Source organism: Euzebya rosea, from assembly GCF_003073135.1.
GTDB lineage: Bacteria > Actinomycetota > Nitriliruptoria > Euzebyales > Euzebyaceae > Euzebya > Euzebya rosea.
In genome coordinates this window covers 1-115,343 of sequence record NZ_PGDQ01000006.1, presented here as the reverse complement: position 1 = coordinate 115,343, position 115,343 = coordinate 1, and the positions used below count along the sequence as shown (strand labels likewise).

101 protein-coding genes, 1 tRNA gene, 1 pseudogene and 1 riboswitch (1 of these 104 running past the window's edge) are annotated in these 115,343 nt (G+C 70.5%); of the genes and pseudogenes, 27 read left to right on the top strand and 76 right to left on the bottom strand.

All coding sequences use genetic code 11. The features are described 5' to 3' along the window. Positions 1-189 carry the 5' end (the start) of a coenzyme F420-0:L-glutamate ligase gene (cofE, locus tag CUC05_RS09610; protein WP_108665890.1) on the bottom strand. The gene continues 756 nt to the left of window position 1, outside the view, so the window shows 189 of its 945 coding nt (coding positions 1-189); the start codon lies at positions 187-189; its stop codon lies beyond the left edge, outside the window. A 32-nt stretch (positions 190-221) separates the two neighbouring features. On the opposite strand from cofE, the gene CUC05_RS09605 reads away from it, so the two are divergent. Further along, positions 222-1,157, top strand: coding sequence for a TIGR03560 family F420-dependent LLM class oxidoreductase (locus CUC05_RS09605; RefSeq protein WP_108665889.1), 936 nt, complete (start codon positions 222-224; stop codon positions 1,155-1,157). 52 nt (positions 1,158-1,209) lie between these two features. On the opposite strand, the gene cofD is transcribed toward CUC05_RS09605, so the two are convergent. Together cofD and CUC05_RS09595 are read right to left on the bottom strand one after the other, a co-directional pair. Further along, positions 1,210-2,163: a 2-phospho-L-lactate transferase gene (gene cofD, locus CUC05_RS09600; RefSeq protein ID WP_108665888.1), complete on the bottom strand. Its 954-nt coding sequence runs from the start codon at positions 2,161-2,163 to the stop codon at positions 1,210-1,212. A 44-nt stretch (positions 2,164-2,207) separates the two neighbouring features. After that, positions 2,208-4,577 (bottom strand): cell wall-binding repeat-containing protein, encoded by a 2,370-nt coding sequence (locus CUC05_RS09595; RefSeq protein WP_170127970.1) that lies wholly within the window; start codon positions 4,575-4,577, stop codon positions 2,208-2,210. A 181-nt stretch (positions 4,578-4,758) separates the two neighbouring features. Between CUC05_RS09595 and CUC05_RS09590 the strand changes: the two genes are divergently transcribed. Together CUC05_RS09590 and CUC05_RS09585 are read left to right on the top strand one after the other, a co-directional pair. Further along, complete coding sequence (locus CUC05_RS09590; protein ID WP_108665886.1) at positions 4,759-7,353, top strand: bifunctional FO biosynthesis protein CofGH; 2,595 nt, start codon at positions 4,759-4,761, stop codon at positions 7,351-7,353. Position 7,354: 1 nt separating this feature from the next. Continuing rightward, positions 7,355-8,614 carry an MFS transporter gene (locus CUC05_RS09585; protein WP_108665885.1) on the top strand — a complete coding sequence of 420 codons (1,260 nt, stop codon included), beginning with the start codon at positions 7,355-7,357 and terminating at the stop codon, positions 8,612-8,614. A 10-nt stretch (positions 8,615-8,624) separates the two neighbouring features. Here CUC05_RS09585 and CUC05_RS09580 read toward each other — a convergent pair whose 3' ends face one another. Continuing rightward, positions 8,625-9,830 (bottom strand): ThuA domain-containing protein, encoded by a 1,206-nt coding sequence (locus tag CUC05_RS09580; protein ID WP_170127969.1) that lies wholly within the window; start codon positions 9,828-9,830, stop codon positions 8,625-8,627. A 211-nt stretch (positions 9,831-10,041) separates the two neighbouring features. On the opposite strand from CUC05_RS09580, the gene CUC05_RS09575 reads away from it, so the two are divergent. The 8 genes from CUC05_RS09575 to CUC05_RS09540 all read left to right on the top strand — a co-directional run bounded on the left by CUC05_RS09575 (position 10,042) and on the right by CUC05_RS09540 (position 18,975). Continuing rightward, entirely contained in the window at positions 10,042-11,235 is a 1,194-nt protein-coding gene (locus tag CUC05_RS09575; RefSeq protein ID WP_108665883.1) for an inositol-3-phosphate synthase, read from the top strand. Beyond that, entirely contained in the window at positions 11,232-12,122 is an 891-nt protein-coding gene (locus tag CUC05_RS09570) for an SCO3242 family prenyltransferase (protein ID WP_205712237.1), read from the top strand. The genes CUC05_RS09575 and CUC05_RS09570 overlap by 4 nt, the downstream gene beginning before the upstream one ends. After that, the gene (locus tag CUC05_RS09565) at positions 12,119-12,994 is read left to right on the top strand and encodes a sugar phosphate isomerase/epimerase family protein (RefSeq protein WP_108665882.1); all 876 of its coding nucleotides are present in this window, start codon (positions 12,119-12,121) and stop codon (positions 12,992-12,994) included. Before CUC05_RS09570 ends, CUC05_RS09565 begins: the two co-directional genes overlap by 4 nt. After that, complete coding sequence (locus CUC05_RS09560; protein ID WP_108665881.1) at positions 12,991-13,749, top strand: EboA domain-containing protein; 759 nt, start codon at positions 12,991-12,993, stop codon at positions 13,747-13,749. The genes CUC05_RS09565 and CUC05_RS09560 overlap by 4 nt, the downstream gene beginning before the upstream one ends. Before the next feature lie 63 nt (positions 13,750-13,812). After that, on the top strand, positions 13,813-14,670 hold the full coding sequence (locus tag CUC05_RS09555) for a TatD family hydrolase (protein WP_108665880.1): 858 nt from the start codon (positions 13,813-13,815) through the stop codon (positions 14,668-14,670). A 3-nt stretch (positions 14,671-14,673) separates the two neighbouring features. After that, the gene (gene eboE, locus CUC05_RS09550) at positions 14,674-15,843 is read left to right on the top strand and encodes a metabolite traffic protein EboE (protein WP_108665879.1); all 1,170 of its coding nucleotides are present in this window, start codon (positions 14,674-14,676) and stop codon (positions 15,841-15,843) included. Between the two features lie 164 nt (positions 15,844-16,007). Next, on the top strand, positions 16,008-17,324 hold the full coding sequence (locus tag CUC05_RS09545; RefSeq protein ID WP_420810900.1) for an alkaline phosphatase family protein: 1,317 nt from the start codon (positions 16,008-16,010) through the stop codon (positions 17,322-17,324). A 172-nt stretch (positions 17,325-17,496) separates the two neighbouring features. Next, positions 17,497-18,975, top strand: coding sequence for a sialidase family protein (locus tag CUC05_RS09540; protein ID WP_157965409.1), 1,479 nt, complete (start codon positions 17,497-17,499; stop codon positions 18,973-18,975). Between the two features lie 61 nt (positions 18,976-19,036). Here CUC05_RS09540 and CUC05_RS09535 read toward each other — a convergent pair whose 3' ends face one another. Then, complete coding sequence (locus CUC05_RS09535; protein WP_157965408.1) at positions 19,037-19,756, bottom strand: ABC transporter ATP-binding protein; 720 nt, start codon at positions 19,754-19,756, stop codon at positions 19,037-19,039. A gap of 234 nt (positions 19,757-19,990) precedes the next feature. Here CUC05_RS09535 and CUC05_RS09530 point away from each other — a divergent pair, with 234 nt between their 5' ends. The 4 genes from CUC05_RS09530 to CUC05_RS09515 all read left to right on the top strand — a co-directional run bounded on the left by CUC05_RS09530 (position 19,991) and on the right by CUC05_RS09515 (position 26,146). Beyond that, positions 19,991-21,736 carry a PQQ-dependent sugar dehydrogenase gene (locus CUC05_RS09530; RefSeq protein ID WP_108665875.1) on the top strand — a complete coding sequence of 582 codons (1,746 nt, stop codon included), beginning with the start codon at positions 19,991-19,993 and terminating at the stop codon, positions 21,734-21,736. Continuing rightward, positions 21,733-23,487 (top strand): PQQ-dependent sugar dehydrogenase, encoded by a 1,755-nt coding sequence (locus tag CUC05_RS09525; protein WP_108665874.1) that lies wholly within the window; start codon positions 21,733-21,735, stop codon positions 23,485-23,487. Before CUC05_RS09530 ends, CUC05_RS09525 begins: the two co-directional genes overlap by 4 nt. A gap of 180 nt (positions 23,488-23,667) precedes the next feature. Then, positions 23,668-25,122 carry a ThuA domain-containing protein gene (locus tag CUC05_RS09520; protein ID WP_108665873.1) on the top strand — a complete coding sequence of 485 codons (1,455 nt, stop codon included), beginning with the start codon at positions 23,668-23,670 and terminating at the stop codon, positions 25,120-25,122. Positions 25,123-25,165: 43 nt separating this feature from the next. Beyond that, positions 25,166-26,146, top strand: coding sequence for an alpha/beta hydrolase (locus CUC05_RS09515; RefSeq protein WP_157965407.1), 981 nt, complete (start codon positions 25,166-25,168; stop codon positions 26,144-26,146). A 33-nt stretch (positions 26,147-26,179) separates the two neighbouring features. Here CUC05_RS09515 and CUC05_RS25855 read toward each other — a convergent pair whose 3' ends face one another. The 6 genes from CUC05_RS25855 to CUC05_RS09485 all read right to left on the bottom strand — a co-directional run bounded on the left by CUC05_RS25855 (position 26,180) and on the right by CUC05_RS09485 (position 37,458). Further along, positions 26,180-29,026, bottom strand: coding sequence for an ABC transporter permease (locus tag CUC05_RS25855; protein ID WP_108665871.1), 2,847 nt, complete (start codon positions 29,024-29,026; stop codon positions 26,180-26,182). 33 nt (positions 29,027-29,059) lie between these two features. After that, the gene (locus CUC05_RS09505; RefSeq protein WP_157965406.1) at positions 29,060-29,734 is read right to left on the bottom strand and encodes a hypothetical protein; all 675 of its coding nucleotides are present in this window, start codon (positions 29,732-29,734) and stop codon (positions 29,060-29,062) included. Between the two features lie 58 nt (positions 29,735-29,792). Next, a complete protein-coding gene (locus CUC05_RS09500; protein ID WP_170127968.1) occupies positions 29,793-32,378 on the bottom strand; it encodes a 3-keto-disaccharide hydrolase in 2,586 nt (861 codons plus the stop codon). Between the two features lie 131 nt (positions 32,379-32,509). Then, positions 32,510-34,801 carry a ThuA domain-containing protein gene (locus tag CUC05_RS09495; RefSeq protein WP_108665868.1) on the bottom strand — a complete coding sequence of 764 codons (2,292 nt, stop codon included), beginning with the start codon at positions 34,799-34,801 and terminating at the stop codon, positions 32,510-32,512. Between the two features lie 63 nt (positions 34,802-34,864). Further along, complete coding sequence (locus CUC05_RS24260) at positions 34,865-35,896, bottom strand: cupredoxin domain-containing protein (protein ID WP_114476310.1); 1,032 nt, start codon at positions 35,894-35,896, stop codon at positions 34,865-34,867. A gap of 5 nt (positions 35,897-35,901) precedes the next feature. After that, on the bottom strand, positions 35,902-37,458 hold the full coding sequence (locus CUC05_RS09485) for a PQQ-dependent sugar dehydrogenase (protein ID WP_157965405.1): 1,557 nt from the start codon (positions 37,456-37,458) through the stop codon (positions 35,902-35,904). Positions 37,459-37,715: 257 nt separating this feature from the next. On the opposite strand from CUC05_RS09485, the gene CUC05_RS09480 reads away from it, so the two are divergent. Continuing rightward, positions 37,716-38,756 carry a sugar phosphate isomerase/epimerase family protein gene (locus CUC05_RS09480; RefSeq protein ID WP_157965404.1) on the top strand — a complete coding sequence of 347 codons (1,041 nt, stop codon included), beginning with the start codon at positions 37,716-37,718 and terminating at the stop codon, positions 38,754-38,756. A 39-nt stretch (positions 38,757-38,795) separates the two neighbouring features. On the opposite strand, the gene CUC05_RS09475 is transcribed toward CUC05_RS09480, so the two are convergent. The 5 genes from CUC05_RS09475 to rplM all read right to left on the bottom strand — a co-directional run bounded on the left by CUC05_RS09475 (position 38,796) and on the right by rplM (position 43,528). Then, a complete protein-coding gene (locus CUC05_RS09475) occupies positions 38,796-39,947 on the bottom strand; it encodes an ROK family transcriptional regulator (protein WP_157965403.1) in 1,152 nt (383 codons plus the stop codon). A 128-nt stretch (positions 39,948-40,075) separates the two neighbouring features. Beyond that, positions 40,076-41,068, bottom strand: a complete 993-nt coding sequence (locus CUC05_RS09470) for an ROK family protein (RefSeq protein WP_108665864.1) — start codon at positions 41,066-41,068, stop codon at positions 40,076-40,078. A gap of 130 nt (positions 41,069-41,198) precedes the next feature. Further along, positions 41,199-42,539, bottom strand: coding sequence for a phosphoglucosamine mutase (glmM, locus tag CUC05_RS09465; protein WP_108665863.1), 1,341 nt, complete (start codon positions 42,537-42,539; stop codon positions 41,199-41,201). A gap of 79 nt (positions 42,540-42,618) precedes the next feature. Beyond that, entirely contained in the window at positions 42,619-43,080 is a 462-nt protein-coding gene (gene rpsI, locus CUC05_RS09460; protein ID WP_108665862.1) for a 30S ribosomal protein S9, read from the bottom strand. A gap of 16 nt (positions 43,081-43,096) precedes the next feature. Further along, positions 43,097-43,528 carry a 50S ribosomal protein L13 gene (rplM, locus tag CUC05_RS09455; protein ID WP_108665861.1) on the bottom strand — a complete coding sequence of 144 codons (432 nt, stop codon included), beginning with the start codon at positions 43,526-43,528 and terminating at the stop codon, positions 43,097-43,099. A 386-nt stretch (positions 43,529-43,914) separates the two neighbouring features. Here rplM and CUC05_RS09450 point away from each other — a divergent pair, with 386 nt between their 5' ends. Beyond that, positions 43,915-44,496, top strand: a complete 582-nt coding sequence (locus CUC05_RS09450; protein ID WP_108665860.1) for a type 1 glutamine amidotransferase domain-containing protein — start codon at positions 43,915-43,917, stop codon at positions 44,494-44,496. Positions 44,497-44,591: 95 nt separating this feature from the next. On the opposite strand, the gene CUC05_RS09445 is transcribed toward CUC05_RS09450, so the two are convergent. From CUC05_RS09445 to CUC05_RS09250, 40 genes are all read right to left on the bottom strand, one after another. After that, entirely contained in the window at positions 44,592-44,858 is a 267-nt protein-coding gene (locus CUC05_RS09445) for a hypothetical protein (RefSeq protein WP_108665859.1), read from the bottom strand. Positions 44,859-44,898: 40 nt separating this feature from the next. After that, positions 44,899-45,720: a tRNA pseudouridine(38-40) synthase TruA gene (truA, locus tag CUC05_RS09440; protein ID WP_108665858.1), complete on the bottom strand. Its 822-nt coding sequence runs from the start codon at positions 45,718-45,720 to the stop codon at positions 44,899-44,901. Between the two features lie 9 nt (positions 45,721-45,729). Next, positions 45,730-46,473: a 50S ribosomal protein L17 gene (gene rplQ, locus CUC05_RS26025; RefSeq protein WP_108665857.1), complete on the bottom strand. Its 744-nt coding sequence runs from the start codon at positions 46,471-46,473 to the stop codon at positions 45,730-45,732. 12 nt (positions 46,474-46,485) lie between these two features. Further along, entirely contained in the window at positions 46,486-47,448 is a 963-nt protein-coding gene (locus CUC05_RS09430) for a DNA-directed RNA polymerase subunit alpha (protein ID WP_108665856.1), read from the bottom strand. A gap of 79 nt (positions 47,449-47,527) precedes the next feature. Further along, positions 47,528-48,142: a 30S ribosomal protein S4 gene (rpsD, locus tag CUC05_RS09425; RefSeq protein ID WP_108665855.1), complete on the bottom strand. Its 615-nt coding sequence runs from the start codon at positions 48,140-48,142 to the stop codon at positions 47,528-47,530. A gap of 44 nt (positions 48,143-48,186) precedes the next feature. Beyond that, positions 48,187-48,588, bottom strand: a complete 402-nt coding sequence (gene rpsK, locus CUC05_RS09420; protein WP_108665854.1) for a 30S ribosomal protein S11 — start codon at positions 48,586-48,588, stop codon at positions 48,187-48,189. A 205-nt stretch (positions 48,589-48,793) separates the two neighbouring features. Further along, a complete protein-coding gene (rpsM, locus tag CUC05_RS09415; protein WP_108665853.1) occupies positions 48,794-49,165 on the bottom strand; it encodes a 30S ribosomal protein S13 in 372 nt (123 codons plus the stop codon). Between the two features lie 197 nt (positions 49,166-49,362). Further along, complete coding sequence (locus CUC05_RS09410; protein WP_108665852.1) at positions 49,363-51,267, bottom strand: potassium transporter Kup; 1,905 nt, start codon at positions 51,265-51,267, stop codon at positions 49,363-49,365. Positions 51,268-51,402: 135 nt separating this feature from the next. Beyond that, positions 51,403-52,239 carry a type I methionyl aminopeptidase gene (gene map / locus CUC05_RS09405; RefSeq protein WP_108665851.1) on the bottom strand — a complete coding sequence of 279 codons (837 nt, stop codon included), beginning with the start codon at positions 52,237-52,239 and terminating at the stop codon, positions 51,403-51,405. 67 nt (positions 52,240-52,306) lie between these two features. Continuing rightward, positions 52,307-53,101 (bottom strand): HAD family hydrolase, encoded by a 795-nt coding sequence (locus tag CUC05_RS09400; protein WP_170127967.1) that lies wholly within the window; start codon positions 53,099-53,101, stop codon positions 52,307-52,309. Between the two features lie 76 nt (positions 53,102-53,177). Further along, positions 53,178-53,747 (bottom strand): adenylate kinase, encoded by a 570-nt coding sequence (locus CUC05_RS09395; protein WP_108666137.1) that lies wholly within the window; start codon positions 53,745-53,747, stop codon positions 53,178-53,180. Positions 53,748-54,458: 711 nt separating this feature from the next. Further along, positions 54,459-55,751: a preprotein translocase subunit SecY gene (secY, locus tag CUC05_RS09390; RefSeq protein ID WP_108665849.1), complete on the bottom strand. Its 1,293-nt coding sequence runs from the start codon at positions 55,749-55,751 to the stop codon at positions 54,459-54,461. 117 nt (positions 55,752-55,868) lie between these two features. Next, positions 55,869-56,366 (bottom strand): 50S ribosomal protein L15, encoded by a 498-nt coding sequence (rplO, locus tag CUC05_RS09385; RefSeq protein ID WP_157965402.1) that lies wholly within the window; start codon positions 56,364-56,366, stop codon positions 55,869-55,871. 4 nt (positions 56,367-56,370) lie between these two features. Next, positions 56,371-56,706 carry a 50S ribosomal protein L30 gene (gene rpmD, locus CUC05_RS26105; protein ID WP_108665848.1) on the bottom strand — a complete coding sequence of 112 codons (336 nt, stop codon included), beginning with the start codon at positions 56,704-56,706 and terminating at the stop codon, positions 56,371-56,373. A 4-nt stretch (positions 56,707-56,710) separates the two neighbouring features. Continuing rightward, entirely contained in the window at positions 56,711-57,340 is a 630-nt protein-coding gene (gene rpsE / locus CUC05_RS09375; RefSeq protein WP_108665847.1) for a 30S ribosomal protein S5, read from the bottom strand. 10 nt (positions 57,341-57,350) lie between these two features. Beyond that, complete coding sequence (gene rplR, locus CUC05_RS09370; RefSeq protein ID WP_108665846.1) at positions 57,351-57,713, bottom strand: 50S ribosomal protein L18; 363 nt, start codon at positions 57,711-57,713, stop codon at positions 57,351-57,353. Positions 57,714-57,715: 2 nt separating this feature from the next. After that, a complete protein-coding gene (gene rplF / locus CUC05_RS09365) occupies positions 57,716-58,252 on the bottom strand; it encodes a 50S ribosomal protein L6 (RefSeq protein WP_108665845.1) in 537 nt (178 codons plus the stop codon). Positions 58,253-58,268: 16 nt separating this feature from the next. Then, positions 58,269-58,667 (bottom strand): 30S ribosomal protein S8, encoded by a 399-nt coding sequence (gene rpsH, locus CUC05_RS09360; protein WP_108665844.1) that lies wholly within the window; start codon positions 58,665-58,667, stop codon positions 58,269-58,271. Between the two features lie 108 nt (positions 58,668-58,775). Continuing rightward, positions 58,776-59,465: a 50S ribosomal protein L5 gene (gene rplE / locus CUC05_RS09355; protein WP_108665843.1), complete on the bottom strand. Its 690-nt coding sequence runs from the start codon at positions 59,463-59,465 to the stop codon at positions 58,776-58,778. Then, on the bottom strand, positions 59,465-59,785 hold the full coding sequence (rplX, locus tag CUC05_RS09350; protein ID WP_420810899.1) for a 50S ribosomal protein L24: 321 nt from the start codon (positions 59,783-59,785) through the stop codon (positions 59,465-59,467). Before rplX ends, rplE begins: the two co-directional genes overlap by 1 nt. Positions 59,786-59,787: 2 nt before the next feature. Then, on the bottom strand, positions 59,788-60,156 hold the full coding sequence (gene rplN / locus CUC05_RS09345; RefSeq protein ID WP_108665842.1) for a 50S ribosomal protein L14: 369 nt from the start codon (positions 60,154-60,156) through the stop codon (positions 59,788-59,790). A gap of 112 nt (positions 60,157-60,268) precedes the next feature. After that, positions 60,269-60,544, bottom strand: coding sequence for a 30S ribosomal protein S17 (gene rpsQ, locus CUC05_RS09340; RefSeq protein ID WP_108665841.1), 276 nt, complete (start codon positions 60,542-60,544; stop codon positions 60,269-60,271). Continuing rightward, the gene (gene rpmC / locus CUC05_RS09335) at positions 60,544-60,765 is read right to left on the bottom strand and encodes a 50S ribosomal protein L29 (protein ID WP_108665840.1); all 222 of its coding nucleotides are present in this window, start codon (positions 60,763-60,765) and stop codon (positions 60,544-60,546) included. The genes rpsQ and rpmC overlap by 1 nt, the downstream gene beginning before the upstream one ends. Beyond that, on the bottom strand, positions 60,762-61,184 hold the full coding sequence (rplP, locus tag CUC05_RS09330; RefSeq protein WP_108665839.1) for a 50S ribosomal protein L16: 423 nt from the start codon (positions 61,182-61,184) through the stop codon (positions 60,762-60,764). The genes rpmC and rplP overlap by 4 nt, the downstream gene beginning before the upstream one ends. Before the next feature lie 6 nt (positions 61,185-61,190). Next, entirely contained in the window at positions 61,191-62,210 is a 1,020-nt protein-coding gene (gene rpsC / locus CUC05_RS26100; protein ID WP_108665838.1) for a 30S ribosomal protein S3, read from the bottom strand. 2 nt (positions 62,211-62,212) lie between these two features. Beyond that, positions 62,213-62,617 carry a 50S ribosomal protein L22 gene (gene rplV, locus CUC05_RS09320; protein ID WP_108665837.1) on the bottom strand — a complete coding sequence of 135 codons (405 nt, stop codon included), beginning with the start codon at positions 62,615-62,617 and terminating at the stop codon, positions 62,213-62,215. 3 nt (positions 62,618-62,620) lie between these two features. Next, complete coding sequence (rpsS, locus tag CUC05_RS09315) at positions 62,621-62,908, bottom strand: 30S ribosomal protein S19 (RefSeq protein ID WP_108665836.1); 288 nt, start codon at positions 62,906-62,908, stop codon at positions 62,621-62,623. An 18-nt stretch (positions 62,909-62,926) separates the two neighbouring features. After that, positions 62,927-63,754: a 50S ribosomal protein L2 gene (rplB, locus tag CUC05_RS09310; RefSeq protein ID WP_108665835.1), complete on the bottom strand. Its 828-nt coding sequence runs from the start codon at positions 63,752-63,754 to the stop codon at positions 62,927-62,929. Positions 63,755-63,757: 3 nt separating this feature from the next. Next, positions 63,758-64,048 (bottom strand): 50S ribosomal protein L23, encoded by a 291-nt coding sequence (gene rplW, locus CUC05_RS09305; RefSeq protein WP_108665834.1) that lies wholly within the window; start codon positions 64,046-64,048, stop codon positions 63,758-63,760. After that, positions 64,048-64,698 carry a 50S ribosomal protein L4 gene (gene rplD / locus CUC05_RS09300; protein WP_108665833.1) on the bottom strand — a complete coding sequence of 217 codons (651 nt, stop codon included), beginning with the start codon at positions 64,696-64,698 and terminating at the stop codon, positions 64,048-64,050. The genes rplW and rplD overlap by 1 nt, the downstream gene beginning before the upstream one ends. Continuing rightward, on the bottom strand, positions 64,698-65,345 hold the full coding sequence (gene rplC, locus CUC05_RS09295) for a 50S ribosomal protein L3 (protein WP_108665832.1): 648 nt from the start codon (positions 65,343-65,345) through the stop codon (positions 64,698-64,700). Before rplC ends, rplD begins: the two co-directional genes overlap by 1 nt. A gap of 73 nt (positions 65,346-65,418) precedes the next feature. Further along, positions 65,419-65,727: a 30S ribosomal protein S10 gene (gene rpsJ, locus CUC05_RS09290; RefSeq protein WP_108665831.1), complete on the bottom strand. Its 309-nt coding sequence runs from the start codon at positions 65,725-65,727 to the stop codon at positions 65,419-65,421. Positions 65,728-65,905: 178 nt separating this feature from the next. After that, positions 65,906-67,093, bottom strand: coding sequence for an elongation factor Tu (gene tuf, locus CUC05_RS09285; protein WP_108665830.1), 1,188 nt, complete (start codon positions 67,091-67,093; stop codon positions 65,906-65,908). 62 nt (positions 67,094-67,155) lie between these two features. Continuing rightward, on the bottom strand, positions 67,156-69,309 hold the full coding sequence (fusA, locus tag CUC05_RS09280) for an elongation factor G (RefSeq protein WP_108665829.1): 2,154 nt from the start codon (positions 69,307-69,309) through the stop codon (positions 67,156-67,158). A gap of 72 nt (positions 69,310-69,381) precedes the next feature. Beyond that, positions 69,382-69,852, bottom strand: coding sequence for a 30S ribosomal protein S7 (gene rpsG, locus CUC05_RS09275; RefSeq protein WP_108665828.1), 471 nt, complete (start codon positions 69,850-69,852; stop codon positions 69,382-69,384). A 2-nt stretch (positions 69,853-69,854) separates the two neighbouring features. Further along, a complete protein-coding gene (rpsL, locus tag CUC05_RS09270; protein WP_108665827.1) occupies positions 69,855-70,226 on the bottom strand; it encodes a 30S ribosomal protein S12 in 372 nt (123 codons plus the stop codon). A gap of 502 nt (positions 70,227-70,728) precedes the next feature. Next, positions 70,729-73,389, bottom strand: coding sequence for a M20/M25/M40 family metallo-hydrolase (locus CUC05_RS09265; protein WP_170127966.1), 2,661 nt, complete (start codon positions 73,387-73,389; stop codon positions 70,729-70,731). A gap of 163 nt (positions 73,390-73,552) precedes the next feature. Beyond that, on the bottom strand, positions 73,553-74,101 hold the full coding sequence (cobO, locus tag CUC05_RS09260; protein ID WP_108665825.1) for a cob(I)yrinic acid a,c-diamide adenosyltransferase: 549 nt from the start codon (positions 74,099-74,101) through the stop codon (positions 73,553-73,555). Next, positions 74,098-75,516, bottom strand: a complete 1,419-nt coding sequence (locus CUC05_RS09255) for a cobyrinic acid a,c-diamide synthase CobB (RefSeq protein WP_108665824.1) — start codon at positions 75,514-75,516, stop codon at positions 74,098-74,100. Before CUC05_RS09255 ends, cobO begins: the two co-directional genes overlap by 4 nt. Continuing rightward, entirely contained in the window at positions 75,513-76,289 is a 777-nt protein-coding gene (locus CUC05_RS09250; protein WP_108665823.1) for a (2Fe-2S)-binding protein, read from the bottom strand. Before CUC05_RS09250 ends, CUC05_RS09255 begins: the two co-directional genes overlap by 4 nt. 53 nt (positions 76,290-76,342) lie before the next feature. After that, positions 76,343-76,536, bottom strand: a riboswitch (cobalamin riboswitch). 82 nt (positions 76,537-76,618) lie between these two features. Between CUC05_RS09250 and CUC05_RS09245 the strand changes: the two genes are divergently transcribed. Next, the gene (locus CUC05_RS09245; RefSeq protein WP_108665822.1) at positions 76,619-76,879 is read left to right on the top strand and encodes a hypothetical protein; all 261 of its coding nucleotides are present in this window, start codon (positions 76,619-76,621) and stop codon (positions 76,877-76,879) included. Positions 76,880-76,906: 27 nt separating this feature from the next. On the opposite strand, the gene CUC05_RS24630 is transcribed toward CUC05_RS09245, so the two are convergent. Next, entirely contained in the window at positions 76,907-78,364 is a 1,458-nt protein-coding gene (locus tag CUC05_RS24630; RefSeq protein WP_157965401.1) for a glycosyltransferase 87 family protein, read from the bottom strand. Beyond that, the gene (locus CUC05_RS24625) at positions 78,361-79,800 is read right to left on the bottom strand and encodes a glycosyltransferase family 87 protein (protein WP_157965400.1); all 1,440 of its coding nucleotides are present in this window, start codon (positions 79,798-79,800) and stop codon (positions 78,361-78,363) included. Before CUC05_RS24625 ends, CUC05_RS24630 begins: the two co-directional genes overlap by 4 nt. Before the next feature lie 32 nt (positions 79,801-79,832). Here CUC05_RS24625 and CUC05_RS09235 point away from each other — a divergent pair, with 32 nt between their 5' ends. Beyond that, positions 79,833-80,717 (top strand): exodeoxyribonuclease III, encoded by an 885-nt coding sequence (locus CUC05_RS09235; protein WP_108665821.1) that lies wholly within the window; start codon positions 79,833-79,835, stop codon positions 80,715-80,717. A gap of 13 nt (positions 80,718-80,730) precedes the next feature. Here the strand turns inward: CUC05_RS09235 and CUC05_RS09230 are convergent, their stop codons facing one another. The 9 genes from CUC05_RS09230 to CUC05_RS09180 form a co-directional block, all read right to left on the bottom strand. After that, a complete protein-coding gene (locus tag CUC05_RS09230) occupies positions 80,731-82,350 on the bottom strand; it encodes a hypothetical protein (RefSeq protein ID WP_157965399.1) in 1,620 nt (539 codons plus the stop codon). 283 nt (positions 82,351-82,633) lie between these two features. Next, positions 82,634-84,184 carry a DUF6777 domain-containing protein gene (locus CUC05_RS24620; protein WP_157965398.1) on the bottom strand — a complete coding sequence of 517 codons (1,551 nt, stop codon included), beginning with the start codon at positions 84,182-84,184 and terminating at the stop codon, positions 82,634-82,636. Positions 84,185-84,462: 278 nt separating this feature from the next. Further along, positions 84,463-88,569, bottom strand: a complete 4,107-nt coding sequence (locus CUC05_RS09210) for a DNA-directed RNA polymerase subunit beta' (RefSeq protein ID WP_108665817.1) — start codon at positions 88,567-88,569, stop codon at positions 84,463-84,465. 36 nt (positions 88,570-88,605) lie between these two features. After that, positions 88,606-92,256: a DNA-directed RNA polymerase subunit beta gene (gene rpoB, locus CUC05_RS09205; protein ID WP_420810898.1), complete on the bottom strand. Its 3,651-nt coding sequence runs from the start codon at positions 92,254-92,256 to the stop codon at positions 88,606-88,608. A 472-nt stretch (positions 92,257-92,728) separates the two neighbouring features. Next, positions 92,729-93,106 (bottom strand): 50S ribosomal protein L7/L12, encoded by a 378-nt coding sequence (gene rplL / locus CUC05_RS09200; protein ID WP_108665815.1) that lies wholly within the window; start codon positions 93,104-93,106, stop codon positions 92,729-92,731. A 75-nt stretch (positions 93,107-93,181) separates the two neighbouring features. Further along, positions 93,182-93,703 carry a 50S ribosomal protein L10 gene (rplJ, locus tag CUC05_RS09195; protein ID WP_108665814.1) on the bottom strand — a complete coding sequence of 174 codons (522 nt, stop codon included), beginning with the start codon at positions 93,701-93,703 and terminating at the stop codon, positions 93,182-93,184. Between the two features lie 241 nt (positions 93,704-93,944). After that, entirely contained in the window at positions 93,945-95,771 is a 1,827-nt protein-coding gene (locus tag CUC05_RS09190; protein ID WP_108665813.1) for an aldehyde dehydrogenase family protein, read from the bottom strand. Next, positions 95,768-97,465, bottom strand: a complete 1,698-nt coding sequence (locus CUC05_RS09185; RefSeq protein ID WP_108665812.1) for an FAD-dependent oxidoreductase — start codon at positions 97,463-97,465, stop codon at positions 95,768-95,770. Before CUC05_RS09185 ends, CUC05_RS09190 begins: the two co-directional genes overlap by 4 nt. Before the next feature lie 43 nt (positions 97,466-97,508). Next, positions 97,509-99,227, bottom strand: a complete 1,719-nt coding sequence (locus CUC05_RS09180; RefSeq protein WP_170127965.1) for a patatin-like phospholipase family protein — start codon at positions 99,225-99,227, stop codon at positions 97,509-97,511. Between the two features lie 203 nt (positions 99,228-99,430). Here CUC05_RS09180 and CUC05_RS24615 point away from each other — a divergent pair, with 203 nt between their 5' ends. Both CUC05_RS24615 and CUC05_RS09175 read left to right on the top strand, forming a co-directional pair. Next, positions 99,431-99,583 carry a hypothetical protein gene (locus tag CUC05_RS24615; RefSeq protein ID WP_157965397.1) on the top strand — a complete coding sequence of 51 codons (153 nt, stop codon included), beginning with the start codon at positions 99,431-99,433 and terminating at the stop codon, positions 99,581-99,583. 53 nt (positions 99,584-99,636) lie between these two features. Next, the gene (locus CUC05_RS09175; protein ID WP_108665810.1) at positions 99,637-100,029 is read left to right on the top strand and encodes a four-helix bundle copper-binding protein; all 393 of its coding nucleotides are present in this window, start codon (positions 99,637-99,639) and stop codon (positions 100,027-100,029) included. 61 nt (positions 100,030-100,090) lie between these two features. On the opposite strand, the gene CUC05_RS24610 is transcribed toward CUC05_RS09175, so the two are convergent. Then, positions 100,091-100,783, bottom strand: a complete 693-nt coding sequence (locus CUC05_RS24610; RefSeq protein WP_170127964.1) for an LmeA family phospholipid-binding protein — start codon at positions 100,781-100,783, stop codon at positions 100,091-100,093. A gap of 199 nt (positions 100,784-100,982) precedes the next feature. On the opposite strand from CUC05_RS24610, the gene CUC05_RS09165 reads away from it, so the two are divergent. Then, complete coding sequence (locus CUC05_RS09165; RefSeq protein WP_170127963.1) at positions 100,983-102,551, top strand: plastocyanin/azurin family copper-binding protein; 1,569 nt, start codon at positions 100,983-100,985, stop codon at positions 102,549-102,551. Between the two features lie 6 nt (positions 102,552-102,557). Here CUC05_RS09165 and CUC05_RS09160 read toward each other — a convergent pair whose 3' ends face one another. From CUC05_RS09160 to infC, 8 genes are all read right to left on the bottom strand, one after another. Beyond that, complete coding sequence (locus CUC05_RS09160; RefSeq protein ID WP_205712235.1) at positions 102,558-103,739, bottom strand: serine hydrolase domain-containing protein; 1,182 nt, start codon at positions 103,737-103,739, stop codon at positions 102,558-102,560. Positions 103,740-103,877: 138 nt separating this feature from the next. Next, complete coding sequence (locus CUC05_RS09155) at positions 103,878-105,032, bottom strand: class I SAM-dependent methyltransferase (protein ID WP_108665808.1); 1,155 nt, start codon at positions 105,030-105,032, stop codon at positions 103,878-103,880. A gap of 22 nt (positions 105,033-105,054) precedes the next feature. Then, on the bottom strand, positions 105,055-105,795 hold the full coding sequence (gene rplA / locus CUC05_RS09150; RefSeq protein WP_108665807.1) for a 50S ribosomal protein L1: 741 nt from the start codon (positions 105,793-105,795) through the stop codon (positions 105,055-105,057). Positions 105,796-105,873: 78 nt separating this feature from the next. Next, positions 105,874-106,299, bottom strand: coding sequence for a 50S ribosomal protein L11 (gene rplK, locus CUC05_RS09145; protein ID WP_108665806.1), 426 nt, complete (start codon positions 106,297-106,299; stop codon positions 105,874-105,876). Positions 106,300-106,407: 108 nt separating this feature from the next. Beyond that, entirely contained in the window at positions 106,408-107,277 is an 870-nt protein-coding gene (nusG, locus tag CUC05_RS09140) for a transcription termination/antitermination protein NusG (protein WP_108665805.1), read from the bottom strand. After that, positions 107,274-107,498: a preprotein translocase subunit SecE gene (gene secE, locus CUC05_RS09135; protein WP_157965395.1), complete on the bottom strand. Its 225-nt coding sequence runs from the start codon at positions 107,496-107,498 to the stop codon at positions 107,274-107,276. Before secE ends, nusG begins: the two co-directional genes overlap by 4 nt. 114 nt (positions 107,499-107,612) lie before the next feature. Continuing rightward, positions 107,613-107,688: transfer RNA gene (locus CUC05_RS09130), tRNA-Trp, on the bottom strand. A gap of 161 nt (positions 107,689-107,849) precedes the next feature. Beyond that, entirely contained in the window at positions 107,850-108,368 is a 519-nt protein-coding gene (gene infC / locus CUC05_RS09125; RefSeq protein WP_108665803.1) for a translation initiation factor IF-3, read from the bottom strand. Between the two features lie 372 nt (positions 108,369-108,740). On the opposite strand from infC, the gene CUC05_RS09120 reads away from it, so the two are divergent. The 5 genes and pseudogenes from CUC05_RS09120 to CUC05_RS09100 all read left to right on the top strand — a co-directional run. Then, positions 108,741-111,800, top strand: a complete 3,060-nt coding sequence (locus CUC05_RS09120; protein ID WP_108665802.1) for an AfsR/SARP family transcriptional regulator — start codon at positions 108,741-108,743, stop codon at positions 111,798-111,800. Between the two features lie 50 nt (positions 111,801-111,850). Further along, positions 111,851-112,327 (top strand): hypothetical protein, encoded by a 477-nt coding sequence (locus tag CUC05_RS09115; RefSeq protein WP_108665801.1) that lies wholly within the window; start codon positions 111,851-111,853, stop codon positions 112,325-112,327. Positions 112,328-112,337: 10 nt separating this feature from the next. Next, on the top strand, positions 112,338-113,636 hold the full coding sequence (locus CUC05_RS09110; RefSeq protein WP_108665800.1) for a polysaccharide pyruvyl transferase family protein: 1,299 nt from the start codon (positions 112,338-112,340) through the stop codon (positions 113,634-113,636). Beyond that, positions 113,633-114,919, top strand: a complete 1,287-nt coding sequence (locus CUC05_RS09105) for a Coenzyme F420 hydrogenase/dehydrogenase, beta subunit C-terminal domain (protein ID WP_205712234.1) — start codon at positions 113,633-113,635, stop codon at positions 114,917-114,919. The genes CUC05_RS09110 and CUC05_RS09105 overlap by 4 nt, the downstream gene beginning before the upstream one ends. A 199-nt stretch (positions 114,920-115,118) precedes the next feature. Then, positions 115,119-115,343: pseudogene (locus CUC05_RS09100) on the top strand (hypothetical protein); the annotation flags it as partial.

Genomic DNA, 115,343 nt, shown 5'->3' with positions numbered 1-115,343 from the left:
CCGGGCGTCCTCCACCTGCTCACCGGCCCGCGGCGCGGCGGTCAGCCCCATCGACTTGCTGACCACCTTGGACGACACCACCACGACGTCGCCGTCGCGCAGGCCGACGGCGGCGCTGATCAGGCCGGGAAGGTCGTCACCGGCCCGGACCTCACCGATTCCCTCGACGGGCAGCAGGGTGATGTGCATGTGGCGACAGGCTATTCGGGCACAGTGGGACCATGGCAACCACCACGGCAATCAACCTCATGATCGAAGGACAGGAGTCCGTGACCTGGGCGCACTGGGTCGCGCTCGCGGAGGCGGCGGAGTCCGCTGGGCTCCAGGGCCTCTTCCGCAGCGACCACTACGCCAGCGTGCAGGGCCGCACCGAGCGCAGCGCGCTCGACGCGTGGTCGACGCTGGCGGCCCTCGCCGCCATGACCGACACCATCCAGCTGGGCACCATGGTCTCGCCGGCGTCCTTCCGGCACCCGTCGGTGCTCGCGAAGCAGGTCGTTGTCGCCGACCACGTGTCCGGTGGCCGTGTGGAGCTGGGATTCGGTGCCGGCTGGAACGCGCTCGAGCACTCGATGTACGGCTTCGACTTCGCCGACCTCGGCACGCGCTACGACGTGATGGCCGAGCAGATCGAGATCATCCGCCGACAGTGGACCGAGGAGTCCTTCGACTTCGACGGCGAGCACTACACGCTGGCCGACTGCCGGGCACGTCCCAAGCCGCTCGGCCACGTGCCGATCATCATGGGCGGGCAGGCCCAGCCGCGGGGGGCGGCGCTGGCCGCCCGGTGGGCCGACGAGTACAACACGACCTTCCCCAGCACCGACGCCGTCCGCGAACGCAAGGCCCGCCTGGACGCCGCCTGCGCGGACGTCGGCCGCGACCCGTTGCCGATGTCGATCATGACCGGGTGCATCCTCGGCGAGACCGAGGCCGACGTCCGCGCCCGGGCGGAGCGGATCATGTCGTGGTCCAGCGCCGATGGCAGCGTCGAGGAGTGGCTGGCCGGGCTGCGGGACGAGTGGGTCGTCGGCACCGTCGAGCAGGCCCAGGCCCGCCTCGAGGAGTACCGCGAGGCCGGGATCAGCCGGTTCTTCCTGCAGCACCAGCTGCACGACGACACCGACATGGTCGCCTTGATGGGCCAGCTGCGCTGATCGCACCCCTCGTGCCCCGGACGCGCCGGTCGGGTCGTGACCCGGCCGGCGATCAGGCCGCCTGGAGGGTGCCGAGCATGCCCAGGGCGGTCTCGGCCAGCCGGGTCGCGACGTCCACGTCGACCATCATCGTGTCGGTGACGGCGACCTCGACCCCGGTCGCGCGGATGGTGTCGGCGCTGTCGGCGTCGGCGGTGTCGATCACCCAGCCGTCGAGGAAGTCGGCGTAGAGCGCAGCCACCCCGGCGGCGCTGACCTCCGCACCGACGGCCGGCAGCAGCTTGTCGGCCATGCCCCGCACGACGCGGCCGCCGACGATCGGGCTGACCCCGACGACCGGCGTGCGGTGAAGGAGGTCACGGACGGGGGCGGTGTCGAGGATCGTGCCGATCGACACGACGGGGTTGGAGGGGCACAGGACGACCACGTCTGCGGCCTCGATGGCCGCGACGACGGCGTCGGTGGCCCGGGCCTCCTCCCCTCCCTCGAGCCAGACCCGATCGATCGGTGAGGCCGCCCGTTCGCCGACCCACCACTCCTGGAAGTGCAGGTCGCGGCCGTCGCTGGTCCGTACCCGGGTGGCGACCCTCGCATCGGTCATCGGCAGCAGCTCGAACGGCAGGTGCCAGGCGCGGGCGATCGTGCGGGTGGCGTCGGTCAGTGTGCCGCCCTCGCCGATGATCCGGGCCCGGACGAGGTGGGTGGCGATGTCGCGGTCGCCGAGGGTGAACCAGTCGGGCTGGCCGTAGCGGCCCTTCAGCTCCTCCGCGACCGCGAAGGTCTCTCCTTCCCTGCCCCACCCCTGCTCGGGGTGCACGCCACCACCGAGGGTGTAGGTGATCGTGTCGAGGTCCGGCGAGACGTGCAGGCCGTGGATCGCCAGGTCGTCGCCGGTGTTGGCGACGACCGTCAGCAACGCGGGGTCGACGGCGCGGACCAGTCCGCGGAGGAACCGTGCGGCACCGATGCCGCCGGCGAGCGAGACGATCCTGGGTGATCCGTTCATGTGGCCCGGCAGCCTATTGGCGGCCGGGCCACGACGCACGAGCCTCAGCCGCCCGCGCCCTCCTCGATCTGTGTGACGACGGCCTCGCTGACCACGGCCACGCCACCGACGACGGTCAGGCCCGGCGGGGAGGTGAACCCGATGGCGTCGAGGAAGTCCAGGGTCTCCTGCGGCAGGCGCGTCGGCTCGACGCCCAGCTGCGGGGCGCCGCGACGCACGGCCAGCGGGGCCGAGGCCAGGGCGTAGGTCCAGGCGTCGCCGTCGCGGGAGTTGGACAGGTCCACGACGACGAACTCGCGGGAGGCGGGGTCCGGGGACCCGATGACCTCGGGCCACAGGTCGCTGGCGATCAGCGCACCCGTCTCGAAGCGGTTCGCCCCGGCAAGGCGACGACCACCGGGGGCCTGTGCGACCGCGGCGTCGGGCACGACGGCCGAGCCGCCGAGCGCGACGGTCGTGGCGATGTTCTCGTCGGCCATCAGCTGGGCGGTCGCCGGGTGCAGGTCGTCGCCGACGGTCAGCAGGATCGGACGGCCGACCGCGCCACCGAACGCGCCGCCGAGCACGGAGTCCGGGAAGTTGTTCCCGGTCGCCAGCAGCACCTCCGTGGTGCCGGGGTTGCGACGCAGGACCTCCACCGCGATCTCCACCGCCGTCTCGACCCGGCTGGCGCCCCCGAAGCGGACGATCTCGTAGCCGGCGTCGCGCAGCTCCTGCTCGACCTCCGCCGACACGGCGTTCTCGCTGCCGAGGATGTTGACCCGACCGCCGTCGGGCAGGGCCCGGTCGATCTCGGCCCGGGTGTCGTCGTCCAGGGCGACCCCGGCGCCACCCGGCGTGTAGAGGATGCAGGCCTCGTCACCGGCCAGCGGGGCCCCCGCGAGGGCGTCGGCGAACACGTCGTTGCGGGCCAGGACGATCCCGCCGGCGCTGTCGTCGGTCGGGAACAGCAGCTGGCAGATCTGGATGGCGACGTCATCAGGGGTCTCCGCCTCGAGGCGCGCGGTGCCCTGGCTGACCGCGGCCAGCTGGAGCCCCACGTCGTTGTCGGGGGCCGGGGCGGCGAAGGCCTGGTTGACCATGATGACCCGGCCGTCGTCGAGGATCGGCGCGATCCGCTCGCCGCGGAAGTCACCGAAGAAGGTGTCGGGGTCGTCACCGGAGGTGGTGACCAGCTGCCCGGTCGCGCCGTCGACGGCGGTCAGCCCGAAGCCGAAGACGGAGTACCAGACGCGGCCCTTCGCATCGATGCGCGGTGCGGCGACGTTGATGAAGGAGGGCGTGGGGTCGTGCTCCCACACCGGCTGGCCCGTCTCCAGGGAGATGGCGAACAGCGGGCTGCCGCTGGGTTCCGCGGTGACGATCAGGTCGTCGACCACGGCCAGGTTGTCGACCCAGTAGCCCAGCCCGGCCTCGTCGACGTCCGTGTCGCGCTCGTAGACGACCGACCAGTCCTGGACGAGGGTGCCGCCGGACCGGTCGTAGCGGGTCAGCCGCTCGGGGAAGTCGCCGGTGTGGACCAGCACGCCACCGTCGACGGCGGTCATGTGCTCGACGTCGCCGACCTCGAGCGAACCGAGCTCGGCGCCGGTGTCGACGTCGAAGACGCTGATCACGTTCGGCTCGTCGTTGTCGAAGCCGCGCTGGTTGGCGAAGTAGGCGACGTCACCGTCCGGGCTGACGATCGGCGTCGGGAAGAACGCCCCCTCCCAGCCGTCGAAGTACTCCTCCCAGGCCAGGACCATGTCGGCGCCGGACACGTCCACGGCGACCAGCCAACGGTCGAAGTTGCGGCGCTGGGTGAACAGCAGGGTGTCGCCGGTCAGGACCAGCCGCGCCTCGGTGAACGTCGAGCCGCCGCACATGGGGTTGCCCGCGTCAGCGGGGTCGCCGGGGACGTTGGCGACCTGGTCCTCCCACGACCTGACGACCGATCCGTCCGACGCGTCGATCTCCAGGATCCCCGGCCCATCGGTGGCGGTGTGGCCACCGCCCCCGACCGTGTAGGCGTAGACGAACCCGTCGTCGCTGGCCACCGGCAGGCAGCTGTCGGCCATCTCGTCCAGCTGCCAGGCGATGGACCCGTCGGTCGGGTCGATGGCGACGAGCACGTCCACCCGGGTGCCGTCGGTCCGGACCTCGTAGGCGTTCAGGACGACGTGGCCCTCGGCATCGCGGATCGGGTCGAGGCTCTGGCGGCCGCTGCGGCCGAGGTTGGGGTGCTGGACCGCCCATTCGAGGCCGGCCACGGACGGGCCGGACCCCGGGTCGGTGAAGGACCCCTGCGGGGTGCCCGACGGCGTGCCGCCCGGCAGGGGTGCGGCGAGTGCGGGCAGCGGCCCGAGCAGCGCGACCACGGCGGTCACGACCAGGGCGATGACCCCGGGACGAAGACGACGGACGAACAGATGCACGAAGATCCTCCTGGCACGTTGGCGCAGCCCCTGGGGCTGCATTTCATTTGGCGGGTCCCGGCGCCCCCCGTCACCGATCGCGATCACCCTAGGTCATGCTCTCCGTGTTCCGGAGCGCTCGTCATCGTTTCGTATCCGGCGCTCGTGGCGTCCGGACCAGTCGGCTATAGCCTTGTCGCCCATGACACAGACCGACTCTGGTCACCTGTCCACCGCCGACGCAACGCACGTCACGTCCGACCCCGTGAACGCCCACGCGATGCGCCGTGCCCTTGCCCGCGCCGACGCCGGCAAGCAGCTGAACGTCGACGAGGCGGCGGTCCTGATCCGTGCCCGGGGCGAGGACCTCCAGCGGCTGATGTCGTTGGCCGCCCGTGTCCGGGACCAGGCGTTCGGCGACCGGATCACCTACAGCCGCAAGGTCTTCGTCCCGCTGACCCACCTGTGCCGTGACACCTGCGGGTACTGCACGTTCGCGTGGCCGCCCAAGGGCGACATCCCCGCGTTCATGTCGCTGGAGCAGGTCGTGGAGGTCGCCCGTCGAGGCGCCGCCGCCGGCTGCAAGGAAGCCCTCTTCACCCTCGGCGACCAGCCCGAGGTCCGCTACCCGGCCGCCCGCCAGTGGCTGGACGAACGCGGCTACGACTCCACGCTTGCCTACCTCCGCGCCGCCGCGATCCACGTGATCGAGGAGACGGGCCTGATCCCCCACCTCAACCCGGGGGTGATGTCGTGGACCGACCTCGCGACCCTCAAGCCCGTGTCGGGCTCGATGGGGATCATGATGGAGTCCACCTCCGACCGGCTGCACGAGAAGGGCATGCCGCACCACAACTGCCCGGACAAGGTCCCGGCGGTGCGACTGCAGGTCCTGGAGGACGCGGGCAAGCAGTCGGTCCCGTTCACCTCGGGCATCCTGATCGGCATCGGCGAGACCCCGGAGGAGCGGGCCGACACCCTGCTCGCGATGGCGTCGTCGGCCCGCCGGTACGGCCACCTGCAGGAGGTGATCGTGCAGAACTTCCGGGCCAAGCCGGACACCGCGATGCGCAGCCACCCCGAGCCGGACCGCGACGACCTGCTGGCCACCGTCGCCACCGCCCGGCTGGTCCTGCCCACCCGGGTGCACCTGCAGGCCCCGCCGAACCTGTCCCCCGACGACGTGGAGACCATCGTCGGTGCCGGCATCGACGACTGGGGCGGCGTCTCGCCGGTCACCCCCGACCACGTCAACCCCGAGGCCCCCTGGCCGCACCTCGACGAGCTGGCGGCCCGCACCGCCGCCGCCGGGAAGGTGCTGACCGAGCGGCTGTGCGCCTACCCCGAGTGGGTTCGCCGGCCCGACCCGTGGCTGGCCGGGCAGATGCGCGGCCCGATCCAGGCGCTGGCCACCGACGAGGGCCTCGCCCGGCCCGACACGATGCCGCAGCCGCAGCCGTGGCAGGCCCCCGACATGCTCCAGGCGCAGGGTGGCGACGACCGCTGGACGTCGGCCGAGGCAGGAGAGGGCGTCACCGGCTGGAGCCGGGGCGAGGGCGAGCTGCGCACCGACGCCGACGACGTCTACGGCGACACGAGCCTGATCGCCGCCGAGTCGCTGGCGCGGCGCCCTGTCCGCGAGCGCCTGACCGGTGACGTCGTGGGCATCCTCCGTCGTGCGGTCGACGGGACCCCGCCCACCGAGGAGGAGGCGCTGGTGCTGTTCGGCGCCGAGGGCCCGGACCTGACGGCGGTCACCGAGGCCGCCGACGAGGTTCGCCGCGCCCGGGTCGGCGACACCGTCACCTACGTCGTCAACCGCAACATCAACTTCACCAACGTCTGCTACGTCGGCTGCCGGTTCTGCGCCTTCGCCCAGCGACGCGACGACCCCGACGCCTACACCTTGTCCCTCGACGAGGTCGCCGACCGGGCGGAGGAGGCCTGGGCGTTCGGCGCGACCGAGGTGTGCATGCAGGGCGGCATCCATCCCGACCTGCCGACCGACCACTACGAGCACCTGCTGCGGGCCGTCAAGGACCGCGTGCCCGAGATGCACATCCACGCGTTCTCCCCCATGGAGGTCGTGACCGGCGCCACCCGGGCGGGCATCAGCGTCCGGGAGTTCCTGGGCCGGGCGAAGGCCGCGGGCCTGGACACCATCCCCGGGACGGCCGCGGAGATCCTCGACGACGACGTCCGCTGGGTCCTGACCAAGGGCAAGCTGCCGACCGCCGCCTGGGTCGACGTCATGCGCAACGCCCATGCGCTGGGCATCCCGTCGACCTCGACGATGATGTTCGGCCACGTCGACCAGCCCCACCACTGGGCCGGCCACCTGCACCTGCTTCGCCAGCTCCAGGTCGACAGTCGCGAGGCCGGCAACCCCGCTCGGTTCACCGAGTTCGTGCCGCTGCCGTTCGTGCACGCCCAGTCGCCGATCTACCTGGCCGGCGTCGCCCGACCCGGCCCGTCGTGGGAGGACACCCTCAAGGTCCACGCGATCGCCCGGCTGGTGCTGCAGGGCGAGATCGACAACATCCAGCTCAGCTGGGTGAAGCTCGGCGTCGAGCGGACCACCGAGCTGCTCAACGCCGGGGTCAACGACCTGGGCGGCACGTTGATGGAGGAGACCATCTCGCGCATGGCCGGGTCCGACCACGGTGTCCGCAAGGACCCGGAGGACCTGCGTGCCATGGCCGCAGCGGCCGGTCGTCCGGTCGCCGAACGGTCCACCGACTACCGCCGGAAGGAGCCGGCCGGGATCCGCTACCGGATCTCGCCCAAATCTGCCTGAGGTGGACGGGTCGGGGGCGTCCGGCGTCGAGCCGACCCCCACCGACCGGACGACCGACCGCCGGGTCCTCCTGGCGGTCGCCGCCACGTTCGCCGCCAACGCCGGCGTGTACGGGTCGTTGCTGCCGCGCTTCCCGCAGCTCGCCGACCGGCTGGAGGCAGGTGAGGCCGCGTTCGGCCTCGCGCTGCTCGGCGGCGGACTGGGCGGGCTGGTCGGCAGCACGCTGATGCCCGCGGTGGTGCGTCGGGCCGGTGGCTTCGTCCCGACGATCCGGGTGGCGGTGCCGGTGATGCTGCTCGGCGGGGTGGCTGTCGGCGCCGCGCCCTCGTTGTGGGTGTTCGGCCTGGCCATGCTCGTCATGGGGCTCGCCGACGGTGTGCTGGATCCGGCGATGAACGAGCTGGCGCTGGGCGAGCAGCACCGTCACGGCCGGTCGATCATGGGACGGATGCATGCGACGTGGTCGGGGACCACGACCGCCGCGGTTGCCGTCGGGACCGGCATGGCGGCGGCGGACGTGCCCGTGGCGCTCCACGTCGGGATCGTCGCAGCCGCGATGGGGCTGCTGCAGCTGACCGTCGGGCGTGCCCTGCGCGAGCGCCACGGCGCGCCGCCCGCGGCCGACCGACCGGACGCCGGTCCCGGAGACCGCGCGAGCCTCCGCGAGGGCGTGTGGGTGCGCCGCGGCCCGCTGCTGACCCTCGGCGCCGTCGGGGTCATGGGTGTCGCGGCCGCGTGGATCGAGGTGCCGCCGCAGGACTGGAGCGCCCTGCTGCTGTCCCGCGAGCTGGGCGCCTCGCCCGGCCTGGCAGGCGCCGGTCCGCTGGTGTTCGTCGGCGGGGTGTTCCTGGGCCGGACGGCGATGGACCGGCTGGTCGACCGTTTCGGCGGCCGCCGGGTCGCGATCGGCGCAGGGCTGGCGTCGTTGGTCGGCGTCAGCCTCGGACTGCTCGCGACGTCGACCACCGGGTCGCCCTGGCCGCTGCTGGTCGGGTTGCTGCTCGGCGGGCTGGGCGCCTCACCGGTGTTCCCGCTGATGTTCACCGCCGGCGACGCCGCCGCACGACAGCTGGGCAGGCCGGCCGGCACCGGCGGGAGCTTCGTGTCGGCCGCCAGCCGGCTGGGGTTCCTGTCCTCCCCCGTGCTGGTGGGCCTGGTCGCCGAACGCCTGGATCTGGTCGTGGCGCTGGCGATCACCCCCCTGGGGGCACTCCTGATGCTGGCGACCCTGCCCCGCATGCTGCGGGGCGCCGAGGCCTGACTGCTGCGGATCAGACGATGGTGACGGTCCCGACCATGCCGCTGTGGATGGTGCAGTAGTACTCGTAGTCACCGGGTTCGAGGTCGGCGACACCCACGACGCTGGCCGTGCCGCCGTTGATGTTCGCGAACACCGAGCGGAACAACGGCTTGCGGTTCGCGTCCTGCTTCCGGGACTGGATGTTGTGCTGGACGGTGTCGAGGTTCGCCAGGAGCAGCCCCTGTCCCTGGGGGATCACGTTGATGCTCGGGGCGAAGACGAGGCTGCCGGGCGGGGCCGTCACGACTTCCTCGACCGTCGGCGTCGTCGGACCGGGGGTGTCGGGGCCCGGCGGGAAGTGCACGCCCTCGTGCACCCAGGCGACGGCGTTGACGAAGCGGGCCTGCCAGTCGGCGCGGTCATAGGTCTCGTCGTAGTGGCCGAGGTTGGAGTACCAGACGCGTCCGGTGCCGTGGCCGTCGGCCGTCTTGACCCACTCCACCGGCTGGTCGTCGTCGTAGCTGCTGCTCAGCGGCCCCATGGAAGGCGGGTTCCCGAAGCCGTAGGTGTCGGTCTCGTCGAGGCTCAGCAGGACACGTACGTCCTGGGTGCCACGCGGGTTGACCTGCCACTTGTAGTACTCCTCGCGGAGCGGGAAGGAGTCGCCCTCGACGTCGGCGTTGATCGGGTGGTCGGCGTTCTCCACCTGCACGGTGGCCTCGTCGAGCTCGTCGACCGGGGCGACGAACACCGTGTTGCCCGTGTGCGGGTGGCTGTCGAACGCCGCCCCGACCATGGTCTGGTAGAAGTCCCACTCGTAGTTGGTGTCCGCGGCCGCGTGGATGCCCATGAACCCACCGCCGTCACGGACCCACTGCTCGAACATCGTCTTCTGCTCGTCGGTGAACGGGGTCTCGCCCGTCGTGTTGGCGAACAGCACGATGTCGCTCTCGGCCAGGCGCTCGGCGGTGAAGTCGACGACGTCCTCGGTGTGGAACACCGTGAAGGCGCCCGTCTCGACGGCCAGCGCCGTGATGACCTCGACCGAGTGCTCGATCGACCCGTGCCGGAACCCGCCGGTGCCCGAGTACATCAGGATGTGCGGGACGTCCTCCTCCTCCGGGGTGGAGGGGTCCTCGGCCGCGGCCGGAAGGGCGATGCTGGCCAGCAGCACCGCGACGAGCGCGGCGACGAGGCGCAGTCGGGTGGTCTGGATGGTCCGGGGGTGGCTCGTCATGTCGGCTCCGGCAGGGTCGGCTCTGTTCGGCGGGCTCGACGGACCGAACGAACGGCCGTCACCCCTCCCTTTTCGCCAGCCACCGACCGAGTTCCTGCCAACCCTCCACATTTTTGTTGCGAGGTCATACATTCGGATGCGACAAGAGGGTTTCGTCTTGTCGAGGACGAACTACTGTGTGAGAGCCGCCGCAGCCGAAAGGTCCGATGTCATGGACGCACCTTCCACTCCAACGCCCCGTTGGGGCCTCTGGCTGCTGGGCGCCAGGGGATCGGTCGCCACGACGATGACCGTCGGCTGGGCCGCGATGGTGGCCAACCTCGCTGGGCCCGAGGGCATGGTCACCCAGCTGTCGGCCTTCGACGGTGTCGGCCTGCCGGGGCTGCCCGACCTGGTCATCGGTGGCTGCGACATCGGCGAGGTCCCGCTGGTCAAGCGCGCCGAGCAGCTCGAGACCGCCGGCGTCGTGCCCCACGGCGTCGTCGACCGGATCGCCGAGGAGCTCGCGACCGTCGATGCACGGCTGACCGCGGGGGTCACCGCCCGGGACGTCGCCGAGCACCCCGCGGCAGCGCTGGCCCGGCTCCGGGCCGACCTGACGGCGTTCCGGACCGCCCACGACCTGGACCGTGTCGTCGTGGTCAACGTGGCGTCCACCGAGCCGCCGGTCGACCCGCACGACAGCCACCGCGACGTCGACCTGCTGCTCGCGGCCCTCGACGCCGACCTGGCCGTGCTGTCCCCCGCCCCCCTGGTGGCGGTCGCCGCGCTGACGTCGGGCGCCGCGTTCGTCGACTTCACCCCGTCCAGCGCGACGGTCCTGCCGGCGATCCAGCAGCTCGCCGAGCGCCACGGCCTGCCGCTGGCCGGCCGGGACGGCAAGACCGGCGAGACGCTGCTCAAGACCGCCCTCGCGCCGATGTTCGCCGACCGGGCGCTGCGGGTCCGGTCGTGGTCGGGCATGAACCTGCTCGGCGGCGGCGACGGGCAGACCCTGGCCGACCCGACCCACGCCCGCTCGAAGCTGGAGTCCAAGGCCGCCCCGCTGCAGGCCATCCTCGGCTACCAGCCCGACGGCCCGGTCCGCATCGACCACGTCGCCGACCTCGGCGACTGGAAGACCGCCTGGGACCTGATCACCTTCGAGGGGTTCCTCGGGACCCGCATGCAGCTACAGTTCACCTGGCAGGGCTGCGACTCGGCGCTGGCCGCCCCGCTCGTGCTGGACCTCGCCCGGCTGGTGGCCCTGGCCATGGGCGCCGGGCAGTCCGGCCCGCTCCCGGCCCTGGCGTACTTCTTCAAGGACCCCGTGGGCAGCAGCCAGCACCGCCTGGCCGAGCAGTTCACCGACCTGATCACCTGGGCCCGGACCACCGCAGCCGCCACGGGCACGACCGCCGCGTGAGCCTGCCGACCGCCGACACCCTGGCCGAGCTCGTCCGGCTGCCCGCCGTCCTGTCGATCCCCGGCGACGCCTGGAACGGCGCTGCCGCAGCGGGGAACCGACGCGGCTGGGCGATGCCGGCCGCCTCCGCCCTCGTCTACCTGGGCGGGATGGCGCTCAACGACTGGGCGGACCGCGAGCTCGACGCCGAGGAACGACCCGAACGACCGATCCCCTCGGGCCGGATCACCCCCGCCGCAGCGCTGGCCGTGGGGGCCGGCATGGTCGCCGGCGGGGTCGGCGTGGCCGGGGCGATCGGTGGCCGGGCGGGCCTGCGGATCGCCGTCCCGCTGGCGGCGTCGGTCTGGGCCTACGACGTGCTGGCGAAGGACACGCCGGCCGGCCCCGCCACGATGGCGCTGTGCCGGGCGCTGGACGTGCTGCTCGGCGCGGCGGGTGGCAACGTGACCGCAGCCCTGCCCGCGGCCGCGCTGGTCGGCGCACACACCCTCACCGTCACGACCGTCAGCCAGCACGAGGTGCACGGCGCGCCGGTCGACGTGCCCCTCGCTGCCCTGCGTCGGACCGCCGCCACGGCGCTCGGGCTGATCGCCCTGGGACTTCCCGCTCGCGAGGAGGAGGGGCGGGGGGCCGCCCGCCTGCGCCGCCTCGCGACCGCCGGGGCGGCCACCAGCTACCTGGCCATCGTCGGGGGCGGCTACAAGGCGGCGGTCGAGGCCGACGGTGACGCCGGCGCGGTCCGCCAGTCCGTCGGGACCGGCGTGATGGGGGTCATCCCGCTGCAGTCGGGGCTGCTCGCCTCGACCGGGTCGTGGCTGCGCGCCGCGATCACCGCCAGCGCCGTGCCGATCGGCCGACACCTGCGCCGTATGCGAGCGGTGACGTGACCGGCCTGTCCTTCGCCTACGGCAGCAACGGGCTGGGCGACCACCGGCTGGCCGACGCCTGCACGTTCCTGGCCGACGAGGGCTACGACGGCATCGCGCTGACGCTCGACCACCAGCACCTCGACCCGTTCGGTCCCGGCCTCGACCGGCGGATCGACGAGACCCGCCGGCTGCTGGCCGACCACGGCCTGTCGGTCGTCGTCGAGACGGGCGGCCGCTTCGTGCTGGACCCGCGCAACAAGCACGAACCCACGCTGGTGTCCCCCGAGGGGGCCGCCCGGCGGATCGACTTCTACCGCCGAGCCGTGGACATCAGCGTGCGGCTGGGGTCCCCCGTGCTGCACCTGTGGTCGGGAGTGGACCGGGTCGATGACGCCGACGCCGCCTGGGACCGCCTGGCCGCTGGCCTCGTGCCCGTCCTCGACGCTGCGGACGACGCAGGCATCGTTGTCGGGCTCGAGCCCGAGCCCGGCATGGTCGTCGACACCATCGCGGCATGGGAACGGCTGGCCGACCAGCTGGATCACCCCGCGCTGGCGATGACGCTGGACATCGGCCACTGCCAGTGCCTGGAGGACGCCCCGATCGCCGACTGCATCCACCGGGTCGCCGACCACCTGGTCCACGTGCAGGTCGAGGACATGGTGCGTGGCGTGCACGAGCACCTGCCCTTCGGTGACGGCGAGATCGACTTCCCGCCGGCCATGGCCGCGCTGCAGGACATCGGCTACGACGGCCTCGTCTCGGTGGAGCTGACCCGGCACGGGCACACCGCCCACACGATGGTCCCCGAGGCGATCCGCTTCCTGCGGGCAGCCACGCCGTCCGCCCCATCGACGACCGACCAGACCCCCGGGAGGGTTTCCGCGTGACCACCGACGACCACCGCTGGACCGACGACCTCGACGCGCAGCTGTCCGCGGTGCTCGACGCCGACGCCGTGGGGTGGCTGGCCGACGCCCGCGTGGCCGTCGCCGACACGCCGTCGAGCATCCGCGCCCGCTTCCCTGCCGTCTCCCGCAGGGTCGGCCGTGGCCCGCTCGATCCGACGGCGGACCCCGACGACCCGTTCGAGCCGACCGTCGACGACGCCGCCCGCTCGGTGCTGGTCCGGGCCCTGCCGACCGCCGACCGTCCCGCCGAGCTGCCCGACCTGTACCGCCACGGCGACACCCGCGAGAAGCGCGGTGCGCTGCGTGCCCTCGACCTGCTCGTCGCCGATCCCGGCGGGCTGGACGACGCCACGCGGTCGGTCGCGCGTGACCTGGTCGACGACGCCATGCGGACCAACGACACCCGTCTCGTCGCTGCCGCCCTCGGCACCGCTGGCGTGGCCCTGCTGGACGACGAGGCGCTGGCACAGGCCGTGCTGAAGTGTGTGTTCGTCGGCGTCGACATCGACCGCATCCCCGGCCTGCCCGACCGCGTCACCCCCGAGCTGTCGCGCATGATGGCGGACTTCGTCCACGAACGGATCGCCGCCGGCCGCGACGTGCCCGCCCAGGTGTGGCCCGTCATCGACGCCCACCCGCCGGGCGACCGCCTGGCCGCCATCGCGGCCGAGCTCGACCACGACGAGGCACGCCGCGCCGACGCGGCCCGCCGTGCCCTCGCCCTGCGGGGATGACCCGCCGAACGGGTGACACCCCCTCCTCCAGTACCCGCCACAGCTGACGAACGGACGCGACCGATGCGCATCTTCGACCCCCACATCCACATGTCGTCCCGGACCACCGACGACTACGAGGCGATGGCCGACGCCGGCGTCACCGCGCTGGTCGAGCCGGCGTTCTGGCTGGGACAGCCCCGCACCAACGTCGGGAGCTTCGTGGACTACTTCGCCTCCCTGGTCGGCTGGGAGCCCTTCCGCGCCGCCCAGTTCGGCATCGCCCACCACTGCACCATCGCGCTCAACCCCAAGGAGGCCAACGACACGGGCCTGGCCAAGGACGTGCTCGAGGTGCTTCCCCGCTACCTCGCCAAGGACCGCGTCGTCGCCGTGGGAGAGGTCGGCTACGACTCGATGACCCCCGCCGAGGACGAGGTCTTCGCCGCCCAGATCGCCCTGGCCCTCGAGCACGAGCTGCCGCTGATGGTCCACACGCCACACCGCGACAAGCTGGCGGGCACCACGCGATCGCTCGACCTGCTGCGCGAGCAGGGCTTCCCGCCCGAGATGACGATCATCGACCACAACAACGAGCTGACCGTGGAGGTGCTGGCCGACACGGGTGTGTGGATGGCGTTCTCCATCTACCCCGACACCAAGGTCGACGAGCACCGGATGGTCAGCATCCTCCAGCAGTACGGCACCGAGCGGATGCTGGTCAACTCCGCCGCCGACTGGGGCCGTTCGGACCCGCTGAAGGTGCGGAAGACCGCCGACGCGATGCTGGCGGCCGGGTTCGCGCAGGCCGACGTCGACACCGTCGTGTGGGACAACCCCGTTGCGGTGTACGGCCAGTCCGGCCGGCTGGAGCTGGGCGGCGGACCGGCCGACCCCGATGCGCTGTTCGAGGGCTCCTCCATCAAGCGTGGGGGCAGCTGACCCGTGCGGTTCCGCCATCCGGACGGCTCGACCGTCCACCTCGCCTACTGCTCCAACGTGCATCCCGCCGAGGACGTCGACGGGGTCCTGGCGCAGCTGACGACCTACGCGCAGCCCATCCGTGAGCGGCTGGGGCGCGACCGGCTCGGCATCGGCCTGTGGCTCGCCGACGACGCCGCGCTGGCGCTGGACCGCGATCCCGCCCGGCTGGAGGCCCTCCGGTCGCACCTCGTGGCGACAGGGTGCGAGGTCGTCACCCTCAACGGCTTTCCCTACGCCGGCTTCCACGACGAGGTCGTGAAGCGTCGGGTGTACCGGCCCGACTGGACCGAGCCGGCGCGGCGCGAGCACACGCTGCGGCTGGCCCGGCTGCTGACCCGCCTGCTGCCCGACGACGTGACGGTGGGGACGATCTCGACCCTGCCGCTCGGCTGGCGCGACGGCTTCGACGCCGATCGGACCGCCGCCGCAGTGGACAACCTGGCGAGCCTCGCCGAGGACCTGGCAGCGCTGGCGGACGACACCGGCCGTCGGATCGCCCTCGCCGTCGAACCCGAACCCGGATGTCGCGTCGAGACCACGACCCAGCTGGCCGAGGTGCTCCGCGACGTCGCCGGCCCACACCTGGGGGCATGCGTCGACCTGTGCCATCTGGCCGTGCAGTTCGAGGACGGCCCGACCGCTGTCGCCGGGCTGGACGCCGCCGGCGTGCCGATCCACAAGGCGCAGGTGTCGGCCGGCCTGCGCGCCGTCGACCCGTCGGACCCCGCGGTCCGCGCGGCGCTGGCCGGCCACGCCGACTCACCGTTCCTGCACCAGACCCGCGAACGGTCCGGCGCGGACGTGCACGGGGTGGACGACCTGCCCGAGGCGCTTGCCGGTGGGCTGCCGGGCGAGCAGGAGTGGCGGGTCCACGTGCACCTGCCCCTCCACCACAGCGACGAGGGGACGACCCGCCCCGAGCTGGAGGCCTCCCTGGCCGCGCTGGTCGGCGGCCCCACCGCCGTCACCACCCACCTGGAGCTCGAGACCTACACCTGGGGCGTGCTGCCCGAGGGCCGACGTCCCGCCGACGCCGACGACCCGGTCGACGGGCTCGTCACCGGTATCGCCGCCGAGCTCGCGTGGGCCGCCGACCACCTGACCACCCTTGGCCTGACCGAGCTGCCCTGACCCGCCAGCCCACCCCTCACCCGACGCGTGTCGGACAACGGTCCGCCCGTCGCAACACCCCGACAAGGACGCTGCCAGTGACCGCCCACACCACCGAAGACCCCGCCCGTCGTCCCGTCGTCGTGATCAACGTCGTGGGGCTGACCCCGGCGTTGTTGGAGGAGATGCCGCGGCTGCGTGCCCTCGCCTCCACCGGGTTCACCGCCCCGATGGATGCCGTCCTGCCGGCCGTGACCTGCACCGCCCAGGCGTCCATGCTGACCGGGCTGGAGCCCACCGACCACGGCATCGTCGGCAACGGCTGGTACTTCCGCGACCTCGGCGAGGTGTTCCTCTGGCGGCAGCACAACAAGCTCGTCCAGGGCGAGAAGGTGTGGGACGCCGCCCGTGCCGTCGACCCCGACTACACCGTCGCCAACGTCTGCTGGTGGTACGCGATGGGTGCGGCGACGGACTGGACCGTCACCCCTCGCCCGATCTACTACGCCGACGGGAAGAAGGAGGCGGACTGCTACACCAGGCCACCGGCCCTCCGCGACGAGCTGACCGACAAGCTGGGGACCTTCCCGCTGTTCACCTACTGGGGACCGACCGCCGCGATCACGTCCTCACGCTGGATCGCCAGGGCCGCGGCCCACGTGTTCGACACCAAGCAGCCCGACCTGACGCTGGTGTACCTGCCGCACCTTGACTACGACCTGCAACGCTTCGGACCCGACAGCCCCCAGGCGACCGCGGCGGCGCTGGCCATCGACGAGGTGGCCGGCGACCTGGCGGAGGGGGCGATGGCGCGCGGCGCGACGGTGCTCGTCGTCAGCGAGTACGGCATCACCCCGGCCAGCCGTCCCGTCGACATCAACCGCGCACTCCGGGAGGAGGGGCTGCTGGAGGTCTACACGCAGGACGGCATGGAGTACCTCGACCCGTGGGTCTCCCGTGCCTTCGCCGTGGCCGACCACCAGATCGCCCACGTCTACCTCGACGACCCCGCCGACGTCGACGCGGTCCGCACCTTGCTCGAGGGCCTGGACGGCGTCGAGCGGGTCCTGGATGCCGACGGCAAGCGCGAGATGGGCCTGGACCACGACCGTGCCGGAGACCTGGTCGTCATCGCCGAGGCCGACGCGTGGTTCACCTACTACTACTGGACCGACGACGACCGGGCGCCGGACTTCGCGAAGATGGTGGAGATCCACCGCAAGCCCGGCTACGACCCCGCCGAGCTGTTCTTCGACCCCGAGGACCGGGCTGCCAAGGTCAAGGCCGGCGTGGCGCTGGCTCGCAAGAAGGCCGGCCTGCGCTACAGGATGCAGGTCGTCCCGCTTGACCCGTCACCCGTGTCGGGCACGCACGGTCGCTTGCCCGACGACCCACGGCACGGTCCCGTGCTGATCTGCACCGACCCCTCCCTCGCCCGGGACGAGTGGCGCCTCACCGACGTCAAGCAGCTGATCCTGCGGGCCGGCGGGTTGCCGGCCTGACCAACGCGACCGCCCGGGCAGACGCCGATGTGCCCGGCCGGCGGTCCATTTGCAGGTCGATCCAACAAAAAGACGAAACGTCCGCAGGAGGCGACGCACCGGCCGTCGAAACGCGTCGACACGGGACCCCGAGGGCGGTGTCCCATGACGACAGGAGCCGACCGTGTCGACTGTGAAATGGACTTCCGGACCGCTGCTGCTGGGGGCGGCCCTCGTGGCCGTGCTGGTGGCCGGACTGCTGGGCGTCGCCCCAGCGGACGGGAACACCCTGGGGCCCGGCTGCGACGACAGCCGGCCTGCGAGCGTGCACCGCGCCGGGGGGGTGCCGGCCGCAGCCGATCGTGACCGCGTGCCCTGCGCCACCGAGACCGGCCACTACACCGGCGAGACCACGATCGCGGTCACACAGGAGGGCACCGTGTGGTTCTCCGCCGCCGACTGGGAGTGGGCGCTGGTCCGCTCCGATGACCAAGGGGGGACATGGGAGCGCTACGCCGTCCCCGGACCACAGGCCTACCCGGGCTGCCCCGGTCACACGATGGGCCTCAGCCCCCTGCAGTGCGACAACAGCCAGTCGGCCAAGAACAACACCGTCGCCGACGCGTTCCTGTACGTCGATCCGGTGACCGACAGGCTGATGTGGTCCAAGACCTATGGATACGCCACCTGCTCGTCGATGAACACCACGGGCGACAACGGCGACACCTGGCAGGCCGTCACCCAGTTCGCCTGCCCCGGAGGGGACTACGAGAAGATCGCCAGCGGCCCCGCCCCAGCCGGCACGGCTGCACCGGGCGGAGATGGCCACGTCTACTACACCTGCACCAACGGCCCCGCCCCCACGTTCGTCGTCGGCCCCACGCGCATCTGCTACAAGTCCCTCGACAGCGGGATGTCCTGGGCTGCCACGGGCTCACCCGTCACACCGCATCCCGATGCTCCCGGTTGCCTGCACTTCCAGGAACCGATGGCCGTCGCCCAGGACGGGGCGATGTTCGAGGGCAGGGTCTACCAACCGCTCGGCTGCTCGGCCCTGATCCCCAACAACCCCGACGGCAACGTCCGCGTGGCCATCAGCGACGACCAGATGGGGACCTGGCGGTACGTCGAGGTGCCCGACGGTGGAGTGGGCAGCACGTCGGGACTGTTCGGCGGGGTGAGCCTGGCCGTCGACCGTGCCGGCACCGTCTACGTCCTGTGGACCGGCGCGGACGGTCGCCCGTACCTGTCGACCTCAGCCGACGGCGGTGACACGTGGGCCGGGCCCCTCGACGTCGGCGCCCCCGGTGTGACCGTCGCCGCCCCCTCTCCCCAGATCGCCGCCCATGCCTCCGGCCGGGTCGCCATCGCCTACTACGGGTGGGAGGACGGCGGCTCGCCCACCACGCTCAACGGGTACATCACCGAGTCCTTCGACGCAGACACCGACGACCCGCTCCTCTACTCCTCCATGCTCAACGACCCGGCCGATCCGCTGTACGTTCCGACCAACGGCGGCTCGTTGCCCCGCAACGACTACTTGGGCGTGACCTTCGCCCCGGACGGGACGCCGTGGACCGCGCTGGTCAAGCTGACGTCCGCGGAGCCGGACGACGAGGGGTTCGTCCAGTCAACCGGCTTCGCGGGCCGCACGGTGTGGGAGGAGCAGTAGCCACGCCGCGTGGCAACCGCGTGACGGGTCCCTGCCGGGGCTGCTGATCGTCAGGGTGACGTCAGGCGACGCGGCCGTCGACCATCGTGATCACACGGTCGGCGGCCGCGGCGACGACCTCGGCGTGGCTGACGACGACGACGGTGCGGCCGGGGGTCACCGCAGCCCGCATCAGCTGGAGCATCTCCGCCTGCGCGACGCTGTCCAGCGAACCCGTCGGCTCGTCGGCCCAGATGACGTCAGGTTCGCTGACCAGGGCGCGGGCCAGGGCCACCCGCTGCTGCTGGCCACCGCTCAGCTGGGCGGGGAACGCCTCCCCCCGGTCACCCATGCCGACCGACACCAGCGCATCGCTGGCGCGCTGGCGGATCTCACCCGCTGGCAGGGCGCCCAGCACCAGCGGCAGCTCGACGTTCTCGCGGACCGTCAGCGCCGGCAGCAGGTTGAGGGTCTGGAACACGAACCCCATCCGCTGTGCCCGCAGTTCCGTGCGGCCGTCGTCGTCCAGGTCGGCCAGGGCAACCTCGCCCTCGACGTCGACCCAGCTGACCGTGCCGTCGTCGGGCAGCAGGATGCCCGACAGGCACTGCAGCAGCGTCGACTTGCCGCAGCCCGAGGGACCGCGGACGACCAGCAGCTCACCGAGGCGGACCTCCACGTCGGCCCCGTCGAGCGCCACGATGCGGCCGTCCCCCTCCCCGAACGCCTTCCGCAGGCCGGTGGCCCGAACGACGACGTTGCCGACGGTCGTGCTCGGGGACGTGATCTCGACGTCGGTCACGGGTCTGGCTCCTCTTGCGGTTGATCGGCTGTCGACGTCGTGGTGCGTCGACGAGGGCTGTCGACGGTACCGCCACGACCTCCCAGCGACCTCCCCGAAGACATTCGTTCGGCTCCACAACATTTTTCGAGCGCGAGGCAGGGATCCGGCCGGGTCGTGTGGAAGAGGGTGGTCGACCCGTGTCCGGAGCCACGACGGGGGTCGAGCCGAACAACCTGACTGGGGAGCCGAGCCATGAGAAGAGCCGCGTTCGTCGCGCTCGTCGCGATCGCGATGGTCCTGCCGCTGACGGGGGTGTCCCACGCCCAGCAGCTGGGCGTGGACCCCGCTGTCGAACGGGAGGTCCTGTTCAACCAGCTGATCACCCCCACCGCGCTCGAGGTCGCCCCCGACGGGCGGGCCGTCGTCGTCAGCCGCGAGGGGCAGATCACCGTCTGGGAGCAGGACGGCACCACCACCCGAGCGGCCTTCCTGCCCGTCGACGCCTACGACCGCCAGGGCGGCCAGTTCGACGAATCGGCCTGCCCGCGGGGGAAGGAATGCCCGGCCGGCTACAACCTAGCCGAGGGCGGCATCCACGGGATCCTGCTGGCCCCCGACTTCATGACCTCCGGCGAGCTGTACCTCTACTACACGCCGGTCGACTCCCTCGGCGAGGACATCTGGCCGCCGAAGATGCCGAACGCCCGGCCGCACTGCGACGCCTCCGCCGGCAACGGCTGCCCCTCCTCCGGCAACGACGAGGGCAAGTTCCGCCTGTCGCGCTTCACGATGGACCTCGACACCAACATCATCGACCTCGACTCCGAGCTCGAGCTGTTCGAGAATCCCGCGGAGTGGTTCTACTGCTGCCACTACGGCGGTGACCTGGAGTGGAAGAACGACGGCACGCTGCTGATGACGACGGGTGACGACACCACGTCGGACCATTCCGGCGGGTACTCCCCCCACGACCAGCGGGCGGACTGGACGTTCAACTCCGCCGCGCTGACCAGCCAGAACCTGGCCGACCGCCGTGGCAAGGTCCTGCGCATCGACGTCGAGGAGCTCGAGTCCGGCCTCGACGGCCCGCTCGGTGACGGCGTCCCCGGCGACCGTCCCGGCATCGCCCCCAACCCCTTCGCCGACGACCCCGACGCCGACCCGTACGTCTACGCGCTGGGATTCCGCTCCAACTACCGGTTCGCCTACAACCCCACCACCGACCACCTCTACGTCGGCACGGTCGGGCCCGACGCCCGCAACCCCAACCCGACCCGCGGTCCCGCCGCCCACGACGAGATCGAGGTCGTCCCGCCCGGCGGTGGCACCAACCACGGCTGGCCGTACTGCATCGCCAACAACCTGCCGTACAACCGCTACGACTTCGCCACCGGCACGGCCGGCGAACCGTTCAGCTGTGCCGGCATGACCCCGGCGACGATCTACTACACCTACGCGCCGAGCAACACGAGCCCGTTCGTGCAGATGGGACAGGGCTCCAACACCGCGATGGGTGGCACGGCCTACTTCCGGCCCGAGACCGGCGCGCTGCGGCTGCCCGAGACCTATGACAACCAGCTGCTGTGGATGGAGCACGGCCGCGGCCAGATGTGGCGGTCCCCGATCAAGGCGGACGGGTCGCTCGACGGTTCACCCACCTCGTTGCTGCCGGTCGCCATGGGCGGCATCCCCCTCGTCAACACCCTCAGCAACCCGATCGACGCGACCGTCGGCCCCGACGGCGCCGTCTACGTGGTCGAGGGCAACGGCTTCTGGAACTCCACCGCCGGCCGGCTGACCCGCATCACCTGCGCCGGCTGCACGCCTGACGCGGCTGACTACGGCGGCGACGTGCAGGTCCTCGACCGCACCGCCGAGACGCTGGTCGCCAGCGTGGACGGCGGGATCGTCGACCGGTTGCCCGGTGCGGCCCTGCTCGTCCTGCTGGCCACCACGCTGGCGCTGGTCGCCTGGCGTCGACGGGCAGAAGTCCTGTGACCACCACCCTGACCAGGCTGTTCGTGGTCGTCGCCGCGATGGCGATGATCCTCCCGCTGGGCACCGCTGCCGGCGCCCAGTCCCTGCTGCCCGACCCGACGGTCGACCAGGAGGTGCTGTACGGCGAGCTGATCTCGCCGACCGCACTGGAGGTCGCCCCCGACGGACGGGTGATCGTGACGAGCCGCGAGGGGCAGGTGACCGTCTGGGAGCAGGACGGCACCGTGACCCGCGCGGCGTTCCTGCCCGTCGACGCCTACGACCGCCAGGGTGGCCAGTTCGACGTCGCCAACTGCCCCCGCGGCGAGGAGTGCCCGGCCGGGTTCAACCTGGCCGAGGGCGGCATCCACGGGATCCTGCTGGCCCCCGACTTCATGACCTCCGGCGAGCTGTACCTCTACTACACCGTCGCCAACTCCCTCGGCCAGGACATCTGGCCGCCGAAGATGCCCGACGCCCGGCCGCACTGCGACGCCTCCGCCGGCAACGGCTGCCCCTCCTCCGGCAACGACGAGGGCGTGTGGCGGCTGTCCCGCTTCACGATGGACCTCGAGACCAACATCATCGACCTCGACTCCGAGCTCGAGCTGTTCGAGAACCCTGCCGAGTGGTTCTACTGCTGCCACTACGGCGGGGACATGGAGTGGCGCAACGACGGGACCCTGCTGCTGTCCACGGGCGACGACACGACGTCGGACCACTCCAGCGGGTACTCCCCCCATGACCAGCGGGCGGACTGGACGTTCAACTCCGCTGCGCTGACCAGCCAGAACCTGGCCGACCGCCGCGGCAAGGTCCTGCGCATCGACATCGAGGAGCTCGAGTCCGGCCTCGACGGCCCGCTGGGCGACGGCGTCCCCGGCGACCGTCCCGGCATCGAACCCAACCCCTTCGTGCAGGACGCGGGGGCCGACCCGTACGTGTACGCCTACGGCTTCCGGTCGCTGTACCGCTTCGGCTACAGCCCCGAGACCGACCACGTGTACGCGGGCAACGTCGGCCCCGACGCCCGAAACCCCGACCCGGCCCGCGGGCCCGCGGCCCACGACGAGGTCGAGGTCGTCCCGCCGGGCGGTGGCACCAACCACGGCTGGCCGTACTGCATCGGCGACAACATCCCCTACAACGAGTACGACTTCGCCACGGGCACCGCCGGCGAGCCGTTCAGCTGCGCCGGCATGACCCCTGCGGCGGTCTGGTACACCTACGTGCCCTCTCCGACCAGCCCGTACGTGCAGATGGGTGGCGGCGGCAACACGGCCCTCGGCGGTGTGGCCTACCACCGGCCCGACGACGGGGCACTGCGCCTGCCCGAGGCCTACGACGACCATTTCCTGTGGATGGAGTACAGCCGTGGCGCGGTGTGGCACATGCCCATCGCCGACGACGGGTCGCTGGACACCAACCCGGCGTCGTTGAACGCCACGGCCAACGGCATCCCCTTCGTGCTGCCGGGCCTCAGCAACCCGATCGACATGGCGACCGGCCCCGACGGCGCGGTCTACGTGGTCGAGGCCAACGGCAGCTGGAACTCCACGTCCGGTCGCCTGACCCGTCTCCAGTGCGCCGGCTGCGCCCCCGACGTCGCCGACTACGGCGGCGACGTCGAGCTGCTGGACCGTACCGCGGTCACGTTGGTCGCCGGCGTCGACGGCGGGGTGGCGGCTGCCCTGCCGACCGTTGGCCTGGTCACGCTGGTGCTGGTGGTGCTCGGCTGGCTCGGCGTCCATCGACGCCGCCGCGTGATCTGACGACCCGCCCATCACGGGCCCCGGGGCCACACGGTGCGAACCGTGCGGCCCCGGTGGGTTCTCCGCCCGACCCTCCCGAGTTTGTTGCCTGAAGCAGGAAATCCGGGCGCAGGTGTCGAACACAGGCGTCGACAGGGCGTGAACACCACCCGCGGCGCTGGTCGCGATCAAGGAGCCGAGATGAGCCGAACCCACGACCGCACCCCGCCTCGACCCCTGCTCGGCCTGCTGGCCGTGCTGCTGCTCGCCGTCGGTGTCCCAGCCGCAGGCGCGACCGAGCCCGAACCCCAGGATCCGCTGGACATCCTGGTGTTCTCCCAGCCCTACGGGTTCTCCCACACCGACGCCATCGTCAGCGGGGCCGAATGGTTCCTGTCCCTCAACGCCCGCCCCGACGAGTACCGCGTCGTGGTCGCCCACGACGATCCGACGCTCATCGATGGACTGGAGGACGACGGCATCTCGGCGTGGGAGTGGCTGCGACCCGAGCGACTCGCCACCTTCGACCTGCTGGTCTGGAACAACTCCACCGGTGAAGTGCCGTTCCCCGCGGACGAACGCGACGACCTGCGCGGCTCGGTCGTGGAGTGGGTTCGCGACGGCCACGGCATCCTCGGCGTGCACTCAGCCGCGGACTCCAACTACACCTGGCCGGCCTTCCACGAGCTGATCGGCGGGCAGTACGACGGGCACTGGTACAGCTTCGGCGGCATCGAGGTCGAGCCGTACCGGCTGCAGCTGAACGTCGAGGACCCCGACATCCCGCTCCTGGACGGCGTCGACCCGGCCTACGACTCCCACGACGAGACCTATCGCTGGCAGATGGACGTCCGGCCCGATGTCCACGTCATCCACTCGATGGACAACACCTCCATCGGGGCACAAGGGGCGCTGTACCACTACGAGCAGCCGATCACCTGGTGCCGCCCGGTGGGTGGGGGCCGTAGCTTCTACACCAACATCGGCCACTCCGGCTACCACTTCGCCGACGTCGACTACACGACGATGCTCACCAACGCGGTCACCTGGACCGGCGGCCGGATGACGGCAGAGGTCGACTGTTCTGTTCCGGTGGACCCGGCCACGGGCGTGTCCGGCGCGGACCGCCTCGGCGCGGCATGGGCAACCGTCGAGGGTGCCCGGACCGAGGTCTCCACCTACTCCGGTGGGCAGGTCGCCGTCACCGACATCGTCGTCGGCGAATCCGCCATCACCTTCCCCGACGTGGACCTGACCGACGTCGAGGCCATGGACCTGTTCGCCGTCGCGCACACCATCGCGGCGCCGAGCACCGTGGCGGTCACCGGCGGGCCCTACCACCAGCGGATCACCCCGGCGACGGGCGGCACCGTCGAGGTTCGCACCGGCGACGCCGACGGTCCGATGATCGGGACGGCCACCCTGCTGCCGACAACGGGCGGGCTGTTCTCCACGCATCTGCCGGCCGCGCTGGACCCTGTGGTCGGCGTGACCGGCCCGGTGGCCTCCTGGACGGTCCTGACCGCGGATGTCATCCCGACCGAGGGGACGCACGACGTGGTGCTCACCTTCGCCGAAGGGCCCGCCGGTCCCCTCGCCGGCGCCAACGCCGACCGGGATGTCTTCGGCAGCCTCGCGTGGATCGCCCCCCGCTGACCTGCGGTTCGTCGTGCGGCGGCCTCGGGTATCGACTGTGCCCATGACCTCCATCCCCATCCCGTTCGCCGGGACGGTTCGCCGGCACACGCGACGGACCGTCCGTTCGGTCCTCGAGGCGAGCGTCGGCCTGTACCTGAAGTCCCTTGACCTGCGCGGTCGCATGACCACCCCAGAGCTGAAGCTCACCCGGGCCGTCTGCGACGCCTACCTCGTCCGCCAGTGGCCGGCCGATGACGACATCGACGTGGCGACCGTCGACGAGCCGTTCGACCGGGCCCGCGTGCGGGGAGAGTGGCACGAAGCCCCGGGCGCGACGGACCGCAGCGGCCCGATCCTGCTGTACGTCCACGGTGGCGGGTTCGTGTTCGGCTCCCCCGAGACCCACCGGACGCTGACCGGCGAGCTGTCCAGGCGGCTGGGCTGGCCGGCCTTCTCCGTCGACTACCGCCTGGCGCCCGAACACCCCCACCCGGCCGCCGCCGACGACGTCCTGCGGGCGTGGCGATGGCTGCTGGACCGTGGGGTCGATCCGTCTCGGGTCGTGGTGGCCGGCGACTCCGCCGGCGGGCACCTGGCGTTGGGCCTGCCCTCCCGCGCCGTCAGGGCGTCGATGCCCGTGCCGGCTGCGGTGGTGGCGTTGTCCCCGGCAGCCGACCCCGGGTTCACCGAGGCGCTGGCGATGGCCGAGCCGCCGGACCGCAGCATCCCCGTGGGTGCCGCCGTCGCCGTGGTGCGGGCGTACGGGCAGGGGGCCGACGACCCCGACCTCCGGCTGACCGTAGGCGACCTCTCGGTCATGCCCCCGACGCTGGTCCACGCTGCCGAGCACGAGTTCTGCGGCCCCGATGCCGCTGCCTACGTCACCGCGTTGCGCGAGGTGGGCGGCACCGTGGAGTACCGGACGTGGCCGCGGACCTGGCACGTCTTCCACCTGGCACATCGGCGGTTGCGGGCCGCTGACGAGGCGCTGGACGACATCGTCCGGTTCGCCCACGGCCACGTCGATCGCCCGACCCCCTGAGCACGCCCGACCCGCATCGGTCCGGGTGTCGGCTCACCCCTGGTCGCGCAGGCCGGCGGCGACGTCGCCGCGCGCGCCGCGTACGGCCGGGACCAACGAGCTGACGAGGACCAGCAGCAGCACCACGGCACACGTCAGGCCGAGGTCCGCCCAGCCCACCACGAACGCGAGGTCGGCGAACCCGCGGCGGAACAGCAGCCAGAGCACCCCGAGTCCCGCCACCACGCCGATGACGACACCCGCGGCGGCCTGCAGCATCGGTTCGGCCACCAGCGCCAGGGTGACGTCGCCCCGGCTGAACCCGATGGCACGCAGCACCGCCAGCTGGCTGCGCCGCTCGCGCACCGCCCGCGCGACCAGCACCGCCACACCGACCAGCGCGACCCCGAGGGCCAGGCGCAGCATCACCGCGAACGTGTCGGTGAACGTGCGGTTGACCGCGACGACCTCCCGTGCGGCCTCGGCGACGGTGTCCACGTCCAGGCCCACGTCGGCGGCGGTCTCGTCGAGCTCACCTGCCAGCGCGGCGACGTCGTGGCCGTCGTTGGCCGCCGCGAGCACGAAGGTGGGGCCGCGTGTGGGGAACAGGTCCTCGTAGGCCTCGGCACCCATCAGGACGCCCTGCAGCAGGTAGGTGTCGAGCACGGCGAGCAGCTCGTGGCCGACCGGTCCCCGTCCGTCGTCGATGACCACGTCGTCGCCGGGCATCGCCCCCTCGGGACGGGCGTAGCGGTCCAGCACGACCCCCTCGCCGCGGATGACGTCGTCGAGCACCTCGGCCGCCGACCCGTAGCCGGGCAGCGCATCGGCGAGCTGGAAGGCCTGGGCGGACGCGAAGCCCGGGGAGACGCGGATGGCCCGCACCGGGTAGGGCACCGAGGAGGCCTCGTCATCGTCGTCCTCGGTGGTGAACCAGCCCTCGCCCATCAGCGTGTGGTCCATCGCGTCGATGCGTTGCACCCCGCGGACCGTGGCGAGCTGGTCGGGGTCGACCCGGACCGATGACGTGCCGACGACGTCGTAGCCGCCGCGCTGCCGGGCCACGCCGATGTCGGTGGCCGATCCGAGGACGGCCAGCGCCGCGACCATGAACAGCACGACGCCGACGGTGCCCGTGACGGTGCCGCCCCTGGACCGCAGGTGCCCGGCCCACGACCCGGCAGTCCGCAGCGGCGCCTGGACCCGCCGGTCGGGCAGGTACAGGCGGACCATCCGCATCAGCTGCGGCGCCCTCGCCGTCGCCAGCACCGTCGCGCAGGCCACCGCGCCCACGCCAGCCAGGACGAGGATGCCGAACGACGCCTGCACGCCGGCGGCGAAGTCGCCCAGCAGCGCCGGTGCCACCACTGACCAGACCAGCCCGACGACGGCGGCCCGTTCGTCCAGGCGCGACCGGGCGGCACCGGCCGGCACCCCGTGACGCAGGTGGAGCCACCAGGCGATCAGCAGCAGCGACACGCCGACGTAGCGCAGCAGGTCACCGCCGTCACCCGCGGTCAGGCCCATCCCGAGGACCAGCAGGCCCGTCCCGCGGGTCACCGCCAGCCGTCGACCACCACGGTCGGGGGCACCCAGCACAGGAGGTCCACCGCGGAGCACGTCGGCCACGTCCAGGCCGGCGAGCCGCCGCCCCGCCGACCACGCGGTCATCACCGCCACCACCAGCACGGTCACGACCCCGCTGACGACGGCCACGGGGTCCGGGGTCAGGTCGAGGTCCACGAGCTCGCGTCCACGACCCGCCTCGATGGCGCCGAAGTGGTCGGCGATGGTGGTCGCCAGCCACCCTGCCAGCGGCAGGGCCAGCAGGACCCCGATCACGGCGGCCACGAGCGCGTAGACGACGGCCTCGGACACCAACAGCCGACGGACGTGGCGCTGACTGACCCCGATCGCCCGCATGACGGCGACCTCGCGGGCCCGTTCCTGCCCCAGCAGCACGATCAGGTTGACGGTCACGGCCGCCGAGGCGGCGACCACCAGCAGGGCGAGGGTCAGCAGGATGCCGGAGAACAACCCGCCCTCGTCGGCGGCCAGGTCGAGCGCGTCCTCCTTGGCCTCCACCGACACCAGGCCGACGCGGCGGTTGATGGACTGGAAGCTCTCGGTGACGGCCTCCGCGGCATCCCGGCCGTCCTCGGGGGTGTCCAGGTAGAGGGCCGACACGAGCCCCGGGAGCCCGGTGATGCGCTGCAGCGTGTCCAGCCGGGTGATGGCGTTGGGTGTCCGACCGGCGTCGACCAGGCCGGTGTCCTCGGCGATGCCCTCGACGGTGGCGTCCCACCGGACGACCCGCGGGGCCAGCGCGATGTCCTCGTCGTCGGGATCGGTGTGCTCGGGGATGGCGATGACGAACCCGACGGGGTCGCCGATGGCGACGTCGATCCGTTCGGCCAGCCGCTGGCCCAGCAGCACGCCCTCGGGCGACAGCAGCAGCGGGTCGGTCTGCCCCTCTCCCGTCATCGGTTCGCCGATGTCGATCTCGTCGGCGGAGACCCCGAGCAGCCGCGCGTCGGGTTCCCGGGCACCGGGACCGCCGGTGGCGACCGCGTCGAGGACCAGCCGGCCGGCCCAGCGGTCACCGGGCAGCGCCCCCTCGGTGGCGGCGAACCGGACCAGCGACTCGCCGATCAGCGGTTCGCCGGGACGGAAGGTGACGACGTCGATCGGTCCCCACTGGGCCCGGGCGTCCTCCACGAACAGGCGCTCCAGCGAGCTGCCCCCGACAAGGGAGGCGACGGTCGCCACGTGCATGGCCAGCAGGCCGAGCACGACGAGCAGCCCACGACCCGGACGCCGCCGCGCACCACGCACCCAGAGGCCGGCCCCGCGTGTGCGCAGGGCCGGCCTCGGGCGGCGGGTCATGGTGGTCAGCGGCACGGGCGACGGAGGGTATCCGCCTCCGCAGGTCGATCAGGCGAGGGCGAGGCCGAACAGGTGGGTCTTGTCCTCGTTGTCCAGCTCGATGGTCTGCAGCGTCATCGTCGGGTCGATGTCGATGGACGCGGCGAACACGAAGGTCCGGACCTGCTCGACGGTGGTGCCGTTGACCCGGAAGCGGGTCTCGACGACCGTGGTGTTGCCGGCCTCGGGCTGCCGTCCGTTGGCGTTGAGCGTCCAGTCGCTGAACCGGAGGGGCTCGACGACCTCGACCTCCTCCAGCTCCCCGTCGGCGCCGACTCGGGTGTAGTGCAGGGTGACGTCGGCGGTGACCGGACCGTTGTGGCTGGCGCCGAGGAACCCGATGCGGGTGGCATCGCCCGGCAGGACGGGGACCATCTGGCCCTTCATCTCCACGTTGTCCGGGGCGCCGGGGTCGGTGTCGGGCCACGTGAAGGCGAACCCGTCGACGGACAGCTCGTCGCCCGGCATGACCCCGGCCACGGCCAGCGCGGCGGTGGAGTAGCTGAACCCGCCGCCGTCGAAGTTGCACTGGTGCAGGGGGTGCTGGCAGATGCCGACGCTGTTGCGGAAGGCCGCCAGGGAGATCTCGTCGGCCGACGCACCGGTAGGGACCAGCGTGGCCAGCAGGGCCAGCACGAGGGACAGGGTGGTCAGGGCGATACGGGTGGTGCGGGTGATGGTCACGGTGGCTCCTGCGGAGTGGGAGTGCTGCGGTCGGACGGTCACGGTCAGACGGTCACGGTCAGACGGTCACGGTCAGGACGGTGGTGGCCTCGACCCGTCCGGCGTGGTCGATGGAGCGGAACTCCACGGTGTGGGTGCCGGGGGTATCGATGACGAAGGCCGCCGCCTCGGGCGAGAGGTCGGTCACCCGCACGTTGCGGATCTGCACGAGGTCCGAGCTGCCGTGGTTCTGCAGGCCGATGTGGCCCTCGGCGAACTGCCGCAGGTCGGTCCCGGGATCACCGCTGCGCGACGACTGCTGTCCGGGGGTGTTGGTGAAGCTGTTGATGACCTCGCCGTCGCGGGAGATGGTCGCGGTCCAGTCGCCGCCGCCGGTCAGCTCGACCTCGTAGGTGCTCCACGTGCCCGTCGGGACCGTCCTGGCCTGCTGCAGGTCCAGCGGGGCGAAGTTGTAGACCGAGCCGGTCTTCTGTGTCTCGCCGGTGGCCCCGTCGTACATCTGCAGCTCCTGGCCGCAGTAGATGGCAACCCACTCCGGGCGTGTCTCGCCGCCGCGCTGGCAGTCGTGCATGGTGCCGGCGGCTGCCGCCTCGTCGGGGTTGGGGAACCGGACGAACAACCCGGAGTTCGACCGGCCGCCGTCGGTGCGCAGGTCCCGCCATTCGTAGGTGAGGTGCACGTCGCCGAACGACCGGGGGTGCCACAGCATGCCGAGGCCGCCGCGGGAGACGACCGACCCATCGGGCTGGCGTTCGAAGGAGCCGGGCCCCGCCTGGATCCATTCGTCGAAGGAGGCACGGGAGGTGCCGAGCAGGGTCTCGGTCGGTCCGGCGTAGTCGGTCCACGCGCCGCCGTCGACGCGATACTCGGTGCGCGCCACCCCGGCGCCGACGTCGGTCGGCTGCAGGGTGATCGTGGCCGGGCCGGTCCCGCCGGGCTGGTCCACGGTCGCAGTGGTCACCGGCGCGGCGGGGTCTATGTCGATCCGCAGGGTCGTGGACTCCTCGACGTTGCCGGCGCTGTCGACGGAGCGGTACTCCAGGGTGTGGCGCCCGGGTTCGTCGATCAGCAGCGGTTCGGCCGGTTCCAGCCGCTGGACGCGGACGTCGCGGAACTGCATGTGGTCGGGGTAGCCGTGGTTCTGCAGGCCGATGTGGCCGCGGGCGAACTGGCGGAGGTCGGTGGAGGGGTCGCCGGCACGGGCGGCGTCCTGGCCGGGGCTGTTGGTCCACGTCTGCAGGACCTGGCCGTTGCGGACGATCGTGGTCGTCCAGTCACCGCCGCCCTCCACGCGGATCTCGTAGTCCTGCCACTCGCCCTGGGTACCGGGGTTCGCCTCGTCCAGGGTCAGGGGGGAGAAGTTGTAGATCGAGCCGGTCTTCTGCGGCTCGAAGTCGAAGATGCCGGTGCCGTCGTAGACCTGGATCTCGTGGCCGCAGCTGATGGCGACCCACGCCGGGCTGGTCTGTGCCGACCCCGTCTGGCAGGCGTGACGGTCCTCGGGGGCACGCTGCACGGCCTCGTCGGGGTCGGGGAAGCGGACGAACACCCCGGAGTTGGATCCGCCGGTCGGTTCGGGACGCATGTCGCGGAACTGGAAGCGCAGGACGATGTCGCCGTACTCCACGGGGTACCAGAGCATCCCCAGCCCCCCGACGGTGTGCATCGTGCCGTCGGGCATCAGCTGGAACGATCCGCTCGGCGCCTGCCGCCATCGGTCGAACGTCTCCCGGGTCCCGTCGAAGATGACCTCCTCCGGTGCGCCATGAGTCGTCCACTCGCCGCCGTCGAGGCGGTACTCGGTGCGGGCCAGTCCCGAGCCGCCGAACTCGTCGGTCGCGTCGAGGGCGACCTCGACGGGTGCGGTCCACCAGCCCGACGGCAGCTGCTCGCCGTCGCTGTGCAGCTCGTGGGTGGTCACCGGCGGCTGGGCGTCGCTCAGCATGCGCACCTGGATGTCGCGGAAGCTGACGGCGTCGTTGGCACCGTGGTTCTGCAGGCCGATGTGGCCGGCGTCGGTGGCCCGGAAGTTCTCGGTGCCCTGGAAGACGTTGACGACCTCACCGTTCAGCTCGACGGTGATCGTCGGCCGGCCCACCGTCTCGTTGCGCTCGACGGTGATGGCGTAGTCGTTCCACTCCCCTGCGGGACGGGCCGTGCGCCGCAGCTCGCGCTGCTGGTTGTAGATCGAGCCGGTCTTCTGGTCCTCGCCGTCACCCATCGTGCCCTCGCGGACCTGGACCTCGTACCCCGAGGAGATGGCGATGTTGTGGGTGTTCCCGCCGGCGGAGGGGAAGCCGACGAAGATGCCGGAGTTGTCCGTCGCATCCTCGGTGCGCCACTGCATCCGCAGCTCGTAGTCCGCGAACGTCGCGTCGGCGTACCACAGCAGGCCCAGCCCGCCCGTGCTCAGCAGCCGGCAGCCCTCACCCGGCCCGTCGTCGACCACGGCGAAGCCGCCGGGTCCGGACTGGCGCCACCCCTGGGTCGTGGGGGTGCCGACGCCGTCCCACAGGGAAGTGAAGCCGGGGTCGATCGACGGTGCACGGTCACACGCGGCTGCATCGGCCGTGGCGGCCGGGACGGTCAGCAGGCCCAGGGCCAGCAGCAGGACGAGGACGAGCGGCAGGGCACGCCCGTGCACAGCTCGAGGCGAGGAGGGGGATGTCATGGGTCGGCTCTTCCCGTGTGACGAAGTGGTGTCGCCGCAGGGCTTCGACGCCGACCCCGTCCCTTCCTGCCGTCAGCACGATATTTGTTGATCCATCCTCGTAATCAGCTGGTGTGGCCCAGGCGGGTGGCCGCGTCGGTGCAGATCGCGTCGTCGACGAGGGCTCCGCAGACGAGCGGGACCGCGCCGTCACCGTCGGTGCCGATCCAGTTCGCGGTCTCGGCCGGCAGGCGGTCGCCGTCGGCGAGGACGATCGGGCCGGGGTGGGAGGATCCGGCGGCGACGAAGCCCTCGGCCCACGCGGCGGGGTCGCCGCCGTCCAGCAGCAGGATCCCGTCGGCAGTGCCGGCCGACGCGACGTCGAGCACGTCGGTGGCCACGGCGACGGCGGTGCCGAAGCGGGTGTCCCCGGCGATGCGCTCGACCATGACGTCCATGTCGGCGAGGTCCTGCACGACCCCGTCGCCGACGGCGGCCTCGCCACCGACGACGACCACCTTGGCGGTGCCCCTGGCGCGAAGCCAGTCCGCGACCTCGGGTGAGAGGCGGCCGCTGTCGGTGAGCAGGATCGGGCGTCCGTCAGCGGCTGCGGCACGACCGGCGGCGAGGGCGTCGGCGAACGCCGCCGTGGGGTTGCCCTCGACGCCGTGGGCCCGAAGGACCAGCGGGACCTCGTGTGGGTCCTCGACCAGCTGGTCGGCGACCGCGAGGGCGGTCAGGACGCGGGTGTCGCCGGCCACGCGGTCCACGGCGATGCCGAGGTCCTGCAGGTCCTCCACGACGCCCGGGCCGACGGCGGCCTCGCCACCGAGGATGGTGACGGTGGTGATGCCGAGGGCCTGCAGCCGGTCGGCCGTCTCGGGGCTCAGCGACACGCGGTCGGTCAGCAGCAGGGGGGCACCGCTGGACTGGGCGGCGCCGGAGGCGAGGGCGTCGGCGAACTCGTCGTCGCGCGCCAGGAGCGCACACGCGCAGGCCGGGTTGTCCTCCTCGGCGTTCCAGCCGAGGGCCAGGTCAGTGGGACGTCCGCTGGTCGCGGTGATCCGGGTGACCCCCGGGATCACCGGGTCGGTCGGGTCGGTCGGGTCGGTCGGGTCGGTCGGCTCGTCGGCCACGACGGTGGCGACGATCGTCGGGGCCCGGGTGCTGGTGGCCAGCATGTTGTCGCCGGTCACGTGCAGGTACGCGCAGTGCGGGACGTCGGAGATGACGACCTGCTCCTGCGTGGCGCCGGTGTTGGTGTCCGAGCCGTACCAGCCCCATGCGGTGGTGACGCCCAGGTCGTAGTCGTCCGTGGGGTTGGGGATCTCCAGGGTCAACGTCACCTCGGCCGTGGCCGCGCGGACCGAGGACAGGTCGAGGATCCACGTCTGCGCGCCCCAGCCGAGGCCGCCGACGATGCCGGCCGCGACCTGCTGGGTGTCACCGTCGACGGTCAGGGCACGTGCGGCGCCGCTGACCTCCCACGTGCCGTTGTTGCGCTCCTGCAGCTCGGGGACGACGCAGGACTCGCCGATCGTGTCGACGTCGGCAGGCGGCGGCGTGGGGGCGGGTGGCAGCGGCTCGTCGCCGGCCAGGCACTCGGTGTCCAGCGGCACCTGCGACACCCAGTCGACGCCGTTGATCAGCGCGGTCTGGAACGCCGGGTCCAGCCAGGTCGTGTCGGAGTGCCCCATGTTGTTGTAGTAGACGCGGCCGCGGTCACGGAAGGTCTTGGTCCAGGCGACGGGCTGGTGGTGTTCGTAGGGGGTGGGACCGTCCTGGATGCCCTCGTCGACGGTCTCCTCGTCCAGGCTCAGCAGCACGTTGGTGTCGCCGAACTCGCGTGGCAGGGACACGCCGTCGATGCCCTTGGCGCCGCGCCAGCGGTAGTACTCGTCGGGGAAGGTGAAGCGATCCTGTCCGTCCCAGCCGTCGGTGATCGGGTCGTCGGTGTCCTCCACGATCATCTCCGGTGCACCGGATCCGGCGTTCTGCGGGTGACTGTCGAACTGCGCGCCGAACAGCTCGGCGTGTTCGGCCCACCCGTAGTTGGCGTCCAGCGCCGCGTGGAAGCCGACGGTCCCGCCGCCGCAGCCGGCGAAGCGGATGATCTCCTCGCGCTGGGATTCGCTCATCGGCGGCTTGCCGGTGGTGGACACCCACATCAGCACGTCGTAGTTGGCGAGCACGTCGGCGGTCAGCAGCGCGGGGACCTCGGTGATGGTGACGTCGAAGTGGCCGGCCTGCGACATCTCGAGCAGGGTCCGCTGGGCCTGGGTGATGCTGGGGTGCCGGAACCCGTAGGTGCCCGTCCAGACGAGCACGTTGGGCACCTCCTCCTCCTGGGCGGTGACAGGCGTGATGGCGCCGAGGACGAGCAGGGCGACAAGCAGCAGCTTGAGGAAATGACGCATGGCTGGCTCCGTGGGGAGTGGGATCTGGGAAGGGGGTGGGCGGTGCCGGGTGGCAGCGCTGGGTCAGCTGACGACGACGGTGCCGCGCATCGACGGGTGGAACCGGCAGACGTACTCGTAGGTGCCGGGTTCGGCGAAGGTGACCCTGAAGGTGGCCCCTGCCGGACCGTCGTCGGTGGCCTGCAGGTAGCCGGAGCGGATCTGGGTCGTCCCGTCCCACGGGCCATCCGGCGCGTCGGGCAGGGCATCGGCCGGGGTGGAGTGCACCAGCTCCGGCGGTTCGTCGAATCCGAGGACGACGTCGTGGGGTGCTCGGGCGGTGGACGTCCACGTGACGGCCTCGCCGGCGGCCACCGTCACGGTGGCCGGCCAGAACGCGTTCAGGCGGGTGGTGTCGCTGCCGGGCGCGACCAGTACCTCACCGGCGGTCGGTTCGGCGGGCACGACCGAGTCGGGGGCGTCGGGCAGGGGTGCCTCGCCGGCGGCGGGGTCCTCGGTGGGATCGTCGGTGACGACGACGTCGACGGTCAGCTCGGGATGCAGCGCGCAGACCAGCCGGTGGGTGCCGGTCGTGATGTCGTCGGACAGCGGGACCTCCCGGGTCTCCCCGGGCAGCATCGCCCCGGTGGACCAGTAGTCGGTGCCGTCCCACGCCGACGGACCGTCGATCGGCAGGATCGGGCACTCCCCGACCGCACCGTCGGGGTCACCACCGCGGCACGAACCCCAGACCGGCGGGTTGGGGATCGCCCCTCCAGCGCCGGCCACGAACACCGGCGGCGGGCCGTTCGTGCCCGCCACCACCAGGGCGTGGGTCACCGTGCCCTCCGTGCTCGCCTCGGCCGCCGCCCGACCCTCCATGCCCTGGTTGGCGTTGGTGATCGCGATCGTGTCGCCGGGTCGGGCCTGCACGTTGACGCCGCGGACGGCCAGCAGGACCTCGGTGCCACCGTCGATCGCCACGGCACGGATCGTGGGCTCGGCCGCGGGGCCGTCCGAGCAGCCGCCGAGGACCAGCAGCAGCGCGAGCACCACGACGCCCACGCAGACACGACCGACCCCCGGCACGCGCACTCCGGGGGTCAGGAACGCCATCGTGGTCAGATCAGCTCGCGGGAACGAGCGGGGAACAGCAGCACGAGCAGCGCCGCAGCCGCCAGGGCGATGGGGGCGGTCGCGTCGCTGTCGGCACCCGCGTCGGACGGCAGCACACCGTCCAGCAGGCCGCGGGGCACGATGCGGGCGATCGAACCGCCGGGGGCGTTGTAGAAGCCTGCACCGTAGTTGGCGACGTACACCGCGCCGTCCGGACCGATCGTGGCGTCGATGGGACCGGTCAGCGATCCGAGCAGGGCAGGGGCCATCGCCGTGGTGTCCAGGGTGGCCGTGTCGCTGTCGAAGGGCACGGTGACCATGCTGTTGCGCGAGAACTCCAGCATCAGGAACTGACCCTGGTAGGCCTCCGGGAAGGCGTACTCGCCATCCCCGTCGTAGCGGTAGACGGGGCCGGCGATCGCGGTCCGGGTGATGCCGTGCGCCATCGCCGGGAACGACAGGTCGGGGTGGTAGGTGTAGTGGATCTGGGCCGGCACGGTGTCGGCGCAGTCGAACGGCTCGCCGGGGTTGTCGGCGCCGAACGCGTCGTACTGGACGTAGGCCTCGGCGTCACCGATGCACATCGGCCAGCCGTGGTTGCTGCCACCGCCGGCGGGAACGACCTCGACCTCGTCGTGGCCCTCGGGCCCACGGGCGGCGTCCGGTCGCTGGGCGTCCGGTCCGACGTTGCCGACGACGATCGCCTGGCTGACCGGATCGACGTCGATGCGGTAGTTGCTGCGGAAGCCCATCGCGTAGACGTAGGGGTCGTAGGCGGCGTCGCCGACGTGCGGGTTGTCGGCGGGCACCAGCGACCCGTCGCCGTCGAGGTCGTCCACGTCGAGGCGCAGGATCTTGCCGCGACGGTCGGCGGGGTTCTGCGAGGTCCGCATCGCGTTGAAGGCGTCGCGGCCCTCGTTGGCGTCGTGCGGGGAGAAGCCGTTGGACTCGTGCGGGTTGGTGTCGTCGCCGGTCGACAGCACGACGGTGCCGTCGGCCAGCCACTCGATGTCGCCGCCGTAGTGGCAGCACTCGTACCACTCCGTGGCGTTCTCGAGGAGGACTTCCTCGCTGGCCAGGTCGAGGGTGCCGCCGGTCATCGTGAAGCGCGACAGGCGGAAGATTCCCTCCTCGGCGGGGTCTCCCCCGGCGTCGGGGTGGTTCGGCGTGACCGGGGCGGTGCCGAGCGACCCGGGGACGGAGTAGTAGGCCAGCAGCTGGCCGCCGTCGGCGGAGAAGTCGGGGTAGAGCAGAAGGCCGTGGAGCCCGCCCTCCTCCAGGGGAACGTCCTCGGTGGGGCAGCCGGCGCACTGGTTGGCCGAGACGGGAATGACGCCGGCCTCGGTCTGGGTGCCGTCGGCCGTGATCCGGTTGATCGCGCCCTTGCGTTCGGCGAAGACGATGGTGCCGTCGTCGGCGACCTCGACGATGGTCGGGTCGGACACGTCGGTCGTGATGGACTCCACCGACAGGTCGAGCAGACCGGTCGCCGGGAGCTGGGCCTCGGCCGCTCGACCGAAGTCCAGCTGGAGTGCCGCCAGGGACAGCAAGGCGGTGGCCACGGCCACTCGTCGGAGTGAAGGCTTGCGCATGGAGAACATCGGCGGGTCGGCTCCTCGATCGATCGCACACCGTCGGCCACGGGTGCTCCTGCTGTTGGTGTTCTCCGTCCGGCACGAGGATTCCTGCTGTCCGATCGGAAAATGTTGGATGGCGGGACAAACGTGGCAGGAGTTGCCGTCCACCACGTCGAAGGCCATGCACGGACGTGGGTCCTTCTCCCACGTCCTCGAGCCGAGAACGACGAGGAGTGGCGAACATGTTCGACCGCAGCGCAGCCGTGAGCCGACGACGCCTGATGGGCCTTGGTGCGGGGGTGATCGGCGCGGCAGCGATGCAGGCCGTTCCCGGCGCCACGCCGGTCCGGGCCGAGCCCCGCGAGGGCCACTACGAGATGCCGATCGACGACGGCGCGATCGTGCCGCGCGAACGGATCGGGATCCAGCTGTACACCCTGCGGGCCACCGTCCGCCAGCTCGGCTACGAGAAGGTCTTCAGGCGCCTTGCCGCCATCGGCTACACGCAGGTCGAGTTCGCGGGCTACGAGTCCGAGGACCCCACCGGCCTGTCCCGGGCGGGTCTGAAGGAGCTGATGGAGGAACACGGCCTGACCCCGGCCGGTGCCCACATGCAGGGCGCGCTGAGCGACGCGACGATCGACGACCACATCCAGCAGGCGCTGGACCTCGGGGTGCCCGCGATCGGCCAGGCCTCCCTGCCGACCACGTTCGACCAGGCCACCGTCGACGGGTGGAACCGGTGGGGGGCGAAGGCCGCGGACGCCGGCCTGACCTTCTACCTGCACAACCACTCCGGCGAGCTGCAGACCACCGACGCCAACGGGAGGACCCCCTACGAGCGCTACATCGAGGAGACCGACCCCGACGCGGTGTCCTTCGAGCTCGACGTGTACTGGGCCTTCAACGCGACCGTCGCCAACCCGTCGCTGGACCCGGCGCAGCTGGTCATCGACCATGCGGACCGCTTCGTGCTGTACCACGTAAAGGACGGGCACGAGCCGGGCAGCCGGGCCCCTGACGTCACCAACCCGTTCGGCGTGGTCTTCGGCGGTGCCGGCTACTCGATGACCCATCTCGGGCAGGGCGACATCGACTACGAGACCTTCTTCAACCGCATCCGTGCCGCCGACATCTCTGCCGGGCGTCCGGCCGACGGCCGCCACCGCGGCTACATGCTGGAGAACGACAACACCAACGGGCAGGCCGACACCAAGGAGGCCTGGGTGACCGCCGTCACGGGGCAGGCGTGGATGGCGCACGGCCTGCGCGTCGTGGACTGACACCTCCCGCTGGGCCGCAGACGAGCGCCCGCCGCGAGGTCAGGCGGCGGCGGGGCTCCGCGCGGGGTCCAGCAGCAGGGGCTCGAGCGCGATCTCCAGCGCCCCGAGCAACGCCGAGTCCTCCTGCAGGGCGGCAGGGACGATCGTGACGCCCGACCGGCTGGGTGAGAGGGTGTGCTGGGCGATCTCGGCGTCGATCCCGGCTTCGAGGAAGCCGAAGGCGTCGGCGAAGTAGCCGCCGAGCACGATCCTGCGAGGGTTCAGCAGGTTGACCATGCCGGCCAGTCCGCGTCCCAGGCGGACACCGATCTCGTGGAGGGCCTGCCGGACGCCCTCGTCCCCGTCCGCGGCGGCGGCGATGATCGTGCGGACGGCCTCGGAGAGGTGGTCGGTGTGCTCGTGGCCGGTCAACGACAGCAGGGCCAACGCGCCGGTCTCGGCCTCCAGGCACCCGACGCTGCCGCACCGGCAGCCGGTGGCGTCCGGGCCGGTGTTGACCGGGATGTGGCCGATCTCCCCGCTGTAGCCGTCGGCGCCGAGCTGCAGGCGACCGGCGATGATGGTGCCGCCACCCACGCCGATCTCGCTGGACAGGTAGATCAGGTCGTCGACCCCGACGCCTGCCCCGCGGAGGTGCTCGGCACGGGCGCCGAGGTGGGCCTCGTTGGCGACGAATACCTCGATGCCGTCACCGAGGTGGGCGGCGAGGTCGGCGCCGAGGTTGACCTCTCGCCAGCCGAGGTTCGGGGCGAAGTGCACGAAGCCGTCGTTGGCACGCACAACTCCCGGAGCGGCGATGCCGACGGCGTACAGGTGCTGGGACGGCAGCAGGTCGGCGATGACCTCGTCGAGCAGGTCGCAGAGCTCCTCGAGGGTCTCGGCGTAGGGACGGCCGTCGTTGTTGGTCTCGCGATGCACGCGGGAGACGAGCGTGCCGCCGATCCCGCCGATCGCGACGGTGAGCCACTTGGTGCCGATGTCGACGGCTGCCGCCACGACGTGGTCGGTCGAGGCGCGCACGAGCGGCGAGGGCCGACCGGCGCTGCCGGTCGCCTCTGGTTCGCCCTCCTCGACCAGGCCGCACTCGACCAGCTCGGCGACGAGCGCACCGATGGTGGAGCGGTTCAGGCCGGTGGCGGCGGTCAGGGCCGAGCGGGACTGTGGCCCGCCACGGTGAACTCGACGCAACACGGTCGCGAGGTTGTGCCGCCTCAACGAGTCCCGCGTCGCGCCCTTCGTCGCATCTCGTGCTGGGGCGACCATGGAGGCAGAGGCTAGCACCGGGTCGAGCGTGGGCTCGGCAGCTGCCGACAGCGGCGTCATGCCCGGTCCGCGGCCAGCAGTGCGGCACCGATGACGCCCGCATCGTTGCCCAGCCGAGCCGGCACGACGGGCACCTCCGGGCGCCGCTGGGCACCGAGGACATGGGTCCACATGGTGGCACGGGCGGTGTCGAGCAGGAGGTCGTCGGCTTCGCCGAGCCCACCCCCCACGACGATCATCTCCACGTCGAGCAGGTTGACGACGCTCGCCATGGCCACCCCGAGGTCATGGCCCAGCTGGTCGAGCAGCGCCACGGCCAGTGCGTCCCCGTCGCGGGCGGCCCGGGTGATGACGTCACCGGTGAGGGTGCGGATCTCGCGCAGCGGCGAGCCTGCCGGTGCGCGCCCGTCGGCGACGGCCTCGACGGCGAGGCTGCGCAGGGCGGTGCCCGAGCAGTAGGCCTCGACCTCACCGGGGATGCCGCTCGGGCCGATGCGCTGGTCGGCGCGGATGATCATGTGCCCGAGCTCGGCGGCGAAGCCGTGGCTGCCCCGGAAGAGCCGGCCGTCGAGCACGAGGCCGCCCCCCACGCCGGTGCCCAACGTCACCATGGCGAGGTTTCGGTCGACCCCCCGCCCCGCCCCCATGCGGAACTCCGCCCAGGTGGCGGCGGCCGCATCGTTCTCCACCACGACGGGCACGCCGATGCGCTCGGCGAGGGCACTTGCCAGGGGGAAGGACTTCAGGGCGACGTTGGGACCTGCCGCGATGACCCCCTCGGCGGTGACCATCCCGGGATAGCCGACGCCGACCGCAGTGGCACCGGTGGCGGGCATGACGCTGGTGGCGGCGGCGACGATGGCGTCCAGCAGCAGGTCGGGGTCCGACGGCGTGGCCTCGCGATGGCGGCTGGTGATGGTGCCCTCGGCGACGAGTCCGGCGGCGATCTTCGTTCCTCCGACATCGATGCCCACGGCGGTCGAGTGGGCGGTCGTGTCGGGTCCACGATGCTCCTGCAACGCCTCGGCGGTGTCGTGCAGGCGATGCATGTCAAAGCTCCTCGGGTGGCGATCCTGGCGGCGGTACGCGGGTGATCACACCACGCTCCACCTATTTTCGCCTATGACGCAACGAAATCCTGCATCGACCCGGATGTTTCGTTGATGCGGTCGACGCCCGCTACACGGCGGGCAGTCGTTCCCGGACCACTTCCGCCAGGTCCTCGGCGTGCTGTCGGGCCTCGACCATCGACGCGGCCTCGACCATGACCCGGACGATGGGTTCGGTGCCGGAGGGCCGCAGCAGGACCCGCCCGGAGCCCTCGAGCGTGCGCTCGACGGCGGCGACCGCGTCCCACACGGCGGTGGCCCCCTCCAGTGCGTCCTTGTCCACGCCGCGAACGTTGACCAGGGTTTGGGGCAGCCGCGTCATGATCGACGCGAGCTCGGCCAGCGAGGCCTTCTGGGTGGCCATCGCGCGCAGCAGGAGGACCGCCGAGAGCACGCCGTCACCGGTGGTGGCGTGGTCGCTGGCGATCAGGTGGCCCGACTGCTCGCCGCCGAGTCGGTACCCGGATGCCTGCATGCCTTCCAGGACGTAGCGGTCGCCGACCTTGGTCTGGATCACGTCGATCCCGAGGCGCTCCATGCAGTGCATGAAGCCGAGGTTGGTCATGACGGTCGTGACGACCCCGTCCAGCCCGGTGAGGGACTGTTCGTGGGCCGCGAGGATGGCCAGCAGCTGGTCGCCGTCGACGATGTCGCCCTCGGCGGTGCAGGCCACGATGCGGTCGGCGTCGCCGTCGTGGGCGATCCCGAGGTCCGCGCCGTGGGACACCACGGCCTTGGCGAGGTGCTCGGGGTGGTTGGACCCGACGCCGTCGTTGATGTTGGTCCCGTCGGGGATCGCCGCGATCGCGGTGACCTGTGCGCCGAGGCGGCGCAGCACCGTGGGGCCGACGCTGCTCGCGGCCCCGTTGGCGCAGTCCAGCACGATGTGGAGGTCCCGGAGGTCGATGCCGTCCGCGACGGCGACCAGGTGGGCGATGTAGGCCTCGACGGCGCCGGGAACGTGCCGCTTGCGACCGATCCGGGTGCCCGTCGGCCTGTCGGAGTCGAACCGCTGGAGCAGCTCCTCGACACGGTCCTCCTCCTCGTCGGTCAGCTTGTGCCCGGTCGGTCCGATGAGCTTGATGCCGTTGTCGGCGACGGGGTTGTGGCTGGCGGAGATCATCACACCGGCGTTGGCCCCGAGGGTCGAGACGAGGTAGGCCACGCCGGGGGTCGGCAGCACGTCGAGGACGACGGCGTCACCGCCCGCGGAGCACACACCGGCCGCCACGGCCGACTCCAGCATCTCGCCGCTGGCCCGGGGGTCGCGGCCGATGATGATCCGCGGCCGGGGTGCGCCCTCCTCCCGGAGGGTACGCACGAGCGCACGGCCGATGCCGAGCGCCAGCTCGGGGGTGATGTCGTCGTTGGCGACGCCACGGACGCCGTCGGTGCCGAAGTACTGTCCCATCGGGTATCCCTTGTATCGCGTGTTGGGTCCGGAACGGCGAAACGGCCGCACCCATCGGGTGCGGCCGTCTCGACGTGTCCTAGCGCTTGGAGTACTGCGGCGCCTTGCGGGCCTTCTTGAGGCCGTACTTCTTGCGCTCGACCTGGCGGTCGTCACGACGCAGCAGGCCGGCCTTCTTCAGCGGCGGACGCCAGGACGGCTCGGCGGCCTCGAGGGCGCGGGCGATGCCGTGGCGCAGGGCGCCGGCCTGGCCGGAGATGCCACCGCCGTGGATGCGGGCGATGACGTCCCACTCGCCGAGGCTCTCGGTGGCGGCGAACGGCTCGTTCACGGTCATCCGGAGCACGTCGGTCGGGAAGTAGTCCTCGATCGTGCGGCCGTTGATGGTGAACTGGCCGGTACCGCGGGTGAGGCGGACGCGGGCCACGGAGCGCTTGCGGCGACCGGTGAAGATCTCACGGGTACGGCCGGTGGGCGCGGCGGCGACGGACGCGTCGTCGGCGACCGGCTGGAAGTTCTCGAGGGATTCGAGGCTGCTCATGAAGAGATCCTTGGGGCTAGCCAGCGGCCAGCGGCTGGGGGTTCTGGGCGGTGTGGGGGTGCTCGGCACCGGCGTACACCTTCAGCTTGCGCAGCTGCTTGCGGCCGATGGTGTTCTTCGGGAGCATGCCCTTGACGGCGTTCTCGATCAGGCGCTCGGGGTGACGCTCGCGCATCTCACCGATGGGCATGCCCTTGATGCCGCCCGGGAACCCCGAGTGGCGCCACGCCCACTTGTCGCGGCCCTTGTTGCCGGACAGCTCGATCTTGTCGGCGTTGATGACGATGACGAAGTCACCCATGTCCATGTGCGGCGCGAAGGTGGGCTTGTGCTTCCCGCGCAGGACGTGGGCGATCCGGGTCGCGAGGCGACCGAGGATCAGGCCTTCGGCGTCGACGATGTGCCACTGGGGGTCGATGTCGGCGGGAGTTGGGGAGAACGTACGCATGTTGATCGTCCGATGATGATCGGGGGGGTCTGGGCTGCTCGTGGCCGTGGACGACCGGTGAAGGGCGTCACCGAGTCTCCTCGGGCGACGAGCGAAGTGGTGCTCGGGGAAGTACCGGAAGGTGCGCCCGTCGCTGGGTCTGCGGGGAGACACCCCACAGCGGCGCCATCGGCGCGGATGGAACAGAGTACAGCGACGCCACGCGATCCTGCAACCGCCATCTGGCACGCGGAACCCGCCGACCACTCGGCCGCCCGGCCACCCGTCGAGATGGGCGACGGGGAGGGCGATGCCTGCGGAATGCAACGATACCGGCCGTCGGGATGTTCGACGTGGAGCTGCTGCGGGGTAGGCCTTGTCCTACGCAACCTTCGAGGAGGCTCCCCATGCAGACCCATGACCTGACCGGACTCACCATCGCCATCGTCGCCACCGACGGGGTGGAGCAGGTGGAGCTGACCCGGCCGCGAGAAGCACTGATCGCCGCCGGCGCCGACACCGAGCTCATCAGCCTCGAGGCGGGGACGATCACCGGGTACAACCACCTGACGGCGGCCGACGACTTCGACGTCGACGCCACCGTGGGGGCCGCCGATCCGGCCCGCTACCACGGGCTGCTGCTGCCGGGTGGTGTCGCCAACCCCGACGCGCTCCGCATGAACGACGAGGCCGTCGCGTTCATCAAGGCGTTCGCTGACGAGGGCAAGCCGGTGGCCGCCATCTGCCACGCGGCGTGGACGCTGGTCGAGGCCGACGTCCTGAAGGGCCGGACCCTCACGTCCTGGCCCAGCCTGCAGACCGACATCCGCAACTCGGGCGCGACGTGGGTCGACGAGGAGGTCGTCGTCGACGGCAACCTCGTGACCAGCCGCAAGCCCGACGACCTCGATGCGTTCTGCGACGCCGCGATCGAGGCGTTCGCCAAGGCCGGCGCTGCTGACCCCAACCCCGCCCTGATCGCGCCGTAGGCACGGCCATGTGACAGTCCGACGCCCCCGACCGGTTCGGTCGGGGGCGTCGGTGCGTGTGGCGGGGGTGCAGGCCGCCACACGTGTGCGACGGCCTAGTGCCTCCGGGAGTCGGTGTTCGCCTGCGACTCCTCGACGTGGGCACGCCGTTCGGCGATCACATCGTCCTCGGCGGGGGTGTCGTCATCGGGCGCCGGGCTCGACCGGCCGGGCTCGACGGGGTTCATACCGGTCTGTCCGGGGCCGCCGGGCCGGTCGGCCTTGTCCATGTCCGTGTTGTCCTCGGGCGCCGAGTGGTCCTCGCCCAGGGCAGGGTCATGGGGCTCCGGGGTCGACGGGTCGTCGCGGTGGGGGTTGCGCATGGCGACGTCCTACCCACCGCGGCGATGCCTCAACCCTGCGTCACGTCGATCGTGGCGGGCCGTACCGCACCCCGACCAGGGACAGTCCCTGCGGGGGCGCAACGGGTCCCGCCTCGCTGCGATCCCGCGCCGCGAGCAGCTCGGCGAACCATTCCTCCGACCGGCGGCCCTTGCCGACCTCCACCAGCGACCCGGTGATGGCGCGGACCTGCTGATGGCAGAAGGCGTTGGCGGCGATGCGCAGCAACACGAGGCCGGCCGGCCGGGAGCGGCGAACGGTCAGGTGATCCACTCGCCGGGTCAGCGGCGCCTCGACGGTCCGCCCGTCCTTGAGGCGCAGCACGCGCTTGCGGCAGAACGAGTCGAAGTCATGGGTCCCGACCAGCGCCTGGCCGGCCCGTTCCATCGCCTCGACGTCCAGTCGCTCGCCGACGTGCCAGGTGTCGTGAGCCAACAGCGGCGGCATGACCGGGCGTTCCCACAGGCGGAAGCGGTACCTCCGCTGGGTGGCGGAGTGCCGGGCGTCGAAGGTCGACGGGACCCGAACGACGCGGGCGACCGCGATGCTCGGTCCGAGCATGCCGTCGAGATCACGCCGGACCCGGGCCAGGTCGTCGAGGCGCCGCCATCCCGCGGGCGCGTCGACGTGCACGGTCTGGGCCTCGGCGTGGACGCCACGGTCGGTGCGACCGGCGCAGGTCGTCTCGGCCGGGGCACCCTGGAAAAGCCGATGCAGGGCGTCCTCGAGGACGCCCTGCACCGTGGTCTGGTCCGGCTGCCTGGCGAACCCCGCGTAGGGGGCGCCGTCGTAGGCGAAGTCGATCCGCAGCCGTACGGTCGACTCGACGTCGGTGGACGTCACGACGGAGGACTACTCCTCCTCGTCGGCCGCCTTGTCAGCAGCGTCGGAGTCGGTGTCGGCCGTGGCGTCCTCGTCCTCGGCAGCGTCCTCGTCGGCCTCCGCCAGACGGGCGTCGACCTCCTCGGGGCTGACCTCGGTCTCGTCCTCGGCGCGGGCACCCTCGTCACGGGCCAGGGCCCGCTCGGTGATGCGACCGGCGTCGAGCGCCTCGTCGCTGGCATCGTCCTGCGCGGCCGTGGGGGCCTCGTAGTCGTCGCCGAAGTCGCCGGAGTCCTCGGCAGCCAGGATCGCCTGCTCGCGCTCACGGGCCGTCTTGGACAGGTTGTTGCGACGACGACGCAGCGACCAGCGACGGGTGGGGGCCTCGGTGAGCGAGGACTCGCCCTCGTCGGTCTCCACGATGTCGACCAGCTCGATCATCGCCATCTCGGCGCCGTCACCCTTGCGGGGACCAAGCTTGACGACACGGGTGTACCCGCCGTTGCGCTCGGCAGCGGCCGGACCGATGTCGGCGAACAGCTTGTGGACGACGTCCTTGTCACGGATGACGGTGAGCACCTGGCGCCGGGCGTGGAGGTCCCCACGACGGGCGAAGGTGATCATCTTCTCGGCGAGCGGCTGGACCGTCTTCGCCTTCGTCTTGGTGGTGGTGATGCGACCGTGACGGAACAGCTCCGTCGCCAGGTTCGACATCATCATGTTGTGATGCTTGGCACCTCCGCCGAGGCGGGTGCCCTTCTTCGGAGTAGGCATGGTTGTTCGTTCCTATCCGCCGTACGAACCGTAGTCGGCGAGGCTGAGGCCCATGTCCGAGAGCTTGGACTTGACCTCTTCGATGGACTTCTGACCGAAGTTGCGGATGTCGAGCAGGTCCTGCTCGGTCTTCTGGACGAGCTCACCAACGGTGGCCACGCCCTCGCGCTTCAGGCAGTTGTAGGAGCGGACCGAGAGGTCCATGTCCTCGATGGGGAGGGCGAGGTTCGGCGACATCGGGCCGGTGGGCTCGACCGCGCCGGCACCGATGGCCAGGCCGCCGGGGCCGCCTTCCTCGAAGTCGCTGAAGAGCTCGAACAGGTCGCGCAGGGTCTCACCGGCGGAGGACAGCGCCTCGGCGGGGGTGACGGACCCGTTGGTCTCCACGTCGAGGATCAGGCGGTCGTAGTTGGTCATCTGCTCGACGCGGGTCGCTTCGACCCGGTAGGTCACGCGGGTGACCGGGGAGTAGATGGAGTCGACCGGGATCACGCCGATGGGCATGTCCGGCTTCTTGTTGCGCTCGGCGGTGACGTAGCCACGGCCGCGCTCGACCGTCAGGTACATCTCCACGCGACCCTTGCGGTTCAGCGTGGCGATGTGGAGGTCGCGGTTGAGGATCTCGACCTCGCTGGGGGCGGTGATGAAGTCCGCGGTGATCTCACCGGGGCCCTCACCACCGAGGAAGATCTCGACCGGCTCGTCGGAGTGGCACCGAAGCACCAGGTCCTTGAGGTTCAGGACGATGTCGGTGACATCCTCCTTGACCCCCTCGATGGAGGAGAACTCGTGGAGCACACCCTCGATGCGGACCGACGTGACGGCAGCACCGGGAATGGAGGACAGCAGGGTGCGACGCAGGCTGTTGCCCAGCGTGTACCCGAAGCCGGGCTCCAGCGGCTCGATGGTGAACAGGGAACGGAGACCGTCGATCTGGACGTCTTCGACGATCGTGGGGCGCTGAACGATCAGCACGATAGTGGTCGCCTCCCGGGCGTAGAGCGGTGCAGTGGCAGGAAGGCACGCGAGCCGCGACGGGCCGCGTGGCGTGGTTTTACTTGGAGTACAGCTCGACGATCAGCTGTTCCTGGACGGGAACATCGATCTGCTTGCGCTCCGGCTGCGACAGCACCGAGATCTGGCGCTTGTCCTGGTCGAGCGAGACCCACCCCGGCTGGTTGCGAGTGCCCAGCAGCTCCAGCGCGCCGATGACCGGCACGATGTTGCGCGAACGATCGCGGAGGGTGATGACGTCGCCGACACGCACCTCGTAGGAGGGGATGTTGACCGTGCGACCGTTGACCTTGAAGTGCTTGTGGTTGACCAGCTGACGCGCCTCGCGGCGGGTGCGGGCCAGGCCGCCACGGAACACGACGTTGTCCAGGCGCATCTCGAGGGCGACGAGCAGGTTCTCACCCGTCAGGCCCTGGGAGCGGCTGGCGCGGTCGTAGTAGTTGCGGAACTGGCGCTCGAGGACGCCGTAGATGCGGCGAGCCTTCTGCTTCTCGCGCAGCTGCAGGAGGTACTCGGACTCCTTGATGCGTCCGCGGCCGTGCTCACCCGGCGGGTACGGGCGCTTCTCGAGCGCGCGTGCCGACTTGAGGTTGGCGTGCAGGACGGTGCGCTCGCGGCGCGACTGCTTGGCGATGGGACCGGTGTAACGGGCCATGTGTCGACCTTCTCTCTATCTCGTGGTGCCGGTGAAGGTGCGCGTCAGACGCGGCGACGCTTCGGCGGACGGCAGCCGTTGTGCGGGATGGGCGTGACGTCGCGGATGCCGCTGACCTCCAGGCCCGTGGCCTGGATGGAGCGGATCGCGGTCTCGCGGCCGGATCCCGGCCCCTTCACGCGGACGTCGACCTTGCGCATGCCGTAGCCGTCGACGGCCACGCGGGCAGCCTTCTCGGCGGCCTGCTGCGCGGCGTACGGCGTGGACTTGCGCGAGCCCTTGAAGCCCACGTTGCCCGCCGACGCCCACGAGATGACGTTCCCGTCGAGGTCGGAGATGGAGATGATGGTGTTGTTGAACGACGACGTGATGTGCGCGATGCCGTGCGGGATCGTCCGACGTTCCTTCTTCTTCCCGCGCGAGCGGGCCTTCTTTCCCTGCGCCATGAGGGTGTGCTCCTGTGTGTGCCGAAGGGCAGTCGCGGCTGCGGTGCCCGTACCCGGTCATCTCGGGGCCGATGGGAGGTGATCCCGCCTGCGCCGGTGAGTGAGGCGAACCGGCCCGACCGGCTGATCGGCTCGCCTTCCGTTCACTCCGTGAGGAGAAACGGATGTCGGCCGCCCCGTGGGAGCGGCCGCTGTCTGCGTGGTGCTACTTCTTCTTCTTGCCCGCAACCGTGCGCTTCGGGCCCTTGCGGGTCCGGGCGTTGGTGTGCGTGCGCTGGCCGCGGACGGGCAGGCCACGACGGTGGCGGATGCCCTGGTAGCAGCCGATCTCGACCTTGCGCTTGATGTTCTGCGCCACCTCGCGGCGCAGGTCACCTTCGATCTTGAACTCGTTCTCGATGAAGGCACGCAGGGCGAGCACCTCGTCCTCGGACAAGGCACCGATACGGGTGTTGGGGTCGATGTTGGTCGCCTCCAGCGCCTCGAGGGCGCGGGTGCGGCCAACGCCGAAGATGTAGGTCAGGCCGATCGCTGCCCGCTTTTCGCGAGGCAGGTCGACACCGGCGATTCTGGCCATGGGTTGCGATCCTCGGGGGTCGTGGCTGAGGCTTGGGGGTCACGGCCTGATGGCCGTGTATCCTGCTGGCCGTCGGAAGCAGCCGGAGTTCGGCGATGACGGAGGACAGCAGGACGCCCACGCAAAGGCGTGGGGACGGAGCAGTGTAGCAGCGGGGCCTGTCCCCGCCAACCCCGCACCGGCCAGCGGCCCGTCGATCAGATCTCGATGGTCCGTCCGACAGTGGTGGTCCGCTCGGCGGGGAGGCCGAAGAACGCCGTCGCCTCGGTGGAGTTGCGCAGCAGGACGCCGAACAGCCGCTCCCGCCACAGCGCCATGCCCGGCTTGGCGGTCGGCCGCACGGTCTCGCGGCCGAGGAAGAACGACACCCGATCGGGGTCGATGCTGCCCCTGCGACCACCGTCGCGGCGCAGCTCGGCCGGTACGTCGATGCGGTCGCGGAAGCCCACGCGCAGGACGACCTGCTCGACGACGTGGCCGTTGGCGGCCACTTGGTACTGCTCCAGGCGGCGGGCCGGGGGCACGTGGGCCTTCTCCCGCATCTCCACGGTGAGCAGCACGATGCGTTCGTGGAGGGTGCCGAAGTGGCGCACGGTCGACAGCAACGCCGGCGGCACGAGCTCGGGGCGGGAGTACAGGTACACGGCCGTTCCCGGCAACGTGCCGACGTCGTCGCCGAGGTCGCGCAGGAACGTGGTCACGGGCAGCCCGACCCCGCTCTCCTCGGTGACCAGCCGCCGGCCGGTGTGCCACGTCGTCATCACCGCGAACACCAGGCCGCCGAGCAGGAGTGGGAACCAGCCACCGTCGGCGATCTTGAAGAGGTTGGCGCCGAGGAAGGCCAGGTCGATCACCAGGAACACCGCCGCCCCGGCGTACACCAGCTCGCGGCGCCAGCCCATCCGGTCGATGGCCACGCGGACGAACAGCAGCGTCGTGATGACCATCGTGGCGGTCACGGCCACGCCGTAGGCCGCCGCGAGGTTCGCCGACGTCCGGAAGCCGAGCACGAGGCCGATGCAGGCGGCCAGCAACCCGACGTTGAGCGCGGGGAGGTAGACCTGTCCCCGCTCGGTGTCGGAGGTGTGGTGGACCTTCACCCGCGGGAGGTAGTTCAGCTGCACCGCCTGCACCGACAGGGAGAAGACACCGGAGATGAGGGCCTGCGAGGCGATGACCGTGGCGGCGGTGGCCAGCACCACCAAGGGGATGCGCGCCCAGCCCGGCGCCAGCAGGAAGAAGGGGTTGCGGACGGCTTCGGGCGTGCCGATCAGCAGCGCGGCCTGCCCCAGGTAGTTGAGCATCAGGGCCGGCATCACGATCGCGAACCAGCCCCGGGCGATGGGCCGGCGCCCGAAGTGCCCCATGTCGGCGTACAGCGCCTCACCCCCGGTGACGACCAGGAAGATCGCCCCGAGGGACAGGAAGCCCGGCATGCCGTTGGTGGTCAGGTACTCGATGGCGTGGATCGGGTTGAAGGCGCGCAGGACCTCGGGCCGACCGACGATCGCCGACAGGCCGGTGACCGCCAGCACGGCGAACCACACGAGCATCACGCGGCCGAAGACGGCCCCGAGGGCGGCCGTGCCCCGGTACTGCACGGAGAACAGCGCGACGAGGATGCCGATCGCGACTGGCAGCACCGCCGGTTGCAGCGCGTCGGTGACGATCTCCAGTCCCTCGACGGCGCTGAGGACGGAGATGGCCGGGGTGATGGCGCCGTCGCCGTACAGCAGCGCCGTGCCGAACAGGCCGAGCAGCACCAGGCCCCGCCGACGGCCCCGGGCATCGCCCAGCAGCGAGGTCAGGGCGAGGATGCCGCCCTCCCCGTGTGCGTCGGCTCGCATGACGACCATCAGGTACTTCACCGCGATGACCAGCAGGAGCGCCCAGATGACCACCGACGCGGCGCCGATCACCGTGCCCGGGTCGACGGTCAGCCCGCGGTCGGGTGCCAGCGCCTCACGGAAGGCGTACAGCGGCGAGGTGCCGATGTCGCCGAAGACGATGCCGAGCGCTGCCAGGGCGAGCGCGCGTTGACGAGCGCGTACGGACGCGTCATCGGATGCGACCGCCTCCGAGGAGACGCGAGAAGACGACATCACGGGTCGACCCTTCCGGCGGCGGGGGCAGGGGGACACCCCCGCCTGGCGGCCACCACCGACCGGCGATTGTACCCCTCAGCCGGCCTCGGGGATCACCTGGACGCGCCGGTGACCGACCCGTGGACAGGAGGGTCAGCCCGCCAGGGGAACGGGGACGCGGGAGGGGTCCTCCAGCGGTCGGGCGGGTTCGTCGGAGCGTGCCGTCAGTACCCAGGGCCCGTCGGGGGTGATGGCCACGGTGTGCTCCCAGTGGGCCGACAGCGCGCCGTCGGCGGTGACCACGGTCCACTCGTCCTCGAGGGTCTCGGTTTCCTCCGTGCCCAGGTTGAACATCGGCTCCACCGCGAGGACCAGCCCGTTGGCCAGCTTGGGCCCACGACCGGCGCGGCCGTGGTTGGGCACCTGGGGGTCCTCGTGGAGGGCACGACCGACCCCGTGGCCCACGTACTCCTGCACGATGCCGTAGCCCTCGCGCTGTCCGACGGCCTCGACGGCGGCGGAGATGTCGCCGACCCGCTGCTTGGGCCTGGCCTCCATCAGTCCGGCCCACAACCCTTCGCGGGTGGTCCGGACCAGGCGGGCGACCTCGGGAGCCACCGTGTCCTCACCGCCGACGATCCAGGTGGCCGCCGAGTCGGAGTAGTAGCCCTCCAGCACGCAGCCGGCGTCGATCTTGATCAGGTCGCCCTCCTGCAGGACGGTGTCGGGGGAGGGGATGCCGTGCACGATCTCGTCGTTGACCGACGCGCAGAGCGTGGCGGGGAACGGGATACGGGACCCGCTGCCGCCGTAGCCGAGGAAGGCGGGGACGGCGTTCTGCCTGCGGACGTAGTCCTCGGCCAGGCGGTCGAGCTCGCCGGTGGAGACGCCGGGCCGGACGGCCTCGGCGACCAGCTCGTGCATGTCGGCGATGATCTTGCCCGAGCGGGCCATGATCTCGATCTCGGCTGGGGACTTGCGGATGATCATGGGGAGGAGGGTACGCGCCGCACGTGGGGCGTTCACGGGCGCAGCGCCCGCTGATCGGTGCGCCGAATCAGCCCAGCAGGTCCAGCAACGAGGCCCACCCGCCGCGCTCCGGTGGGGCGATGACCTGGTCGAACCCTGCGGCATGGGCGACGCTGCCCTCCACCGCCACGGCGTGCCCTGCCCAGGCCAGCATGTCCAGATCGTTCTCCCCGTCGCCGACGACGAGCAGGTCCGCTGCCGACAACCCGTGGACGGCAGCCCACCGCTGGATGCCCGTGACCTTGGTCACGCCGTGCGGCGCGGCCAGCATCGTGGTGCCGCCGAAGGTGATGTCGAGCCCGCACGTCACCGTGGCGTCGCGGGTGATCGCGGCCGCCACCCGATGGGCCGCCGGGGCCAGCCGGTCCGGCAGGCCGAGCAGGGCGAACCCCACCGCCACACCCGCCTCGACGGGCACGTGCGGGTCCGTCGGCACCGTCGTCATGTCGAACTGGGCCCGGTGCACGTCGCTGGTGGGGCATTCCGGCGCGATCACCGCGTCGACCTCGGCGGAGGAGACGTGCACCACCGGTGACAGCCCCTCGACGAGGAACGCGTCCAGGACGCGGCGGCCGGCCTCGACGGAGAACGCCTGCCGATGCCACTCGTGGCCGGTGTGCAGATCAGCGCCCACCGCCCCGGCGAGCAGGACCGCGGGGCCGAGCAGGTCGTGACGGGCCAACCGCTCGGTGGCGACCGTGCCCCGGCGGCCGGTCGCGATGAGCAACGGGACGTCGCGACGCCGCAGTTCCGCCACGGCCTCGAGCGTCGCCGGATGGACCTCGCCGTCGCCGTGCCACAACGTGCCGTCGAGGTCGGTCACGATGCCTGCTGGCCGACTCTCCGAGCCGACGTTCCCCGGGCGTGCGGCCGTCACCACTCCCCCTGCCCGGAGGCTCTCAGGCGGTCGAGGCCTGGCGGCAGGCGGTCAGGACGCGTTCCTGGACCTCGTCGATGGAGCCGACCGCGTCGACGTCGACCAGCATGCCGACCTCGCGGTAGAACGGGATCAGGTCCTCGGTCTGGGCGCGGTACTCACGCATGCGACGCTGGAAGACGGCTGCGTCGTCGTCGGCGCGCCCCTCCTCCGACTGCCGCTTGGCGATGCGCGCCTCGAGCTCGTCGTCGGGCACGGAGAAGTGCAGGACGGTGTCGAGCGTCTCGTCGAGCATGGCCAGCATCCCGTTGAGGGTGTGGGCCTGGGCGACGTTGCGGGGATAGCCGTCGAGGAGGAACCCCTTCTCGGCGTCGGGCTGGCGCAGGCGGTCGGCGACCATGCGGTTGGTCACGGAGTCGGGCACGAGCTCGCCCTTGTCCATGTACCCCTTGGCCTCCTTGCCCAGCGGCGTCTCGCCCTTGACGTTGGCACGGAAGATGTCGCCCGTGGAGATGTGCGGGATCGCGAAGGTCTCCGAGATCATCGCCGATTGGGTCCCCTTGCCCGCCCCAGGCGGTCCCAGCAGTACCAGTCTCAAGCGTCCGTCTCCTCGTGTGGCGTCGCGATAGTTCCGACGAGCCTACCGGCCGGTACGCCCAGCGGGCGAAACGGCCCGGCCCCTGTTGGACGTGTGCGATGCCCTCCCTCCGGGGCCGCGCATGGCACACGCCCCGGGGCGTCGTGGGCGGTCCCCACCCCTGGGAGGAGTCAATGCCACACATCGGGCTCCCCCGTGCGCGATCCCCCTCCCCCGCGGGCGGCCATGCCACACGCCGCTGCCCCCGGCCCCTCGGCCCGCGGTGGACCCACGCACCCGCCGCACGGTGTGGCCCGGGCCCGACGCACCCGCCGCCGCACGGTGAACCCGTTGCCGTGTGCGATGACCACCCCGCAGCGCCGGGCATCGCACACGCCCTGCCCCGTCGTGTGCGGTCCCCACCCCTGGGAGGAGTCAATGCCACACGTCGGCCTGCCCCGTGTGCGATCCCCCTCCCCCGCGGGCGGCCATGCCACACGCCGCTGCCCCCGGCCCCTCGGGCCGCGGTCGACCCCACGCCCGCGCGCACCCACCGCCGCACCGCAGCCACGCCCGCGCGCACTCGCCGCACACGCCGCAGCCACGCACCCGACGCACCCCACGCCCGCGCGCACCCGCCACCAGACAGGCCACACCGACCCCGACGGACCCCGACAACGACGAACGCACACACCAGGGGTGTGTGCGTTCGACAGGGTTCTCGGGCTAGCCGCGGATGAAGCCCTCGTAGTGGCGCTGCATGAGCTGGGACTCGAGCTGCTTCATGGTCTCCAGGCCCACACCCACCACGATGAGGAGGGTGGCGCCGCCCAGCGGGAACAGCGCGTCGCCGAAGCTCAGCACGACCAGCGGGAGGATGGCCAGGGCACCCAGGTACAGCGAACCCGGCAGGGTGATGCGGGTCAGCACGCGGTCCAGGTACTCCGCGGTCGGCCGGCCCGGACGGATGCCGGGGATGAAGCCGCCGTACTTCTTCATGTTGTCGGCCACGTCGATCGGGTTGAACGTGATGGCCGTGTAGAAGAACGCGAAGAAGATGGTCAGCGCCAGGTACGTGATGATGTACACGGGGTGGGCGCCGGACTGGAAGTACCGGTTGGTGAAGTTCGTCAGCGCGTCGTTGTTGACGATCGAGGCCGCCAGCGTCGGCAGGTACAGCAGCGACGAGGCGAAGATGATCGGGATCACGCCGGACTGGTTGACCTTGAGCGGGATGTAGGTCTGCTGGCCGCCGTACTGGCGACGACCGACCTGCCGCTTGGCGTACTGCACCGGGATGCGGCGCTGGCCCTGCTCGACGTAGACCACGCCCACGATGAGGATCAGGCCGACGATCACGAAGGCGATGAACAGCGGCAGCGACTGCTGGTAGATGGCCGAGAACTGGCCGGGCAGCGCCGCGATGATCGCCGCGAAGATGATGATCGACATGCCGTTGCCGATACCGCGCTGGGTGATCAGCTCGCCCAGCCACATGATGAAGGCCGTACCCGCGGTGAGGGTCAGGATCATCAGGGCGCGCTTGGGCACCGAGTCGTCGGGGATCAGCGCGCTGGTGTCGATGCCGGCGTTGCCGAACAGCTGACCGGACTGGATCAGCACGATCAGGCCCGTCGACTGCAGGACGGCCAGGACGACGGTGACGTAGCGCGTGATCTGCGTGATCCGCGCCGTGCCGGTGGCGCCTTCCTTCTGCCACTCCTCGAGCTTCGGGATCACCACCGCAAGCAGCTGCATGATGATCGACGCCGTGATGTACGGCATGATCCCGAGCGCGAAGACGGCCAGCTGGGTCAGGGCCCCACCGCTGAAGAGGTTCAGCAGCTGGGCGACGCCGCTGGCTTCGGCCTGGTCGAGGATGTTGTTGAGCACCGAGTAGTCAACGCCCGGGATCGGGATGACCGAACCCAGGCGGTACACGGCGATGATCCCCAGGGTGAAGAGGATCTTGCCCCGCAGATCGGGGATCTTGAAGGCGTTCGCGAATGCGCGGAACATGCGTTCTCCTGTGGCCGGCAGGGCGTTCCCCGGACATCGATGACGATGTCGTCGAGGCGCGGCCCCCCATGCTGACACGAAACGCTCCCCCGCGAGTGCGGAGGAGCGGTCGTGAGGTTACTCGGTGGTGCTGGCCTCGTCGGCAGGCTGGTCGGCCGTGCCGGAGAGCACGCGGGCCAGGCGCTCGACGGAGCCGCCTGCCTCGGTGATCTTGGCCTCTGCGGACTTCGAGAAGCCCTGGGCCCTGACGGTCAGCTTGGTGGTGAGGTCGCCGTCGCCGAGGATCTTGACCCGCTCGCTGGGCTTGCGGATCAGGCCCTTGTCGGCCAGCTCGACCGGGGTGACGACGTCACCGTCGGCGAAGTGGGCGTCCAGCTGGGACACGTTGATCCCCTGGTAGGCGACCCGGTTGCGCGGGTTGAAGCCCGGCAGCTTCGGCAGACGACGCTGCAGGGGCATCTGGCCACCCTCGAACCCGAGGGGGACGTTCTTGCGGGCGCCGGTGCCCTTGGTACCGCGGCCGGCGGTCTTGCCCTTGCCAGCCGCCTCACCGCGACCCTTGCGGGTCTTGCGCTTGGTGGAGCCGGCAGCGGGCTTGAGGTCATGGATCTTCACGAGGTCACTCCTCCTCGTCGGCGGTGTCGGCGAGGGCGTCCTCGTCGACGGTGCCGTCGGGGTCGACCGCGTCAGCGTTGGCAAGGGTCACCTTCTGGGAGGTGATGGGGCCCTGGCCGCGATCGCGGTACTTGGACTTGCCGCCGTTCGGCAGCAGCTCGTCGGACACCTCTTCCACGGTGATCAGGTGGGTGACCTTGTGGGCCATCCCCCGGATCTCGGGACGGTCGGGAACGACGACGGTCTGACGGATGCGCTTGAGGCCAAGGGAGTGCAGGGTGCGAATCTGGTTCGCCTGCGCACCGTTGGTGCTGCGCCTCTGGGTGATCTGCAGCGCCATGGCCCTAGCCCTTCCCGGTCATGTTGGCGTACATCTTCGGCGGCATGAACTCTTCCATCTCCAGGCCGCGGTTGGTCGCGACGTCCTGGGGACGCTTGAGGTTCTGCAGGCCGTTCACGGTGGCGTGCACGACGTTGATCGCGTTGGGGGTGCCAAGCGACTTGGCCAGCACGTCGGTGATCCCGGCAGCCTCGAGGACCGCGCGGACCGGACCACCGGCGATGACACCGGTACCGGGAGCGGCGGGCTTGAGGACGACCCGGCCGGCGCCGTGGACGCCGATGATGGGGTGCACGATCGTCTTCTGGATCATGGGGACCTGGAAGAAGTTCTTCTTCGCGATCTCCACGCCCTTCTGGATCGCGGCGGGGACCTCCTTGGCCTTGCCGTAACCCACGCCGACGGTGCCGTTCATGTCACCGACGACGACGAGGGCGGTGAAGGAGAACCGACGGCCACCCTTGACGACCTTGGCGACGCGGTTGATCGCGACGACCTTCTCCTCGTAGGGGCTCTTCTCTTCCTGGCGGCCACCACGGCCACCGCGGCCGCCACGGCCACCGTCACGACCGCCGCGGCCACCACGGCCACCGGGGCCGCCACCGCGCGGGTTGTTCGGGGGTGCGTATGCCATGTCAGTACTCCTAGAACTCCAGCCCGGCTTCGCGGGCTGAGTCGGCCAGTGCCGCAACGCGGCCCTGGTAGCGGTTGCCGCCACGGTCGAACACGACCTTGTCGACGCCGGCGTCCTTGGCGCGCTCGGCGACGAGCTTGCCGACGGCCTTGGCGGCGCCGATCTTGCCGTCGCCCTCGGGGGCGAAGGATGCCTCGGCGGACGACGCGGCGGCCAGCGTGGCACCGGCGCGGTCGTCGATGACCTGGGCGTAGATGTGGGTGTTGGAGCGGTAGACAGCGAGCCGGGGACGAGCGGCGTCACCACGCACCTTCTTGCGAAGGCGGAAGTGGCGACGGTCGCGGCCGGCGCGTCGTGCGTCAGTCTTTGCCATTGCTAACCAGCAGCCTTTCCGGCCTTGCGGAGGATCGTCTCGTCGGCGTACTTGACGCCCTTGCCCTTGTAGGGCTCCGGCGGCCGCAGCTTGCGGATGTTGGCGGCCACCTGGCCGACCTGCTGCTTGTTGATGCCCTTGACGACGATCTCGGTCTGCGAGGGAACCTCGAACTCGATGCCGTCGATGCCGTCGATGACGACGTCGTGGGAGAAGCCGAGCTGCAGCTTCAGGCCCTTGCCCTGGGCGGCAGCGCGGTAACCGACGCCGACGATCTCCAGCTTCTTGGCGAAGCCGTCGGTGACGCCGATCACCATGTTGGCGACCAGGGTGCGGTACAGGCCGTGGAGCTCACGGGCCTCGCGGGTCTCGTTGGGACGGCTGACGACGACCTGCCCGTCCTCGACGTTGACGTCGATGCCGGGGTTGAGGGTCTGGGTCAGGGTGCCCTTGGGTCCCTTCACGGTGATCTGGTCAGCGGTCATGCTGACGTCGACCCCGCTGGGGATCTCGACTGGGTTCTTGCCGATGCGACTCATGGTCGTGTTCCTTCCGCTACCAGACGTAGGCGAGGATCTCGCCACCGACGCCGGCCTTGCGGGCGTCTCGGTCGGTCAGCAGGCCCTTGGACGTGGACACGATCGCCACACCGAGGCCGCCCAGCACGCGGGGCAGCTCCTCGGCCTTGGCGTACACGCGCAGCCCCGGCTTGGAGATGCGGCGAATGCCCGTCAGGACGCGCTCGCGGTCCTTGGTGAACTTCAGTGCCACCTTGAGGGTGGCCTGGGGGGTGGTGGGCTCGACCAGGAAGTCGCGGATGTAACCCTCCTGCTTGAGGATCTCCGCGATGTTGGCCTTGAGGTTGCTGGACGGCATCTCCAGCAGCTCCGTGTACGCCATGTTGGCGTTCCGGATCCGCGTGAGCATGTCGGCCACCGGGTCGGTCATCGTCATTGTGGTGATGCGCTCCTTGGGGGTTGCCGGGACCTGTCGCTGGTGGCGAAGGCCCGGTACTTCCCTTCGTGGGTGGTGGCCCGGGTGTCGGGCCGGATGAGAATGGTGCTAGACGGACTGCAGGCGCTGCAGCGGCTCGGGAGCCGGTTCGCCCTCGGCACGCTTGAACGGGAACCCGAACGCGTCGAGCAGCGCACGGCCGCCCTCGTCGTCCTTGGCGCTCGTCACGAACGTGATGTCCATGCCGCGGATGGCGTCGATCTTGTCGTAGTCGATCTCCGGGAAGATCAGCTGCTCGGTGACGCCCAGCGTGTAGTTGCCGGCACCGTCGAACTTCGCCGGCAGGCCGCGGAAGTCACGGATGCGGGGCAGGGCCAGGGTCAGCAGGCGGTCCAGGAAGTCCCACATGCGCTCACCGCGGAGGGTGACGCGTGCACCGACGGCCATGCCCTCACGGAGCTTGAACGTCGCGATGGACTTGCGGGCCAGGCGGACCTGGGGCTTCTGACCGGTGATCTGGGTCAGGTCGCCCATGACACGCTCGATGACCTTGGAGTCACCGACGGACTCGCCGACGCCGACGTTGACCACGATCTTGACCAGCTTGGGGATCTCCATGACGTTGGAGATGTTGAGCTGCTCGGTGAGCTCACCCTTGATGGTGTCGTTGTACAGGGCCTTCAGGCGCGGGACGTAGGTGTCGCCCTCGACCGGAGCCGCGGTGGACTCGTCCACCGTCGGGTCCTGCTCTGAGGGCAGGTCCGCGATCTGCTGCTCGGTGGTGTCTTCGGCGCTCATTACTCGAACTCGCTTTCGCACTTGCGGCACTGCCGGTACTTGACGCCGTCCACCCAGGTCGATCCGACACGGGTCGGCTCGTTGCACTCGGGGCAGATCGGCATGACGTTGGAGGCCTGGATGGGCATCTCGACGTGCTCGATGCCGCCCTCGCGGGCGCCGCGGTTGCTCATGGAGACCGCACGGTGCCGGGTGGCGATGTTGACGCCCTCGACCATGACCTTGTCACGCTTGGGGTAGACGTTGACGACGCGGCCGGTCTTGCCCTTGTCCTTGCCGGCGATCACGACGACCTCGTCGTTGCGCTTGATCCGCATCATGGCTACAGCACCTCCGGGGCGAGGGAGACGATCCGCATGAACTTGCGGTCGCGCAGCTCACGGCCGACCGGGCCGAAGATGCGGGTGCCTCGCGGGTTGTTGTTGTTGTCGATGATCACGCACGCGTTGTCGTCGAACCGGATGTAGGAGCCGTCCTTGCGACGACGCTCCTTGGCGGTGCGGACCACGACGGCCTTCACCACATCACCCTTCTTGACGTTGGCCTGCGGGATCGCGTGCTTGACGGTCGCGACGATCACGTCGCCCACGCCGGCGTAGCGCCGACCGGACCCGCCCAGCACGCGGATGCACAGCACCTCACGCGCGCCGGAGTTGTCGGCGACGCGGAGGCGGGACTCCTGCTGAATCATTGGTCTTCTCCTGAGGGAGTGCTCTGCCCGTCGAGGGGACTAGGTGGTGACCCCATCGGGGCCGGGGGAACGGCGAGGTGCACGGGTTCGTGCACCTGGCCCCCTTGCTTGACTACTTGGCGCGCTCGAGGATCGAGGCCACGCGGAACCGCTTGTCCTTGGACAGCGGGCGGGTCTCGACGATGCGAACGCGGTCGCCGATGCCGGCGTCGTTGGTCTCGTCGTGCGCCTTGATGCGCTTCGACTTGGTGACCGTCTTGTGGTACTTGGGGTGCTTCACGCGACGCTCGACCAGGACGACGACGGTCTTGTCCATCTTGTCGGACACGACGATCCCGTCACGGACCTTGCGGGCCGCGCGGCCCGACTCAGTAGTGGCTTCCGACATCAGTTGGTCTCCTCAGCAGTGGATGCGGCGGCCTTGCTCAGGCGTTCGCGCTGCACGGTCATGACGCGGGCGATGTCCCGACGCGTGACGCGCAGCTGCTTGTAGTTGTCCAGCTGCCCGGTGGCCAGCTCGAAACGAAGGTTGAACAGGTCGGACTTGAACTCCTCGAGCTTCTCGTCCAGCTCGGAGTCCGACAGTTCACGCAGCTCTTCGGCCCTCATGCGGACTCAACTCCTTCACGAACCACGAAGCGCCACTTCACCGGCAGCTTGTTGCCGGCCAGGCGCATCGCTTCACGGGCGACCTCTTCGGACACACCGGAGATCTCGAACATCACACGGCCCGGCTTGACGACCGCGACCCAGCCCTCGGGAGAACCCTTGCCGGAACCCATGCGGGTCTCGGCCGGCTTCTTGGTGTAGGCCTTGTGCGGGAAGATGTTGATCCACACCTTTCCGCCACGCTTCATGTAGCGGGTCATGGCGATACGAGCGGCCTCGATCTGGCGGCTGGTGACCCAGGACGCGGTCAGCGCCTGGATGCCGTAGTCGCCATAGGTGATCTCGGATCCACCCTTGGTCAGGCCGCGCTTGCGCCCGCGGTGGGGCTTGCGGTACTTGACGCGCTTCGGTGCAAGCATCGTTGACTACCCTTCGTCCAGTGCCTCGGACCACTCGTCAGCCGCGTCGGGCTGCGGGGTCGTGGGCTGTGGTGCGGATGACGGGTCGGGGTCGACCGGCTGGGGGACGGCTTCCTGGGCGGGGACGGACGCGTCCATCGCCTGGGCGTCGTTGCCGGTGATCTCCGACTGCTGCGCCGGCTCGGAAGCCGGAGCGGTGGTGGGGTCGGGGCCGGCCGGCGTGGTGCCGGTGGGGGCCTCTTCCTCGGCGGCGGCCATCTGGCGGGCCACCTGTGCGGTGACCTGCTCGGCAGCAGCCTGCTGCGCGGCGGCCTGGGCCGCACGTGCCTCGGTCTCGAGGCGCTCGCGCTCGCGACGGGCGCGGGCACGGGCCAAGCGCTCCTCGCGGTCCTCGCCCTGGGGGAGGACGATGCCGGTGTAGATCCAGACCTTGACGCCGATGCGGCCGTAGGTCGTGCGGGCCTCGTCGAAGCCGTAGTCGACGTTGGCACGGAGGGTGTGCAGGGGCACCTGGCCCTCGCGGTACCACTCGGTGCGGCTCATCTCGGCGCCGCCCAGACGACCGGAGCACTGGACACGAATGCCCTTGGCGCCAGCCTTCATGGCGTTCTGCGTCGCACGCTTCATCGCACGACGGAACGACACACGACCCTTCAGCTGCTCGGCCACGTTGTGGGCCGTCACCTGGGCGTCGAGCTCGGCGTTCTTGACCTCGTTGATGTTCAGCTTGATCTGCTTGCCGGTCATCTTCTGCAGCGTCTCGCGGATGGCGTCTGCCTCCGCGCCACGACGGCCGATGACGATGCCGGGACGAGCCGCGCGCACGTCGACCGTGATGCGGTCGCGGGTGCGCTGGATGTCGATCCGGCTGATGCCAGCGTGACGAACACGCTCACGGATGTAGGTACGCAGCTCGTAGTCCTCCTGGACGTAGGCCGCGTACTCCTTCTTCCCGGCGAACCACTTGGACTTGTGGTCCTTGATGATGCCGAGGCGGAACCCGTACGGGTGAACCTTCTGACCCATGTCTAGCTCTCCTCGGTCGCAGCGGAGTCGCTGGACGTCGTGTCGTTGGTCTTGGGAACAGGGATGCCGACGGTCACCGTGATGTGGCTGGTGCGCTTGCGGATCCTGTAGGCACGACCCATGGCCCGGGGCTGGAACCGCTTGAGAGTCGGGCCTTCGTCAACGGTCACGGCCAGGACGAAGAGGTCGTCGGCGTCCAGGTCCTTGTTGTGCTCCGCGTTGGCGATCGCCGACTGGAGGGTCTTCAGGACCGGACGGGCAGCGCCCTTGTTGGAGAAGGTCAGGGTGCGCTGGGCAGCCTCGACCTGCATGCCACGGAGACCCTGCACGACCTGACGGGCCTTGTAGGGGGACACGCGCACGTGACGGCTGACCGCCCGTGCTTCGTTGGGGGATGAAATACGCATGTCTTATCGCTTCCCCTTGGTGGCCTGCTTCTCGCCGGCACCGCGCCACTTGATGGCGCGGGTGGGCGCGAACTCGCCGAGCTTGTGCCCGACCATGGATTCGCTGATGAAGACCGGGACGTGCTTCTGGCCGTCGTGCACCGCGATGGTGTGACCGACCATGTCCGGGCTGATCTCGGAGCGACGGGACCAGGTCTTGATCACGCGCTTCTGGTTGCTGGCGTTCAACGACTCCACCTTGCGTGCAAGGTGATGGTCGGTGAAGGGGCCCTTCTTGAGGCTGCGAGGCATCGGTTACTCCCTCGGTGCTTAGCGGCGGCGCTTGCCGCGGCGGCGCAGGATGAGCTTGTCGGACGGCTGGGGCTTGCGGGTCTTGCCCTCGGGCTTGCCCTTGTGGTTCGTGGGGTGACGACCACCGGAAGTGCGACCCTCACCACCACCGTGGGGGTGGTCGACGGGGTTCATGACCACACCACGGACGGTCGGGCGGACGCCCTTCCAGCGGGTGCGGCCGGCCTTGCCGCCGGAGATCAGCGAGTGCTCGGCGTTGCCGACGGTGCCGATCGTGGCCCGGCAGCTGTTCTGCACGAGGCGGATCTCGCCGGAGGGCAGGCGCAGGGCAGCGGTGTCGCCTTCCTTGGCCAGGAGCTGGACGGAGGTACCGGCCGAGCGACCCAGCTTGGCGCCGCCACCGGGACGCATCTCCACGGCGTGGACCTGCGTACCGACGGGGATGTTCACCAGCGGCAGGGCGTTGCCCGCCTTGATGTCGGCACCCTCGCCGGAGACGACCATGTCGCCCACGGAGAGGCCGTTGGGGGCCAGGATGTAGCGCTTCTCACCGTCGAGGTAGTGCAGCCGGGCGATGCGAGCGGACCGGTTGGGGTCGTACTCGATCTCGGCAACCTTGGCGGGGACTCCGTCCTTGTTCCGACGGAAGTCGATGATGCGGTACTTCTGCTTGTGCCCACCACCGCGGTGACGCGTGGTGATCTTGCCGGAGACGTTGCGGCCAGCCTGCTTGGGCTTGGACGACGTCAGCGACTTCAGGGGCTTGTCGGTGGTGACGGTGTCGAAGTCCGACACCGACATCCCACGACGGCCAGGAGTTGTTGGCTTGTAACGACGGACGCCCATTGGTTAGGCACCTCCCGCGAAGATGTCGATCTCTTCACCGGCGGCCACCGTGACGATGGCGCGCTTGGTGGTCTTGCGCTGGCCCATCTTGAGGCCGAAGCGCTTGGCCTTGCCCTTGCGGATCAAGGTGTTCACCTTGGTGACCTTGACGCCGAAGATGGTCTCGACGGCCTTCTTGATCTCGGTCTTGTTGGCGCTCGGGTGCACGATGAAGGTGTAACGACCTTCGTCCATGAGCCCGTAGCTCTTCTCGCTGACCACCGGGGAGATGATCACGTCGTGTGCGTAACGCATCAGGCGTTCTCCTTCAGGTCGGTACGGGTACCGGAGCCGATGAGCTCCAAGGCACCCTGCTCGAACACGACGACGTCGCTGACGAGCACGTCGTAGGTGTTGAGCTGGTCCACCGTCAGCGTGTGCACGCGGGGGAGGTTGCGGAAGCTCTTGACCACGTTGGCGTCGTAGCCGGCGAGGACCAGCAGGACACGACGGTCACCGGTCTCCAGCGTCTCCAGCAGCGCACGCGCGGCCTTGGTCTTCGGGGCGTCCATGTCGAAGCCCTCGATGACCCGGATGTCGCCGGATGCCGCGCGGTCCGACAGGGCGGAACGCAGCGCGAGGCGCTTCAGCTTCTTGTTGACGCGCTTGGTGAAGTTCTGCTCGCCGCTGGGGCCGTGGGCAACGCCACCGCCGGACCAGTGCGGTGCACGGATCGAGCCCTGACGGGCGCGGCCGGTGCCCTTCTGGCGCCACGGCTTGCGGCCACCACCACGGACCTCGGCCCGGGTCTTGACCTTGGAGGTGCCGCTGCGGGCCGCAGCCTGCTGGGCGACGACGACCTGGTGCATGACGCCGACGTTCGGCTCGATGCCGAACAGCTCGTCATCCAGCTCGACGCTACCGGAGGCGGTACCGGCGGATGTGTAGAGATCAACGCTTGCCATCAGGAGTCAGCTCCCTTCGCGGCCGGACGCTTCGTGGCGTTGCGGACCAGCACCATCGAGCCGTTGGATCCGGGGACAGCGCCCTTGATCAGCAGCAGGTTGCGTTCGGCGTCGACGCCGACGAGCTGCAGGCTCTGGGTGGTGACGCGCTCGTTGCCGTAGCGACCCGCCATGCGGGTACCGGGGAACACGCGGGCGGGGGTGGCGCAGGCGCCGATGGCGCCCGGCGAGCGGTGCACCTTGTGGACGCCGTGACCGGCGCCCAGGCCGGCGAAGCCGTGACGCTTCATCACACCGCCGAAACCCTTGCCCTTGCTCTTGCCGGTGACGTCGACGTACTCGCCGACGGTGAACAGGTCCACGGTGATCACGTCACCGGGCTCGTGCTCGCCGTCGAGCTGCACCTCCATGAGGCGCTTGGTCGGCTCGACGCCGGCGCGGGCGAAGTGTCCGGCGAGCGGCTTGTTGACCTTCTTGGTGGTCCCGAAGCCGATCTGCACGGACATGTAGCCGTCACGCTCTGCGCTGCGAACCTGCACGACGGGGCACGGACCGGCCTTGACGACCGTCACGGGCAGCACGCGCCCGTCGTCGTCGAAGACCTGGGTCATGCCCAGCTTCGTGCCAAGGATGGCTTTGTTGGTCATTGGTTTGAACTCCCTGCCTGACAGACCTCTGTTGGGTCCTTGGGGGTCCACGAGGGCCGTGGCCCGCGTGCGACTAGAGCTTGATCTCGATGTCGACACCAGCCGGCAGGTCCAGCCGCATGAGGCTGTCCACCGTCTTCTGGGTCGGCTCGTGGATGTCGATCAGCCGCTTGTGCGTGCGCATCTCGAAGTGCTCGCGGCTGTCCTTGTACTTGTGCGGGGAACGGATCACGCAGATCACGTTCTTCTCCGTGGGCAACGGCACTGGGCCGGTGATCCGGGCGCCGGTCCGCTCGACCGTGTCGACGATCTTCCGCGCGGAGCGGTCGATGACGTCGTGGTCGTAGGCCTTCAGGCGGATCCTGATCTTCTGTTCAGCCATCTCTGGGGCTCCTGTACTCGGTCTCCCCGTAGGGGGGTTGGCGAAGGGGGGTTCCCCCCTTCACGGACCGATCCGGGCGGTGACGGCCCGGTCGGTCGGAACAGAGGGTGGGTGCGCCTGGGCGCACCGCTGTCTGGGGGAGGAACGCGCGGGGGGCTCGTGGCCCCCCGTGCGAGAACTACTCGATGATCTTGACGACGCGGCCAGCACCCACGGTCCGACCACCCTCACGGATGGCAAACCGCAGACCCTCGTCCATCGCGATGGGCTGGATCAGCTCAACCGTCATCTCGGTGTTGTCACCCGGCATCACCATCTCGGTGCCACCAGGCAGCTCGACCGCACCAGTCACATCCGTGGTCCGGAAGTAGAACTGGGGACGATAGTTGTTGAAGAACGGCGTGTGACGCCCACCCTCGTCCTTGGACAGGATGTAGACCTGCGCCTCGAACTTGGTGTGCGGCGTGATCGACTTCGGCGCCGCCAGCACCTGCCCGCGCTCCACCTCGTCCTTCTTCGTCCCACGCAGCAACACACCAACGTTGTCGCCAGCCTCACCACGGTTCAACAACTTGCGGAACATCTCCACACCCGTGACCGTCGTCGACGTCGTGTCCTTCAACCCGACGATCTCGATGGTGTCACCAACCGTGACCACACCACCCTCGATACGACCAGTCACCACAGTCCCACGACCCGTGATGGAGAACACGTCCTCGATCGGCATCAGGAACGGCTTGTCCAGGTCACGCTCGGGGTCCGGGAAGAAGTCATCCACCGCCTGCATCAGGTCAAGGATGTTCTGCTCCCACGCCTCATCACCCTCCAGCGCCTTCAGCGCCGACACCGGGATGACCGGGCACTCATCACCATCGAACTCATAGGAGGACAGCAGCTCACGAACCTCCAGCTCCACCAGCTCCAGCAGCTCCTCGTCATCGACCATGTCGACCTTGTTCAGCGCCACCACCAGGTTCGGCACACCCACCTGACGGGCAAGCAGCACGTGCTCACGCGTCTGCGGCATCGGACCATCAGCAGCGCTGACCACCAGGATCGCCCCATCCATCTGGGCCGCACCCGTGATCATGTTCTTGACGTAGTCCGCGTGACCCGGCGCATCCACATGCGCGTAGTGACGCTTCTCCGTCTCGTACTCCACATGGGAAACGTTGATCGTGATACCACGCTCACGCTCCTCCGGAGCCTTGTCGATCATGTCGAACGCCGACGCCGTCACGTTCGGGTTGTTCTTGGCCAACACCGTCGTGATCGCCGCCGTCAACGTGGTCTTGCCATGGTCGACGTGACCGATCGTGCCGATGTTCATGTGCGGCTTGGTGCGCTCGAACGTTGCCTTAGCCATGTCTGTCTCCTGTGGGTGACTGTGTTGAGTCTTCGGGGGTGTGTTGCGGGGGTGGTTGGCGGCTACTCGCCGCGAACCTTGGCGACGATCTCCTCAGCGAGCTGGCCCGGGACCTGCTCGTAGCCGGAGAACTGCATCGTGTAGGTGGCGCGACCCTGGGTCTTGGACCGCAGGTCGCCGACGTAGCCGAACATCTCGCTCAGCGGGACCCGGGCCGAGACGACCTGGGCGGCACCGCGGGCGGTCATGGAGCTGACCTGTCCGCGGCGAGCGTTGAGGTCACCGATGACGTCACCCATGTAGTCCTCGGGGGTGACGACCTCGACGTCCATGACCGGCTCGAGCAGGACGGCCTTGCCCTTCTTGGCGGCCTCCTTGAGCGCCATGGAACCGGCGATCTTGAACGCCATCTCCGAGGAGTCGACGTCGTGGTAGGAACCGTCGGTCAGGCTGGCACGCACGTCCACGAGGGGGTAGCCGGCGATGACGCCGCCCTCCATCGCGTCCTGGATGCCCTTGTCGACGGAGCTGATGTACTCGCGGGGGATCGCTCCACCCTTGATCTGGTCGTCGAACTCGTAGCCGCCGACCTCGCCGGTCTCCTTGCCGTCCTCGTCGAGCACCACGCGGCGCTCGTCCTCGGGGGCGAAGGCGCCGGTGGGGTACAGCGAGATGACGACCTCGGCGAACTGGCCCGAACCACCGGTCTGGCGCTTGAAGCGCAGCAGGTGGCCCTCGACCGGCTTGGTGATGGTCTCGCGGTAGGCGACCTGCGGCTTGCCGATGTTGGCCTCGACCTTGAACTCGCGACGCAGGCGGTCGACGATGATGTCGAGGTGGAGCTCGCCCATGCCACCGATGATGGTCTGGCCGGACTCCTCGTCGGTGTGGACGGTGAAGGTCGGGTCCTCTTCCGCCAGCTTCTGCAGGCCGGTGCCCATCTTCTGCTGGTCGGCCTTGGTCTTGGGCTCGATGGCGATGTGGATGACCGGCTTGTCGAAGGTCATCGACTCCAGGATCACCGGGTTGTCCGGGTCGCAGAGGGTGTCACCGGTCGTCGTGTGCTTCATGCCCACGGCGGCGGCGATGTCACCGGTGAACGCTGCCTCGCGGTCCTCCCGCGAGTTGGCGTGCATCTGCAGGATGCGGCCGAACCGCTCCTTCTTGTCCTTGGTGGAGTTGATGGCCGACGTGCCCTGCTCGACCTGGCCGGAGTACACCCGGAAGTAGGTCAGCTTTCCGACGAAGGGGTCGGTCATGATCTTGAAGGCCAGGGCGCTGAACGGCGCGTCCTCGGATGCCTCGCGGGTGATCTTCTCACCCGTCTTGGGGTCGGTGCCCTGGACCGAGGCGACGTCCTTGGGGGACGGCAGGAAGGACACGACCGCGTCCAGCAGCATCTGGACGCCCTTGTTCTTGAACGCCGAGCCGCAGTAGACGGGGATGAACTCGCCCTTGATGGTGGCCGCACGGATGGCGGGCATCATCTGCTCGGTCGTCAGGTCGCCCTCCTCGAGGTAGACCTCGAGCAGCGACTCGTCGGACTCCGCGACGGCCTCGACCAGCTTGGCGCGGTACTCCTCGCAGACATCCTTGATGTCGTCGGGGATCGGGACGGTCTCGAACTTGGCGCCGTGGTCGTCGCCGGAGCCCTCCCAGATACGGGCCTCCATGTCGATCAGGTCGACGATGCCGACGAAGCTGGACTCCGCACCGATCGGGATCTGCATCGGGACCGGCTTGGCACCGAGGCGCTCCTCGATGGTGCCGACCGCCATGAGGAAGTCCGCGCCCATCTTGTCCATCTTGTTCATGAAGCAGATGCGCGGGACGTTGTACTTGTCGGCCTGGCGCCACACCGTCTCGGACTGGGGCTCCACACCGGTGGCGGCGTCGAACACCGCGACGGCACCGTCCAGCACGCGCAGGCTGCGCTCGACCTCGACGGTGAAGTCGACGTGGCCGGGGGTGTCGATGATGTTGATGACGTGGTCGTTCCAGGAACAGGTCGTCGCAGCGGACGTGATCGTGATGCCACGCTCCTGCTCCTGCTCCATCCAGTCCATCGTGGCGCCGCCGTCGTGGACCTCACCGATCTTGTAGTTCTTGCCGGTGTAGAAGAGGATGCGCTCGGTCGTCGTGGTCTTGCCCGCGTCGATGTGCGCCATGATCCCGATGTTGCGGACCTTGCCGAGGGGGTGAGTTCGCTTCGCCATTGCGTTGCTGCCTTCGGTGTTGAGGGTGTCAGTCGAACCGGAGGTTCGTCGGTGTGCCGGGGGTTGCCCGGGCTACCAGCGGTAGTGGGCGAAGGCCTTGTTGGCCTCGGCCATCTTGTGGGTGTCCTCGCGACGCTTGACCGCGGCGCCGATGTTGTTGGACGCGTCCAGCAGCTCGTTGGTCAGGCGCTCGGACATGCTCTTCTCGCGACGAGCACGGGCGAAGGTGACCAGCCAGCGAAGCGCCAGGGTGTTGGCGCGGGCGGGCTTGACGTCGATCGGGACCTGGTAGGTGGCACCACCGACACGGCGGGACTTGACCTCCAGCGCCGGCGAGACGTTCTCCAGGGCCTTCTTGAAGACCTGGACCGGGTCGGCGCCGGTGCGCTCGCGGATGCCCTCGAACGCGTCGTAGACGATCTTCTCGGCGGTGGAGCGCTTGCCGTCGTTCATCACACGGTTGATGAGCTGGGTGACTCCGACCGAGTGGTACTTCGGGTCGGCGACGGTCTTGCGCTTCGGGGCGGGACCCTTGCGAGGCATGTCTAGCCTTCCTTCTTCGCGCCGTACTTGGAACGGGCCTGCTTGCGGTCACGGACACCGCTGGCGTCCAGCGCCGCGCGGATGACCTTGTAGCGGACACCGGGGAGGTCCTTCACACGACCACCACGGACCAGCACGATGGAGTGCTCCTGGAGGTTGTGACCCTCACCGGGGATGTAGGCCGTGACCTCGATACCGGAGGACAGGCGGACACGGCAGACCTTGCGAAGCGCCGAGTTCGGCTTCTTCGGGGTCGTGGTGTACACGCGGGTGCAGACACCACGGCGCTGGGGCGAACCCTTCAGCGCGGGAGTCTTGGCCTTGTCCGTCTTCGCTTGCCGGCCCTTGCGGACCAGCTGCTGAATGGTGGGCATGAGCTTCCTCGTTCGAGCGTGCGTCTCCGACCGGAATGCGTTCTGGAGGTCGGACTTGTGGGGAAAGCCGGGCCCGAGGGCTCGGCAGGTCTTGTTCGTCCGACTCACGCAGTCGGGCGTTTCGTATGTGGTGCGCCGTGTCGTGGCGCAGCGATCACCGTGACCCGACGGGCGTGGGTGATCTTTGAGTGGGGAATCTGTTGGCTGCAGTGGGCCTGATGGCGGCTGCGACACTGCACCGTGGCGCTGGGCCAGCGGTTGCGCCGGTGTTGTGGGACTCGTGCTTGAGCTTGCGGCGGTCGTGCCGTGCTCGGCAGTCACACACAGACACGCCCGGAACCCGGGCGCGGATCCAAGAGAGTAGGTCGTGCACCGGTGGGTGTCAACCGGAGAAGGTCCTCGGAACGGCGAAAGGGCCGGCCACCCGAAGGCAGCCGGCCCAGACGTTGGCCGTTCGGTCAGGGGGCCCGTGGGACGGGTCCCCTACCGGATGGTCACCGGATCAGGACGCGAACCGGTTGTTGTAGTCGCCGTGGCCGTGGGCGTGCTCGGCGTCGTAGGCCACGTGGACGGTCGTGGAGTGCGCGGCGCTGGCGGCAGCGAACGCTTCCTCGGTGTCGCGGGCCGGGATGCCCTCCAGGGAGTTGGCGTACTGCATCGTCACCGAGGCGATGGCCCCGATGTTGTCGCCGAAGACCCCGAGGTCGAGGTTGTCGATGTCGTCGCACGCCTGGTGGTAGCAGGAGTCGTACGCCTCGCCGGCGGTGCCGCCGAACAGCTCGGCCTCCTCCTCGGTCTTGATGCCCTCCGCACCGGTGAACAGGCCACCGGCCGGGATACCGACGCTGATGAACGCCTGGTAGTCCGAGCGACCGCTGAACTCCGTCGGCGTCGAGGGGACGTCGATGGAGGTGAAGAAGTCCTCGAAGGCCTCCTCGATGTCGTCGGAGCCGGGGGGACCCTCGAGCTCGAAGGCATCACCGTCGCCGTCGTAGACACCGCGGATGAAGTTGGGCGAGGCCACCATGTCGAAGTTGAGGTAGAGCTTGATCCGCTCGTACTCCTCGTCGCTGATGCCCTCCAGCATGTCGCCGTCACCGAAGATGTAGGAGTCCGAGCCGACCAGGCCGCTCTCCTCCGCACCCCACCATGCGAACCGCACGGTGTTCTCGGTCTGGATGTCGTTGGACGCGAGCTCGCGGGCGACCTCCAGGATGGCGGCGCTGCCGGAGCCGTTGTCGTTGATGCCCGGACCCTCCGGGACGCTGTCGAGGTGAGCCCCCAGCATCACGACGTTGTCGGGGTTGGTCCCGGGCCAGTCGGCGATGATGTTGGAGCTCGTCTGCGGGGTGACCGAGGTGGTCGCCTCGATGGTGATCTCCGCGTCCGGGTCGCCGGCCAGCGCGAGGCCGGTGGCGAAGTCCAGGCCGATGGTCACGAAGTCGGGGTCGACCTCGCCGCCGAGGGTGCCGAGGACGACGTCCTGGGTGCCCTCGTCGGAGCCCTGGTTGAAGACCATGGCCGCAGCGGCCCCGGCCTCGAGCGCGTTGGCAGCCTTCACCGCGAAGGCGCAGCCACCACGCTGGATCAGGGCGATGTTGCCCTCGGTGAAGCCGTCGAAGTCCTCGATCTCGCAACCCGAGTCGGAGTCGCCGTCGTTGGCCTCTCCGGTGCCGGGGTTGCCGGCGCCGAGGTCGGCGTCGACGAGCTCGGCGACCCCGGTGACGTCACCGGATCCGGAGTAGCTCATGATCGATGCCTGCTCCTCGGTCAGCTCCTCGCCGTCGACGGTGACGACGGTGGGCGCGAGCTCCTCGAACAGCGAGAAGGCGAACTCCTGCGTGGTCACCTCGAAGCCGGTGCCCTCCAGCTCGCCGAGGACGTAGTCCACCGACAGCTCGTAGCCCTCGGTGCCCGACGCGCGGGTACCCAGCGGCTCGGCCTCCTCGCCCTCCTGGCGGGTGGCAGCGGGGACGGAATCAGCGATGGCCTGAAGGGCCTCGAGGACCTCCATGCCTCCGCGGACGTCAGCGCGGGCGATGACCTTCTCCGCGTCGGTGCACGGCTCGGCGGGGGTGGCGGCGGTCCGGGCGGCCTCGACGACCTCGTCGGACACCGCCGCGATGCCACCGGCGACGTGCAGGTCACGGAACGCGCAGGTGGCGCGCTCGGCCAGGAAGGCGGTGACGTGCTCGCCGAGCTCCTCGCCCTCGGTCAGCAGGACCGGAGCGGGACCGTCGTAGTCCAGCGCCGCGTGGGCACCGATGGCCAGCGCGTCGGCGAAGTCCTCGCCGGTCGCGATGTTGACGTGGCCCGGGGTGAAGCCCAGCTCGGACTCCGCGAAGCGGGCCATCTGGACCGACAGCAGGCCCGGCGAGGCGCCGAGGATGCGGGAGACCGAGACACCGTCGAGGGCCGTCAGCGCACCGGCAACGTCGTTGGAGACGTAGCCGGGGCCGCCGGCGACGATGACGTCGGTGATGCCGAGCTCGGTGATGGCGGTGCTGGCGGCGGGCGACAGCTCGTCGGGGTTGGTCAGGACGAGCGGCCAGCCAGCGGCAGCGCTGACGGGGCCGGCGATGACGGCACCGACGTAGTCGCCGGAGCTGGCGACGATGGCGGTGGTCGCCCCGTTGTCCAGCGCGCCGTCGCCGTCGGCGTCACCCAGGCGGGCGACCTCCAGGGCGGTCTCGTCACGGTTGGTGCCGGCGACGCGGGTGACCTCGCCGTAGATGGCCAGCTCGGCCTCGACCTCGTCGCTCACCGCGGCGGGGCCACCGACGAGGACGATCCGCTCGGGGGCGAGGCCCTCCAGGGCGGAGGTGGTCGCGATCGGCAGCTCGTCGGGCTGGGCGAGCAGGATCGGCGCGTTCTCCAGGCCCGCGGCGTAGGTCGCGGCGAGGGCGTCGGGGAAGTTGTCGCCCAGCGCCACGATCACCGTGCCGGACTCGAACGCGGCCGCCTGCGCGCTGGCGTCGATGGCGATGTCGGCGGCGGTGTCGTAGCGGCTGCCGCCCAGGAGTCGGATGGCCGGGACGGAGTCGCCGGAGTCGATGACCTCGATCGCGTTCGCCGGCAGGATCGCCAGGCCGAGCGCGAGGACGAGGAACACCGCGGTTGCAGCGCTGGAGGCGATGCCCCAGCGCGAATGACGTGCAGTCAATTCAATCCCTTTCGTCGGAGTGTCGGCGCATGCCACGGCGGGCACCACCCCGATCCACCCCGTCAGTTGTTCCAATGCGCGGGGACACTAGCCCTACGACGCCTGTCGGACAACCGTTGTGCACGAGCAACGTTCACGGCATCCGTTCGTCGCCGCGTCGGGTTCACCACTCGATGCCGGGCTGCGCCTTGATGCCGGCGTCGAAGGGGTGCTTGACCTTCGTGACCTCGCTCACGAGGTCGGCGAGCTCGACCAGCTCGGCCGGTGCATCACGCCCCGTGATGAAGACGTGCTGGTGCCCCGGCCGCGTCCGCAGGACCTCGATGACCTCGGCGGTGTCGACCCACCCGAACGTCATCGGGTAGGTGAACTCGTCGAGCAGCAGGAAGTCGTAGGTCTCGTCGGCGATGCGGCGCTTGACCTCCTCCCACCCCTCCCGGGCCAGGTCGGCGGACTCCTCGAGGTCGCGGCTGGTCCATGTCCAGCCGTCACCGACGGAGAACCAGTCGATCGTCCCGCCCACCTCCGACGCCGACAGCGTCTCGGCGGCGACACGCTCCCCGATCCTCCACTTGCCGGACTTCACGAACTGGTACACCCCGCAGCGCCAGCCCTGGTGCCACGCGCGGTTGAGCACCCCGAACGACGAGGAGGACTTGCCCTTGCCGTGTCCGGTGTTGACGAGGAGGAGGGGGGTCGATCGGCGACTCATGGTGACTCCAGGGAGGTGGGGGACGTCGGTGGATGGTCAGTCGTGCGTGCGGCGGCAACCAGGCGCGTGGCTGCCTGCGGGTACGCCGCCCAGTGGGTGTGCAGGTAGGAGGCATGGATCGACGCGGTGACGAAGCCCTCGTCCCGGTCCTCCACACGCCAGGCCACACCTGGTGTGGCATCACCCTCCGTGCCGACGGGGTCGGCGCCGGCGGGCGGATCGGTGACGGTGCGGTGGAACTCGTGGGCGGTCACGACCTCGCCCCGCCGCCAGAGGATCGAGTCGCTCGCGGCGATCGCCCGTCGGTAGCCGAGCGTCAGCCGCGCGTCCATGGTTGCGGTGACCGGGAGCACATCGGCCTGGCGGGTGCCGTCGAGGTCGTGGCAGAGGTAGAGGAGCCCACCGCACTCCCCGACGACCGGTCGACCGGCGGCCGCGTGGGCGCGGATCTCCGCGAGCATGGCCGTGTTGTCGGCCAGTGCGTCGGCATGCACCTCGGGAAAGCCGCCGCCCAGGTAGACGACGTCGGTGCCGACCGGCAGCGACGCATCGTGCATCGGGTCGAACGGCAGCAGGGTCGCCCCGGCGGCCTCGAGGAGCTCGAGGTTCTCGGTGTAGCGGAAGGAGAAGGCCGGCCCACCGGCGATGGCGACCCCGACCGGGGGGCCGTGGACGCGGTCGGTCGGGGCGGGGGACCATGCCGGCACGTCGGGAACGTCGGCTGTCCGGGCCAGCCGCATCACCGCGTCGAGGTCGAGGTGGGCTCCGACCCACTCCCCCAGCGCAGCGACGGTCCGGTGGGCGTCCGCGCGGCGTTCGTCCGCGGGGACGAGCCCGAGGTGGCGGGAGGGTGTCGCCAGGTCGTCCATGCGCGGCAGGACCCCGACGACCTCGACACCGGTCGGCTCGATCGCCTGCCGCAGCAGGTCGGCGTGCCCGGGCGAGCCGACACGGTTGAGGACCACACCAGCGAGGCGGGTGCCCGGGTCGAAGGTGGCGAAACCATGCACGATCGCCGCGGCGGAGCGGGCCATGGCACCGGCGTCGACCACCAGCAGGACCGGCGCACCGAGGAGGCGTGCAACATGGGCGGTGGACGCCGTCAGCTCGGTCGGGGACTTGCCGTCGAACAGGCCCATGACCCCTTCGACGACGGTGATGTCGGCGCCGGTCGCGCCGTGTCGCGCGAGCGGGGCGATCAGGTCAGCCCCGCTGAGCCACACGTCGAGGTTGCGGGCCGGCCGGCCGGTGGCGATCGAGTGGTAGCTCGGGTCGATGTAGTCGGGACCGACCTTGCTGCCCTGCACGACGTGACCGGCGGCTCGGAGCGCCGCCATCAGGCCGGTGGCGACGGAGGTCTTGCCGACCCCGGAGGCGGTGCCGGCGACGACGACGGTCGGCACGGGGGCGTTCATGCGTGGGACCCGGCACGCTGCATGACCGAGGCGATGGACTTGGCGCGCCACTCCTCCGTCGGGGTCAGCGGGCAACCGGTGCACAGCTCGTAGCGTTCGCAGCGGTAGGCCAGGCAGCACGAGCTCCGGCGCCACGCCAGGCCAACCGCACCCCCGGCCTCGATGCGCTCGAAGGTCGGTGTGCCCCACAGCGGCGGGTCGGCTGCCTCGAGCAGGAGCGCGCTGCCGTGTGCGGCGGCCTCGGCGTCACCGGCGGCGTCGTGGGCGTGACCGGCGGTGGTGGCCAGGGCGTCGGCCAGCTGTCCCCACATCGCCCGCTTCCCGAGCTTGCCGACCCGGCGGAGGCGCTCGACGACGGGCCGGTAGTGCTCGACGGCGCGCGGGGCGGCCGTGTCCGGCGTGTCGAGGGTCGCGTCGGTGACGGCGATGCCGTTGAACCAGCCGCGGGCGCTTCGGCGCAGCCACAGGTCCTCGACGGCGTAGGCAACCGCGACGCCGTGCTGGTGCACGGGGGCGCCGGCCAGCAACGCCAGCGGCGAGGCGAAGCGGCTGGCGAGGAACGCCGTGGCGACGTCGGCCAGCCCCTCGTAGTCGGGGGCCATCTCGCGGACCCTCCGGGCCAGCCGGGTCTCCTCGACGAGGGTGGTGAAGGGGAACCAGGTGCCGTGGTGGTCGACCTCGGTCGGTGGACGGCCGAGCATGACGGGCATCCACGACGTGGCGCAGTCGGACAGCACGGTGGCCACGGCAGGGTGGTCGGTGGTGTGGGTCATCGGGCGGTCGAGCGGCGGCGCCGCACGGCCCTCCTCTCCGTCGGTCGCGGATGGTCGGGCTCTGCGCTGCAGCCGGTCTCCTGGCTGCCAGATCGACGCGTCGTCGCCGGCCTTCCCGGACACGAGGTCCAGTGGTCAGTTGGCGGGACGCTCCCTGGTCACAGTTGCGACGACAGCGCCGGATTCTCACCGGCTTCCCGTGCACTGCAGCATTCGAGCGACGCGCACCGTAGCACGGCCGTCGTCGACGCCACGACCGCGGCCCGGGCGCGCCGACGGGTCGAGGAGGCGTAGCGTCCGGCACAGCCGATCAACCGACGGAGGCCCCGATGACTGTTTCCCGCCACGCGACGAGGCTGCTGCTCGTCGTTGCCGTACCGCTGCTCCTGGCCGCCTCGTGCGAGGCCACCCGGGACCTCGAGGGGGTCCGCGCGGTCGATCCGGACAGCGCCGTGATCATCCGCAACGCCGACGCCTACCCCAACATCTCCATCCTGTGCGTGGAGGGCACCGGCATCTTCACCACGACCCGCGAGGCCGCCCCCGTCGTGATCCCCGATTCCGACGTGTGCGTCTCCGACCCCGAGTGAGGTGGCGGTGGACGGTCGACCGTTCGCTCACCGACCGGATCCGGGCAGCTGGGGAGATTCCGGCTGTGACCACCGCACTGCCGCCACGGTCAGCGCGATCATGACGGTGAACAACGCCCAGGACAGGGGCAGCCAGTAGTCAACGAAGTTGGGCCAGATGCCCCATCCGATCGTGGCGGCTGCGCCAGTTCCGCCGACCACGGCCAGACGCTGCCAGGCGGGGGTTCGGTCGCGGCTGCCGATGCCGAGTGCCCACAGTGCAGCGAAGGTCAGGACGAACTGCGGGGAGTAGATCCGGTTGCCGAGCATGAAGGCCAGCGGTGCCAGCAGCGCCCATCCGAGGACGCGGTCCGGGCGTCGCCACGCAGCCACCGCGGGGCCGATGACCACGACGAGCAGCACCGCTGTCGGGACCCAGGCGACGGACGGGTCGAGGCCGTCGACGCCGACCCACGGGCGGTCCGGCCGAGGCGCGAACCCCAGCAGGTGCAAGGGCAGGAACGGGAGGGACTCCGCGGTCAGCTCCCGTATCGCATGGAACCGGTAGGCGTCCACTACTGCACCGCGCTGTTCCGCGGTCAGCAGGAACGGGACGTGGGGCAGGAGGAATCCGGCAGCGGTCGCTGCCGCGAACCACGTGGCCAGCCGTCGTCGCCCCGCCCGCCACCACCCGATTGCCAGGACCACAGCCGCCAGCCCCGGCGTCCATTTGGCGGCCGCGCCGAGACCGAGCAGCAGTCCCGATGCACTCCCAGCCCGACGCGCGTCGGCCTCCTCCTCCCGTCGCTCGTCGAGGCCTGCGGCAACCGCGAGTCCGGCGACGAGGAACGCGGTGGGGAGGGCGTCGTAGCGGATCAGCACGAACAGGGTGATGGTCGGCCAGAGCGTCATCGTGGCGACCGCCCACGGCTGCACCCGTCGAGCCAGCACGACGACCGTGCCTGTCCACAGCGCCGCCAGCAGCACCCCGACCGCCACCCCGAACCCGATCGGCAGCGCCCGGTCGAGCAGCGTCGCCAAGCCGAAGACGATGACACCGAGCGGCGGGTACTCCGCGGGTTGGTCCACGGGTAGACCGCCCGTGTCGATCAGCGCCACACCCTGCCGTTGGTAGACCTGCAGGTCGGAGTCGTCGGGGCCACCGACAAGGACCTGCACGATGAGGAGGCCGAGCAGCAGCGCCGCGGACGCCATGACCACCGTGGCAGGGCGAAGGCCGACCCTGCCTGATCGGCGGACCCGGTGGTCGGCGACGACCACGGCCGCCAACGGGAGGGCGACGGCCAGACCGGCGGTGACCACCGACCAGTACGGTCCGGCGCTCTGCCCCTCCCGGAATGGTCCGTCCCACAGCACGGCATGACCCGCGACGGCGATCACGACCGTCGCCCACAGCAGGACCGCAGGACGAGCGGCCCACGGAACGGTCCGGCCCTGCGCTGGTGGCGCCGGTACCTGGGGAACACGGTCGACAGCGGCGCTCATCGAGCCTCCTTTGCCACATGGACCTGCCGCTCGACGCCGGGGGTGCAGGGCGGGGGCGGCGGGACCTGCCACGTACGCCGTTCGTCGTCGCTGGTCCAGACCTGTCGCGACGTCCCGACCGCACCGAGCGAGCCAACCGCGGCGACGACGGTTGCAGGCACGTGCCAGCTCTGGAAGTTCACGCGCCACTGGGGGGCGAGCAGGAACATGACGACGACCGCCAACGCCGATACGGCGAGGAGTCGCTCCCTGGCATCGGGGCCGGAGGCCATCCGCCGGGCCGACCACACCCCCCACGTGCTCGTCGCCAGGCCGAGCAGCACCACCCCGCTGCTGATGGCGTCGACGACCGACGGCTCGACCCCTCGCGCGGCATACAGCGGCCACCAGATGCTGTTCACCATGACGGTGTAGGGATCTGGACGCGCAGCCGGTTCGGCCATGGCCTCGAGGCCGTGCAGGCCGATATCGGGGAACGCGAAGAACGGGACCTGCAGGACGAGTGCGACGACGCCGGCAAGCATCACGCGCCCCCAACCCGCCCGTACGAGGAACAGCGGGGCCACCGCCAGCGCTGGCAGCTTCACCGCAACCGCCAGCCCCCACAGCACCGCTGAGCGGGTCGGGCGGTGCCCCTCTGCCAGCAGCCAGACGGAGGCGGCCAGCAGGACGCCCATCAACACGTCGTTCGCACCCGTCAGCCCGACCTCCCGCACCAGGGTGGCGTTCAGCCCGTACAGCGCGGCGGGCAGCAGCGCGAGGATCGGCAGGGTTCGCCCACGCCCGGAGGCCACCCATCCCCCGACGCACAGCAGGCCAGCCCCCAGCGCGTCCATCGCCCACGCCGCCATCCGGGCAGCCACGAACGTCTCCCCCAGCACCAGGCCGTCGGGCACCAGGGCGACGAACGGGAGGTGCCACAGGATCGTCCCGGCCGGGTACTGGTAGACCGGGGCGTAGGTGTAGGGGTTGGCCTCGACGTAGGGGTTCAGGCCGGCGAGGACCTGCCGGGCGGCGTACTCGCTGGCCTGCGGGATGTCCGCGATCCCGGGATCGACCCAGGCCCACACGGCCCTGATCGCCACGGCGCCCATGACGATGACGAACATGGCGGGGATCGCAGGGACGTGACGGCGCGCCCACCCCCGTGGTGGGGCAGTCGGCGGCAGGCCGTTGCGGACGACGTCGACCAGCAGCACGATCATGCCGGACAGCGAGGCCACGGTGATCGCCCATCGCACGGGGAACGACGTCAGGCCGGGCACGGCAGCGAAGTGCAGCCCGAAGGTCGGCAGCGTCGTGGCCAGCAGCAGCGCCAGCCGTCGGCCACGCAGTCCGGCGGCGTGGGCCAGGGCGGTCATCACCGGGGTGACGAGCAGCCAGAGCAAGCCGTAGCGCGGGACCCCGGCCCCGTAGAAGAAGAGGTCGTGGATCATGGCCGGTTCGCCTGCCGATAGCCTGAGGCGCGATGCGCCTGGTCACCTACAACGTCAACTCGCTCGGCGCCCGGCTGCCCCGGGTCCTTGCCCTGCTGGAGGAGCACCGCCCCGACGTCGTGCTGCTGCAGGAGACCAAGTCGTCCCCCGAGGCCTTCCCGCACGCCGAGCTGGCCGCGGCCGGCTACCTGGCTGCCGACCAGTCCGGGGGCCGCTGGGCCGGGGTCGCGGTGCTGGGTCGGGCCGAGCACGGCGTCGACGACGTGTCCGTCGGCCTGCCGGGTGAGCCGGACCCAGACCAGGCCCGCTGGGTCGAGGCACGAGTGGGGGGTGTCACCGTGGTCAGCGTCTACGTCCCCAACGGCCAGCGTGTTGACTCGCCGCAGTACGCCAGCAAGCTGGTCTTCCTCGAGGCCATGAGCGACCGGATGGCTGCCCTCGCCGCCGCGGGCCCCGTCGTGGTCGGGGGCGACATGAACGTGTGCCCGACCGACCTCGACGTGTGGGACCCCGCGGCCCTGCACGGCGGCACCCATGCGACCGACCCCGAACGGCGGCGGTTCCGTGGCCTGCTCGAGGCGGGCTTCTCCGATGTGTTCCGCGCCCTGTATCCCGACGACACGGGGTACAGCTGGTGGGACTACCGGGGCGGCGCCTTCCACAAGGGCTTCGGGCTGCGGATCGACTTCCTCCTGGCCAGCCGGGAGATCGCCGACACCGCCACCGCCGCCTGGATCGACCGGGAGTTCCGCAAGCCGACCCGAGTTCCCGACAGCAAGCCGTCGGACCACGCCCCGTTGCTGGCCGACCTCGACCTGGAGCTGCAGCCGGGCCCCTCCGCCACCGACGACCCCGCCGGGCTGGTCGCGCAGCGAACCGCGGGCGAGGCCCAGCCCGAGCAGCTCGGGCTGATCTGACCGGCGGGGTCGCTCACGCATCGGGGTCGACCTCCGCACCACGCGGCTCGGTCAGGTCCAGCACCGTCATGCCCGGCCCGAGCGCCGGTACCGGTCCCCGGAGCGGCACCCCGCCGATCCCCCAGGTCGGCAGCAGGTCCCATCGGTAGGTGAGGGGGATGCTCGGCTGGTGGTCCAGCAACATCCGGCCCCGTGCCCGCATCGCGGTGTACACCGGCGCGGTGGCCGGGTCCGCGGTGTACCGCTGCTCCATGTAGGTGGACACGACGGCGACGCACCCGCACGCGAGGACCTCGGGGGTGTCCCCGAAGCCGAAGACCAGCCGGCCTCCGGTGGCCTCGGCGGCAGCAGCGCCGATGCCGGTGTAGGACTCCGTCCAGACCGGCACGTCCGCGAGCCCCTCGACGACGAGGACCTCCTGCAGCCGCTCGGGGAAGCCGTCCCGCGTGTCGGGGGCCTGTCCCACCCGCAGCAGTCGCACCCCGTCCGCGGCGGCCGGCACGACTGCCGCAACCAGCACGAGGGCCAGCGCCGCTGCAGCCGCGTCCAGCCGGCGCTCCCGTCCCTGCCATCGACGCCACGTCCAGTCGGCGGTGTCCGCGGCCAACCCGCCCGCGAGGGCAGCCAGGACGGGCAGGACGACGATGACGTAGTGGGGGAAGACGATGCGTGACAGCCCGATGACCGCGAACAACCCGACGGCGTAGGCGGTGACCAGCTTCGTCGCCCGGTCCCCGCGACAGGCGCCCCACACGACCCCGGCGACCAGCAGCCCGGTGACCAGCCAGCCGTTGCTGCCCGGCAGGGTGACGGTCAGGTGGTGCCACCACGTGGGTCCGCCGTGGTCGTAGCCCAGGTGCCCGGTGGCCTGGTGGTCGACCTGCCACAGGAACCCGTCGACGAAGGCACGGCTGAGCACCGAGCCACCGGTGGTGACGACGAACGCCGTGAGCGCCAGGAGGAGCAACGCCTCGGCCGCCAGCAGGCGGCGTGGCCAGTCCAGCTCCTCCTCCAGCATCACCGCCAGCATCGGCACGACCACGACGGTGATGCCCAGGTACTTCATGCCTCCCGCCCCACCGGCCCAGAGGGCAGCCGTCGACCACAGCAGCAGGCGCTGGCGCAGATGTGCACGACGCCCCGCTGCGACCACGGCGACGAGGGCGAGCAGGACGCACAGCACCTGCAGCTGGTCCGGCCCGATCATCCGGGCCGAGCGGACCATCACGAAGCCGGTCGCCACGACGGTCCCGGCGACCCACGCCGCCATCGGCGCCGCCCGCCGTCCGATCCCCGCAGCCAGCAGGCCCGTCACCGCGACGACGCACAGGGCCACGAGCACGAAGACGATGCGGGTCCAGCCGTACACCTCCGCGACCGAACCGGACCGGTCGACGACACCGACGGCCTCCCCCAGGCGGATCCCCGCCGCGGCCACGATCGAGGAGCCGAGTGGCCAGTCGAACGCCGGGGGGACGACGCTGCCGTCGAGCACCAGCTGCGCCCGGCTCATCACCGTCGGCTCGTCCGGCTGGGTCATCGGAAGGCCGACCAGCAACGAGGGCACCCGCAGCGCCGCGGCAAGGACCACGGTGGCCCCCACGGCAAGGCTGACCCCCGGGTGACTGCGCATTCCGAGGAAGGTAGGTACCGATTCGTACAGCTACTTCGGCGACACTTGGCCGATGGTTCAGTAACCGATCACGGTCGGTAGCCGTTGGGCCTGGGCCCGCGTGGGGACGCGCCTCCCACCGAATGGAATCGCCTCCACCGTTGGATGGAATCGCCTCGGGCCAGCCCCACGAACCCGCTGGCACGTGGGACGACCGGATGGAACGGCCTCCATCCCGCGCGCTTGGGCACTGGATCGGAGTCGATTCCATCCGGGTTGCCGGTGCCGGCGGGGCACACGGACGTCAGGCGGTGTTCGACACCGTCCCCTGGTCGTCGGTGGCGAAGAGGATCCCTTCCCTGTCCGCCCGGCAGAAGTCGGCGATGTACAGCTCGCCGTTCCCGTCCACGGTCACCGTGGTGCTGTAGACCTCACCTGCCTGGTCGTGGCACGTCAGCGTGACCGACTCCGACGGGAGGTACCCGCTGAGTGTCAGGGAGTACACCAACGGCTCGCCGGAGTCGTTGGCAGTGCCGTTCCGTGCCAGCGTGAGCGATGGTGCAGACGTCGGCGGTGCAGGCGGTGGCGGTGGCGCGGGCGCGGGCGCCGGTGCAGGGGCAGGCGCCGGAGCCGGAGCAGGTGCCGGAGCCGGAGCCGGGGCAGGAGCCGGAGCCGGAGCCGGGGCAGGAGCCGGAGCCGGAGCCGGAGCCGGAGCGGGCGCGCTCGACGCCGTGGGTGCTGGGGGTGTCGTCGGCGCAGGGGTGGCCGACGGGGCGGCCGAGGCGACCACCGGGGGTGGCGTCGGCAGGCCCGGGATCGGCGGGATCGTCGTCCCCGGAGGGGCATCCCGGTCGTTCTGGTGGCCGTTGGGGCCGGCGGGGCGCTCGAACGGCACCCCGGTGGTGATGTCCACGAGGATGAAGTTGTTGATGACCACCGGCGCGGGCTGGACCACGATGATCGTGGCCGGCTCGAAGTCGGGCCAGACACGCCCGCGGTAGCGTGGCTCCGCTGCCTGCGGGGGGATGAGCGGGTTGCCGCACGCGCACTTCACGCGTGGAACACCCTTGTCGTCCACCAGGACGGCGGTGCCGCGCTGGAGCACCGACTGGATGCGGTTCGCAGCCCCGTTGCGGAAGCCATGGTTGGTCACGCGGGTGTCCCGGGCCAGGAGGATCGACGTCAACGTCTCGACGTAGGCAGGGATGTCCGCCACGGCCAGCGTGCCGCCCGGCCAGTTCAGCTCCGAGTCGGCGTTCAGCGCCCCGATCCATGCGGCGGCCTTGTCCGGGTTGGCCTGCAGGAACGCCACGAGCTGCGCGGCGTCGCACGACGCGCTGTCCCTGGTCCCGCCGTACAGCCCCGGCTCACCGCCACGGTTGCTCGACACCGGCGTCGCAGGTGGCTCGACGACAGAGATCGTCGGCGCCGGCGGCTTGGCGAACGCCGGATCCGGCGGCGGCGACAGCGGAGCGTCGCTGAAGGGGTCCTCCCCCATCTCCTCGGCCGGTTCCAGGAACACCTCCAACCCGTCACCAGCGAGCGCGACGTTCTCGTCGTCGTCCGACAGCAGCCGCGGGACGAACACACCGGCGGCCACCAGGCCCAGCGCCACGACCACACCGAGCACGACCTTGCCGGCCCTGCCGCCCTTCTCGGGCGGGGGCGCGCCGTACGGGGCCGGTCCTCCGTATCCCTGCTGCGGCGGCTGCCCGCCGTACGGCGGCTGGTTGCCGTACCCCGGCGGCGGCTGGTTGCCGTACGGGGCCTGTCCCCCGTATCCCTGCTGCGGCGGCTGCCCGCCGTACGGCGGCTGATCGCCGTATCCGGGCTGTGGAGGCTGATTCGGATCCATGGGTTGTCTCCTGCCTTCCAGCGTCCGTCGATACGGACGCGCGCAACCACCGGCCGGCCCGACCCGCCAGCCGTCCCGACTCGAACGCCCCTCCCGCCTGTCCTGGGGAACTCGATCGGAGGACAGTATCCGAAGACGCCACTCCGTGTGCGTCCCAGAAACGATTTCATCCCTCGTGACCAGAAGTGACTAGCCCTTGACGGTGGGCGGTGGAATGCGGAACGGCCGGCCCCGATGGGGCCGGCCGTCCGGTGTCTCTCGCGCTGGCGGCGGGAGGGCTAGTACGCGCCCTCGCCCATCGACCAGCCTTCCTCGACGTCCCAGTCGCCACCCTCGCCGAAGCTGTCGAGCAGGTCGGCGGGCAGGATCTGCTGGGGCATCTCGGTCGGCACGGCGGTGACCTCGCGGTACCGACGCAGGCCGGTCCCGGCAGGGATCAGCTTTCCGATGATGACGTTCTCCTTCAGCCCGTTGAGGCTGTCGGACTTGCCCTCGATCGCGGCCTCGGTCAGGACACGGGTCGTCTCCTGGAAGGACGCGGCGGACAGCCACGAGTCGGTGGCCAGCGAGGCCTTCGTGATGCCCATGAGGACCTGACGGCCGTTGGCGGGTGCCAGGCCCTCGTCGAGGGCGGCACGGTTGCCCTTGGCGAACTTGAGGCGGTCCACCAGCTCACCGGGCAGGAAGTCGGTGTCACCCGGCTCGATGATGTTCACCCGACGCAGCATCTGGCGAACGATGAGCTCGATGTGCTTGTCGTGGATGGACACACCCTGCGACCGGTAGACCTCCTGGACCTCGGTCACCAGCAGGCGCTGGGTCTCGCGGGCACCCAGGATCTCCAGCATCTCGTGCGGGTCGATCGACCCCTCGGTCAGCTGCTGACCGACCCTGACCTGGGCACCGTCCTCGGTACCGGGGGTCAGGCGGGCACGCGTGGACACCGTGATGGTCACGATGTCCTCGTCGTTGCCCGGGTCGATGTGCAGGTCCATGCCCTTGTCGCCCATCTCGATCTTGAGCGAGCCGGACACGGGAGCGATCTCGGCCTTGCCCTTGGGGGACCGGGCCTCGAACAGCTCGACGACACGCGGCAGACCGTGGGTGATGTCCTCACCCGCGACGCCACCGGAGTGGAAGGTACGCATGGTCAGCTGGGTACCGGGCTCACCGATCGACTGGGCGGCGACGATGCCGACCGCCTCACCGATCTGGACCTGGCGACCCTCGGCCAGCGCACGGCCGTAGCACTTGACGCAGACTCCGACCTCGGCCTCGCAGTTCAGCACGCTGAACACGCGGATGTTGCGGTCGGCGTCGGTGGGCTGGGTGTCCAGCTTCTCACCGGTGTCGGGGTGCTCGCCCTTGACCAGCACCGAGCGCAGGGCCCGGATCTGACCGTCGGCGATCTCCGTGCCGGCCTCGACCAGGACGTCGTCGGTGCCCGGGAACATGATGTCCTGGGCCACGATGCGACCGAACAGCACCTGGCTGTCGCGCTCGCCCACCCGCACCGGGATGCCGCGCTGCACGCCGCAGTCCTCGGTCCGGATGATCAGGTCCTGGGCGATGTCGACCAGGCGACGGGTCAGGTACCCCGAGTCCGCGGTCCGCAGCGCCGTGTCGGCCAGGCCCTTGCGGGCACCGTGCGTGGAGATGAAGTACTCCAGGACCGACAGGCCCTCACGGAAGTTGGACTTGATCGGACGCTCGATGATCTCACCGCGCGGGTTGGCCACCAGGCCTCGCATGCCGGCGATCTGCACCAGCTGACCCATGGACCCACGGGCACCGGAGTGCGCCATCATCCAGATCGGGTTGGTCCGCTCCTTGGTGGCGAAGTTCTCCGCCATCGCGTTCTGGACCTGCTCTTTGGTGTCGGTCCAGATCTCGATGAGCGCCTGGCGACGGTCGTCGGCAGCCAGGCGGCCCTTCTCGAACCGGGTCTCGACCTCGGCAGCGGCCTCGTCGGCCTTGAGGACCAGCTCCTCCTTGATCGGCGGCGGGGTGACGTCGTCGATGGAGACGGTCACACCGGCACGCGAGGAGAAGGTGAAGCCGATGTCCTTCATGCGGTCCAGGACCACCGCGGTCTCCCACTGGGGGAAGTCGTCGGCGCAGCGGTTGACCAGGTTGGCGAGGCCCTTCTTGGTGACCAGCTCGTTCTTGAACGGCATGCGCACCGGGAAGATCTCGTTGAACAGGACGCGACCGACGGTGGTGACGATGCGCGCGCCCTTGGGGGACACGTGGATCAGCCGGTAGGTCTTCTCGACCTGGACGGGGTTGCCGTCGGCGTCGGTCTTGAGCTTGCCCCTGCCGTCGTAGACCCACTCGGTCGCCTGCTCCTCGCCGACGACCTCGTGGATGTCGGTGTCGACCTCGTCGAAGAAGGAGTCCTCGCGGACGACCTTGTCGCGGACACGGGTCAGGCACCAGTCCTGCAGGGTCACCTCGCGCATGTCGAGGGCCATGATGGCCTCGGGGGCGCCGCTGAAGGACGGGATGTTGACCTTGCCGTCGCGGACCTTGTCGAGGAACCCGGGCTCGGGGGACGTGACCCACTCGTGGGACCCGAAGGCGAACGTCAGGTAGTAGGCACCGAGGACCATGTCCTGGGTCGGCGTGGCGAGCGGACGCCCGTTGGCCGGCGACAGGATGTTGTTGGCCGACAGCATGAGGATGCGGGCTTCCGCCTGCGCCTCGGCCGACAGCGGCACGTGGACCGCCATCTGGTCACCGTCGAAGTCGGCGTTGAACGCCGAGCAGACCAGCGGGTGGACCTGGATGGCCTTGCCCTCAACCAGCTTCGGGATGAAGGCCTGGATGCCGAGGCGGTGCAGCGTGGGGGCACGGTTCAGCATCACGGGGTGGTCGGAGATGACCTCCTCGAGCACGTCCCAGACCTGGCTGCGCTGGCGCTCGACCATGCGCTTGGCCGACTTGATGTTCTGGGCGAAGTTGAGGTCGACCAGCCGCTTCATGACGAAGGGCTTGAACAGCTCCAGCGCCATCTTCTTGGGCAGGCCGCACTCGTGCAGCTTCAGGTGCGGACCGACCACGATGACCGAACGGCCCGAGTAGTCCACGCGCTTGCCGAGCAGGTTCTGGCGGAACCGGCCCTGCTTGCCCTTCAGCATGTCGGAGAGGGACTTCAGCGGACGGTTGCCCGGTCCGGTGACCGGACGACCACGACGGCCGTTGTCGAACAGCGCGTCGACGGCCTCCTGCAGCATCCGCTTCTCGTTGTTGACGATGATCTCGGGCGCACCGAGGTCGATCAGTCGCTTGAGGCGGTTGTTGCGGTTGATCACGCGGCGGTACAGGTCGTTGAGGTCGGAGGTCGCGAAGCGACCACCGTCGAGCTGCACCATCGGACGCAGGTCCGGCGGGATGACCGGGACGGCCTTGAGCACCATCGAGGTCGGGTCGTTGCCGGTGGTCCGGAACGCCTCGACGACCTTCAGGCGCTTGACGGCGCGGGTCGCCTTCTGCGAGCGGGTCTTGCGCTTGCCGGCCTTGATCTTCTCTGCCTCGTCGGCGAGGACCTGGCGCAGGTGCTCGGCCTCGGCCTCGAAGTCGATCTGGGACAGCAGCTGGCGGATCGCCTCGGCGCCCATGCCACCGTTGAAGAACTCGCCGAAGCGGTCACGCAGGTCGCGGTACAGCATCTCGTCGACGACGAGGTCCTGCACCTTGAGGCCGCGGAACAGGTCGAGGACCTGGTCGAGGCGCTCGATGCGGTCGTCCGCACGCTCGCGGACGATCTTGATCTGCTTCTCGATCTCGCGGCGCTTCTTCTTGACGGCGTCGGGCTTGGCGCCCTCCTCCTCCATCTCCGCGAGGACCTGCTCGAGCTCCACCTGCAGCTGGTGGACCTCGACCTCGAGCTCCTTCTCCAGCCGCTTCTTGTCGGCGTGGATCTCCTTCTCCAGCTCCGGCAGGGCCTCGGTGCGGCCCTCGTCATCAACGCTGGTGATGATGTAGGAGGCGAAGTAGATGACCTTCTCGAGGTCCTTGGGCGCCATGTCCAGCAGGTAGCCCAGGCGCGAGGGGACGCCCTTGAAGTACCAGATGTGGGTCACGGGCGCGGCGAGCTCGATGTGGCCCATCCGCTCGCGGCGGACCTTGGAGCGGGTGATCTCCACACCGCAGCGCTCGCAGATGATGCCCTTGAAGCGCACCCGCTTGTACTTGCCGCAGGGGCACTCCCAGTCACGCGTCGGACCGAAGATCTTCTCGCAGAACAGGCCGTCCTTCTCGGGACGGAGCGTTCGGTAGTTGATCGTCTCCGGCTTGCGGACCTCGCCGTTGGACCACATGCGGATCTGGTCCTCGGTGGCCAGCGAGATCTTCAGCTCGTCGAAGTTGTTGACGTCAAGCATTCGTTGTTGTCCTCCTGTGGGACGGATCTGGCTGACCTAGCTGGCCGCGAAGTCGTCGGTCTGGCGCTCGGGGCGGGACAGGTTGATGCCCAGCTCCTCGGCCGCGCGGAAGGCGTCCTCGTCGGAGTCGCGGAACTCGATCTCCTCACCGGACGCCGAGAGGACCTCGACGTTCAGGCAGAGGGACTGCATCTCCTTGACGAGCACCTTGAAGGATTCGGGGATGCCCGGCTCCGGGATGTTCTCGCCCTTGACGATCGCCTCGTAGACCTTCACGCGGCCCACGACGTCGTCGGACTTGACCGTCAGCAGCTCCTGCAGGGCGTAGGCGGCGCCGTAGGCCTCCAGGGCCCACACCTCCATCTCGCCGAACCGCTGGCCACCGAACTGCGCCTTACCGCCCAGCGGCTGCTGGGTGATCATCGAGTACGGGCCGGTCGAACGGGCGTGGATCTTGTCGTCGACCAGGTGCAGCAGCTTCAGGATGTACATGTACCCGACGGTGATGGCCTGGTCGACCGGCTGGCCGGAACGGCCGTCGTAGACCACGGCCTTGCCCTCGCGACCGACGATGCGCTCGCCGTGGGCACCGACGTTGGTGTTCTCCAGCAGGTCCTGCAGCTCGTCCTCGCGGCACCCGTCGAAGACGGGGGTCGCCAGCTTCTGCGGGGCGTGGGTCTTCATGTCCTCGCCCCAGCCCATGCGGTCGAACCACTCGGGCTTGGACTCGAAGTCCCAGCCGTTGGAGGCGACCCAGCCGAGGTGGGTCTCGAGGACCTGCCCGACGTTCATGCGCGACGGCACACCCAGGGGGTTCAGCACGACGTCGACCGGGGTCCCGTCCTGCAGGAACGGCATGTCCTCGATCGGGAGGATCTTGGAGATGACGCCCTTGTTGCCGTGGCGTCCGGCCAGCTTGTCGCCGTCGGAGATCTTGCGCTTCTGCGCCACGTACACGCGGACCAGGTCGTTGACGCCCGGCTGCATCTCGTCGCCGTCCTCACGCGACTGCGTGCGGACGCCGATGACGATGCCGGTGTCACCGTGGGGGACCTTCAGGGAGGTGTCACGGACCTCGCGGGCCTTCTCGCCGAAGATGGCGCGCAGCAGGCGCTCCTCCGGGGTCAGCTCGGTCTCACCCTTCGGGGTGACCTTGCCGACCAGGATGTCGCCCGGCTTGACCTCCGCACCGATGCGGACGATGCCGCGCTCGTCGAGGTTGGCCAGGACCTCCTCCGACACGTTGGGGATGTCGCGGGTGATCTCCTCCGCGCCCAGCTTGGTGTCACGGGCGTCGACCTCGAACTTCTCGATGTGGATGGACGTCAGGACGTCCTCCTTCACGAGCCGCTCGGAGAGGATGATCGCGTCCTCGTAGTTGAAGCCCTCCCAGGTCATGAAGGCGACCAGCAGGTTCTGGCCCAGCGCCATCTCACCGGTGTCGGTGCAGGGGCCGTCGGCGATGATCTGACCCGGCAGGATCTCGTCACCCTCGTCGACGGTCGGCTTCTGGTTGTAGCAAGTGCCCTGGTTGGTGCGCTCGAACTTGGAGAGGAAGTGCTTCTCCAGCGTTCCCTCGGGGGTCTTGAGGATGATCCGGTCAGCGGCCACCTCGACCACCGTGCCGCCCTGCTCGCTGATGACGACGTCACCGGCGTCGCGGGCAGCCTTGGACTCAAGGCCCGTGCCGACGTACGGCGAGTCGCTGCGGAGCAACGGCACCGCCTGGCGCTGCATGTTGGTGCCCATGAGCGCACGGTTGGCGTCGTCGTGCTCCAGGAACGGGATCATCGCCGCGGCGACGGACACGATCTGACGCGGGGAGACGTCCATGTAGTGGACCTGGCTGGGCTGCACCTCTCGCGGGTTGCCACCGGGGAGGCGGACCAGCACGCGGTCGTTGGTGAAGGAGCCGTCGGCGTTGAGGGGCGCGTTGGCCTGGGCGACGTTGTAGCGGCCCTCCTCGTCGGCGGTCAGGTAGTCGATCTGCTCGGTGACGACACCGTTGACGACCTTGCGGTACGGGGTCTGGATGAACCCGAACTCGTTGAGCTTGGCGTAGGTGGCCAGCGAGCCGATCAGGCCGATGTTGGGACCTTCAGGCGTCTCGATGGGGCACATGCGGCCGTAGTGCGACGGGTGCACGTCTCGCACCTCGAAGCCGGCGCGCTCACGCGACAGACCGCCCGGGCCGAGCGCCGAGAGGCGACGCTTGTGGGTCAGGCCCGACAGGGGGTTGGTCTGGTCCATGAACTGGCTCAGCTGCGACGCGCCGAAGAACTCCTTCAGCGACGCTACGACCGGCCGGATGTTGATCAGCGTCTGCGGCGTGATCGTCTCGACGTCCTGGGTGGTCATCCGCTCGCGGACGACACGCTCCATGCGGGACAGGCCGATGCGGACCTGGTTCTGGATCAGCTCGCCGACGCTGCGCAGGCGACGGTTGCCGAAGTGGTCGATGTCGTCGGTGGCGTAGCCCTCGGCGCCGCTGGCCAGCGACAGCAAGTAGTTCATCGTCGCCAGCACGTCCTCCTTGGTGAGGACGTGACCGATGGGGGTCGGGTCCTCGCCCACGAGGGCAGAGGGGCGGACGTCGCGCTTGTCACCGGCGTCGGCCTCGGCCAGCGCTTCGGTGATCTGGTCGTCGACGCGGGGCTTGGCCTCGTCGGGGGTGCGCAGGCCCAGGCGGACCTGCTCCGGGCCGAGCTTCTTGTTGACCTTGTACCGACCGACGCGGGCGAGGTCGTAGCGCTTGCCGTTGAAGAAGTAGTTGATCATCAGCTGGCCGGCGGAGTCCGGGGTGGGGGGCTCACCTGGACGCAGCTTGCGGTAGATGTCCATCAGCGCGTCGGCGGGCGTCGCGATGTTGTCCTTGGCCAGCGTGCGGTCCATGATCTCGCGGATCTCGGCACGCTGCGGGTCGAAGCCCTCGGGGTCGCCGAGGACACCGAAGAACTCCAGGATCTCGTCGTCCGGGACCGGCTCGTCGAGGACCTCGCGGGCCGCGAGCTCGTACTCCTGGGTCTCGGCGTTGAAGACGATGGCCTTCAGCGCGCGGTACAGCACCGACAGGTGCTGGCGGCGCTTGCGGTCGACACGCACGCCAGCGAAGCCGCGCTTGTCGATCTCCATCTCCAGCCACGCACCGCGCGAGGGGATGATCTTGCAGCCGAAGATGTCGCGGCCGGTGGTCTTGTCGACGTCGGCGTCGAAGTACACGCCGGGGGAACGCACCAGCTGGGACACGACGATGCGCTCGGTCCCGTTGATGATGAACGTGCCCTTCTCCGTCATCATGGGGAAGTCGCCCATGAAGACCTTCTGCTGCTTGATCTCACCGGTCTGGGCGTTGACGAACTCAGCGGTGACGAACAGCGGCGCGGAGTAGGTCAGGTCCTTCTCGCGGCACTCCTCGGTGGAGTGCTTGGGGGCCTCGAACTGGTGCTCGGTCAGGCTCAGGGCCATCTGCCCGGTGAAGTCCTCGATCGGAGACAGCTCGGTGAGCACCTCCTCCAGGCCGTGCTCCTTCAGCCAGTCGAAGCTGTCGCGCTGGATGGCGACCAGGTCCAGGTCGTCGATCGGCAGCGGTTCGTGGATCTTGGCGAAGGACAGGCGAGTCCCACGGGACTTGCTGGAGGCATTGGAGAGCGTCGACAAGGCTTTGCTCCTGGGTTGTCGGGTGTGCACGACGACCAGTCCCCATGGGGTTCGGGTCGCAAGAAGGTGTCTTCGCGGCCGGCGCGTGTGGGCGCTAGCCGGTCACCGGGCAGGGCGGTGCGGTGACGTGTCCTGGGCTGCTGGTGGACACCGGACTCGCATGACCTCGGAGCATCGTCATGGACCTGGACGGCCCACTGCAGCAACGACCACCCGCACACGCAACAACGCAGCCCAAGGCGAACCTGTGCTGCGTGGATACAGACCCGACCTTGCGGTCAAGCGTGCTGGTGCTCGTGACGACTCCCTCGCCGGGTGCGAACCCGAAAGATTGGCAAACGTGAAGAATACACGGCAGAGCACGCCGCGCAACCCACCTGTCCGGGACGTCGATCGACGTCTGGAGGGCGTTTGCCGGGGAGAACGATAACACGACGAACGCCGGGCGGTCGCGATGACCACCCGGCGTTCGGTGCTGGACTGTGCCGTCCAGCGCTGGCTACTACTTGAGGGCGACGGAGGCGCCGACGGCCTCGAGGGCCTCCTTGGCCTTCTCCGCGTCTTCCTTGCTGGCACCTTCGAGGACCGGCTTGGGGGCACCGTCCACCAGCTCCTTGGCCTCCTTCAGGCCCAGGCTGGTGATACCGCGCACCTCCTTGATGACCTTGATCTTCTGGTCGCCAGCGGACTCGAGGATGACGTCGAACTCGGTCTTCTCCTCCTCGGCGGCAGCCTCGCCACCGCCACCGGCGGCAGCGACGGCGACCGGCGCGGCGGCGACGACGTCGAAGTGCTCCTTGAACTTGTCGCGGAACTCCTTGAGCTCCAGGAGGGTCATCTCCTCGAAGGCGGAGATCAGTTCGTCAACAGAAATGGCCATGTCAGTTACTCCTTGATGTGTGGGGTGATCGGGGTGATCGGGTCTGGCAGTGCGAGGTGGAAGAGCCGGACGGCCCTAGCCGTCCTTCTTGGCCTCGAGGGCCTCCATCAGGCCGGCCGTCTCGCCGAGCATGTCGTCGACCATCCGCGGCATGTAGGCCAGCATGGTCTCGAACATCCCGGCGAAGCTGGCCAGCAGCTCCTCCTGGGACTCCAGGTCCGCCAGGGCCGCCGCTTCGTCGGCGTCGAGGTAGTTGCCCTCGAGGATGGCGCCCTTGATGACGAGCTGCGGGTTGTCCTTGGCGAAGGTCTTGAGGGCCTTGGCGGCGGACGCGATGTCCTCGCCGGTGAAGGCCAGCGCCGTCGGACCGCTCAGGGTCGCGTCGGGCACGTCGTACCCGAGCTCCTTGGCGGCCAGGCGGATCAGCGTGTTCTTGGCGACCTTGTAGCTCGCGCCGCTCTCGCGGAGCTTCTCGCGAAGCTCGGCCATCTGCGGGACCGACAGGCCACGGTAGTCGGTCAGGACGGTCGCGGTGGTGCCGGACAGGTCCTCGCGGACCCGCTCTACCACGGCGGTCTTCTGGGGGCGCGCTCCCATTGGGGCTCCTAAGGGCTGGAGGGTGAGTGAGATCTGTGTGTTCGGGGCTCGACGCCTGAACGACGAACGCCCCGGCCGAGGACGGCGCAGGGCGTGATGGGCGCACACGATGTGCTGCTCACTCACCTGCGCTGGTTCGCTTCAGTTCGCGTACACGCGAACGCCAACGGTCTCGGGCGGACCCGGGATGGTACGTGGGCCGAGTCACCCACGCAACCCACCCCCGAGGCGTGACCCGCCCTCAGAGCAGGTGGAGGATCGGATCCAGGTGCGGCGGGGTGACCCGCGCGATGCGCTTGACGTTGCGTAGGTTGGCCCACGTCACGTTGTCGGTGGTCGAGTTGCCGCCGAAGGTCCCGCAGCCGAGCGTCAACGTGGGCGGCAGGTCGGTGGTCAGCCCACAGACCCCCTGCGAGCCGGGTGAGTTCACGAGGATGCGCGACGCGGGGACGGCGTCGGCGAAGGTGGCGATCCGCACCTCCGAGGCGGTGTGGACGATGGCGGTGTGGCCGGTGCCCATCTTGTCCAGCAGGGCCAGGCAGAGGGCGAGCGCCTCCTCGTCACCATCGACGGTGAAGACCGGCAGGAACGGCGACAGCTTCTCGCTGGTGACGGGCGAGGACAGGTCGGGCTCGGCCCGGAAGACCAGCACCGTGATCTCGTGCGGCCGCTCGATGCCGAGGAACCCGGCGATCGCCTGGGCGGACTGTCCCAGGACCTCGGGCCGGAACCCCGCGCCGTCCTCGGTCACGACCGCAGCCACGAAGCGAGTGGCCTCGTCGTCGTCGAGGACGGCCGCACCCATGGAGGCGAGCCGTTCCAGCAGCCCGTCGACGACCGTGGCATCGACGACGAGGTTGTGCTCGGCGCCGCAGATCAGGCCGTTGTCGAAGCTCTTGGAGGCGATGATCGACCCCGCGGCCTGGTCCAGGTCCGCGTCGGCGGCCACCCAGCAGGGGGTGTTGCCGGGGCCGACCCCGATCGCGGGGGTCCCCGAGGAGTAGGCGGCCCGGACCATGCCGGGGCCGCCGGTCGCCAGGACCAGCGCGACGTCGGGGTGGGCCATGAAGCGGGCGGTCCGCTGTCGGCTGGCCCGTTCGCGCACCCACTGCACGGCGTCGACGGGCAGGCCGTGGCGGCCGAGGACGGCATGCGCGATCGCCCCGACCTCGTCGGCCAGCGGCAAGCAGATGCGGTGGAAGGACAGGATGATCGCGTTGCCCGACCGCAGCGCCGACAGCACCTTGAACATCGCGGTGGCCACCGGGTTGGTCACCGGGATGATGGCGAACACCACCCCCACGGGCGCGGCGACGTCGGTGACGGTGGCGGTGTCGTTGTCGCCGAGCGGGCCACGGCCGACGGCCCCCTGCATGGAGTGGTGCACCCCCAGCGCCGCCCAGGCGTTCTTCATCGTCTTGTGGTCGACGCGGCCGATGTGGGTGACCTCGACCGTCCTGGCGGCGAGCGCCGCGGACGCCTCGCCGAACGCCGTCGCGAGGTCGGCGAGGACGGCGTCCATCACGTCCTCGGGGATCGCGTCGAGGGCGTGCTGGGCGGCGACACCACGGGCGACGGTCTCCTCCACGACCAGGTCCGGTGCCTCGGACTCCAGCACGCTTGCCAGCCGACCGCTGGTCGCCCGCAGCTTGCCGGCCAGGTCCGTCGCGATCGTCCGCACGACCTCCACGGCCAGGCCGGGCGCTTCCGTGGTCATGCGGGACAGGGCGTCGCGGGTCAACCAGCGCCCCCTCACCGGACCCTCGGCGATGGCGGTGGCCGACCGGGCCCGTCCGTCGAGCAGGCCGATCTCGCCGAGGATCTCCCCGGCGTCGAGGTAGCCCAGGACCACATCGGTGTCGAGGTGCTCCCCGGGGACCTCCAACCGCACCACCCCATCGTCGAGGAACAGGCAGCTGTCCCCGGGGTCGCCGGCGGTGACGATCCGGTCACCGTCCTCCCAGGCGGCATCGACGACCCACGTGGCCATGGCGGCGGCGGACAGGGCGGGGGCGGAGACTGCGGTGGCGGACACTGCGGGGGCGGAGGGTTCGACGACGCTGCTCATGGTTCGTGCTCCTTGACGTGTGCCTCGACGACCGTGGCCGGGTGCTCGTCGGCCACGGCGTCGACGGTGACCTCGACGCTGATCGGGTCGGGCGGCAGGCCGGTGGGGCGCATCCGCACCACGTCGCCGAAGGACTCCAGCGTCTCCGACAGCGTGCGGGCGCCCGACCGTCCCATCGTGACGACCTCGACGGTGGTGAGGGCGCGGACGCTGGCGGTCCGCCGGACCTCCTCGAACACCGCGGTCTCGCCGAAGTGCTGGCCGGGCCCCAGCGTCGCCACGACGCGGCCGTCCCGGACGACCTCGACGCGCCCCTCCCAGATCAGGTACAGCTTGCGGCCGATCTCGCCCTGCTCGAAGACGACCTGACCGGCCTCGAACCGTTCCCGGTCCAGCCCGACGGCGTCGTCGAGCGGCAGCTGGGTGATCTCCCGGCCGGTGAACGGCGTCAGCGACCAGTCCAGCAGCAGGCGCAGCCGGCGGTCCCAGATGGGCACGAACGCCAGCAGGAACACCTTCCACATGACCCAGCCGGCGAAGCCAGTGATGGGGACGCCGCGCAGGTGTGCGACGGCGTGGCGCCGTCCGAGCGCGCAGGCGTCGCCGAGCTCGGTGAACCCGAAGGGCTTCGGTGGTCGACCGGCCTCGACGCGGAGGATGTTCCGGCCGATCCGCCAGCCCTGCATCATCGCGAACAACGCCAGCTGCGGGCACGTCCCGCCCCTGGGGTGCGGCACGGCAGCGCAGTCGCCGCCGGCCCACAGGCCCGTCGTCCCCGGCACGGCGACGGTCTCGTCCACGATCACCCGTCCGCGCTCGTCGCGTTCGACCGGCAGCTGGTCCAGCAGCGGGCTGGAGGCGGTGCCGGTGGAGGAGATGACAGTCCGCGTCGGGATGGAGGTGCCGTCGTCGAGCCGCACGTCGGTGGCGGTCGCGCCGACCACCCGGGTGCCGGTGCGGACGTCGAGGCGGGTGCGGCGGGCGATGAAGCGTTCGGCCTTGTCCACGAGCCGGTCGTGGCGACCATGCAGCTCGGGGAGGATCCGGTCGCCACCGTGGACCAGGACGACGTTCACCTCGTCCCGGTCGACGTCGGTGAACTCGTTTCGGCACAGCCGGCTGGCCCACTCGTCGAGCTCCGTGGCGACCTCGACGCCCCCGAAGCCGCCGCCGGCCACGACCACCGTCAGCAGTCGTCGACGTTCGACGGGGTCGGGTTCGATGGCCGCCATCTCCATCATCTGCAGCAGGTGGTTGCGGGTGTGCCAGGCGTCCCGGTAGTCGCGCAGCAGCAGCCCGTGCTCCCGCAGGCCGGGGTAGCTGTCCACGTCGTCGGCGACGCCCACGGAGACGACGAGGTGGTCGTAGTCCAGGACCTGCTCGCGGCCGTCGAGCAACCGGGAGATGGTCACGCGTTGGTCGTCGAGGTCGATGGCGGTGACCTCGGCGTTCATGAAGCGGGCAGGCTGGAAGACCCGGCGGGCTGGCGAGAGGATCGCCTGCGGCTGGATGCGTCCCGACAACATCTCGCCGACGAAGCCGTGGAAGGCATGGAAGTTCGTGCGGCTGATGATGACGAGCTCGACGTCACCCCGGCGCACTGCCCGGCGAAGCGCCTTGACCAGGAACAGCGCGCAGTAGCCACCGCCGATGCACACGATCCGCGGAACCGCAGCGCCTTGCCTGCTCGCCATCGCGCTCCCCTTCCGGAAAGCCACGCCCTCTGATCGCCCGATGCTACTCCCGGGCCGCGTCGGGCAACAGGGCTGCTGCGGCCGGTCGGCGCAGGTCGCCGGCGGCCTCCAGCGCCTGCTCGGTGGCGATCCTGCCGGCGGCAACGGCCAGCTCCATCTGTCCGAAGTCGAGCAGGTCGAGCCGGTCGACCACGGGGTCGATGACCAGGCGTGCGGCGCGACGGCCGCGGTCGACCTCGGTGTGGCTGGCCAGCGCCATCGTGGCCGTCAGCGTCTCGACGATGGTCGGCAGGGCGTCGGATCCTGCGCGGTCCCGCAGGCGGCGCATGGTGACGTCGGAGGCCAGGACCTCGCCTTCGTCCTCGGCGCACATGGTCGTGACCGGCAGGTTGTCCAGCACGCCGCCGTCGACGACGACCTGTCCCTCCCACCAGCGGGGAGGGGCCAGGCCGGGCAACGACATGGAGCAGGCCACGGCATCCCACAGCGACCCGCGGCGGTGCACGACGCTGGTGGCTCGGTCCAGCGATGCGCTGACGGCGAAGAAGGGTCGGGCCAGGTGCCGGACGTCGAGGTCACCGAACACCCGCTGCAGCATCCGCTCGGCGTCCTCGCCGCGGATCAGGGCGGTGCGCGGAACCGTCCAGTCGCGGAACGGCCTGGCGTCCACCAGCTCGCGGGTGGCGACCTCGCGGATGTCCGCGGCGCTGCGGCCGGTGGCCGCGAGGGCGCCGACGAAGGACCCCATGGAGGTGCCGGCGAACCGGTCGATGACGATCCCCGCCTGCTCGAGCGCCTCGAGGACGCCGATGTGGGCCAGCGCCCGCGCACCGCCGCCGGACAGCACGAGCCCGAGCGCCCGCCCTGTCAACCGTCGCACGAGGCGACCGAGGTCTGACCGTCGGTGCCCGTCACGGACCCGGTGGGTTGCCCTGGGCGCGACGGCGGCGTGCCACGCGTCGAGGACTGCCGGAGGACATCGGTCGTCCCCGAGCATCACCAGGTCGCTGCCCGACAGGTCGTCCCGGTCGGTGGGGACGGCCGTCGCCGGCGTGACGAGGAGGACCACGCGATCGGCCTGGCGAGCGCAGGTCCGTGCCCAGTCCTCCCGCGGCGGACCGCCGTCCATCAGGACCACGTCGTGGGTGCGCTCGAGCTGATCGAGCCGCCGGGACATGCGGTGCGGCAGGTCGCGGGAGTCGTGGCCGAACGTCGGCGGATCTACCAGGGTCGCGCAGCGGATCCCCTCGGCCGCCATGGCCTCGGCGAGGTCGGCGGTGACTGCGGAGCCTCGTGGGGGGTCGTCGGCCAGGACTGCGATGACGGTGCGCCGGGCGGTCGCGTCCCGCGCCGGGGGGTCGGCCCGCAGCATGGCAGTCAGGGCGCCGAGCATCGCGCCGGCGAAGTCCGGATCCGACAGCAACGGCACGACGTCGCGCTGGTGCAGCGCCAGCAGCTCGCAGTCCCGGACCGCCCTGGCCCCGGCCGAACGGGTCCCGCCCGACAGCAGCGCCAGCTCACCGAGGGAGTCCCCGGCCTGCATCACCGCGACCACGCGGGCGTCGCCGCCGGTGGACCGCACGATCTCCAGGCGTCCGCTGCGCACGAGGTACAGGGCCTCTCCCACGTCGCCCTGCCGGAACAGCCATCGACCCCCCTCGAGCCGTCGGGGGACCAGTCGCGCGGCGATGCGCTCCTGCAGGGGCAGGGGGACGCCGGCGGTCAGCCGCAACCCGGCCAGCACCGAGACGTAGGTGGTCACGCACACCCCCTCGTGTCGGGACGCCGTGCAGGGTCGACCGGTGGCCGTCAGCCGGCGCCTGCCGACGATACCGCTGGACCACGGGCTCCGGCGTCGGGGACGCAGTTCCCGACACGGCGCGATGCCGCGGATCGTCGAGCAGGAGATCGCGCCCCGGCGACGAACCAGCTGACGACCCATCCAATCCAGCCGAAAGGCATTCCATGTCCCGCGTGTTCGCCCTCGCCCTGTCCGCCCTCTTCGTCGCCGTCCTGGCGGGCCCGGCCGTCGCCGGTCCCGTCCCCACCACCGCGTGCGAGATCCAGCGCTTCATCGGCGTGGAGAACGTCAAGGAGTGCGAGCCGGACAGCCAGTAGGTCCCCGTGGCGGGACGGTTGGCGACCGGCGGGTCCGGGGTAGGACATCCCCCATGACCACCGCTGACATGCTCACGACCCATCCGTCCCGCGACACCTTCGACCTCGACGAGCTCGCGGCCGCCATCGACGCGGCCCTGCGCTGCGCCCAGACGTGCGCCACCTGTGCCGATGCCTGCCTGCACGGTGACGACCCCGCGTCGATGGTGACCTGCATCGACCTGGACACCCAGTGCGCGGCGATCTGCCGGACCACCGCCGAGATCCTGTCCCGACCGGGACCCAACGGCGACAGCTGGCGCGAGATCGTCAAGGCCTGCATCGCGACCTGCCGCGAGTGCGCGGCGGAGTGCAGCAGCCACGACCACGACCACTGCCAGCAGTGCGCCGAGGCCTGCACCGCATGCGCTGACGCCTGCGAGGCGCTGCTGGCCGTCGCCAGCTAGCTCCCACCAGCTCGACTCCCGGCCCCCGGCCGCCCGTCTCGCGACGAGATCGGGTGGCCGTTCAGCGCGACAGGACGACCGGGTCCAGGGTGCCGGTGAAGACCAGCCCCTCGGGCTCGACGACGACGCCGGTGACGACGACACCGTCGGGGCTGTGCAGCGGGATCGGATCGACCAAGCCGTCCGGGTCGCCGAGCAGCGCGCCCGCAGCCTCCGCGAGCGCGCCGTCGGGCCGGACGCGAAGCGCGTCGTCGACGACGGACAGGGCGAGGGGGACGCGCAGCAGGCCGGCGTCGAGGACCAGCGCGTCGTCGGTCACCACGAGCAGGCCAGCCAGGAGGACGGGGACGGCCGCGCGCACCTGATCCTCCGCCAGCACCGCCCGGAACGTCGCCGCCCCATCGGTGACCTCGTCCCCGTCGAAGGTGATCCCGCTGGCGTCGACCTCCAGCGTGTCGATGGTCACCGGTTGCCCCTCCAGCGGTACGTCGGTCGCGGTCAGGCTGACCGCGTCGATCCTGCCCGCGAGCACCCCCACCGCCGCCGGCCGCGAGGTGATGTCGACCTCGACGTCGACGGCCAGCTGGTCGGCGACGGCGCTGGCGATGCGTGACTCGGCCCGTCCGACGACCAGCGCCTCCCCGGCGAGCAGCACGAGGGCGAGGGCCACGACGAGAAGGCCAGCGAGCAGGACGCGGCGACGCACGCCCGGCACGGGGCGTGCGGACGGGGGCGGGGGCGGGGAAGCGGCCACGTTCCCATCCTCGGTCACGCTGCGTTCGGCGAAACGTGCCGATCGGCCATTCCACTGCCGCTGGACGCAGGATCGAACCCGGACAGGAGGACCCAGGACCCGCCCCAGGGGGGTCGATCGCCCCTCCTCCGACGTGCCCGACGGCGGTCCACTGTCATCAGGGCCGCATCCGGCGGTCGCCCCCAGGGAGGTACGCGCCATGCCCGAACGAACCGGACCGATGCTCCGTCGACGCGAGGTCATGAGCGCCCTGGTGATCGGCGCCGGTGCCGCGGCCTGCTCAGCGATGTCCTCGGAGGAGCGCAGCGCCGCCGATGCCATGGCCAGCGAGGAAGCGGCCGCCACCACCCTGGCGGCGCTGACGTGGACACCGGGTCACGAGCTGCCCTCCATCCACCCCGAGCTCGTCCCGCGGGCCTCGCTGCCCGTGGCCGATTCCTCCGAGCGCCACACCGCCTACGCCCCGGAGATGCCCCCGGCCGCAGCGCGCACCGAACCGGCCGTCTTCGACGTCGACCTGGAGGTCCTGGAGGGGGTCTGCCCGCTGGACCCCGCCAACGACGTCAGCACGATGATGTGGGGCTACCGGGTCGCCGGCGACGACGTGGTCTGCGGCTCCCCCGGACCGGTCCTGCGCGGCCGCGTCGGCGACGTCGCGCGCATCCGGCTGACCAACCTCGCCGGCAACTCCATGGCCCACAACATCGACTTCCACGCCGTGACCGGTCAGGGCGGTGGCGCCGAGGCGCTGACGGTGCTGCCCGGCGAGGCCGCGACCATCGAGGTCCGGCTGCTGTACCCCGGCGCGTTCATGTACCACTGCGCGTTCGGTGACGTGCCGGAGCACATCGTCCGTGGCATGTACGGCATGTTCGTGGTGGACCCCGAGACACCCATGCCGCACACCGACCACGAGTGGGCGGTGATGCAGTCGGAGTGGTACGTCGGCGAGCCCGACGGCGACGGGATCGCCGAGCTCGACCGCGACGCCCTGATGGCCGAGGACCCCCGCTACGTCACCTTCAACGGCAGGACCGACGCGCTGACTGGCGACAACGCCCTTCGCATGGAGGTGGGGCAGCGCGCCCGCATCCACATGGTCAACGAGGGGCTGAACCTGGACTCCAACTTCCACCCGATCGGCAGCCACTGGGACGCCGTGTGGCCCGAGGCCGCCACCCACGAGGTCAACACCCCGATCCGCGGCTCCCAGTCGACGTTGGTCGTGGCCGGGGGCGGCACCGTCGTCGACCTCGTCGGCCTCGTCCCGAGCACCGTCATCCTGGTCGACCACGCCCTGGTCCGGACCTTCTACAAGGGCGCCCTCGGGATGGTCGTCATCGAGGGCCGCGACAACGCCGAGCTGTTCACGAGCACGGCCGCCGCGGCGATCGGGGCCACGGCCACGACCGGCGCGACCGAGGCGCCCGCCACGGACGGCGCAACCCCGGACCCGGTGGCCACCGACACCGTCAGCATCCCCGACGGGGCGTTCGACCCCCAGAACAGCGACCGCGCCTACGACCCACCGGCGATCGTCGTGCCCGTCGGCACGACGGTCACGTGGACCAACGACGACGTCCTGCCCCACACCGTGACCACCGGATCCTCCGACGGCCGGGCGGGTGATCCCGACGGGCGCGTCGATTCCGGCGACATGGCCCCCGGGGACACGTTCGCCTTCACCTTCGACGAGGCCGGCGAGTACCCCTACTACTGCACGCCGCATCCGTGGATGCAGGGACTGGTGGTCGTGGAGGAGGCGTGACCACGGTCAGGGCGTTCGCACCGCCGCCAGGGCGACCGCGGCCAGCCTCGGCAACCGGAAGTCCGCGACCGGCGTGGACCCGCGGCCGAGCTTGTTGGTGACGAACGCCATCGCCAGCCCGGTCTCGGGATCCGCGAAGGCCCCCGAGCCACCCAGGCCGTAGTGGCCGAAGGCCATGCGGGGCTGGTTGCGGCGGTCGGCGGTGAAGGCCTGGTGGTAGCCCAGCCGCCAGCGCATCCGGAACCCGAGGACCCGGTCGCGATCCTTGGTGCGCACCCGGCCGGCCTCCTGCAGCACGTCATGGGGCAGGAACTCCTCGCCGTCCATGACCCCGCCGTTGGCCAGCGCCCCGTACATCCGGGCCAGCGACCGGGCGGTGAACATGCCGTTGGCCGCCGGGATGGTGGCCTGCCACATCGCCGGGGAGTTCATCATCTCGTCGAAGCCGTGCGGCAGCAGGGCATCGACGAACGGACGGAACCGGTCGACCTTCTTCACCCAGTGCCCGACGGCGGACAGGCTCATGCCGAACGGGGCGATCGTCTCGAAGAACGGGGCGATCCGCTGGTGCTGGTCCACGGGCGCGGAGATGTACAGGCCATCGAGCCCCAGCGGGCGACGGACCTCGTCGGCCAGCACGGCCTCGAAGGGTCGGCCCGTGGCCCCCTCGACGATCGCCGCGATCAGGTAGCCGTAGGTCATGGCGTGGTATGCCGGCACCCCGCGGGTGTCCTCGGGACGTCGCCCGGCGAGGACGTCCGCCATGCGGCGATGGTCGAGCAGGTCCCCGCTGGCCTCGGCGATGCCGCGGACCCGGTGCAGGCCCGAGCGATGCGTCATCACGTCGGCGACGAGCAGGTCGTGCTTGTCCCGGGCGGCGAAGGCCGGCCAGTACGTGGCGACGGGTTCGTCGACGTCGAGGACGCCCCTGGCGACGAGCCGATGGACCAGGGTGCTCGTGACGCCCTTGGTGGTGGAGAACGACATGGCCATGGTGTCGGACCGCCACGGTCGGCCGGAGTGCACGTCGGCGAAGCCGCTCCACACGTCCAGCACGGGTTCGCCGTGCAGGTAGACCGCCAGCGCCCCACCTCCGTCGCGCGGCTTGCGGTACAGGGCCTCGAAGGCGCGTGCGACCGCAGAGAAGCGAGGGTCGATCAGCTGTGCGGTCGGGCTGGTCCATGCCACGGCAGGTGGTCCGTCCGTCGCGGCCGTGGAGGGGACGGAGGACGTGGGATCGGACGGCGGCGAAGTGGAGGGATCCAGCACTCCCTTGATCCTACGGCCGGTGACCACGGTCACCCAACATCCAGACGTCGGGTGGGACTACCGCCGCTTGCCGGGCACGATGCGCGACGCGGCGCCGGCAGCGGTCCGCGCCACCCTGAAGCTGCGGGACCCGCGAACGGCGTCGAGCTCCGCTTCGGCCGCCTCCGCCCGGGCGACGGCGGCTTCGTGTGCCTCCCGGTGTGCCCTCGCGTCCTGCTTGACACGATCGAGCTGTGCCCGCAACGCCGCGATCTCCGCATCCCGGTCAGCCCGTGCGGCCTCCACGGCGGTGCTCCTGACGTCCTCCAGCCGGGCCAGCGCCTCGGCGCGGTCGCGTCGCGCCTCGGTCGTGGACCGCACCAGCGCCTCCTGCAGGATGACGCGGAACAGGTCGAGGTCGGCGTCGCGATGGGCGTGCGCGTCCGCACGCCGGAGCAACGGCGCGATGACCTCCTCGGGGGTCGAGGAATCCTCGCCGGTCCGCAGCAGCAGCGCGTGGCGGTAGGCCGGTTCGGCGATGTCGGCCTCGTAGAAGGCGCGGTTGAGGAAGCGCTGCGTGACCTCGACTGGTTCGTCGTCACCGATCGCCAGCAGGTGGAAGAACGTCAGCATGCCGGCGAACCAGCGGTCGATGCGGCCGCTGGGCATCACGGCGACCGGGCCGAAGGGTTCCAGGAGGGCGCGGCTGGCCTCCAGGTCCGGGTGGCCGTAGCCGAGGTGCTCGTCGAGGATGGCGATCGTCGGCATGTCCGGGGCGAAGCGGTTGGCGACGTACTCCCGCAGCGCGGTGTCGGCGTCGGCCACACCGGGCGCCTCGAACGGGCACAGCACGAACGCCCACCTTGCGGCCACCCGTGCGGTCTCGCGCAGGAACGCGGCCCGCGACTCCGGACGGACGTGCTCGAGGGTGTCCATCGACACGACGACGTCGAAGGCGTCATCGGCGAACGGCAGCGCCGCGCCGTCGGCCAGCACCAGCCGGGGTGCCTGCTCGAACCACTCGCTCGGCTGGAACAGGTCGGTGGACGTCACGGTCGCGTCCGGCATGAAGGCCTGGAGCGATCCGGGGCCGCCGCCCAGGTCCAGGACGCGGGCATCCGGGCCGACGGTGGCCGAGATGACCTCCGCCGCCAGCCGGTACCGGGCGAAATGGTCGAACGGCCGCCTCAGCAGGGAATCCTGCTGGGCGGCCGTCAGACTGGTCCAGCTCATCGGCTGGGGTGTTCCTCTCGCGCTAGGCGGTGGCTGCAGCCTCGGAGGCCACGGCCCCGTCGGCTTCCCACTCGTCGCGGCTGCGGGGCTCGACGCGGATCGAGGGACCCTGCGAGGTGGACGCCGCGATGCTGCGGATGTAGCGACCCTTGGCCGACGCCGGACGAAGGCGCTGGAGCTCCTCGATGAGGGCGTTGTAGTTGGCCCACAGGTCCTTGGCGGCGAACGACGCCTTGCCGATCACGGCGTGCACGTTGCCCTGCCGGTCGACGCGGAAGTCGATCTTGCCGCCCTTGGCGTCGCCGACGGCCTTGGCGACGTCCATGGTCACCGTGCCGGTCTTGGGGTTCGGCATCAGGCCACGCGGGCCGAGCACCTTGCCGAAGCGACCGACCTTGCCCATCTGGTCCGGCGTCGCGATGACGACGTCGAAGTCCAGGTTGCCGGCCTCGATCATCTCCACGAGGGTGTCGGAACCGACGATGTCGGCACCGGCCTCGCTGGCCTCGGTGGCCTTGGGACCCTCGGCGAACACCGCGACGCGGTTGGTCTTGCCGGTGCCGGAGGGGAGGATGACCGAACCCCGGACCATCTGGTCGGCCTTCCGCGGGTCGACGCCCAGGCGGAGGGCGACCTCGACGGTCGGGTCGAAGGAGACGGTCGTGGTCTCCTTGATGAGGGTCATGGCCTCGGACGGGCTGTAGACCTTGTCACGGTCGATCTTGGCCGCTGCGGCCTCGTAACGCTTTCCACGCTTTGCCATTGGTGTGTCTCCTGAGTGGTGCAGGCGGACGGCACGCTGGCCGCCCTCCCACGTCGGAATCGGGGTCTTCGGTGCCTGCTAGTCGACGACGACGAGGCCCATCGAGCGGGCGGTGCCCTCGATGATCTTCGTGGCGGCGTCGATGTCGTTGGCGTTGAGGTCCGGCATCTTCATCTCGGCGATCTCGCGGACCTTGTCACGCTGGATCTGGCCGACCTTGTTGCGGTTCGGCTCGCCCGACCCCTTCTCGAGGTTGGCGGCCTTCAGCAGCAGCTTGGCCGCCGGCGGCGTCTTGGTGATGAAGGTGAAGGAGCGGTCCTCGAAGACCGTGATCTCCACCGGGATGACGTTCCCGGCCTGGGCCTGGGTCCTGTCGTTGTAGGCCTTGCAGAACTCCATGATGTTGACGCCGTGCTGGCCGAGCGCCGGGCCCACGGGGGGCGCCGGGGTGGCCTGGCCGGCCGGGATCTGGAGCTTGATGAGGCCCATGACCTTCTTTGCCATGATGTGTCTCCTTCGTGGTACGAGTGGGCGCTTCCGCACGTGGCGGAGGGATTCGCGCCCTCCCACGGATCGGGGGTCGGGGGCGTTGGCCCCTGGATCGGGGGGTTGCTACAGCTTGGCGACCTGGTCGAACGTCAGCTCGACGGGGGTCTCGCGACCGAAGATCGACACGAGGACCTTCAGCTTCTCCTGGTCGGCGTTGATCTCCGAGATCGTCCCGGTGAAGTCGGCGAAGGGGCCGGAGGTCACACGGATGTTCTCGTTGACGTCGAAGTCGACCGTCGTCTTCTTGGTCTTGGTGGTCTCCTCTTCCTCCTCCGGCTGGACGAGGATCTTCTCGACCTCGGCGCGGGAGAGGGGCACGGGGCGTGCACCGGGGGGACCGACGAACCCGGTCACGGCCGGCGTGTTGCGGACCACGTACCAGGACTCGTCGTCGAGGTCCATGCGCACCAGCACGTAGCCGGGGAAGACCTTCTTCTTGACCTGCTGCTTCTTGCCGCCCTTGATCTCGACCGCATCCTCCGTCGGGATGATGATGTCGTAGATCCGGTCGTCCATGTTCATGGACTGGATGCGGCTGTTGAGGTTCTCCTGGACCTTCTTCTCGTAGCCCGCGTAGGTGTGGACCACGTAGTAGTCGCCCGGAAGGCGCATCGGGTCGAAGCGCTTGGGCTTCACCTCGACGGGCTCCTCCTCCGCGGCCTCGTCGGCGTCGGAGGCGTCGGCCTCGGCGGACACGTCCTCGGTCTCGGCGTCCTCGGTGTCGGCGTCCTCGTCGGACTCGTCGTCGACACCAGCCGCGCTCAGCAGGTCGTCGAGGTCGTCGCCGTCCTCGTCGTCTGCGTCGGCATCGGCGTCAGCGGCGTCCTCTGCCTCGGGCTCGACCTCGGCAGCGTCCGCAGGCGCTGCCTGGGTGTCGGCAGCGTCGTCCTCGGTCGCCTGAGCCTGCAGGTCCTCGACGTCGTCCGCACTCATCCGAAGATCCAGAAGACGATCTGGCCGAACAGCTGGTCGAGGCCGAAGATGATGGCGCCGAGCACGAGGGTCACGGCCAGGACGATCAGGGAGTACTGGGCGACCTCCTGACGCGAGGGCCACGCCACGCGGCGGAGCTCCACGCGGACTTCCTTCATGAACTGGCCGGGACCGGTGCGCTTGGCGCGCTCGGGTCCGCCGGTGTTGGTTGTGTCGCTCATCGTGCGCCTGAGGGTCGCGGTCTGGCTCGGGAACACCGCCGGAGGACGGCGGTGGGGGACCGGAATGGTCCGACAGGGGTGGTCACCCGTCTGGAGGGGACCACCGGCCTGGTGTGGCAGGGGCGGAGGGAATCGAACCCACGACCTTCGGTTTTGGAGACCGACGCTCTGCCAATTGAGCTACGCCCCTGTGCAAACGGGCCGTTCGGAGAGCGACCTGCCCGCATAGGAAAACCACCGCCAACGCGATGGAACGACGAGTATAGGCAGCCTGCACCCCCATCGGCAACCGTGACACGACGTCCGAACGGACCGATCACCGATGACGACCCGGCCGCCCCCCGTCATGGCCTACGAGGCGCCTGCCTTGGGCGCCATGACCATGGTCGCGAAACGACCCTGCAGACCGGAGCGGTTCTCCACGGTCCCCACGTCGGACAGGTCCTCGATGACCTTGTCGAGCAGCGCGAGACCCATCTCGGGGCGACGCAGCTCACGCATGCGGAACATGACCTGGAAGCGAACGCTGTAGCCCTGCGTCAGGAACTTGCGGGCCTGCCGGACCTTCGTGTCGAAGTCGTGGTCGTCGGTCTTGGGCCGCAAGCGGATCGCCTTCTGGCCGCTCGCCTTCTGCTTCTTCCGGGCGTCGCGGGCAGCGCGTTCCTGCTCGTAGACGTACTTGCCGTAGTCCATGACCTTGGCCACGGGCGGCTGTGCGTTGGGCGCAACCTCGACAAGGTCCAGGTCTGCCTCGCGGGCCGCATCGATGGCGATCTTCAGCGGCACGATGCCGATCTGCTCACCGGTGGGTCCGATCAAACGGACTTCCTTTGCGCGAATCTCTTGGTTCGTCGCGAGTCGTTCGCTCACATCTCTCCTAGCTCGGGGTCAAGAAACGGCGACCCACGGACGTCCGCTGGGCCGCACGGGGAGGACACCCTCCACGAGGGCATGGTGTACCCACCTGCGCACAAGGTAAAGGCTCGACCCGATACGGGCAGCTCGCACTACGCAGCGTATATCAAGACCGGCTGACCCTGTTGCGTTGCCATACGCACCGTTATATACCTGACCGCGAAAGGTCTTCCTGAGTGCGTTCGAGCTCCGTGAGGGCGGGGCCTGCACCAGGGACGCTGTGAGGAGGCCCCGTGGGAGGGGCGACGGACAAGTGGGCTCCACACCGCGTGTGGCGGGACCGCACGACGGACCGGAGGGGCCGGGCAAGGTAGTGAGGGGCCGCCCGTGGCGTTGGTCGAGATCCGGTTGCTGGGGACCTTTCGCGTGCGGCGGACCGACGGGACCTACGTCGCGGCATCGGACTGGCGCACGATGATGACCCGCTCGCTGCTGGCCCTCGTGGCGCTCAGGGCCCCGCACCCCGTGCCCGTCGACGTGGCCCTCGAGGCCATCTGGCCCGGAGTCGATCCCGGCCGCTCGAGGGCGCGCCTGCGCACGGCCGCCTCGCAGGTCCGCAAGGCCGTCGGCAGCAACTGCCTCCAGCGCGAGGGCGACACGCTGGTGCTTCGCGAGGCATGGGTCGACGCGGGTGCCTTCGAGGCCTCGGTCGCACGAGTGCGCCGCCGGTACATGATGGAGGATGCCGAGAGCGGCCTCGCGCTTGCGCAGAGCGCCCTCGCCACGTTCGCGGGCGACATCTCCGACGACTGGCCGGGCGCCGACTGGATCGACGAGCAGCGGCGGCACCTGCACCAGCTGCACCTGTCCCTGCTCGTCGAGTCCGCCGAGGCCGCGATCTCGATCGGGGCCTGGCGCCTGGCCCAGATGCTCTCGGACCGGGCGGCCGGCATCGACCCCTGCTCCGAACGAGCCTGCCGCGCCCTCATGGAGTCCTCGGCCCACCTCGGCGAAACGGGCCGCGCCCTGCGGGCATACGAGAGCTGCCGGAACGCGCTGGTCGACACGCTGGGCGCCGACCCCTCGGAGCGGACCGATGCGCTCCACCTCGGGCTGTTGCGCAAGGTGGCCGCGCGCCCCGCGGTGCCCTTCGTCGGCCGACAGGTCCTGCGTCAGCACCTGCAGCAACGGATCGGCAGCGCCTTCCGCGCGCGACACGCGATCCTCGTGCACCTCGTCGGTGAACCCGGCGTCGGCAAGAGCCGCCTGCTCGACGAGATCGCGCAGTACACCGACGGTGTGGCCACGTTGGTCAGGCTGGACTCCGTGCAGGGCCTGGCCCCCGGCAGCGCCCACGAACGGATCCTCCGGCCGATCGTGGGCCAGGACGGTCGCATCACCGTCTCGGAGCCCACCCTGCTGTGCGTTGACGATGCCCAGTGGGCCGACACCCAGTCGCTCACCCTCCTGGCCGACGAGCTCGCCGACCTGTCGGTGCCGCTGGCCGTGGTCACCGCTGGTGCCGCTCGGGACGACGTGACCGGCCGGGGCGACGTGGTCGGCGTCGACCCGCTGCGACGGGACGAGGCGGCACGGTTGATCGACTTGGTCCTCGAGCGAACCGCCGATCCCGACGTGCGCCAGGGCTTGCTCGATCGCTCCGGCGGGATCCCCGCGCTGCTGATCGACGAGTGCGTTCGCCACCAGCTGGTCGGCGAGTCCGAAGACGTCGACCCTCCGTCGTCAGTGGCGCCGGAGGGCAGGCCGGAGGAGATCGTGGAACGGGCCAGGGAGCGCCTGACCCCGAGCGAGCTGGAGGTGCTGGAGGTGCTCGCAGTGCTGGGGACTCCGGCCGACGCACCGGGCCTCCGCCACCTGGTGCCCGACACCGATGCCGTGGAGAGCACCCTCGACGTCCTGGAGGACTGCGGTGTGCTCCAACGCAACGAGGGCAGCTGGTCGTTCGCCGACGAGGACACCCGGCTGGCTGCCTACCGCTGGCTGCGCCCCAGCGTCCGACGGCAGCTGCATCGACGGATCGCCCGGTGCACCGCCTTCCCCACGAGCAGGACCGCCCGGCTCGGGCACTGGGTGGAGGCAGGCGCGCCGGTTCGGAGCATGGACGTCTCGCGGCCGGATGTCGTCTCCCTGAAGGACGGTCCGAGCGGGATGCTCCCCGTGCCCACGGAGCTGCAGGTGTTGACCGAGGGGGCGCGCGCCTCCGACCGGCTGGCAGGGATCGCTGCGGTCCTGGAGGCCTCCGATGGGGTCGAGGAGGACGTCATGGTCCGCGCGCTGGATGCGGCGATCGCCATGGCGAGCACGGACGCCCCGGACCTGCTGCCGCGCCTGTACCGGCGTCGCGCGGCCCTCCAGGCGCCGGGTGACGACCCCTACGGCTGGTACGAGCTGGCGCGCAGTGCCGTGCCGGACAACGACGTCGTGGAGCGCTGTCACGTCGAGATGACGGGGGCCCGCATCCTGGCGCGCTGGTCGGTGCCGAGGGCGACCGAGGCGGCCTCGGCAGCGGTCGTGCTCGCCGACCGAGCAGCCGATCCGATGCTGCAGGTCCGCAGCCGCTCCCACCTCGGCGTGCAGTACCTCGCCACCCGCCGGATCAAGGACGCGTCGAGAGCCGGACGCACGGCGGCCGCGATCGCCGAACGAACCGGATCGCGAGCCTTGATGGTCCAGGCCCTGCTGGGCGTCGCGTCACCGAGGTTGTGGGTGGGACAGGCTCCCGAGGCGATGGAGACGCTCGAACGTGCCTGGACCATGTCAGTGGAGTACCCCCGCCTGAACGGGATCGCCGCTGGCTGGTTCGCCCGGGCGCTGCACGAGGTCGGTGCAGACGACGTCGACCGCGCGCTCACCGTGTCCGCGCGTGCAGCCGATCGTGCACCGCGCAGCCCGCATCACGCCATCGAGGCCGAGATACTCCTGGAACGTGGGGACCCAGCGGCAGCCCTCGGCCGGCTGGAGACGGCGACAGCGGTATCGGGGCGTGCACCTGCCATGCAGTTCGTGTGGCTGAACCTGCTCCTCGCCCGCGCGCACGCTGCCCTCGGCGACCACGAACACGCCTCGGAGATGGTGCAGCAGAGCATCCTGGTCAGCAGCCACAGCGGTGCGACGCTGCTCCTGGCGGAGGCCTACGCCCGCCTGGCGGCGTTGCAGGCCCCGAGCGACCCCGATGCGGCGAACCGGTCGTTGGGCCGCGCCGTCGCTGCCAGCGGGGGGCGGCCGTTCCCACGGGAGCAGACCGTCATGCTCCTGTGCCACGCCGAGGTCCTGGACGCACTCGGGCGACCCGGGGGGGCGATCGGGTTCGCCGAGGCCGCCCGCTCGATCGCGGCCCGGGAGGGGCTGCGGATTCGCGAGGCCGAAGCCGAGGCGTTCCTGCGTCGTCATCGCGGCACGAACCGGACGCCGGCCTCGGTGGCCTGAGGCAGCGTGGAGTTGACGATCCTCTGACGACCGCCGACAACGCTCCATGGGTGGTCACCACGAACCGCCGTCTGGTCCTCGGCCTCGTCCGAGAACCCGGACATCCGTCGGAGGTCATCGTCCGGGGGGCGAGGACCACCACACGGATGCCGCTGCAGCACCTCGGCGCGTTCCTCGAGGGCCTGGCCCACGAACCCGACGGCCCCGACACGGCCAGCGGAGCCGACGCCGGCAAGGGCACCGACGCCGGCACCGTCACCGGCACCGAGCGGGAGAGTTTGCGTTCGGTTGATGACCCTGGGCGAACGTCCATCGACATGGACGACACGATCTCGCTGCGACTGGTCATCGAGCTGGTCAACGACACCTCGGGCAACACCCGCGTCAACCTCCACCGCTTCGACCGCTCGGTCGACTACGGCCCCGTGAGCGTGTACGACCTGCCGGCCATCATCGAGGCGCTGGCCCCCACGCACGACCCGACCCGACAGGTCGTCGTGGATCTCACCGACGACACCAGCAGCTGAGCGGCCCACCATGTCCTCGAGGACGCGCACCGTCCGCCACGGCGAAGCCGTCGGCACCGGCCCGCGCATCTGCCTGTTCGGCGCGGCTCCGGACTCGGGCAACCACGGGGTGTCGGCTTTGATGCTGGCCACCGTCGACGGACTCTCCCGTCGCCACCCCGACGCCGTCATCACCGTGTTCGACAACGGGCTCGGGGCCCGTCGCCGCACGTTCGTGGTGGGCGATCGGACCGTGACGGTGGACTGTGTCGGCTTCCGTGGCGGGCGGCGCTACACCCGCCCCGAGAACCAGCTCACCACGCGGGTGGCCGCCCGAGCCGGAGGGCTCGGCAACCCGGGCGCCGCTGCGGTCCTGTCCGCTGACGTGGTGCTGGACCTCACCGCAGGGGACAGCTTCACCGACCTCTACGGCCGCGAACGGTTCGCCACCACGGCCGCGGGCAAACGACTCGCGCTGGCCGCTGGACGCCCCCTGGTGCTGCTGCCGCAGACCTACGGGCCGTTCCGCCACCGTCGGACGTTGCACCAGGCCACGGCGTTGTTGCGGGGCGCGACCGCGGCCTGGGCGCGAGGTGCGGACAGCCACCGGCAGATGGTCAGGATGCTCGGGCCGCACCACGACCCGGCACGCCACCACCGGGGCGTCGACATGGCGTTCACGCTGCCGCCCACACCTCCCGGACCCGACGTGATGGCGCAGGTCGAGCGAACGTGGGGCATGGTTCCCGGGGCGCCCGTGGCCGGGGTCAACGTCAGCGGACTCCTGTACGGCCGTCCCGATGCAGGGCAGCGATACGGCCTCGCTGTGGACTACGACCGAACCGTCCGGGGCATCGTGGTCGGCCTCCTCGAGGCGGGCGTGACGGTCCTCCTCGTCCCCCACGTCCGCAACGACATCGTCGCCTGCCGCGCGCTGGCCGCCGACGTCCACGACCGGAGGCTCGTCGTCGCGCCGACCGAGCTCGGTGCGGCGGAGACCAAGTGGCTCATCGGCCGAACCGACTTCTTCTGCGGCACCCGCATGCACGCCACCATCGCGGCGCTGACGTCATCGGTGCCGACATGCGCGATCGCCTACAGCCCCAAGACCGCGGAGGTGTTCCGCACCCTCGGTGTGGCCGATCGTGTGGTCGATGCGCGCCGGGACGGTACCGAGGACGTCGTCGCGGCCGTCCTGCAGGGGTGGGAGGAACGCCGGGCGATCCGTACGGTCCTCGAGCGGTCCGTCCCGGTGGCCGTCGGCCACGCAGTGGCGCAGCGCGACGCCATCCTCGACGTCGTCGACCGCCTGGTGGGGGCAGGCTCGTGAGTCCGATCGCCGGCATCGAGGACGTGGCTGCCCGCAACCTCTGCACTGGCTGCGGCACGTGTGCGTTCGTCCAGCCCGGCGAGATACGGATGATCAACGACGTCGACCAGGGCCGTCGCCCGCTGGTGGCCCCGGGCGCCGACACCGCCCGAGCCCTGGGTGCGTGCCCGGGCATCGCGATGGGGCATCCCTCCTCGCACCCCGTCGACAGCGACCCCGACCTGCTCCCGGACTGGGGCCCGGTGCTGGAGGTCTGGGAGGGCCACGCCGCGGACCCCGACATCCGGTTCCGGGGCTCCAGCGGCGGCGTCGCCACGGCGCTGGCGGTCCACTGCCTGACCGACGGGGGGATGCGCGGCGTCCTGCACACGGCAGCCGATCCGACCGCGCCGCTGCTCAACCGGACCGTCCTCAGCCGGACTCGCGAGGAGGTCGTGTCGGCGGCCGGATCGCGGTACGCGCCCGCAAGCCCCTGCGACGGGCTCGGCGTCGTCGCGGCGGAACCGGGTCCGTGCGCGATGATCGGCAAGCCCTGCGACATCGCCGGGGCCCGACGAGCCGCGCGGCTGGACCCTCGGCTCGACGAGCGGCTGCAGCTGACCGTCGGCATCTTCTGCGCGGGCACGCCATCGACCCGCGCGACGATCGAGCTCGCCGCGCGCCTCGGCTTCGACGATCCGGGCCAGATCACCTCGGTTCGGTACCGCGGCAACGGCTGGCCCGGCGACGCGGAGGTCCGGGGCATCGTCGACGGACAGGTCGTGACGCGGCGGACGAGCTACGAGGACTCGTGGGGACAGCTGCAGTCACGCCGGCAGTGGCGCTGCCACGTCTGCATCGACCACACCGGCGAGTTCGCCGACATCGCCGTCGGTGACCCCTGGTACCGCACGCTCGACCCGGGCGAGGCGGGTTCGTCGCTGATCCTGGTCCGCACTCCACGGGGGCGTGCCGCGCTGGCCGAGGCCATCGCGGCCGGCCACGTCGTCGCCGCGCGCGTCGACCCGTCCCTGCTCCCGCGGTCGCAGCCGAACCTGCGGCGGACGCGCGGGGCGGTCTGGGCACGGATCCTCGTGTCGCGCCTCCTGGGCGTGGCGGCTCCGAGGTACACCAACATGCCGGCGTGGCACCTCTGGCTGTCCCTGTCCCCGCGGGACAAGGCCCGGTCGGTGGTGGGAACGGTGCGACGCATCCGCCGCCGGAGCCTTCGTCGACGGCACCAGCCGACCGAATGGGTCGCCCCGCGGGCCACGACGACGTCCCCGTCCCCCCGGAGCGAGTAGGGGCGGGCGTCCAACGCCACCGCCGAGCGGGGAGCGCACGGATCGCGACTGTGGGTGCGCCCACATCACGCTGCATTGAAGAAATGACTAGTCGCCTTGAGTCATTCTGGTCTCCGCATGCATGGGCGGGCTAAATCCGGACACAACGAGGGTCGACACGGTGGGTATCCCCCGACCCACTCACCGGAGTCCCTCCCTCATGACACGAACCTCCCGCCTGCACCCCCTCGGTGTGCTGTCCGCCCTGCTGGCAGTGGTCCTGCTCGCCGGGCCAACCCCGTCCTCGGCCGCAGCCTCCTCCACACCTCCGACGAACCTGCTGAGCGCCGACCAGCAGGACGTCGAGGCCACCACCAACGGCTGGACCGAGCAGGGCAACACCACCCTCGCCCACACCACCCCCGGCTCGACCGGCACCCACTCC

Bases quoted from the DNA above. Each gene is read 5' to 3' on its own strand.
- rplJ (WP_108665814.1), bottom strand. From the start codon at position 93,703: ATGGGAGCGCGCCCCCAGAAGACCGCCGTGGTAGAGCGGGTCCGCGAG.
- rpsD (WP_108665855.1), bottom strand. From the start codon at position 48,142: ATGGCCCGTTACACCGGTCCCATCGCCAAGCAGTCGCGCCGCGAGCGC.
- CUC05_RS24620 (WP_157965398.1), bottom strand. From the start codon at position 84,184: ATGGATCCGAATCAGCCTCCACAGCCCGGATACGGCGATCAGCCGCCG.
- rplD (WP_108665833.1), bottom strand. From the start codon at position 64,698: ATGGCAAGCGTTGATCTCTACACATCCGCCGGTACCGCCTCCGGTAGC.
- CUC05_RS09210 (WP_108665817.1), bottom strand. From the start codon at position 88,569: ATGCTTGACGTCAACAACTTCGACGAGCTGAAGATCTCGCTGGCCACC.
- CUC05_RS09190 (WP_108665813.1), bottom strand. From the start codon at position 95,771: ATGAGCAGCGTCGTCGAACCCTCCGCCCCCGCAGTGTCCGCCACCGCA.
- rplC (WP_108665832.1), bottom strand. From the start codon at position 65,345: ATGACCAACAAAGCCATCCTTGGCACGAAGCTGGGCATGACCCAGGTC.
- rplF (WP_108665845.1), bottom strand. From the start codon at position 58,252: ATGAGTCGCATCGGCAAGAACCCAGTCGAGATCCCCAGCGGGGTCGAC.
- CUC05_RS09545 (WP_420810900.1), top strand. From the start codon at position 16,008: ATGCCGCGGCTGCGTGCCCTCGCCTCCACCGGGTTCACCGCCCCGATG.
- CUC05_RS09445 (WP_108665859.1), bottom strand. From the start codon at position 44,858: ATGCGCAACCCCCACCGCGACGACCCGTCGACCCCGGAGCCCCATGAC.
- rpsH (WP_108665844.1), bottom strand. From the start codon at position 58,667: ATGACGATGACCGACCCGGTGGCCGACATGCTCACGCGGATCCGGAAC.
- rpsQ (WP_108665841.1), bottom strand. From the start codon at position 60,544: ATGTCGGAAGCCACTACTGAGTCGGGCCGCGCGGCCCGCAAGGTCCGT.
- rpsG (WP_108665828.1), bottom strand. From the start codon at position 69,852: ATGCCTCGCAAGGGTCCCGCCCCGAAGCGCAAGACCGTCGCCGACCCG.
- CUC05_RS09175 (WP_108665810.1), top strand. From the start codon at position 99,637: ATGACCACCGCTGACATGCTCACGACCCATCCGTCCCGCGACACCTTC.
- rplB (WP_108665835.1), bottom strand. From the start codon at position 63,754: ATGGGCGTCCGTCGTTACAAGCCAACAACTCCTGGCCGTCGTGGGATG.
- rplV (WP_108665837.1), bottom strand. From the start codon at position 62,617: ATGCGTATTTCATCCCCCAACGAAGCACGGGCGGTCAGCCGTCACGTG.
- CUC05_RS09155 (WP_108665808.1), bottom strand. From the start codon at position 105,032: ATGAGCTGGACCAGTCTGACGGCCGCCCAGCAGGATTCCCTGCTGAGG.
- CUC05_RS09515 (WP_157965407.1), top strand. From the start codon at position 25,166: ATGACCTCCATCCCCATCCCGTTCGCCGGGACGGTTCGCCGGCACACG.
- CUC05_RS09480 (WP_157965404.1), top strand. From the start codon at position 37,716: ATGTTCGACCGCAGCGCAGCCGTGAGCCGACGACGCCTGATGGGCCTT.
- rplQ (WP_108665857.1), bottom strand. From the start codon at position 46,473: ATGCCTACTCCGAAGAAGGGCACCCGCCTCGGCGGAGGTGCCAAGCAT.
- CUC05_RS09495 (WP_108665868.1), bottom strand. From the start codon at position 34,801: ATGCGTCATTTCCTCAAGCTGCTGCTTGTCGCCCTGCTCGTCCTCGGC.
- CUC05_RS09185 (WP_108665812.1), bottom strand. From the start codon at position 97,465: ATGGCGAGCAGGCAAGGCGCTGCGGTTCCGCGGATCGTGTGCATCGGC.
- CUC05_RS09530 (WP_108665875.1), top strand. From the start codon at position 19,991: ATGAGAAGAGCCGCGTTCGTCGCGCTCGTCGCGATCGCGATGGTCCTG.
- rpmC (WP_108665840.1), bottom strand. From the start codon at position 60,765: ATGAGGGCCGAAGAGCTGCGTGAACTGTCGGACTCCGAGCTGGACGAG.
- rpsE (WP_108665847.1), bottom strand. From the start codon at position 57,340: ATGGCATACGCACCCCCGAACAACCCGCGCGGTGGCGGCCCCGGTGGC.
- CUC05_RS09590 (WP_108665886.1), top strand. From the start codon at position 4,759: ATGACACAGACCGACTCTGGTCACCTGTCCACCGCCGACGCAACGCAC.
- CUC05_RS09410 (WP_108665852.1), bottom strand. From the start codon at position 51,267: ATGTCGTCTTCTCGCGTCTCCTCGGAGGCGGTCGCATCCGATGACGCG.
- map (WP_108665851.1), bottom strand. From the start codon at position 52,239: ATGATCATCCGCAAGTCCCCAGCCGAGATCGAGATCATGGCCCGCTCG.
- secE (WP_157965395.1), bottom strand. From the start codon at position 107,498: ATGAGCGACACAACCAACACCGGCGGACCCGAGCGCGCCAAGCGCACC.
- CUC05_RS09575 (WP_108665883.1), top strand. From the start codon at position 10,042: ATGGACGCACCTTCCACTCCAACGCCCCGTTGGGGCCTCTGGCTGCTG.
- CUC05_RS09605 (WP_108665889.1), top strand. From the start codon at position 222: ATGGCAACCACCACGGCAATCAACCTCATGATCGAAGGACAGGAGTCC.
- rplN (WP_108665842.1), bottom strand. From the start codon at position 60,156: ATGATTCAGCAGGAGTCCCGCCTCCGCGTCGCCGACAACTCCGGCGCG.
- rplX (WP_420810899.1), bottom strand. From the start codon at position 59,785: ATGATGCGGATCAAGCGCAACGACGAGGTCGTCGTGATCGCCGGCAAG.
- CUC05_RS09450 (WP_108665860.1), top strand. From the start codon at position 43,915: ATGCAGACCCATGACCTGACCGGACTCACCATCGCCATCGTCGCCACC.
- glmM (WP_108665863.1), bottom strand. From the start codon at position 42,539: ATGGGACAGTACTTCGGCACCGACGGCGTCCGTGGCGTCGCCAACGAC.
- CUC05_RS24260 (WP_114476310.1), bottom strand. From the start codon at position 35,896: ATGGCGTTCCTGACCCCCGGAGTGCGCGTGCCGGGGGTCGGTCGTGTC.
- rpsM (WP_108665853.1), bottom strand. From the start codon at position 49,165: ATGGCCAGAATCGCCGGTGTCGACCTGCCTCGCGAAAAGCGGGCAGCG.
- CUC05_RS09245 (WP_108665822.1), top strand. From the start codon at position 76,619: ATGACTGTTTCCCGCCACGCGACGAGGCTGCTGCTCGTCGTTGCCGTA.
- rpmD (WP_108665848.1), bottom strand. From the start codon at position 56,706: ATGGCGCTGCAGATCACCCAGAGGCGCAGCACCAACGGTGCGCAGGCG.
- rplM (WP_108665861.1), bottom strand. From the start codon at position 43,528: ATGCGTACGTTCTCCCCAACTCCCGCCGACATCGACCCCCAGTGGCAC.
- rplR (WP_108665846.1), bottom strand. From the start codon at position 57,713: ATGGCAAAGACTGACGCACGACGCGCCGGCCGCGACCGTCGCCACTTC.
- rplW (WP_108665834.1), bottom strand. From the start codon at position 64,048: ATGCGTTACGCACACGACGTGATCATCTCCCCGGTGGTCAGCGAGAAG.
- CUC05_RS09250 (WP_108665823.1), bottom strand. From the start codon at position 76,289: ATGACCCACACCACCGACCACCCTGCCGTGGCCACCGTGCTGTCCGAC.
- CUC05_RS24615 (WP_157965397.1), top strand. From the start codon at position 99,431: ATGTCCCGCGTGTTCGCCCTCGCCCTGTCCGCCCTCTTCGTCGCCGTC.
- rplL (WP_108665815.1), bottom strand. From the start codon at position 93,106: ATGGCCATTTCTGTTGACGAACTGATCTCCGCCTTCGAGGAGATGACC.
- rpsI (WP_108665862.1), bottom strand. From the start codon at position 43,080: ATGAGCAGCCTCGAATCCCTCGAGAACTTCCAGCCGGTCGCCGACGAC.
- CUC05_RS09235 (WP_108665821.1), top strand. From the start codon at position 79,833: ATGCGCCTGGTCACCTACAACGTCAACTCGCTCGGCGCCCGGCTGCCC.
- cobO (WP_108665825.1), bottom strand. From the start codon at position 74,101: ATGAGTCGCCGATCGACCCCCCTCCTCCTCGTCAACACCGGACACGGC.
- rplK (WP_108665806.1), bottom strand. From the start codon at position 106,299: ATGGCAAAGAAGGTCATGGGCCTCATCAAGCTCCAGATCCCGGCCGGC.
- CUC05_RS09255 (WP_108665824.1), bottom strand. From the start codon at position 75,516: ATGAACGCCCCCGTGCCGACCGTCGTCGTCGCCGGCACCGCCTCCGGG.
- nusG (WP_108665805.1), bottom strand. From the start codon at position 107,277: ATGAGTGCGGACGACGTCGAGGACCTGCAGGCTCAGGCGACCGAGGAC.
- CUC05_RS09555 (WP_108665880.1), top strand. From the start codon at position 13,813: ATGCGCATCTTCGACCCCCACATCCACATGTCGTCCCGGACCACCGAC.
- tuf (WP_108665830.1), bottom strand. From the start codon at position 67,093: ATGGCTAAGGCAACGTTCGAGCGCACCAAGCCGCACATGAACATCGGC.
- CUC05_RS09110 (WP_108665800.1), top strand. From the start codon at position 112,338: ATGTCCTCGAGGACGCGCACCGTCCGCCACGGCGAAGCCGTCGGCACC.
- CUC05_RS09230 (WP_157965399.1), bottom strand. From the start codon at position 82,350: ATGCGCAGTCACCCGGGGGTCAGCCTTGCCGTGGGGGCCACCGTGGTC.
- rplA (WP_108665807.1), bottom strand. From the start codon at position 105,795: ATGGCAAAGCGTGGAAAGCGTTACGAGGCCGCAGCGGCCAAGATCGAC.
- CUC05_RS09520 (WP_108665873.1), top strand. From the start codon at position 23,668: ATGAGCCGAACCCACGACCGCACCCCGCCTCGACCCCTGCTCGGCCTG.
- rpsC (WP_108665838.1), bottom strand. From the start codon at position 62,210: ATGGGTCAGAAGGTTCACCCGTACGGGTTCCGCCTCGGCATCATCAAG.
- rplP (WP_108665839.1), bottom strand. From the start codon at position 61,184: ATGCTTGCACCGAAGCGCGTCAAGTACCGCAAGCCCCACCGCGGGCGC.
- cofD (WP_108665888.1), bottom strand. From the start codon at position 2,163: ATGAACGGATCACCCAGGATCGTCTCGCTCGCCGGCGGCATCGGTGCC.
- CUC05_RS09165 (WP_170127963.1), top strand. From the start codon at position 100,983: ATGCCCGAACGAACCGGACCGATGCTCCGTCGACGCGAGGTCATGAGC.
- rplE (WP_108665843.1), bottom strand. From the start codon at position 59,465: ATGAGCGCCGAAGACACCACCGAGCAGCAGATCGCGGACCTGCCCTCA.
- CUC05_RS09580 (WP_170127969.1), bottom strand. From the start codon at position 9,830: ATGACGAGCCACCCCCGGACCATCCAGACCACCCGACTGCGCCTCGTC.
- rpsS (WP_108665836.1), bottom strand. From the start codon at position 62,908: ATGCCTCGCAGCCTCAAGAAGGGCCCCTTCACCGACCATCACCTTGCA.
- rpsK (WP_108665854.1), bottom strand. From the start codon at position 48,588: ATGGCGCAGGGAAAGAAGGCCCGCTCGCGCGGGAAGAAGAAGGAACGT.
- fusA (WP_108665829.1), bottom strand. From the start codon at position 69,309: ATGGCGAAGCGAACTCACCCCCTCGGCAAGGTCCGCAACATCGGGATC.
- secY (WP_108665849.1), bottom strand. From the start codon at position 55,751: ATGTTCCGCGCATTCGCGAACGCCTTCAAGATCCCCGATCTGCGGGGC.
- rpsL (WP_108665827.1), bottom strand. From the start codon at position 70,226: ATGCCCACCATTCAGCAGCTGGTCCGCAAGGGCCGGCAAGCGAAGACG.
- CUC05_RS24630 (WP_157965401.1), bottom strand. From the start codon at position 78,364: ATGAGCGCCGCTGTCGACCGTGTTCCCCAGGTACCGGCGCCACCAGCG.
- CUC05_RS09470 (WP_108665864.1), bottom strand. From the start codon at position 41,068: ATGCATCGCCTGCACGACACCGCCGAGGCGTTGCAGGAGCATCGTGGA.
- rpsJ (WP_108665831.1), bottom strand. From the start codon at position 65,727: ATGGCTGAACAGAAGATCAGGATCCGCCTGAAGGCCTACGACCACGAC.
- CUC05_RS24625 (WP_157965400.1), bottom strand. From the start codon at position 79,800: ATGATCCACGACCTCTTCTTCTACGGGGCCGGGGTCCCGCGCTACGGC.